The 115,343-nt window shown below is 40.4% G+C and carries 100 protein-coding genes, 2 tRNA genes and 2 rRNA genes; 67 read left to right on the top strand and 37 right to left on the bottom strand.

Features of this window, described 5'->3' with window-relative positions; translation table 11 throughout:
* Window positions 1–254 precede the first annotated feature (254 nt).
* Window positions 255–1,328: a glycosyltransferase gene (locus tag Q0976_RS00520; protein ID WP_299489734.1), complete on the top strand. Its 1,074-nt coding sequence runs from the start codon at window positions 255–257 to the stop codon at window positions 1,326–1,328.
* Window positions 1,329–1,409: 81 nt separating this feature from the next.
* Here Q0976_RS00520 and Q0976_RS00515 read toward each other — a convergent pair whose 3' ends face one another.
* The 4 genes from Q0976_RS00515 to Q0976_RS00500 all read right to left on the bottom strand — a co-directional run bounded on the left by Q0976_RS00515 (window position 1,410) and on the right by Q0976_RS00500 (window position 5,828).
* Window positions 1,410–2,474 (bottom strand): CDP-glycerol glycerophosphotransferase family protein, encoded by a 1,065-nt coding sequence (locus tag Q0976_RS00515; protein ID WP_299489732.1) that lies wholly within the window; start codon window positions 2,472–2,474, stop codon window positions 1,410–1,412.
* A 100-nt stretch (window positions 2,475–2,574) separates the two neighbouring features.
* Window positions 2,575–3,663 (bottom strand): glycosyltransferase, encoded by a 1,089-nt coding sequence (locus Q0976_RS00510; RefSeq protein ID WP_299489730.1) that lies wholly within the window; start codon window positions 3,661–3,663, stop codon window positions 2,575–2,577.
* On the bottom strand, window positions 3,660–4,742 hold the full coding sequence (locus tag Q0976_RS00505; protein ID WP_299489728.1) for a hypothetical protein: 1,083 nt from the start codon (window positions 4,740–4,742) through the stop codon (window positions 3,660–3,662). Before Q0976_RS00505 ends, Q0976_RS00510 begins: the two co-directional genes overlap by 4 nt.
* Window positions 4,743–4,787: 45 nt before the next feature.
* On the bottom strand, window positions 4,788–5,828 hold the full coding sequence (locus Q0976_RS00500; RefSeq protein ID WP_299489725.1) for a glycosyltransferase family 9 protein: 1,041 nt from the start codon (window positions 5,826–5,828) through the stop codon (window positions 4,788–4,790).
* Window positions 5,829–5,900: 72 nt separating this feature from the next.
* Between Q0976_RS00500 and Q0976_RS00495 the strand changes: the two genes are divergently transcribed.
* Window positions 5,901–6,626 carry a 3-deoxy-D-manno-octulosonic acid kinase gene (locus Q0976_RS00495; RefSeq protein WP_299490164.1) on the top strand — a complete coding sequence of 242 codons (726 nt, stop codon included), beginning with the start codon at window positions 5,901–5,903 and terminating at the stop codon, window positions 6,624–6,626.
* Window positions 6,627–6,628: 2 nt separating this feature from the next.
* On the opposite strand, the gene Q0976_RS00490 is transcribed toward Q0976_RS00495, so the two are convergent.
* Entirely contained in the window at window positions 6,629–7,726 is a 1,098-nt protein-coding gene (locus Q0976_RS00490; protein WP_299489723.1) for a CDP-glycerol glycerophosphotransferase family protein, read from the bottom strand.
* A gap of 164 nt (window positions 7,727–7,890) precedes the next feature.
* Complete coding sequence (waaA, locus tag Q0976_RS00485) at window positions 7,891–9,162, bottom strand: lipid IV(A) 3-deoxy-D-manno-octulosonic acid transferase (RefSeq protein ID WP_299489721.1); 1,272 nt, start codon at window positions 9,160–9,162, stop codon at window positions 7,891–7,893.
* Between the two features lie 292 nt (window positions 9,163–9,454).
* On the opposite strand from waaA, the gene Q0976_RS00480 reads away from it, so the two are divergent.
* The 6 genes from Q0976_RS00480 (at window position 9,455) to glpG (ending at window position 14,672) form a co-directional block, all read left to right on the top strand.
* A complete protein-coding gene (locus Q0976_RS00480; RefSeq protein ID WP_299489719.1) occupies window positions 9,455–10,135 on the top strand; it encodes a TetR/AcrR family transcriptional regulator in 681 nt (226 codons plus the stop codon).
* A gap of 137 nt (window positions 10,136–10,272) precedes the next feature.
* The gene (locus tag Q0976_RS00475; RefSeq protein ID WP_299489717.1) at window positions 10,273–10,947 is read left to right on the top strand and encodes a TetR/AcrR family transcriptional regulator; all 675 of its coding nucleotides are present in this window, start codon (window positions 10,273–10,275) and stop codon (window positions 10,945–10,947) included.
* 198 nt (window positions 10,948–11,145) lie between these two features.
* Window positions 11,146–12,342, top strand: coding sequence for a glycine C-acetyltransferase (locus Q0976_RS00470; RefSeq protein WP_299489715.1), 1,197 nt, complete (start codon window positions 11,146–11,148; stop codon window positions 12,340–12,342).
* A gap of 9 nt (window positions 12,343–12,351) precedes the next feature.
* On the top strand, window positions 12,352–13,377 hold the full coding sequence (gene tdh, locus Q0976_RS00465; RefSeq protein WP_299489712.1) for an L-threonine 3-dehydrogenase: 1,026 nt from the start codon (window positions 12,352–12,354) through the stop codon (window positions 13,375–13,377).
* Window positions 13,378–13,491: 114 nt separating this feature from the next.
* On the top strand, window positions 13,492–13,800 hold the full coding sequence (gene glpE, locus Q0976_RS00460) for a thiosulfate sulfurtransferase GlpE (protein ID WP_299489709.1): 309 nt from the start codon (window positions 13,492–13,494) through the stop codon (window positions 13,798–13,800).
* A 32-nt stretch (window positions 13,801–13,832) separates the two neighbouring features.
* Window positions 13,833–14,672, top strand: a complete 840-nt coding sequence (gene glpG / locus Q0976_RS00455; RefSeq protein ID WP_299489707.1) for a rhomboid family intramembrane serine protease GlpG — start codon at window positions 13,833–13,835, stop codon at window positions 14,670–14,672.
* 45 nt (window positions 14,673–14,717) lie between these two features.
* On the opposite strand, the gene elbB is transcribed toward glpG, so the two are convergent.
* A complete protein-coding gene (gene elbB, locus Q0976_RS00450) occupies window positions 14,718–15,377 on the bottom strand; it encodes an isoprenoid biosynthesis glyoxalase ElbB (RefSeq protein WP_299489705.1) in 660 nt (219 codons plus the stop codon).
* Window positions 15,378–15,763: 386 nt separating this feature from the next.
* Here elbB and polA point away from each other — a divergent pair, with 386 nt between their 5' ends.
* Window positions 15,764–18,514: a DNA polymerase I gene (polA, locus tag Q0976_RS00445; RefSeq protein ID WP_299489703.1), complete on the top strand. Its 2,751-nt coding sequence runs from the start codon at window positions 15,764–15,766 to the stop codon at window positions 18,512–18,514.
* An 852-nt stretch (window positions 18,515–19,366) separates the two neighbouring features.
* Here the strand turns inward: polA and yihA are convergent.
* Window positions 19,367–20,020, bottom strand: a complete 654-nt coding sequence (yihA, locus tag Q0976_RS00440; RefSeq protein ID WP_299489701.1) for a ribosome biogenesis GTP-binding protein YihA/YsxC — start codon at window positions 20,018–20,020, stop codon at window positions 19,367–19,369.
* A 170-nt stretch (window positions 20,021–20,190) separates the two neighbouring features.
* Here yihA and Q0976_RS00435 point away from each other — a divergent pair, with 170 nt between their 5' ends.
* The 4 genes from Q0976_RS00435 (at window position 20,191) to hemN (ending at window position 24,361) form a co-directional block, all read left to right on the top strand.
* Window positions 20,191–20,811: a c-type cytochrome gene (locus Q0976_RS00435; protein WP_299489699.1), complete on the top strand. Its 621-nt coding sequence runs from the start codon at window positions 20,191–20,193 to the stop codon at window positions 20,809–20,811.
* A 944-nt stretch (window positions 20,812–21,755) separates the two neighbouring features.
* Window positions 21,756–22,292: a Der GTPase-activating protein YihI gene (gene yihI / locus Q0976_RS00430; protein WP_299489697.1), complete on the top strand. Its 537-nt coding sequence runs from the start codon at window positions 21,756–21,758 to the stop codon at window positions 22,290–22,292.
* Window positions 22,293–22,427: 135 nt separating this feature from the next.
* The gene (locus Q0976_RS00425) at window positions 22,428–22,883 is read left to right on the top strand and encodes a DUF2489 domain-containing protein (protein WP_299489695.1); all 456 of its coding nucleotides are present in this window, start codon (window positions 22,428–22,430) and stop codon (window positions 22,881–22,883) included.
* A gap of 119 nt (window positions 22,884–23,002) precedes the next feature.
* On the top strand, window positions 23,003–24,361 hold the full coding sequence (gene hemN, locus Q0976_RS00420; RefSeq protein WP_299489693.1) for an oxygen-independent coproporphyrinogen III oxidase: 1,359 nt from the start codon (window positions 23,003–23,005) through the stop codon (window positions 24,359–24,361).
* A gap of 61 nt (window positions 24,362–24,422) precedes the next feature.
* On the opposite strand, the gene add is transcribed toward hemN, so the two are convergent.
* Window positions 24,423–25,421, bottom strand: a complete 999-nt coding sequence (gene add, locus Q0976_RS00415; RefSeq protein ID WP_299489691.1) for an adenosine deaminase — start codon at window positions 25,419–25,421, stop codon at window positions 24,423–24,425.
* 205 nt (window positions 25,422–25,626) lie between these two features.
* Here add and Q0976_RS00410 point away from each other — a divergent pair, with 205 nt between their 5' ends.
* The gene (locus Q0976_RS00410) at window positions 25,627–27,420 is read left to right on the top strand and encodes a DUF885 family protein (protein WP_299489689.1); all 1,794 of its coding nucleotides are present in this window, start codon (window positions 25,627–25,629) and stop codon (window positions 27,418–27,420) included.
* 172 nt (window positions 27,421–27,592) lie between these two features.
* Window positions 27,593–28,621: an alpha/beta fold hydrolase gene (locus tag Q0976_RS00405; protein WP_299489687.1), complete on the top strand. Its 1,029-nt coding sequence runs from the start codon at window positions 27,593–27,595 to the stop codon at window positions 28,619–28,621.
* A gap of 11 nt (window positions 28,622–28,632) precedes the next feature.
* Here Q0976_RS00405 and Q0976_RS00400 read toward each other — a convergent pair whose 3' ends face one another.
* On the bottom strand, window positions 28,633–30,348 hold the full coding sequence (locus Q0976_RS00400) for a winged helix-turn-helix domain-containing protein (protein WP_299489685.1): 1,716 nt from the start codon (window positions 30,346–30,348) through the stop codon (window positions 28,633–28,635).
* Between the two features lie 195 nt (window positions 30,349–30,543).
* On the opposite strand from Q0976_RS00400, the gene Q0976_RS00395 reads away from it, so the two are divergent.
* The 5 genes from Q0976_RS00395 (at window position 30,544) to Q0976_RS00375 (ending at window position 35,942) form a co-directional block, all read left to right on the top strand.
* On the top strand, window positions 30,544–32,118 hold the full coding sequence (locus tag Q0976_RS00395) for a peptide MFS transporter (protein ID WP_299489683.1): 1,575 nt from the start codon (window positions 30,544–30,546) through the stop codon (window positions 32,116–32,118).
* Between the two features lie 191 nt (window positions 32,119–32,309).
* Window positions 32,310–32,840 carry a hypothetical protein gene (locus Q0976_RS00390; protein ID WP_299489681.1) on the top strand — a complete coding sequence of 177 codons (531 nt, stop codon included), beginning with the start codon at window positions 32,310–32,312 and terminating at the stop codon, window positions 32,838–32,840.
* A gap of 133 nt (window positions 32,841–32,973) precedes the next feature.
* Window positions 32,974–33,363 carry a hypothetical protein gene (locus Q0976_RS00385; RefSeq protein WP_299489679.1) on the top strand — a complete coding sequence of 130 codons (390 nt, stop codon included), beginning with the start codon at window positions 32,974–32,976 and terminating at the stop codon, window positions 33,361–33,363.
* Window positions 33,364–33,411: 48 nt separating this feature from the next.
* Window positions 33,412–35,049, top strand: a complete 1,638-nt coding sequence (gene ggt, locus Q0976_RS00380) for a gamma-glutamyltransferase (protein ID WP_299489677.1) — start codon at window positions 33,412–33,414, stop codon at window positions 35,047–35,049.
* Between the two features lie 17 nt (window positions 35,050–35,066).
* Window positions 35,067–35,942 carry an inositol monophosphatase family protein gene (locus Q0976_RS00375; RefSeq protein WP_299489675.1) on the top strand — a complete coding sequence of 292 codons (876 nt, stop codon included), beginning with the start codon at window positions 35,067–35,069 and terminating at the stop codon, window positions 35,940–35,942.
* Between the two features lie 48 nt (window positions 35,943–35,990).
* Here the strand turns inward: Q0976_RS00375 and prpF are convergent, their stop codons facing one another.
* The 5 genes from prpF to Q0976_RS00350 form a co-directional block, all read right to left on the bottom strand.
* The gene (gene prpF / locus Q0976_RS00370; protein ID WP_299489673.1) at window positions 35,991–37,205 is read right to left on the bottom strand and encodes a 2-methylaconitate cis-trans isomerase PrpF; all 1,215 of its coding nucleotides are present in this window, start codon (window positions 37,203–37,205) and stop codon (window positions 35,991–35,993) included.
* On the bottom strand, window positions 37,205–39,811 hold the full coding sequence (gene acnD, locus Q0976_RS00365) for a Fe/S-dependent 2-methylisocitrate dehydratase AcnD (protein WP_299489671.1): 2,607 nt from the start codon (window positions 39,809–39,811) through the stop codon (window positions 37,205–37,207). The genes prpF and acnD overlap by 1 nt, the downstream gene beginning before the upstream one ends.
* 177 nt (window positions 39,812–39,988) lie before the next feature.
* Window positions 39,989–41,113, bottom strand: a complete 1,125-nt coding sequence (prpC, locus tag Q0976_RS00360) for a 2-methylcitrate synthase (RefSeq protein ID WP_299490162.1) — start codon at window positions 41,111–41,113, stop codon at window positions 39,989–39,991.
* 113 nt (window positions 41,114–41,226) lie between these two features.
* On the bottom strand, window positions 41,227–42,105 hold the full coding sequence (prpB, locus tag Q0976_RS00355; RefSeq protein WP_299489669.1) for a methylisocitrate lyase: 879 nt from the start codon (window positions 42,103–42,105) through the stop codon (window positions 41,227–41,229).
* Window positions 42,102–42,815 carry a GntR family transcriptional regulator gene (locus tag Q0976_RS00350; RefSeq protein WP_299489667.1) on the bottom strand — a complete coding sequence of 238 codons (714 nt, stop codon included), beginning with the start codon at window positions 42,813–42,815 and terminating at the stop codon, window positions 42,102–42,104. The genes prpB and Q0976_RS00350 overlap by 4 nt, the downstream gene beginning before the upstream one ends.
* Window positions 42,816–43,484: 669 nt before the next feature.
* On the opposite strand from Q0976_RS00350, the gene Q0976_RS00345 reads away from it, so the two are divergent.
* The 8 genes from Q0976_RS00345 to Q0976_RS00310 all read left to right on the top strand — a co-directional run bounded on the left by Q0976_RS00345 (window position 43,485) and on the right by Q0976_RS00310 (window position 48,999).
* Window positions 43,485–44,300 (top strand): sterol desaturase family protein, encoded by an 816-nt coding sequence (locus tag Q0976_RS00345; protein WP_299489665.1) that lies wholly within the window; start codon window positions 43,485–43,487, stop codon window positions 44,298–44,300.
* A gap of 34 nt (window positions 44,301–44,334) precedes the next feature.
* On the top strand, window positions 44,335–44,703 hold the full coding sequence (locus tag Q0976_RS00340; RefSeq protein ID WP_299489663.1) for an MmcQ/YjbR family DNA-binding protein: 369 nt from the start codon (window positions 44,335–44,337) through the stop codon (window positions 44,701–44,703).
* Window positions 44,704–44,818: 115 nt separating this feature from the next.
* Window positions 44,819–45,313 carry a hypothetical protein gene (locus Q0976_RS00335; RefSeq protein WP_299489661.1) on the top strand — a complete coding sequence of 165 codons (495 nt, stop codon included), beginning with the start codon at window positions 44,819–44,821 and terminating at the stop codon, window positions 45,311–45,313.
* A gap of 211 nt (window positions 45,314–45,524) precedes the next feature.
* On the top strand, window positions 45,525–45,803 hold the full coding sequence (locus tag Q0976_RS00330) for a type II toxin-antitoxin system RelE/ParE family toxin (RefSeq protein WP_299490159.1): 279 nt from the start codon (window positions 45,525–45,527) through the stop codon (window positions 45,801–45,803).
* Window positions 45,803–46,096, top strand: coding sequence for a HigA family addiction module antitoxin (locus tag Q0976_RS00325; protein WP_299489658.1), 294 nt, complete (start codon window positions 45,803–45,805; stop codon window positions 46,094–46,096). The genes Q0976_RS00330 and Q0976_RS00325 overlap by 1 nt, the downstream gene beginning before the upstream one ends.
* A gap of 608 nt (window positions 46,097–46,704) precedes the next feature.
* A complete protein-coding gene (locus tag Q0976_RS00320) occupies window positions 46,705–47,400 on the top strand; it encodes a YIP1 family protein (protein ID WP_299489656.1) in 696 nt (231 codons plus the stop codon).
* Between the two features lie 59 nt (window positions 47,401–47,459).
* Window positions 47,460–47,840: a hypothetical protein gene (locus Q0976_RS00315; protein WP_299489654.1), complete on the top strand. Its 381-nt coding sequence runs from the start codon at window positions 47,460–47,462 to the stop codon at window positions 47,838–47,840.
* An 88-nt stretch (window positions 47,841–47,928) separates the two neighbouring features.
* Window positions 47,929–48,999, top strand: coding sequence for a hypothetical protein (locus Q0976_RS00310; protein ID WP_299489652.1), 1,071 nt, complete (start codon window positions 47,929–47,931; stop codon window positions 48,997–48,999).
* Between the two features lie 776 nt (window positions 49,000–49,775).
* Here Q0976_RS00310 and flhA read toward each other — a convergent pair.
* From flhA to Q0976_RS00270, 8 genes are all read right to left on the bottom strand, one after another.
* Entirely contained in the window at window positions 49,776–51,857 is a 2,082-nt protein-coding gene (gene flhA / locus Q0976_RS00305) for a flagellar biosynthesis protein FlhA (RefSeq protein WP_299489650.1), read from the bottom strand.
* A 15-nt stretch (window positions 51,858–51,872) separates the two neighbouring features.
* Window positions 51,873–53,003: a flagellar biosynthesis protein FlhB gene (gene flhB / locus Q0976_RS00300; protein WP_299489647.1), complete on the bottom strand. Its 1,131-nt coding sequence runs from the start codon at window positions 53,001–53,003 to the stop codon at window positions 51,873–51,875.
* A 76-nt stretch (window positions 53,004–53,079) separates the two neighbouring features.
* Window positions 53,080–53,859: a flagellar biosynthetic protein FliR gene (gene fliR / locus Q0976_RS00295; RefSeq protein WP_299489645.1), complete on the bottom strand. Its 780-nt coding sequence runs from the start codon at window positions 53,857–53,859 to the stop codon at window positions 53,080–53,082.
* 2 nt (window positions 53,860–53,861) lie between these two features.
* Window positions 53,862–54,131 carry a flagellar biosynthesis protein FliQ gene (gene fliQ / locus Q0976_RS00290; RefSeq protein WP_299489644.1) on the bottom strand — a complete coding sequence of 90 codons (270 nt, stop codon included), beginning with the start codon at window positions 54,129–54,131 and terminating at the stop codon, window positions 53,862–53,864.
* A 13-nt stretch (window positions 54,132–54,144) separates the two neighbouring features.
* Window positions 54,145–54,282 (bottom strand): hypothetical protein, encoded by a 138-nt coding sequence (locus Q0976_RS00285; RefSeq protein WP_299489642.1) that lies wholly within the window; start codon window positions 54,280–54,282, stop codon window positions 54,145–54,147.
* Window positions 54,283–54,410: 128 nt separating this feature from the next.
* Window positions 54,411–55,139 carry a flagellar type III secretion system pore protein FliP gene (gene fliP, locus Q0976_RS00280; RefSeq protein ID WP_299490157.1) on the bottom strand — a complete coding sequence of 243 codons (729 nt, stop codon included), beginning with the start codon at window positions 55,137–55,139 and terminating at the stop codon, window positions 54,411–54,413.
* Window position 55,140: 1 nt separating this feature from the next.
* On the bottom strand, window positions 55,141–55,497 hold the full coding sequence (gene fliN / locus Q0976_RS00275) for a flagellar motor switch protein FliN (protein WP_299489640.1): 357 nt from the start codon (window positions 55,495–55,497) through the stop codon (window positions 55,141–55,143).
* Window positions 55,490–56,371 (bottom strand): FliM/FliN family flagellar motor switch protein, encoded by an 882-nt coding sequence (locus Q0976_RS00270; protein ID WP_299489638.1) that lies wholly within the window; start codon window positions 56,369–56,371, stop codon window positions 55,490–55,492. Before Q0976_RS00270 ends, fliN begins: the two co-directional genes overlap by 8 nt.
* Before the next feature lie 868 nt (window positions 56,372–57,239).
* Here Q0976_RS00270 and Q0976_RS00265 point away from each other — a divergent pair.
* From Q0976_RS00265 to Q0976_RS00230, 8 genes are all read left to right on the top strand, one after another.
* The gene (locus Q0976_RS00265) at window positions 57,240–58,154 is read left to right on the top strand and encodes an OmpA family protein (protein ID WP_299489636.1); all 915 of its coding nucleotides are present in this window, start codon (window positions 57,240–57,242) and stop codon (window positions 58,152–58,154) included.
* A complete protein-coding gene (locus Q0976_RS00260; RefSeq protein ID WP_299489634.1) occupies window positions 58,141–59,460 on the top strand; it encodes a sigma-54 dependent transcriptional regulator in 1,320 nt (439 codons plus the stop codon). The genes Q0976_RS00265 and Q0976_RS00260 overlap by 14 nt, the downstream gene beginning before the upstream one ends.
* 41 nt (window positions 59,461–59,501) lie before the next feature.
* A complete protein-coding gene (gene fliE / locus Q0976_RS00255; RefSeq protein WP_299489632.1) occupies window positions 59,502–59,840 on the top strand; it encodes a flagellar hook-basal body complex protein FliE in 339 nt (112 codons plus the stop codon).
* A gap of 75 nt (window positions 59,841–59,915) precedes the next feature.
* Window positions 59,916–61,634 (top strand): flagellar basal-body MS-ring/collar protein FliF, encoded by a 1,719-nt coding sequence (gene fliF, locus Q0976_RS00250; RefSeq protein WP_299489630.1) that lies wholly within the window; start codon window positions 59,916–59,918, stop codon window positions 61,632–61,634.
* A 145-nt stretch (window positions 61,635–61,779) separates the two neighbouring features.
* Window positions 61,780–62,766 (top strand): flagellar motor switch protein FliG, encoded by a 987-nt coding sequence (locus Q0976_RS00245; RefSeq protein ID WP_299490154.1) that lies wholly within the window; start codon window positions 61,780–61,782, stop codon window positions 62,764–62,766.
* A complete protein-coding gene (gene fliH, locus Q0976_RS00240; RefSeq protein ID WP_299489628.1) occupies window positions 62,766–63,512 on the top strand; it encodes a flagellar assembly protein FliH in 747 nt (248 codons plus the stop codon). Before Q0976_RS00245 ends, fliH begins: the two co-directional genes overlap by 1 nt.
* A complete protein-coding gene (locus Q0976_RS00235) occupies window positions 63,502–64,833 on the top strand; it encodes a FliI/YscN family ATPase (RefSeq protein ID WP_299489626.1) in 1,332 nt (443 codons plus the stop codon). Before fliH ends, Q0976_RS00235 begins: the two co-directional genes overlap by 11 nt.
* 111 nt (window positions 64,834–64,944) lie before the next feature.
* Window positions 64,945–65,373, top strand: a complete 429-nt coding sequence (locus Q0976_RS00230; protein WP_299489624.1) for a hypothetical protein — start codon at window positions 64,945–64,947, stop codon at window positions 65,371–65,373.
* An 89-nt stretch (window positions 65,374–65,462) separates the two neighbouring features.
* Here the strand turns inward: Q0976_RS00230 and Q0976_RS00225 are convergent, their stop codons facing one another.
* Window positions 65,463–68,558, bottom strand: a complete 3,096-nt coding sequence (locus Q0976_RS00225; protein WP_299489622.1) for an efflux RND transporter permease subunit — start codon at window positions 68,556–68,558, stop codon at window positions 65,463–65,465.
* Window positions 68,555–69,625 (bottom strand): efflux RND transporter periplasmic adaptor subunit, encoded by a 1,071-nt coding sequence (locus Q0976_RS00220; protein WP_299489620.1) that lies wholly within the window; start codon window positions 69,623–69,625, stop codon window positions 68,555–68,557. The genes Q0976_RS00225 and Q0976_RS00220 overlap by 4 nt, the downstream gene beginning before the upstream one ends.
* A 323-nt stretch (window positions 69,626–69,948) precedes the next feature.
* On the opposite strand from Q0976_RS00220, the gene Q0976_RS00215 reads away from it, so the two are divergent.
* The gene (locus Q0976_RS00215; RefSeq protein WP_299489618.1) at window positions 69,949–71,010 is read left to right on the top strand and encodes a hypothetical protein; all 1,062 of its coding nucleotides are present in this window, start codon (window positions 69,949–69,951) and stop codon (window positions 71,008–71,010) included.
* Window positions 71,011–71,045: 35 nt separating this feature from the next.
* Window positions 71,046–71,354, top strand: a complete 309-nt coding sequence (locus Q0976_RS00210; protein WP_299489615.1) for a hypothetical protein — start codon at window positions 71,046–71,048, stop codon at window positions 71,352–71,354.
* 43 nt (window positions 71,355–71,397) lie between these two features.
* Here Q0976_RS00210 and Q0976_RS00205 read toward each other — a convergent pair whose 3' ends face one another.
* From Q0976_RS00205 to flgA, 4 genes are all read right to left on the bottom strand, one after another.
* Entirely contained in the window at window positions 71,398–72,747 is a 1,350-nt protein-coding gene (locus Q0976_RS00205) for a M20/M25/M40 family metallo-hydrolase (RefSeq protein WP_299489613.1), read from the bottom strand.
* A gap of 376 nt (window positions 72,748–73,123) precedes the next feature.
* Entirely contained in the window at window positions 73,124–73,573 is a 450-nt protein-coding gene (locus Q0976_RS00200) for a flagellar protein FlgN (protein ID WP_299489611.1), read from the bottom strand.
* Window positions 73,574–73,577: 4 nt separating this feature from the next.
* Window positions 73,578–73,868 carry a flagellar biosynthesis anti-sigma factor FlgM gene (gene flgM / locus Q0976_RS00195; protein WP_299489609.1) on the bottom strand — a complete coding sequence of 97 codons (291 nt, stop codon included), beginning with the start codon at window positions 73,866–73,868 and terminating at the stop codon, window positions 73,578–73,580.
* A gap of 181 nt (window positions 73,869–74,049) precedes the next feature.
* Window positions 74,050–74,769: a flagellar basal body P-ring formation chaperone FlgA gene (flgA, locus tag Q0976_RS00190; RefSeq protein ID WP_299489607.1), complete on the bottom strand. Its 720-nt coding sequence runs from the start codon at window positions 74,767–74,769 to the stop codon at window positions 74,050–74,052.
* Window positions 74,770–75,030: 261 nt separating this feature from the next.
* Here flgA and Q0976_RS00185 point away from each other — a divergent pair, with 261 nt between their 5' ends.
* The 28 genes from Q0976_RS00185 (at window position 75,031) to Q0976_RS00050 (ending at window position 105,120) form a co-directional block, all read left to right on the top strand.
* On the top strand, window positions 75,031–75,381 hold the full coding sequence (locus Q0976_RS00185; protein ID WP_299489605.1) for a flagellar basal body rod protein FlgB: 351 nt from the start codon (window positions 75,031–75,033) through the stop codon (window positions 75,379–75,381).
* A gap of 9 nt (window positions 75,382–75,390) precedes the next feature.
* Window positions 75,391–75,807, top strand: a complete 417-nt coding sequence (flgC, locus tag Q0976_RS00180) for a flagellar basal body rod protein FlgC (protein ID WP_299489603.1) — start codon at window positions 75,391–75,393, stop codon at window positions 75,805–75,807.
* Between the two features lies 1 nt (window position 75,808).
* Window positions 75,809–76,468, top strand: a complete 660-nt coding sequence (locus tag Q0976_RS00175) for a flagellar hook capping FlgD N-terminal domain-containing protein (protein ID WP_299489601.1) — start codon at window positions 75,809–75,811, stop codon at window positions 76,466–76,468.
* 61 nt (window positions 76,469–76,529) lie between these two features.
* Window positions 76,530–77,738, top strand: coding sequence for a flagellar hook protein FlgE (gene flgE / locus Q0976_RS00170; RefSeq protein ID WP_299489598.1), 1,209 nt, complete (start codon window positions 76,530–76,532; stop codon window positions 77,736–77,738).
* 93 nt (window positions 77,739–77,831) lie between these two features.
* Window positions 77,832–78,566, top strand: coding sequence for a flagellar basal body rod protein FlgF (locus tag Q0976_RS00165; protein WP_299489596.1), 735 nt, complete (start codon window positions 77,832–77,834; stop codon window positions 78,564–78,566).
* A gap of 11 nt (window positions 78,567–78,577) precedes the next feature.
* A complete protein-coding gene (gene flgG, locus Q0976_RS00160) occupies window positions 78,578–79,363 on the top strand; it encodes a flagellar basal-body rod protein FlgG (protein WP_299489594.1) in 786 nt (261 codons plus the stop codon).
* 48 nt (window positions 79,364–79,411) lie between these two features.
* On the top strand, window positions 79,412–80,074 hold the full coding sequence (gene flgH / locus Q0976_RS00155; RefSeq protein WP_299489592.1) for a flagellar basal body L-ring protein FlgH: 663 nt from the start codon (window positions 79,412–79,414) through the stop codon (window positions 80,072–80,074).
* Between the two features lie 53 nt (window positions 80,075–80,127).
* Window positions 80,128–81,258, top strand: a complete 1,131-nt coding sequence (locus Q0976_RS00150; protein WP_299489590.1) for a flagellar basal body P-ring protein FlgI — start codon at window positions 80,128–80,130, stop codon at window positions 81,256–81,258.
* Between the two features lie 92 nt (window positions 81,259–81,350).
* Entirely contained in the window at window positions 81,351–81,779 is a 429-nt protein-coding gene (locus tag Q0976_RS00145; RefSeq protein WP_299489588.1) for a rod-binding protein, read from the top strand.
* A gap of 85 nt (window positions 81,780–81,864) precedes the next feature.
* A complete protein-coding gene (gene flgK / locus Q0976_RS00140; RefSeq protein WP_299489586.1) occupies window positions 81,865–83,238 on the top strand; it encodes a flagellar hook-associated protein FlgK in 1,374 nt (457 codons plus the stop codon).
* Window positions 83,239–83,249: 11 nt separating this feature from the next.
* Entirely contained in the window at window positions 83,250–84,167 is a 918-nt protein-coding gene (flgL, locus tag Q0976_RS00135) for a flagellar hook-associated protein FlgL (RefSeq protein ID WP_299489584.1), read from the top strand.
* A gap of 12 nt (window positions 84,168–84,179) precedes the next feature.
* Complete coding sequence (locus tag Q0976_RS00130) at window positions 84,180–85,235, top strand: hypothetical protein (protein WP_299489581.1); 1,056 nt, start codon at window positions 84,180–84,182, stop codon at window positions 85,233–85,235.
* 625 nt (window positions 85,236–85,860) lie between these two features.
* The gene (locus Q0976_RS00125) at window positions 85,861–88,002 is read left to right on the top strand and encodes a hypothetical protein (RefSeq protein WP_299489579.1); all 2,142 of its coding nucleotides are present in this window, start codon (window positions 85,861–85,863) and stop codon (window positions 88,000–88,002) included.
* A gap of 266 nt (window positions 88,003–88,268) precedes the next feature.
* The gene (locus tag Q0976_RS00120; protein ID WP_299489576.1) at window positions 88,269–89,246 is read left to right on the top strand and encodes a transposase; all 978 of its coding nucleotides are present in this window, start codon (window positions 88,269–88,271) and stop codon (window positions 89,244–89,246) included.
* 1,123 nt (window positions 89,247–90,369) lie between these two features.
* The gene (locus tag Q0976_RS00115) at window positions 90,370–91,200 is read left to right on the top strand and encodes a flagellin (RefSeq protein ID WP_299489574.1); all 831 of its coding nucleotides are present in this window, start codon (window positions 90,370–90,372) and stop codon (window positions 91,198–91,200) included.
* 613 nt (window positions 91,201–91,813) lie between these two features.
* Window positions 91,814–92,701, top strand: a complete 888-nt coding sequence (locus Q0976_RS00110; RefSeq protein WP_299489572.1) for a flagellin — start codon at window positions 91,814–91,816, stop codon at window positions 92,699–92,701.
* Window positions 92,702–93,171: 470 nt separating this feature from the next.
* A complete protein-coding gene (locus tag Q0976_RS00105) occupies window positions 93,172–94,068 on the top strand; it encodes a flagellin (RefSeq protein ID WP_299489570.1) in 897 nt (298 codons plus the stop codon).
* Window positions 94,069–94,499: 431 nt separating this feature from the next.
* The gene (locus Q0976_RS00100) at window positions 94,500–96,896 is read left to right on the top strand and encodes a S8 family serine peptidase (RefSeq protein ID WP_299489568.1); all 2,397 of its coding nucleotides are present in this window, start codon (window positions 94,500–94,502) and stop codon (window positions 96,894–96,896) included.
* A gap of 422 nt (window positions 96,897–97,318) precedes the next feature.
* On the top strand, window positions 97,319–98,755 hold the full coding sequence (gene fliD / locus Q0976_RS00095) for a flagellar filament capping protein FliD (protein ID WP_299489566.1): 1,437 nt from the start codon (window positions 97,319–97,321) through the stop codon (window positions 98,753–98,755).
* Between the two features lie 2 nt (window positions 98,756–98,757).
* Window positions 98,758–99,138, top strand: coding sequence for a flagellar export chaperone FliS (gene fliS, locus Q0976_RS00090; protein ID WP_299489564.1), 381 nt, complete (start codon window positions 98,758–98,760; stop codon window positions 99,136–99,138).
* Entirely contained in the window at window positions 99,107–99,448 is a 342-nt protein-coding gene (locus Q0976_RS00085; RefSeq protein ID WP_299489562.1) for a hypothetical protein, read from the top strand. The genes fliS and Q0976_RS00085 overlap by 32 nt, the downstream gene beginning before the upstream one ends.
* On the top strand, window positions 99,438–100,727 hold the full coding sequence (locus Q0976_RS00080; protein WP_299489560.1) for a flagellar hook-length control protein FliK: 1,290 nt from the start codon (window positions 99,438–99,440) through the stop codon (window positions 100,725–100,727). The genes Q0976_RS00085 and Q0976_RS00080 overlap by 11 nt, the downstream gene beginning before the upstream one ends.
* A gap of 14 nt (window positions 100,728–100,741) precedes the next feature.
* Entirely contained in the window at window positions 100,742–101,200 is a 459-nt protein-coding gene (locus Q0976_RS00075; protein WP_299489558.1) for a flagellar basal body-associated FliL family protein, read from the top strand.
* Between the two features lie 296 nt (window positions 101,201–101,496).
* On the top strand, window positions 101,497–102,222 hold the full coding sequence (locus tag Q0976_RS00070) for an RNA polymerase sigma factor FliA (RefSeq protein WP_299489556.1): 726 nt from the start codon (window positions 101,497–101,499) through the stop codon (window positions 102,220–102,222).
* A 16-nt stretch (window positions 102,223–102,238) separates the two neighbouring features.
* Complete coding sequence (gene motA / locus Q0976_RS00065) at window positions 102,239–103,096, top strand: flagellar motor stator protein MotA (protein ID WP_299489554.1); 858 nt, start codon at window positions 102,239–102,241, stop codon at window positions 103,094–103,096.
* Complete coding sequence (locus Q0976_RS00060; RefSeq protein ID WP_299489551.1) at window positions 103,096–104,109, top strand: flagellar motor protein MotB; 1,014 nt, start codon at window positions 103,096–103,098, stop codon at window positions 104,107–104,109. Before motA ends, Q0976_RS00060 begins: the two co-directional genes overlap by 1 nt.
* Entirely contained in the window at window positions 104,102–104,530 is a 429-nt protein-coding gene (locus Q0976_RS00055) for a pilus assembly protein PilZ (RefSeq protein WP_299489549.1), read from the top strand. Before Q0976_RS00060 ends, Q0976_RS00055 begins: the two co-directional genes overlap by 8 nt.
* 305 nt (window positions 104,531–104,835) lie before the next feature.
* Window positions 104,836–105,120 (top strand): hypothetical protein, encoded by a 285-nt coding sequence (locus tag Q0976_RS00050; protein WP_299489547.1) that lies wholly within the window; start codon window positions 104,836–104,838, stop codon window positions 105,118–105,120.
* 92 nt (window positions 105,121–105,212) lie between these two features.
* Here Q0976_RS00050 and Q0976_RS00045 read toward each other — a convergent pair whose 3' ends face one another.
* The 4 genes from Q0976_RS00045 to Q0976_RS00030 all read right to left on the bottom strand — a co-directional run bounded on the left by Q0976_RS00045 (window position 105,213) and on the right by Q0976_RS00030 (window position 112,750).
* Entirely contained in the window at window positions 105,213–107,045 is a 1,833-nt protein-coding gene (locus Q0976_RS00045) for an L-tyrosine/L-tryptophan isonitrile synthase family protein (RefSeq protein ID WP_299489545.1), read from the bottom strand.
* 97 nt (window positions 107,046–107,142) lie between these two features.
* On the bottom strand, window positions 107,143–107,850 hold the full coding sequence (locus Q0976_RS00040) for an HAD-IA family hydrolase (protein WP_299489543.1): 708 nt from the start codon (window positions 107,848–107,850) through the stop codon (window positions 107,143–107,145).
* Window positions 107,843–108,841, bottom strand: a complete 999-nt coding sequence (locus Q0976_RS00035; protein ID WP_299489541.1) for an isocyanide synthase family protein — start codon at window positions 108,839–108,841, stop codon at window positions 107,843–107,845. The genes Q0976_RS00040 and Q0976_RS00035 overlap by 8 nt, the downstream gene beginning before the upstream one ends.
* Before the next feature lie 720 nt (window positions 108,842–109,561).
* The gene (locus Q0976_RS00030; protein WP_299489539.1) at window positions 109,562–112,750 is read right to left on the bottom strand and encodes an FG-GAP repeat protein; all 3,189 of its coding nucleotides are present in this window, start codon (window positions 112,748–112,750) and stop codon (window positions 109,562–109,564) included.
* Window positions 112,751–113,158: 408 nt separating this feature from the next.
* Between Q0976_RS00030 and cysE the strand changes: the two genes are divergently transcribed.
* Entirely contained in the window at window positions 113,159–113,959 is an 801-nt protein-coding gene (gene cysE / locus Q0976_RS00025; protein WP_299489537.1) for a serine O-acetyltransferase, read from the top strand.
* Window positions 113,960–114,415: 456 nt separating this feature from the next.
* Here cysE and Q0976_RS00020 read toward each other — a convergent pair.
* From Q0976_RS00020 to rrf (Q0976_RS00005), 4 genes are all read right to left on the bottom strand, one after another.
* Window positions 114,416–114,492: transfer RNA gene (locus Q0976_RS00020), tRNA-Asp, on the bottom strand.
* A gap of 36 nt (window positions 114,493–114,528) precedes the next feature.
* Window positions 114,529–114,644, bottom strand: a 5S ribosomal RNA gene (rrf, locus tag Q0976_RS00015).
* 24 nt (window positions 114,645–114,668) lie between these two features.
* Window positions 114,669–114,744 (bottom strand) — tRNA-Thr (locus Q0976_RS00010).
* Window positions 114,745–114,852: 108 nt separating this feature from the next.
* Window positions 114,853–114,968 (bottom strand): 5S ribosomal RNA (gene rrf, locus Q0976_RS00005).
* Window positions 114,969–115,343 lie beyond the last annotated feature (375 nt).

The raw sequence follows: 115,343 nt of genomic DNA, 5'->3' as shown, positions 1-115,343 counted from the left end.
AGAGTGAAGTGAATGATAAAAAATAGTCAATTCTGTTTTGCATTTATTTGCCTTATTAAATTAATAACAATTCTCTAAATACACGACTATTAAGCTAACCATTCTCAACATAACAAGGTAATATACTGGTTTAAACTCGCTGAATGATACTTTCGGCTTGTTAAACGAGGTTACGATATTTTGTGCCACTTAATATTTGGCATCATTAAGATACCAGCTTGCCCTTAGCATTGACGATTATCGAGATTACTTGAATGAAAAAAATAGCCATTTTTTGCCCAAACTTACTTGCAAATGGAACCGTAAAAGTGGCTCTGACACAAGCAGAAGTCATACAAGCATCTGGCCATGAGGTTCACCTATTCATTTTTAATCGAGGTGGGGACTTCATCCCTCCTAATAACGTTATTATTCATTATGTCTTTGATGATGAAAAACTCTCACTTAAAAAACAGCAAGATAAATTGCAACAAGTCGTAAGAGAGCAAGAAAAGCTAACGGGAAAATTCTCGTTATTCTTAAGTAATTCAACAGACTGTGATATTATAGTCAGTGGGTGTGATTTTGACCCTTGTTATTATTTTTGCCATTGTGCATTGAAACAAGAATTATTAATGGAACTCAAACGCGGGCCGGTTCATTTTCTCAGGCGTTGGAAAAAAGCCAAGGCGCTTATTGGAAAAAATATCATCACAGTTTCAAACGGTATTACTCAAGAACTCAAAAATACCACTTGGTTAAAACCCCAAAGCGTGCAAACTATTTATAATCCTTTTAATATTGAAGCAATCCTTGAAAAGTCTCAACTTGAAATAGCCGACATCCCAACCGAACCGTATATTATTCATATTGGTAGGATCACACGGCAAAAACGCTTAGATATTTTATTTCAAGCCCTCAAATTAATGCCTAGCGCCCCTAAACTTGTCCTATTAACCAATCGTCCAAAGCGAGCATTGAAATTAGCTAAAAAATATGGCGTTGCAGAGAGGATCATCACCCCTGGATTCCAAGCAAACCCCTATGCTTGGATAGCTCGCGCACAAATGATGTTACTGAGCTCTGATTTTGAAGGTTTTGGTATGGTTTTAGTCGAAGCACTCATATGCAATACCCCTGTTGTCAGTACTGATTGCCCCCATGGGCCAAATGAAATTCTTACCGGGGATCTTAGTCAATATTTAGTTCCCACGAGAAACCCAGCTTTACTCGCTGAAAAAGCACTGTCTTGCTTACAAGTCTTACCGACTGTCAATCAAGCAGACATTCTCAAAAAAGTACAAGGCGACTATATTGCTAAACAATATCTAGCACTCTGTAACGAATAAGCAACAAACTTATTCGTAGCACATTTAAAATCAATCATTAAACAAAGCCATATCATGTCAATATGGCTTTATGCATTGAAACTAAATTTTCCAGTAATTCAGTTTTTTTCTCATTTTAATGTGTCGAATAAAGTTGATTGGCTTCGCTTTTAAATCGCTTAACCCTTGTTCAATTAACTCATCAGTGGCAGTTAATACCCTTTGACTGGATAAACCATCTCTTTGTGGGTGAATTTGAGTACAGTATGCCTCAATTTTTCGTATAACCTCATCTGGACGTGATAAAGCATATTCAATCGCAGCTTCAATCTCAGCTTCATCATTTATATGAATAAGATGTTCACTTTGAGTATTATTATTAAAAGCAATCACAGGCTTAGCTTGCAATAGAAACATAATGAGAACGGATGAAGTGTCACATAACATCACATCAGCAGCTTGTAATAAAGGCAATACGTTATCAGTTTCTATAAAACGTAAATTGTCACTTTCAATTGACTGATATTGCTGAACAATATCCTTACTCATTTTTGGGTGAAACTGAACTAACCAGCGATAATTCCCAGTTGAAGAGAGCGCTTTTATTTTCTCAAATATTACTGGAGCACAGGAAAGCCTTCTTGAGAAAGTAGAGCAAAATAAGACAATTGGGCGAGGATCATTCGAATCTTGATAGGGATTTTTTTGCTCGACTTTAAACATTGGATCTAAAGCAGGCCAGCCTGTTTCGGCAACATTAAACGTACCAAACTTTTGTGCCAAATGAATAAAAGGTAAAGTCGTAGCAGGGCCTTGAGTACAGTACAAATCAAAACACGAGCGAATTTCAAAATGATCTTCTCGACCATGATGGTTCATTTTTCCGGCATTAAAACCATGGAAAACGCCGACTTTAACACCAGGAACAAATCTTGGTACAACATTGCCCGGTACAAACACAGCATCGGGTTGCCAAAGCTTCACTTCATCAATGCTGTTTAAACGGTATTCTTGTGCTGTCAAAAAAGAGGGATCAACTTCATTCCCCTCTAAAAACCAACATACCTCATCGCCACGATTTAAGATAACATTCTGTAATGGCCTCAAAATAGCATATGAATAATTCTGTGCTATATAGAACAAATACCGCTTTTTACTTCGTTCCAAAACATCCCCTTCACACTGTTTCTATTCTCTACTCATTAACAAACTAACCTTTAAACACTCCCTTGTTATTCATCCTTTTATACCTTAATTCCAGCACCAATCAATTTGCCAACTCGAGATATTGCTTGGCGATCCCATTCGCCTTAACTTTAGATAAAATCTCAATATTACTCATGTCAGGAGGAGAAACTATCACTTCATCAAATTTTTGAGCCAGCAAAGTCGGTTCCCGACGAGGAACTAAATAATGAGTTAACGCACCTGTCAAAATTTCTTTTGGTCCATGGGGGCAATCAGTACTGACAACGGGAGTGCCGCAAATAAGTGACTCAATTAATACGGTAGGAAGCCCTTCAAAATCAGAACTTAATATCAATGCCTTAGCATTTTTTATCCAAGGAAACGGGTTGATTTCAAACCCTTTAATGATCACTCTATCTTCAATATTATATTCGCGGGCTAATGCTTGTGCTTTTTTAGGTTTATGACAAAATAACACAACTTTAATTGGCTGATTCATCTTTGCAATCGCAGCAAACAAAATATCATGCCTTTTCTGTTTCACAAACCGACCGATATGGATAAGATACTCTTCTTTGGGTAAATCAAAATTTTCGGATTCAGCCAGCATTTGAATTGTTTCAAATTCAAAGGGATTATAAATCGTTTGCAAAGAAGCCGGATGCAGGCGCTTTTTGGTGAGAATTTCATCTGCAATCCCTTTAGATACCGTCACTAAACGCTGACCATTTAAAGCTTTTTTAGCTCTCAATTTCTTAAAATACGCAAATGGCCCCATTTTAGCATGACGTCGCAACTCTTCCTCGACAGAAGCATGTACCACCACACATAATGACCGCACTTTCACGTTGACCATGAGATAATTCGTAAGGTCTAAATTCGATATAAATAAATCAAAAGCACCGACCCTCGACTCAATATCATCAATACACGCCTTTAAATGCCTAACTGCCTTGCCCAACCGTAGACGACGTAATAATTTTACATCATTACCTAAAAAGCAGGTATGTACCTGTATAGACTCCGGCACAATAAAATCAGCATTATCTTTCATCACCAAAAAATGCACTTCATGTCCAATAGCCACGAACTCTTGGGCCAACGTCAACATGACTTTTTCAGCCCCACCACCCACTAAGTGATCAATCGCAATTGCAATACGCTTCATACCGTCCCCAACTTTTCACTCAATAAACGATCAATTTCTTTCAAACCAATATCTAGCCCGTTCACACACTCACATAAAGACAATGACAAGTGTTGTTTGTTCAATCGATCAGATTTAATTAATCTTGTTACACCATTCACAATACTTTGTTCATCGCACTCACTTACAACAGCTAAATCATGATGTTGGCAAACATTTAATCGGTAATGTTGATCTTTCGATACTGCAACCGTTAATACTGGTCTTTTCAACGCAATCGCTTGTAATAACGTATCTCCGCCACTTAATACAGCAGCTTTTGCAGCATTTAACAAATTAATAAAATCACCATGACGCATACTTTTTACACTGATGACACCATCGTAACAAGGTAAACTTTTAGGATAATTATCCCCAAAAACCATTAAGCAAGGTAAGTGGGTTTGTAGATGAATACGTTTCGCAGCTAAAGCAAGCTCATCGGCAGCATACCCTTGATTAAGCTGATGCCCACCAGAACCTGCATTGAAAATTAGATATTCTCCCTCAGTCAACTGATATTTAGCTAATAATTCATGCTCTCTGTGTTTATTAGGGTTCACAAAAATGGGGCCTGTCACTATAGGCTCCATTCGATTAATCAATTTCAACTTCAATTTATCAAGCCAGTTAATAGGGCTAATCATAAAATGGGGTTGAACAACCCAATGGCTATCTGTCATTATCGCTCGACGAATTTTCATTCCTCTGCTGCGTTTACGTTTATGCTGACTCAGAAAAATGACTTTCGCGCCTAATTGTTGTGCGTGCTCTAATTGAGCTCGCCTTCCTGAGGCGTCAAATAACACCACATCAGGTAAAAAATCAGACATCAACAAATTGACGTCTTTTACTCGCTTAGTTGGCGTGTCATCAATCAGCTTAACAGGATGATGACACGTACTGGCATAAGGAGCATGTCGACTGAGAATAAAGCAAATTTGTGCATCTGGCCTGCGCCTTTTTACCTCATCAGCAATGATCAAAGAACGCATATACTCACCCATACCTTCTGCTGAAGAAACGGGGATAAACAGTAGCTTAGGAGCTAAAATATTCATGATAAGACTCTTGGTCCTTGAGTAATGTAAAAAGGTAAAAATCCGTCATAAAGCCAGTTCTTCAATTAACTTATCCATAGTATCTTTCACTTCAGTGACAGATATCATCTCCATTAAATTATCACCTTTAGCACGAGTTCCCCATTTAATAGGGGCTAATTGTTGCATATTTATCGCTTTATCATAAGCATTAATCACATAATCAAGATAAAGGTAGGGTCCTGTTCGATTAGGATTAGAATGTGCATATAAACCGATTACAGGTGTCTCTTGAGTCACAGCCATATGCGCAGGCCCTGTATCAGGTGCTAACACTAATGTCGCCTTATTCAACATACTTAATAGCTGTGTCAATGATGTTTGCCCCACATAATTATCAATTGATACTTTAGCCATGGACTCAATATTCAATGCTAATGTTTTCTCTAAAGCTGAAGGGCCACCACATAAGCACACTCTAAATCCTTTACTCACTGCATGCTCAGCAATAGCAGCATAACGCTCAGCCAGCCAATTTCTCTCAGCCTTACTCGCAGCAGGACAAATAATCAAAACCTTATCTGCGCCCATACGTTCTAATGCAAATGCCTTATCTTGCTCAAGGACAGGAATATTCCATGACGGCACAAGATCGCTCACGCCTATAGCCTTAGCAAACCCCATAAAACCATCCAATACATGTGGCGACTCTTGGGCATCAATACAATGGTTTGTCACTAACCACTGACCTTCTTTCGCCCGCTGCCGATCAAAGCCTATTCGAGTTTTAGCTGAAATCGCTAACGAAGCCAATGTTGCTCGCAAAGCCACCTGCATATGAAGCAATACATCAAATTTTCGACTGCGCAGCTGAGATCGTAACTGAAAATAACTACGCCATCCTTGAGATTTATCAAAAATGATAAACTCAACATGAGGTAAGTGACGCAGTAATTGATATTCCACTTTTCCTATCACCCAAGTGATCATCAATTGGGGGTATTTTCTCTGAATAGCTTGAACCATTGCAACAGCATGGCAAACGTCACCAATAGCTGATAAACGTAACAAACATAGAGATTCTGCTTTATCTAAATTTAAACTCATAAAACTCGCAGGTTATTTAACGCAATATGGCGATCTTAATGTAGAATGCTCTCAGGTACCACGCTTTCGCTAATAATTATTCTTATGCAATTAATAAAAACCCATACAGGCTACATTGCTTTTCATGAAGACCTTTTAGAAACGCCTTCACAAACTTGGTTTAATGTGGATTTTTGGCAAAAAAAAGACGCCATCACAGGTTCATCGCAAGGTCGATACACAACTTGGTTTATTAAACATTTAACTGAAGATTGGGTACTTAGACACTATTATCGTGGTGGCCTTATTGAAAAAATTTCTCATGATAAATACCTTTTCTGCGGTCTGAAAAACACTCGCTCCATTGCCGAATTTCAGCTACTAAATACTCTTTATAAAGAAGGTTTTGCTGTACCTAAACCCATAGCAGCCAATATGACTCAACACGGACTGTTTTACCGTGCCGATCTCATTATTGAGCGTATTAAAAATGCCAGCGATCTATTAGCACAACTTGAAGCCAATCCTATGACGGCTCAAGAATGGTTCGCTTTAGGAGTTTGTATTGCACTATTTCACCAACGAGGCGTTTATCACGCCGATCTCAATGCAAAAAATATCCTTCTCGCTGACAATAAATTCTATCTTATTGATTTTGATAGAGGTGCAATAAGAAAGCCTCATGTAAGCTGGAAACAAGCCAATCTTAAACGCTTACTTCGCTCTTTCAATAAAGAAAAAGGTAAATCCCCCACATTGGCCTTTACGAATAAAGATTGGCATCAGCTTCTACAAGGGTATCAATCTATTGAGCAATAAAACTAAAATTTCCAATAATGAAGCTTTCGCCGCATTTTAAAATGTCGAATAAAATTAAATGGCTTACTCTTCAAATCATCGACTCCTCGAGCCAGTAAGTCATCAGCAGCTTGTAACACTCTTTGACTCGATAACCCATCTCTTTGAGGGTGAATTTGATTACAGTAAGACTCAATTTTACTCATCACCTCTTCTGGTCGAGATAATGCATATTCTAGTGCCTGTGCAATTTTATTCTCATCGTTCACATGTATTAAATGATCTCTTTGAGTTTTATTGTTAAACGCAACAACTGGTTTCCCTTGCAATAAAAACATGATCAATACCGATGAAGTATCACACAGCATCACATCTGCGGCTTGAAGTACTGGCAGCACATTATCTGTCTCAATAAAACGTAAATTGTCATTTTCAATTGATTTGTACTTTGCCACAGTTTGCGCATTCATTTTAGGATGAAATTGCACTAACCAACGATAATTTCCCTTTAAAGATAATGTTCTAATTTGCTCAAAAATCTCAGGAGCACATGATAATCGCCTTGAAAAAGTAGAACAAAATAATACTGTTGGACGAGGATCGCTTTCATCTTTATAAGGATTTTTTAAAGTAGACTGAAACATAGGATCAAGTGTCGGCCATCCCGTTTCAACCACATTAAACGTTTTAAACTTATTGGACAATTCAATAAATGGTAAAGTCGTTGCAGGCCCTTGAGTGCAATATAAATCAAAACACGATCGAATTCTAAAATGAGAGATCTGGCCATTATGATTCACTTTTCCAGCATTAAATCCATGAAATACACCGACTTTAATGCCGGGAATAAAACGAGGAACCACATTACCAGGAACAAAGACGACATCAGGTTGCCAATGCACGACTTCATCAACCGTTTTTAACTGTTTCTCAGAAAGAGTTAAAAAAGAAGGGCTCACTTCATCACCTTCCAAGAACCAACACACCAGATCCCCACGGCTGACAATAATCTCTTGTAATGGCCTCAAAATAGCATATGAATAATTCTGTGCTATATAAAATAAATAGCGCTTCTGTCTTTGCTCCAAACTCCCTCCTAGAACTGATGGCTCATCGTGCATAATGACAAATTTCCATGAATACTGACCTGAGTTATGATTATCATATTGAGTTTAGCTAACAAGGTTAATCTGAGTAAAATAGTACATATTTAGTCACATTAACAATACATATACATAGAAAAAGATACTTAAATAATTCATAAGCTGCAGACACACACTCCCCTTCAACGGAATGTTTTCATGCATGACTCAATCAAATCAATATGTCTGTTAAGCGAGCCTCTATTTTTATCAACGACGTCCAATGCAGCAAGTGACGCTTTGCGATAAGCAACATTATTTTGTATATAAGCACTTAACCCTGCAGCCAAAGTGTTTGCAGAGTCAATAAATTGTAACCCTCCAGCCTCATTTAACAAAACAGCAATTTCAGCAAAATCCCAATAATGAGGACCCACAAACACCGGAAGCCCAAAAGCAGCTGGCTCTAAAGGGTTATGCCCACCGTTCTCAATCAAGGTTCCCCCGACGAATGCTTGATCGGCTGCGCCATAAAACGATAATAGCTCCCCCATAGTATCGCCCAATAGCACTTGAGTGCTGATAGTCACCTCAACGCTTTCACTGCGACGAATATAATCAAGTTGATGTGTATTAATCGCAACCGCTGCTGCATTAAATTGCTCTGGATGCCTTGGAACCATAATCAAAAGCGCATTAGGCTCAATAACCAATAATTTTTTATGGGCATTCAACACATCATCAAATTCTCCCGGATGCACACTTCCTGCCACCCAAATAAAGCGTTCATTCAGCTTTAAAAGCTGCCTTAATCGGGCCGCTTCTTGTCGCTTTGAGGTAGTAATATTTAAATCAAACTTCAAACTACCACAAGCATAGAGTCGCTTCTTATCAACCCCCAAAGCAGCAAACCGCTGACTTATCAAAGAAGACTGAGTCGCGATAGCATCTAACTTACTTAGCATAGGCAAAGTTAATTGGCTATATTTCTGATATTGACTCATTGATTTTTCAGATAATCTCGCATTAGCCAATATGAGTTTCGTATCCATCTTCGCAGCAAAATGAATCAGATTTGGCCATAATTCTGTTTCCATAATAATAAGAAATTTGGGCCTAATTTGTTTAAGAAATCGATACACACAAATCGAAAAGTCAAACGGTAAATAACAATGTTGAACACTATCCCCTAATCCTTTTATTACCTCTGCAGATCCGGTGGGGCTTGTCGTTGTCACTGTAATACTAAGATCTGGATATATCTGTCTTATTGCTTTAATTAAGGGCAATGCAGCAAGTGTTTCTCCCATTGAGACACTATGAATTAACACATCCGTTTGCAGGACCTTCTTTAGCCCAAATCGCTCACTCCAACGCTGACGATAATCCTTACTTTTAAAAGAGCGGAATAACAAATACAGAATCACCAGCGGAGAAACGCAATACAAAAGAAAAGAATAGATAACACGAGACATAAAATAAGTCACTCAAAGATAAAAAGTAAATATGCCCTCAAGAGGACCTCGTCACTCAGTTTCAAATAGTAACATAATCACTTTGCATAAAATAAGAGTGCGACTTAAATAATCATTTCTAACCCTTTTATCCATAACGAATCCTTGATAGCAATATATTGATAATTGAGACTATTATCCCTCTTCAACATCTAAGCCCCTTTTTTCAGTATACTTCCCAAAACGGCATCACCATAAAAACGGGCTATTATTTAATCTAAGTACACTCATCGCTACCGATTTTGGAGTAACAATGAAGACTAGAGAACGTATTATCCAAGCCAGCTGGGAGCTATTTAATAAACACGGTGAAAGAAATATCACGACTAATCACATTGCAGCGCACCTTAATATCAGTCCTGGAAATCTGTATTATCACTTCCGTAATAAAGAAGAAATTATTCGTTGTATATTTGACTTATACGAACAACAGCTCCAAGAACACTTTCAACCTTACATTGCCGAAACTGTCGATGCAGAACTCTTTATTAGTTACTTTGATGCATTATTTGACACATTATGGGAATATCGTTTTATGTACAATAATTTATCCGATATACTCAGCCGAGATGACAGCCTAAAAACTAACTTCCAGCTATCTCAAAAACAATGGGCACAACAGTTAGCACAAAACTATATACAGTTACGGCAAGATGGTATTTTAAACATTGACGAAGAAGACATTGCTCCACTCGTCGACACTGTTATTATGGTAGCAAATTTTTGGATAAGCTATAAATTTACTCAATCGTCATCGCCCATTGGCTCTATCAGTAAAGGTTCGTTATATGAAGGCATATCGAGGGTTTTACTGCTCATGCAAAGATATGCTGCACCAGGTACTGAAGAAATATTTTCCAAAACAGCCGAGTATTATCAGTCTCAAGAAATGTCAAATAAACTCAACCAAGAAGTAAGAGGCATACTTGAATAAGTGAGTGTAAAAAAAGAAATATTTAAATATATTAACCACAATTTATATTATAATTGTATTTAACTAGCATACTGTTCCACATCTCATGTGGTTATTGTATTTTGGTATCTTTATGTTCAATTTATTTAGGAATTTGCATGAAAACCCGTGATAAAATCGTTCAGGCAAGCTTAGAATTATTTAATAAACATGGCGAGAGAAATATCAGTACCAACCATATCGCTGCGCATTTAAATATGAGTCCAGGCAACCTTTACTATCATTTTCGAAATAAAGAAGACATTATCCGCTCAATATTTACACTTTATGAGTCTGATATTATTAGAGATTTTAAACCTTACCTCAATCAAGAGGTCAACAGTGAATTACTGCTCAACTATTTCGATACCTTATTTAACATTCTTTGGAACTATCGATTTTTGTATAACAACTTAGCCGATATACTCAGTCGCGATGAAGTCTTAAAAGTGCGATATCGTCAAACACAAGAACAAGTACTGAGCCGCTCAAATTACATCATTGCACAATTGAAAGATGATGGCGTATTAATAATTGATGAAAATGACATTAGTCCACTAGCCGATACGCTAAAGTTGATGACCAGTTTTTGGGTCAGTTATAAATTAACACAATCTAAGTCACCTATTGGCTCAATCAGTAAAGCCTCACTCTACGAAGGTGTTCTTAGGGTACTGTTAATTTTAAAAACTTATTCGGCCCCCAACTCAATTAAAACCTTTGATAAGCTTAAAGCTCACTATCAAGCACAAGCAGAATCATCGATTCAAGCTGAAGCACACATAAAAGAATAAAAATAAGCATAATAAAATAATGCCACCATAATCATTCTGGAGAGACTCTCTCTCCCATACCATTAGATTAAGTAATCAAAATAGTCTTCATTCCCTAAACTATATAATTCTATAAAATAAAGCTGTAGAGCAAATCACTTTCCCGCTAAAATGTCGCCACGTTTCGATTTGTACTCAATTCCTCGATGGAGAATAAAAATGACTAAAACTGCATTCTATAGTCAAATCAGTCAGCAAATTGTTGATGTAAAAAAAGAAGGTTTATATAAAAGTGAGCGGATCATTGTTTCTCCTCAACAAACATCCATCGAAGTTAATGGCGCACAGGTAATTAATTTCTGTGCAAATAATTACTTAGGTCTAGCGAATCATCCTCAGCTGATTGATGCGGCAAAGGAAGGACTTAATGAACATGGTTTTGGTATGGCTTCAGTCCGCTTTATTTGCGGTACTCAAGACATCCATAAACAACTAGAATCCAGTCTAAGCGACTTTTTAGGAATGGAAGATACCATTCTTTATTCTTCATGTTTTGATGCAAATGCGGGCTTATTTGAAACCTTGCTCAGCGCAGAAGATGCCATTATTTCAGATGCACTCAATCATGCATCAATTATCGATGGTGTCCGCTTATGTAAAGCCAAACGTTTTCGTTATGCCAATAATGATATGCAAGATTTAGAAACACAATTAATGGCGGCAAAAGAAGCTAATGTGCGTCATATTCTTATTGCTACCGACGGTGTATTTTCTATGGACGGCGTGATAGCAAACCTTAGAGGGATCTGCGACCTAGCCGATAAATATGGCGCATTAGTCATGGTTGATGATTCTCACGCTGTTGGTTTTGTTGGAGAAAATGGTAGAGGGACACATGAGTTCTGCCAAGTAATGGACAGAGTTGATATCATTACTGGCACATTAGGCAAGGCCTTAGGTGGCGCATCAGGTGGATTTACATCAGCCAAAAAAGAAGTGATTGAATGGCTACGTCAACGTTCTCGTCCCTATTTGTTTTCTAATTCACTTGCCCCAGCGATTGTAAATGCCTCTATTCAAGTACTCGATATGCTAAAAAATGGCCACGCATTACGAGAAGCGGTTTGGGAAAATAGTCGTCATTTTCGCGAAAAAATGTCTGCTGCAGGGTTTACTCTCGGTGGCGCCGATCATGCGATTATCCCAGTGATGATTGGCGATGCCAAAACTGCTAGTGATTTTGCGCAGCGTTTACTTGCCGAGCATATTTATGTCATTGGCTTCTCCTTCCCAGTCGTTCCTAAAAATCAAGCTAGGATCAGAACCCAAATGTCAGCAGCTCACACTCGTGCACAATTGGATCATGCCATTGAAGCCTTTACTCGTATCGGAAAAGAAATGGACATCATTAAATAGGTAAGGATTATGAAAGCACTCAGTAAATTAAAAGCTGAATCCGGTATTTGGATGGTCGATGCGCCAAAACCTCAGCTCGGCCCCAATGATCTTTTGATCAAAATCCGCAAAACAGCTATTTGTGGAACAGATGTCCACATTTACAAATGGGATGAATGGTCACAAAATACAATCCCAGTTCCTATGGTTATTGGGCATGAGTATGTCGGTACTGTCGTGGAAATTGGTCAAGAAGTCAAAGGGTTTAATATTGGCGATCGCGTATCAGGCGAAGGGCATATTACCTGCGGTTACTGTCGAAATTGCCGTGGTGGGCGAACTCATCTTTGCCGCAACACTTCTGGTGTAGGTGTAAACCGTGATGGCGCTTTTGCTGAGTTCTTGGTGATCCCTGCATTTAATTCCTTTAAAATTCCCAACGATATTTCTGATGATCTAGCTGCAATATTTGATCCTTTTGGTAATGCCGTTCATACCGCTTTATCCTTTGATTTAGTCGGCGAAGATGTCCTCATCACAGGGGCAGGTCCTATTGGTATTATGGCTGCAGCAGTTTGTCGTCATGTTGGGGCAAGACATGTCGTCATCACAGATGTAAACGAGTATCGGCTAGCATTAGCAGAAAAAATGGGAGCCACAAAAGCGGTCAATGTCGCCAAAGAAAAACTCACCGATGTGATGACTGAACTCGGCATGACTGAAGGATTTGATGTAGGTTTAGAAATGTCCGGCGTACCCAGTGCCTTTCACTCTATGCTTGATACTATGAACCATGGTGGAAAAATCGCCATGCTCGGGATCCCTGGTTCTGAAATGCCTATAGATTGGAGCAAAGTTATATTTAAAGGCCTTATTATAAAAGGCATTTATGGCAGAGAAATGTTTGAAACTTGGTATAAAATGGCCAGCCTAATTCAATCTGGCCTAGATCTGTCTCCTATCATTACACATCATTTCCCCATTGATGAATTTCAAGCAGGTTTTGATGCTATGTGCTCTGGACAATCAGGAAAAGTGATCCTTAATTGGGATTAATTTCTAACATCAGTTAAAAATTAACGCCGCCATAAAACACACCGACGAGTATAAAGTCGGTGTGTTATCATGCTGCTATTAATATTATACAGCATTAGATTATACAGGCTCACTATGTCAGATTTTACACACCTAAGCGTGAATCAACTCATTCAAATGAAGCAAGCTTCTTCAGCGATACAGATTGTTGATATTCGGGATAATGTGAGTTTTGAAAAAGGGCACATACCTCACTCATCAAACCTCAATAATGACAATCTCGCTCACTTTATTGGTGAAGCAGATTTGGATCAACCACTGATCGTCGTATGCTATCACGGGATCAGCAGCCAAAACGCTGCTCAGTATTTACATCAACAAGGATTTGATCAAGTGTATAGTCTTGATGGCGGATTTGAAGCTTGGCAACAAGCGCATCTTTAAAATAAAAAACACACCTTTGAGGATGATGACTAATGATTGAAATAGGGAAACTCCCCAACGCAAGAGCAGCCCAAGCACTGGTTGATTATCTCAAAGGTGAGCAGATACTGTGTGAAATTCATCCTTCAGAGCAGGGAGTCACCTTAGTCCTTTTACAAGAAGAACATTTTTCTCGAGTGCAAAAAGAGTATCATGATTTCATTGAGAATCCATATCAAAGTAAATACTTAGAAGCCTCATGGAATAATGGCGATAGTCGTACTCAAATTGATTATGGCTCTCCTGGATTACATTTATTCAGTCAATTCATGACTGGCGCAGGTCCATTAACGCTGACCATTATGCTGGCATGTATTGCTATATTTTCTGCAATGAACTTAGGGCTATCTAACCCTATTTTTGAAAGCTTATCTTTTTTTGGCGCTACGTCTCATCCATCATATATTGAATTTTGGCGATTGTTTACCCCAAGTCTATTGCACTTTTCCGCATTACATATTATTTTCAATTTAATATGGTGGTGGTATTTAGGCGGAAAGATCGAAACAAGGATAGGTTTTACACCGCTATTTATATTATTAATTGTCGCAGGAACCCTCCCTAACATCTTGCAATATATTATCGCAGGCCCCTATTTTGGCGGATTATCTGGCGTCGTTTATGCGCTACTTGGGTATACTTGGTTAATGGGAATAAAAAGGCCACAAGCAGGCATTGGGATCCCACCTTCTTATATGATATTTATGCTCATATGGTTAGCATTAGGCTTTACCGATATCTTTGGTTTTTCTGTCGCTAACGGGGCACATATTGGTGGACTCATCATAGGTTTATTACAAGCAGGCATAGATAGCCGAAGAAAAACTTTATGATTGTCATCCCCCAATTAACGTGAGGATGACAATAGCAATGCTAATTTAATCACCGCACATCTTCACCACTTGTTTTATCAAAGCAGCAATGCTCGTATGCGCTTGAGAGATATTTTCAGCAAGCATATAGGCCGGCGTGCTAACAATATTATGCACGTTATCCACAACAACCTCATCCACAGCAGCATTTTGATGCACTCCACCCATTTGATTAAATGCTGTTGCCGTGTCCTGATCGGTACCTATGGTACCCACTGCTTTTTCTCCAAAGATTTTTGGGATCATCACAGGTGCAATACACATAAAACCAATCGGCTTTTTATTGGCACCAAACAAACTGATAAGCTCATTAACTTGAGGATCAACTTCATGATCAGCGCCATTAATGGCAAAATTACACAAATTTTTAGCCGCACCAAATCCGCCAGGGATCACTAAAGCATCATATTCATCAACATTTAATTTATTACAGGCTATAACATTACCCCGAGCTATTCTGGCAGACTCAACTAAAACCTGTCGTTCGACATTAGGATCAACTTCACCAGTAAGGTGATCCACAACATGTAATTGTTTGATATCAGGTGCAACACATTGATACTCTGCGCCACATCGCTCCAACTCCAACATGGTTAAAACAGATTCATGAATTTCACTGCCATCAAAAACACCACACCCACTTAAAAGAACCGCTACTTTTGTCATTAAAAACCTTTCCTATATGTTATTTTGTTTTAAAAGAAGCAAGATAAAATGCTTGATCTGGTCATTTTTCATGCTAAATTAGAATACTTACGCCCTACTTGATGAAAAAACAGTCTAATAGTGACTTTAATAACAAAAAATAATAAAAAAATCCACAAAGCTTGATTTTTTAATCTACACTATGATCTGACTTTAAATTTATTCATTAAGTCATTACTTTCATACACTTAATATAAAAACAATATTCGTGTTGTCTCTAGTCGTACGTATATTCCTTTTTTAACTAACAGACTTATCCACAAGGGTAGTCTGAATTGATCATGGCTGAAACTCGCCTGATATGGCATGCTATCACTCTTTTCGCTCCCCAATTGATACTGAAAATTATGCCAGATCTTACAGAAACCCCTTTAGTGCTTGTTGACGGCTCCTCTTACCTTTATAGAGCTTATTATGCACCGCCACATCTTACCAACTCAAAAGGCGAAGCCACTGGGGCTGTTTATGGTGTAATTAATATGCTTCGTAGTTTATTAAAACAATATCAACCTAAACAAATGGCCGTCATTTTTGATGCAAAAGGCAATACCTTCAGAAATGAGATGTATGCAGAATACAAAGCACAGCGCCCCCCGATGCCTGATGATTTACGCTCTCAAATAGAGCCTCTTCATCGCACAATTAAAGCTCTCGGTTTACCACTTATCAGCATACCAGGCGTCGAAGCTGATGATGTGATAGGTACCCTATCAACACAAGCCAGCCTTGAGGGACGTTCAGTTCTCATTAGTACTGGCGATAAAGATATGGCGCAACTTGTCAATGATAAGGTCACACTGATTAACACAATGACTGATACAACAATGGGCATTAAAGAAGTCACGGAAAAATTTGGCGTAGGCCCAGAATTAATTATTGACTTACTCGCTTTACAAGGGGATAAAGCCGACAATATTCCTGGTCTTCCAGGCGTTGGAGAAAAAACCGCCCTTGCTATGCTTCAAGGTGTTGGCGGTATACAAGAGATTATCAGTCAAGCAGATAAGATCCCTGCGCTCGGTTTTCGCGGCGCCAAAACCATGCCAGCAAAACTGGCAGAACATGGTGATATGTTACAATTATCCTATGAACTTGCCACCATAAAACTGGATGTTGAACTAGAAGAAACTTGGCAACAACTTAATATCAAGCCCGTTGATCAAGAAGCATTAATTCAATGCTACAGTGAAATGGAATTTAAACGTTGGTTAGCCGAAGCCTTGAGTAAAGAAAGTCACTCAACAAATGATCATAAAACGGGTAGTATTGATGCGCCAAACATTATCCAATCTGAATATGAGACGATTACCACAGAAACTCAACTTGAAGATTGGCTCAGTAAACTCAATAAAGCAGAGCTCATTGCTATTGATACTGAAACAACCAGTTTAAATTATATGGATGCCGAATTAGTCGGTCTTTCTTTTGCTGTTGAAGCTGGAAAAGCCGCCTATTTACCTCTGCGCCACGATTATCTTGATGCACCAGAGCAGCTAGACTTCAATACAACACTTGAAAAACTCAGACCTATTTTAGAAAATGCACAAATAAATAAAGTCGGTCAGAACCTCAAATATGATATGAGTGTCCTCGCTAATCATGGTATTGCCTTAGCAGGCATACAATTTGACACCATGCTGGAGTCCTATGTCTTTAATTCTGTTGTTTCTAAACACAACATGGATGATTTAGCACTAAAGTATTTAAGTCATAAAAATATCAAATTTGAAGAGGTTGCCGGTAAAGGGGCAAAACAGCTGACGTTTAATCAAATTCCACTTGAAACCGCCGCACCTTATGCCGCTGAAGATGCCGATATTACGTTAAGGCTACATCAAACCTTATGGTCTCAGTTAAACAAGCAGAAAGATCTTATCCCTGTTTTTAATGAAATAGAATTGCCCTTAGTTAGCATCCTATCAAACATAGAGCGTCACGGTGTACTCATTGATAGCATGCTGCTAAGTCAGCAAAGTACAGAGCTTGCACAAAAAATTGATGAATTAGAACAAAAAGCCTATGACATTGCAGGGGAATCCTTTAATTTAAGTTCCCCCAAGCAATTACAAACATTGTTCTTTGAAAAGCTGGGCTACCCTGTGATCAAAAAAACACCTAAAGGTGCCCCATCAACTGCAGAAGAAGTTCTAATCGAATTATCGCTTGATTATCCATTACCCAAGATTATCTTAGAGCACCGTAGTCTAGCTAAATTAAAGAGTACTTATACAGATAAACTGCCTTTAATGGTCAACGCTAAAACCGGAAGAGTACATACCAGCTATCATCAAGCTAATGCAGCAACAGGTCGCCTGTCTTCTAGTGAGCCTAATTTACAAAATATTCCAATAAGAACCGAAGAAGGGCGTAAAATCCGTCATGCTTTTATTGCGCCAGAAGGTAAAAAAATTCTCGCCGCAGATTATTCTCAAATTGAACTCAGGATCATGGCGCACTTATCTCAAGATAAAGGGCTATTAACCGCTTTTGCTGAAGGTAAAGATATCCACAAAGCAACAGCTGCAGAGGTCTTTGGTGTGGACTTTGATGAGGTCACTCCAGATCAACGCCGTCGAGCTAAAGCCGTTAACTTTGGACTTATTTATGGTATGTCAGCCTTTGGCCTAGCTAAACAGCTCGATATTCCCAGAAATGAAGCTCAGAGTTATATAGACACTTATTTTAAACGATATCCGGGCGTATTAACTTACATGGAGGAAACCCGCGCCATCGCTGCTGAGCAAGGTTATGTCTCTACCCTTTTTGGACGAAGACTCTATCTTCCCGCCATTAAAGATCGCAATGCCATGCGACGTCAAGCCGCCGAAAGAGCCGCCATTAATGCGCCAATGCAAGGTACGGCAGCAGACATCATTAAAAAAGCCATGATATTAGTCAATCAATGGATAACTGACGACACTCAAGGTGAAATAGCACTTATCATGCAAGTACATGATGAACTAGTCTTTGAGGTCAATGCCGATAAAGCAGAGAACTACCAAGATAAAATCTGTAAATTAATGGCGCAAGCCGCTAATTTAGATGTGGAATTACTCGCTGAATCTGGTATTGGTGATAACTGGGAGCAAGCTCACTAATCGCTGAGTGACTCGTAAACAAATAAGGCACTTATGGCGGTAAAGCCGTTGCTAAAAATAGTGCCTTTCATCTCACAACACTCCCTTCTATTCCCTTTATACGATTGTAATACCAATTCTATTATAGAAATAATCAATTCTGACCCCCTCAGAGATTCCAACATACTTTAGGATCCATATATAGCTATATCCGACCAAATGGATGTGGATCAACAACCATTAAGTTCTATATTAAAGATATCAAGCCCAGCTAATATCCTCATAATAAATTGATAAAAAAGTGACAATCGGCCGCAAAAAGACTCACAACAAGTCACCCTTTCTAATAATGAAATTAAAATTTTTTTATGAAATTTTTAGATCAAAAAAAGAATATTTTTCACTCATTTATCATAATTGACAACTAAAAACTGTATCTTAAAACAAAAAACAGTTTTTCATATTCAGTTTAATGAGGTAATATTACGTTTGTAGGGTACAGAGGTTAAGATGTTCTATCTTTCAAACCTTTTTTATTCGCTAGTGATTCAAGCGAATGCCAAATTATGGCGCCCCAGTAAATTATTTACTGGGGCTTTTTTTCGCCTACAACATTTTTTAGAGTAAATACTTTAATTTGATTGCAAATACCGTTATCATAGGCTTACTGAGCACTATCAACACCTATTGATAGCACTTAAGTCTTGTTGAATTTAGCTTCTCCCCAAAAGAGCTAATATTTAAGCCGATGGTTATTCCATCGGCTATTTTTTTGATCAAAATTTAAATGATAAGGTTCGAAGATTAATCTGATCAGACATAAAAGGGGAAACCATGGGCTAACCGCTTAAAAAGCCGAAAAATATAACAATACTACTCTTCATCTTTTATTAACGCATCCATCAGCCATTGTGGTTTACACCATCCATCTAAAATACCTAACACTTTTGCTTTGCCTATTCCTTTTAGTGAAGAAAAAGGCTCTACGACGACTGCATCATCAAAATCAGCTAAGCTTTTTCTGACTTCATTGACCGTTTTCATACGAGCACTTTGGGCCAACTTATCGGCTTTGGTTAACAAAGCCAGCACGGGAATATTACTGCCTACGGCCCACTCTATCATTTGCATATCAAGATCTTTTAATGGATGTCGAATATCCATCAACACAACAACACCACTCAAACAACTGCGATCTTGTAAATACTGTCCTAACGCTTGTTGCCATTTTTTCTTTAATGTTAATGGAACTTGAGCAAATCCATAGCCCGGTAAATCGACTAAACGGCGATGTTCATCTAATTGAAAAACGTTAATTAACTGTGTTCTTCCTGGTGTTTTACTCGTTCTAGCAAGTCCTTTTTGTTCAGTTAACAGGTTGAGAGCGCTGGATTTTCCTGCATTAGAACGACCAGCAAAGGCAATTTCAACTCCCACGTCACCAGGAAGGTGCTCATCAAGGTGTGCAATATCAGGGGCACTAATTAAAAACTTCGCTTTTCTAAAATCAATACGAGATCCTGACACAATTTACTCCAAAAAATTTTTCAAATTAACTGTTTAAATATCGAAGAATTGCTTACATTTTTACATTTTCGTGTAAAATATTACCCCGATTACATAAATACTATTTTATCATGCTTACGGGTCATCCCAGTAAGCTCAGGACAAATATTTTAATAAGAAGTTGGAACGCCATGAAAAAGTTAGCAATTGTGCTGTCTGCAGTAGCCACTATCTCTTCTCCTGCTATAGCTGAAGGTAATGCCGAAGCCGGAAAAACGAAAGCCATTGTTTGTTCTGCTTGCCACGGTGTTGACGGCAATAGCATGATAGACATGTACCCAAAAATTGCAGGGCAACATGCCTCTTACTTAGAAAAGCAGTTAACTGATTTTCGAAGTGCAATGAAAACGGGGGGTAAAGAAGGTCGCGTCGATCCCATTATGGGTGGTATGAGCATCGCGTTAAGCGATCAAGACATTGAAGATTTATCAGCCTATTATGCAAGCCAGGTTCAACAACCTATTGACGTCAACAATGTGCCAGAACTCGGTGAAACATTGTATAAAGTCGGCGATGCCACCCGTGGAATAACCGCGTGTATCGCATGTCATGGGCCCGATGGCAAAGGTATGGGGCTGGCAGGATTCCCAATGATAGGTGGCCAGCATGCCAATTATATCAAAATCCAATTGAATAAATTCAAAGATACAAATCGTAACAATGATCTAAACGGTATGATGCAAGCGACATCAAAAAAGCTAAACGATGCCGATATTGAAGCGTTATCTCAATATATTTCAGACCTTAAGTAAATTTAACACAAAATAACTCCAATTTAACAAAAGGCAGCCTTGCTGCCTTTTTTATTCCCAAAAATCTTACCTTAACGTAAACTGAACTCGATTATTTATTGACATGAATATTAGATTTAGGTTTAATACTCTACATACCGAGACAAACCCAACTGTTAGTACAAAAATATTTAAGAACAACTTTCAGATGTCGGTATGTTACATTTAAGATATAAGAATAAAGATACTCAATAATAATCATAATAAATTAAGGCCATTCATCTTTTGATGAAATAACTTCACTTTGAAGTTCAGGTCAAACGATTACGGTAAAGTACTAGGTAGGATACCTATTGGCCTTTTAGCATTTAACTTTACCTACCAGTTTAACATAAATCATAGCCGACTCTCTTTAAGAGGTGTACGGATAATAAAAATGGTAATTTGTTATTCTGAATTAAATTTTACTGATATGGATGGTTACTTAGGCGTCATAGATAGGCGAAAAGGATACTGATGAGACATGATGCTCATCTACGGAAGCGATAATCAGGATGATAATGGAAAAGTAATAAATGTCAGTGATGACTAATAACAATAAAAATGCAAGGAAAGCAGGCTCAAAAAAGACGGATACCGACCGGGAAGTTGCATAGCAAGCAGGGATACTTGGAATCAAAATTAAGTGTCAATTGACACTCTTCTATAAGGCGACAGCACTTCTGTCGCCTTTTTTTATTCTTACATAAAACTCAATACCCACTAAATAAAATGATATCATCTTCAACAAACCTCCCAGTTTGTGGCCAAGCAACACCATATTAAGCTATTATTTACAGCAAAACGATCGCATTGTGGTGCAAAAAGCATCAGGATCTGGTATAAAACGCGATCTAACTTCAGTTGCAGGTAAACTTCGATTCGTTTTCCTGTGCTACAGTCTTTTCAGTTATCGAGATAAAGCTATGTCCCGCAGTAAAAAAACACGTAAAAACAATCAAAACCCACCACAATTAAAAACAAGAACCAAAAAACAAGAGCGTGTTCTTACGGGAAAAAAGCAAGATTCTGGTAATAAATCCGGTAGTCGTCACAATGAAGCTATCATTCAACAGCATACCCAAGGTAGTGGCTCAAAAAATAACGATCCTCGCCATGGCAGTAAAAAACCAATACAGCTAGGGATCAAAGCAGAAAAAACAACAGTAAAGAAAAGCCCATCACCTAAATTAAGTGATGAAGCCCAGTTACTTAAATTAGAAGAAGATCCTAGATTAAATAACTTACTGGACATGCTAGAAGAAGGAAAGAATTTAGCTGCAGATGATCAAGAGTGGCTAAACAAGCAGTTAAGCAAAATAGAACGACTGATGGATAAACTGGGCATTACTGACGAAGAAGAAGTTTCAACGTCAGTAAAATCATCTCGTACTGATGACGATCTCTTCGACCAATTTGAATCTGGGGCTGATTTACTCAAAGATTATCAACATAAAGACTAACGCATAATTAATTTGCATTGGTAAGAGATAATGCCAACATTTAAAATGTTGGCATTACTTTATTCATTGTTATATCGAAAATTATCAATACTCAACATGTTACACTTACCGATGCTAACTGAGTGAGGACACTCTATGTATACCGTTTTCATTATTCTAGCTTTAGTCATTATTGCGATATTATCAGGCTATGCAATCAATCTACTACTAAAGGTTAAACAACAAAACCAAGCAGCCATTCAAGCAAAACAAGCACAAGAAAAAGCCGCGCAAGAACGTGTGAATAAATTACTCGACAATATTCGCTATATTGCACAAGCCATGCTTGAAGAACGCTGTGAAATTTCTGAAGGTGTCATCAGAATTGCCAAACTATTCGATATCTTAGGACTCACAGAGCAAGTCACACCAGACTACCCTTCACTCTTTGAACATTACAATGTTATCAAAACCCATCCCATTAAAGAGCAAAGAAAATCATTACCTAAGCAGCAACGCATGCAATTAGATTATCAACGTATGCGATCAGAATCAAAATTAACAGTGGCGATTTTAGATGAAGCTAAACACTTAACTCAATATCAAGGCTAACTTAAATATTCTACAGCTTATTAAGACATTAAAGGCCGTTTTCATAATCTAGATCAAGATCAGCAAATGACTATCAAGGCATACTCTTTACACATTTACTGACGTTGAGAGTATGCTTTATGCGCTGGGATCAATCTTTGATCGAAAAATATAACCACAGTGGACCTCGTTACACTTCTTATCCAACAGCACTTGAATTTAATGAAGCATTTAATCAATCCCACTTACTCAACGCTATAGCAAAAAGTCCCAGTAAGACCTTATCCTTATATATCCACATTCCTTTTTGTGCCAAACTTTGTTACTACTGTGGCTGCAATAAAATCATTACTCGTCATCAGCATAAAGCCGATCAATACTTAACCTATCTAAAAAAAGAGATCATTACTCGTGCACCTTTATTCGCAGATTATAAAGTCACTCAATTACATTTAGGAGGAGGAACGCCAACCTTTTTAACCTCAACTCAAATTGAAAATTTATTTTCTTGGTTAAAAGCACACTTTACCTTTTCCAATGAAGGCGAGTTTTCAATAGAAGTCGATCCTCGTGAAATTGAACTGTCCATACTCAATACACTGAAAAAAGTTGGCTTTAATCGGCTCTCAATTGGTGTTCAAGATTTTAATAAAAAAGTACAGCACGCGGTAAATCGAGAACAAGATGAAAGCTTTATCTTCGATCTAGTACACCAAGCCAAACAAATAGGATTTAGTTCTACTAGTATCGATCTTATCTATGGTCTGCCTCATCAAACAGCAGACAGTTTTTCACAAACCATTAAAAAAGTGATTGAGCTTAATCCTGACCGATTGTCGGTATTCAACTACGCACATCTCCCTTCACGCTTTGCAGCCCAGCGTAAAATATATGATAAAGATTTACCCAACGCCAATCAAAAACTGACAATGCTTAAACACACCATCGAGCAATTAACGCAAGCAGGTTACCAATATATCGGCATGGATCACTTTGCAAAACCAAACGATACACTGGCTAAATTGCAACACCAAGGAAAATTACACCGTAACTTTCAAGGCTATACCACACAACCAGAATGTGACTTACTCGGATTAGGTGTATCATCTATTAGTCAAATAGGCCAATGTTATGCCCAAAACCAAAAAGACATTAAACACTATTATAATGCTATCGAACAGTATGGACATGCATTATGGAAAGGGTGTGAACTCAATCGAGATGATGTGATTAGGCGTCAAGTGATTAAGCAGCTTATATGTCATTTTTCACTTAATATTCAGGAGATTGAACATAAATTCACACTAGACTTTAAGCATTATTTCAAAACAGATTTGGCTTTATTACAACCTTTTATCGACGATGATCTCATTCAAGTCACAGAACAAGGTATCACTGTATTACCGACTGGACGATTATTAATTCGCAATATTTGCATGTGTTTTGATGTCTATATACGTCAATATGCTAAGCAACAAGCATTTTCCAGAGTCATTTGATTTGAACCCCAAAAAACAAAAAAACCGGCATAGCCGGTTTTTTATACATTCCCATCAGGTTTTAAGCTTTTGATTGGTATAATGCTTTACGTTCACTATCAGATAGAAAAGCCATTTCAACCCCATTACGCTGTAATTGAGCAAGTTCTACAGCACTAAAACCCATCTCTGTTTGAACAGCGCGATATTCATGTTTAATATCAATTGCACTCACGCCAGGATCATCGGTATTTAACCCTATTAAGACCCCAGCTTCCATAAATTGTCGCAATGGATGAACTTGGTAATTAGCCACCGTTGAGGTATGTAAATTACTCGTCGGACAAGACTCAATCCCTATCTTATTGTTAACCAAGTATTCCATTAACTTAGGGTCGTGGATAGCATTCACACCATGACCAATACGCGTTGCCCCTAATGATTCTATCGCTTGCCACATACTCTCTGCACCCGCAGCTTCTCCAGCATGAGCTGTTATCGCTAAACCAGCATCGCGAGCCTGTTTGAAATGAGAGGTGAAAAGATCACCAGGAAATCCCATCTCATCACCAGCAATATCAACAGCGACCAAATGTTGCCGCTGTGATAATAAGCCATCTAATTCCTGTTGGCAGGCTTGTTGGCCAAATGTCCGCGACAAAATGCCAATGAGATTCACTTTTAAATCTTGATGGTCTTTCATGCCCAATTTAACACCGTCAATCACCGCTTCAACGACACCTTCAATAGGTAATTTATGATTCATGGCCATGTAATAAGGGCTAAAACGCAGTTCGGTATAATCTAAGCCTGACAAAGCTGCATCGGCAACATTTTCATAAGCAACACGTTTAACTGCATCCAAATCGGCTAATACTGCAACCATCCAATCTAGTTTGGTTAAAAAACCCACTAAATCGTTTTCTTTACCCTGAATTTGTACAAATGGTGTTAATTCATCCAATGAATTCGCCGGTAAGGCGATATTATGCTGGTGTCCCAAATCCCATATTGTCTCCACCCTAACATTACCGTCTAGGTGTCGGTGGAGATCCACCAGTGGAATAGATGTATCGATCATTTTTAACCCCTATGTCTACCACTCAACCAAACATCTTTTTACTTGGTATTGAGCTGCACGCATGATATCACGGCTTACACCTGTGTTTCTGGCTTTCTCGAGATCTTTTTAACTAATTAACATTAAAAGTGAAATAAGCGAATATTATTTACATGCTCAATGGCGCATAATAACCCCACTATAAAAATAAATCAGAACAACTGAAATGTATCGACTTTTACTGACACTCCTCTTTATCGCTCAATTAAGTGCTTGCCAAGTTTCTCCACTTTATACCAATGTTTCATCGAAAAACCATCAGCAAAACACACAAATCGCTACAGCACAGCTTACTAAGATTATAGATCAAGCTTGGCAATTAAGATTGCAAAGCGATCCCGAACTTGCTAAGCAGTTGGGTGATACAAGCGCAGCAGGAAAACTGCCGGATCTTTCCCTTCAAGCATTATTAAAACGCAATCAGCAACAACTCCATTTACTGAGTCAACTGACTCAGATCCCCACGACCGATCTCTCAAAAACTCAACGAATAGATAAGCAAATTTTAGCCGATCAATTACAAGACTCACTCGATCAATATCGATTTAAAATGCATTATCTTCCTTTAACCGCCGAAGGGGGATTTCATACCGACATCGCACGCATTAGTCATCGACGCTTCTTGACTGAACAAGATTATGAAAACTATCTCAATCAACTCAAATTACTTCCCCATTATTTCCACCAGCAAACATCTTGGTTGCAGCAAGGCATTAAGGAAGGGATAACCCTACCAAAAGTTACGCTCGAGGGATTTGAGAAAAGTATCAAAGCATTTATTGTTCCAATGAGAGAAAGTGGCTACTACGCGCCATTTACCGCCTTTCCAAAACATTTTACAGAGCAACAAAAAATAGCTTTTAAACAACAAGGTGAATGGCTTATTCAACAAAATGTGATTCCATCCTACCAAGCTTTTTATCGCTTCATGACACAAGATTATATTCCCAATGCACGCATTAGTCTTGCAGCCAAAGATTTACCTGATGGGCAGGCCTTTTACGAAAACAGAGTACGCTACTACACAACCCGTGAGATCAGTGCTGATGAAGTACATGTTTTAGGGCTCAAAGAAGTCAAACGTATTCGTGCAGAAATGCAAACCATTATAGATGAACTGACATTTACAGGCAGCTTTGCCGATTTTTTGTATTTTTTACGCAATGATCCACAATTTTATCCCACCAGCCCCGAGCAATTATTAAAAGAAGCGGCTTTTATTGCCAAAAAAGCCGATGCCATATTACCAAAATACTTCACCCATCTACCCACAACACCTTATGGTATTGCGCCTGTTCCTGCTGAAATTGCGCCTAAATACACAACAGGGCGCTATTTAGGCAGTAGTAGTGACGATGAGCCTGGATACTATTGGGTCAACACCTATGCACTGAATAAGCGTCCATTGTATGAGTTGGAAGCATTAACCTTGCATGAAGCTGTTCCCGGTCATCACCTGCAAATATCCCTCAACCAATCCTTAACTCAACTGCCTAATTTTCGACGTTATAGCTATATTTCAGCCTTTGGAGAAGGTTGGGGGCTCTATGCTGAATATTTAGGCCTAGAAGCTGGTTTTTATCAAGACCCATACAGTAATTTTGGTCGGCTAACTTATGAAATGTGGCGAGCGGCACGCTTAGTTGTCGATACCGGCATACATTCCAAAGGCTGGAGTCGACAGCAAGCCATCAATTTTATGGCAAGCAACACCGCATTATCACTGCATAATGTCACCACCGAAATAGACAGATACATCACTTGGCCTGGACAAGCCCTGTCTTATAAAATTGGCGAATTGACTATCAAAAAACTACGTCAACAAGCTGAACTCGCATTGGGAGAACAGTTTGACTTACGCCGCTTTCATGACGCGGTTTTAGCCAATGGTTCAGTCCCGATGACAATACTGGAACAGCAAATACAGGACTTTATTATCAAAGAAAAATCAACAATTTAATAATTATAAATCAATGAGAGCAATAAAATAAAAACTTATCTTATTGCTCTCATAAAGATGAAATTATTTTAATCCAGCATCGTATTTCAATAAAAAAGAGCCCATTTAATGAATACAAGTCATATTGATGTTTGTTACACTGCCCTAAGCACACTCAATAACATTACCCAACATGCCCAGAATTGCCCCTCGCAGCTCTAAACTCGAGCCCAGTACTGAAAATGTGAGACAATTTTCATCAGAAAATCAAATCGACTCCCCAAAGCTAGACATATTTTGGAAAGAGATCACAGAATCTGTATTGCTAACGGCCAATAAATTACATTTAGCTTATTGCTTTATTAAACACCCCAACTCGACTCGCGCCATCGTGATCAGTAACGGGCGAGTAGAATCTTATTTAAAATATAAAGAGTTAATATTCGATTTATATCAACAAGGCTATAGTGTTTATGCTATTGATCATCGAGGCCAAGGTTTATCCAGTCGCATAACCCTAAACCCACAGCAGGGGCATATCGACAAGTTTTCCACTTATATTGATGATTTCAGCTTTTTTATCGATAAAGTCGTGTTACCACAACAGCATAAAACATTGTTCCTACTGGGACACTCAATGGGCTGTACTATTGGTACACTCTACATGCAAAAAGCGCCTAACACCTTTACGGCAGCAGCTTTTTCTTCCCCTATGTACGGGATTAAACTGCCTATTAGCCGTCGTTTTATTCGCTGGTTAGCCGAAAAGCTCGATAATCGGTGTATGAGACGAGAGCCTAACTATATTTTAGGCGGAAAAGATTATGAAGCCACTCCTTTTTCTAAAAATCACCTATCTCACAGTCAAGAGCGCTATCATTCTTTACTAAAATTGTATCAACAACATCCACAAATACAACTTGGCGCTCCCACCAATCATTGGTTAGTCGAAGCCATAGATGCTGCAGAAGAAGCAGTGCTAGTTGCACAAAATCCACCCGCACCATTACTCATTTTACAAGCGGGTAGAGACACAATCGTCGATAACCGCTCACAAAATAGAGCGGCAGGCATATTAACAAAAATTTGTACCAGTTCAACGCATCAGCAAATCCAGCTCATCTCGATCCCCGATGCCAGCCATGAGATTTTTATTGAAAAAGATAAACCACGCAGTTTAGCACTTAACAGTATTCTTGATTTTTTTGCACTACACGCCTGAAGATAGTTCGACTAAAGCGTTTGTTTCTCTAACGAAGCAAATGCTTGTTGATCTTTCATTTCACTGAGTAATTGAATAAAACCTTTCTCTTGGCGCATAACCTGAAAACTAGGATGCTGTAAAGTTAATGTATAAGATAGCCAGCCTTGATTAATAGCTTGAATTAAATATCGATAACTCACTTTATTCTCACCTTTTTTTGCATAAATAACCGCTAAATTAAAACTGTCTTCCGGTCTATCAGACCCTCTTTCAAGTCTGCGCTTGATAGTATCAATCAGTGATTTAGCTTGGCCACTGTCAAGTTTTATTTGTGTTAATAATTCAAATAATTTAGCTTTATCTTGCACACGAATGCTGGGATTTTTCTTCAACGAAACCACAAGCGGCTTAATTAATTTAGTCTCATTTAAATACAAATAACTTTGCGCTAAACCTAATCGAAATTGCCACTGCTTAGGAACAGATCTTAACTGCTTAAGATAATGTTGTTTAGCTTCATAAAATAACCCCTGCCTCATATACCATTGCCCTTGTGCATCATTGGCAAACACAGAGTCTGGCTGTAATAATAACGCTTTATTTAACCACTGCTGTGATTCAACATATTGCTCCAACGCCATAAAATTCAAAGCTTGATGTACCATACTCACACTATTTTGAGGATCGATTTCAAGTGCCTTACTGCTCCATTGAAAGGCTTGGGCAAGTAAGCCCATTTCACGATAAATAAAGCCTAAATTAGACATCGCTTCATTGAAATCAGCCTGTTTGTGCAAAGCTTTTAAATTAGCAATCACCGCTTTAGCTAACCAACCTTGATTATAATAAGCCAAGCCCAACGCCTTATATCCTGCTGCTAAGTCGGGATCCAAGGCAATTGCCTTATAGGCAGCTTCAATGGCTTTTTGTTGCCACTGAACAGGGCCATTAAATTGAAATACACCTTGACTATACGCATCGGCAAGCCCTGCATATGCAGGCGCTAAATCCGCATCGATTTCGATAGCAGAGTGAAATAAATCAATAGCATGCCGATTATCTTCATCACGATAGCGATGATAATAAACAAGGGCTTTTTGGTAGAGCTGATCTGAAAAACGCGCTTCTTTCATCCCTTGGCTCACTTTGTCAGCCTGTGAATGAGTATCCTCTTTTAAAGATGTCATCAACGCTAACGGAACCTGTTTTGATGAACTCAATGAAAACATGACCATCAACAAGAACACACCTAAGCTCATAGCAAGTAGCATTATTTTCCAATAAGCCAACACACTTGCAGCTGATGCTTGTGCCGCATCAGCTCGCTGTACTGCATCTTTGATTGATTGCTGAATATGGCGTTCAACCCCTTGTTCTGCACTAGGATAGGAGCTCCCTAATACGTCACTTGATTGACGAGCCGAGTACTGCGCTGAGCCAGACTCTTCGCTCAGCTTTTGCACCACTACCTTTGGAAAAATGCGGTAACCCCGCCCTCGAACAACCTCAATATAAACCGGTGAGTTAACACTGTCTTTTAACGATTTTCTCAGTAATTTAACCCGCTGTTTTAAAGTTTCATCACCGACCACTAAGTCTGGCCAAACTTGCTGCATTAACGTTTCTTGAGACACAATGCCTGGCGCTGCATCACATAAGACGCAGAGTAATTGATAACTCAATCGTGGCAAGGCCACCTCTTCCCCGCTCTCTCTGACTAGCGTTCCAAGTTGCGTGTTCAGCACTAAATCAGCAAATTGATATTGATTATAAATAACGCGGTCCCTCAGCTTGCACCTTAACGTATACTTTACCTTTTTCACCCATTAAAACAATCTGTTTTACCTTTAATTCACCACAACTTCACCTTAACTTCAAGTACATCCTTTAAAAGTGATTAGGCTAATAAGACCTTATTTTTATTATGCAAAGTCAGTTATATGATCAATAACAGTACGATTAGTGATACACATTCAAATTATTCCGCCACAACAAGCTCCCACCCAAAAGGATTGTATGTGTGCTTTTTCACAGAAATGTGGGAACGCTTTAGTTTCTATGGATTAAAAGCATTACTTATCTTCTACTTAACAGAACACTTTCTCTTTAGTGATAAAGAAGCCACCCAAATATTTGGTAATTTTTTTGCCCTTGTTTACGCGCTTCCGCTTTTAGGTGGCCTAATTGCCGATAGGTACCTAGGTTATAAAAAAGCCGTTATTTTAGGCGGTGTGTTATTGTGCTTGGGCCACTTAGGAATGGCATTTGAAGGTATGCCCGCTTATATCAATAGTAAAGGCGTTAAAATCGACAGCACTGGGCTGAATACCTTTTACTTATCCTTGTCTTTTATCATTGTCGGTATTGGTTTTTTAAAACCCAATATTTCAACCATTGTCGGACAACTCTACTCAACCAATGATCCCAGAAAAGACGCAGGCTTTACCCTATTTTATATGGGCATAAACTTGGGGGCAGCACTCGCTGCGATTATTTGTGGTTATATTGGTCGTCAATATGGCTGGCATTATGGTTTTGGGCTCGCAGGGATTGGCATGCTCATTGGTTTGTGTATTTTTACACTCAACCAAGCTCACCTCATTAATGCATCAGAAAACGAATTAAGTCACCAAAGTCTACAGCCTAAACGTCTCGGCATATTCAAAGTCAATCATCTCATTTACCTCACAGCGCTCATACTTATCGGGTTAATTTCACTTATTGTCAGCAATCATCAAATAGTAGGTACATTATTAGGCCTCACATTCATCATTGCCAGTGTGGGGCTCATTGTTTACTGCCTGTATGAAAAGTCGAAATCAGTAAAGCAACATCTCTACGCCGCATTAAGCCTGATCATGATGTCAACGGTCTTCTTTCTTTGTTTTTTACAATCGGGCAGCTCAATGAACTTGTTTGCAGAAAGGATCACCGATAGATCTTTATTAGGAATAACCATTCCCGCGCCCATGTTTCAATCTTTAAATGCCATTTTTATTATATTAATGGCACCGTTATTTTCTAAACTTTGGCTTAAACTTAATGAAAAAAATAAAGCACCAAGCACACCCATTAAATTCTCTATTGGCCTCTTTTTAGTCGGCCTTGGGTTCGCTGCACTCGTCATAGGCCTTTATTTGTCTAACAATCAACATCAAGTCGCGATGACTTGGCTGATCAGCGCCTACTTTCTCCATACTCTGGGTGAACTATGTATCTCGCCCATTGGTTTATCCATGATCACCAAGCTATCGACGCCAAAAATGGCAGGGCTTATGATGGGACTGTGGTTCTTAGGCTCAGCCATCGCCGAATATATTGCCGCCTTTTTAGCGGGTAATGTAGGACAAATAGACAATCTATCAACACTCGCAGGAGAAGCGGCTCAATCTTTGAGTCAGCATCAAATTTTCACCTCACTCTATACCGATATCATGTGGATAGCCTTCATCGGAACCGCCGTCACCTTATTGCTTACGCCACTGATTAAACGTTGGATGGGGGATATTGATTAATTATCGAATAAAAAAATATTAAGTGACATACTTAATGTCACTTTCCCTTTATTCCTACCCTTTTGGCTCGCCCTAAAAATTAACTTACATCAACCCAACCAATACAAACAAAAACATAACAGATATTAACATTCATGTCGCTTTAGCCTGTTGTAAACCAATCAAAGATATAGGTAAAACGGGAGAGCCATATGCAAGAGGAATTTTATTTACCAATAAATATTAATGAGTTAATTGTATTATCTTCTTGTTTGACTAGCATCATCATTAGCTTAGGATTACTGTTTATTTATCACTCCTCATTAAATAAAAATATTAACAGTAAAGTGAATCATGTTATTACTCAGTGTCTCAATAACAAAGCCAGCATCGCTGCCCACAAGCAATATCAAAGACTGCATGATATCTACCTTGATTCGTTAAATGTTCAACCTTTAACGAGAAATATTGATTATTTTCATGTCATCAAAATCTACGCACAATACCAACACATTTATACACAGGCTGCCTCTTTTATTGACAAACAAAGCAAAGAAAACATTAAAGAAAAGCAACACCAAGGTACACAATACCTTGCTTTGTTAGCCTATCGACATGCAAATGGATTAGTGATCACCCAAAAACACGTCAATGACATCAAAAAGCTTAAAATTATGTATATTCAAGAAACCCAATACGCCATCGCCAAAAGCTTAGACTCATGGGCAAGGTATACCCAATAAAAGTATTTTTAGGAGTGCAAAGTCCCTAACAAGACAAATTAGTCTAAAATAAAAGCTATGTACCCTTTAGTACTATCGAGATAAAACAGTATTAAAGCTTCTCAATAGAGACTAACGCTCAAGGATGATGCCCATGCCAATTTGTCAATATTGCCAAAAACATTATCACGCCTCATTAAGTCTTTGCCCTCACTGCCTTTCGCCGAGAGGTCCACAAACGCCTCAAAATGACACCCTAGAAGCCCGCTTCCCAAGCAAAACCATGACACCAGCACTTGCAATAGCCATTTTTTTATTGCCTCTTATTTTTTCTTGGTTCACACTTCAAAAGGGGTATAGTGATTTAAGTAAAACCCTGTCTATTAGCTGGCTTGGCGTATTCATTTTCTCATTATTCATTAATCTGTCTGCCATTGCAGCGACAACACCTTTAAGCTCTCAGATGATCATGTCAAACGACTCTCAGGTATCATTAACCCCCTCACAACCTACCGCTTTAATATGTATGTTGCGCTCACTTTAAACTCCCTCTCAAATCCAGCTAAATCCGCTAAGGTGAGAGAGTAAACTCATGGCCGATAGAATCACAGGACACGCTTTTACGACTCGTTCAGAAATTATTGCCCAGCATGGTATGGCTGCCACTTCTCAGCCTTTAGCCACACAGGTTGCACTGGATATACTCAAACAAGGTGGAAACGCAATTGATGCAGCCATTGCCGCAAATGCCTTACTTGGGCTGGTTGAACCTACAGGCAGTGGTATAGGGGGTGATCTATTTGCCATTATTTGGGATGCAAAATCACAACAGCTTTTAGGCCTCAATGGCTCTGGACGTTCACCAAAATCATTAACCCTTGAGTATTTTAAACAACAACACTTGACCGCTATTCCCGCTTTTGGCCCTTTATCTGTCTCGACACCAGGCACCATCGATGCTTGGTATGAAATGCATGAAAAATTTGGCTCACTGCCGATGAACCTACTTTTAAAGCCGACCATAGACTACGCTATCCAAGGCTTTCCCGTGACTGAAACCATTAGTCTTGAAATGGCTCAAAGTGCCAAACATTTACAAGGCTTTGCGAATTTTTCACCGACTTATATGCTTAACGGAAATACGCCTGCAAAAGGAGATATTTTTAAAAATCCACATTTAGCCCATACGCTAACACACATAGCTAACAATGGCAGAGCTGGATTTTACCAAGGAGACATTGCCAACACGATTGCCACTTATATGAAAAAAAATGGCGGTTTTTTAAGTGAAGAGGATCTCAATCAACACAGATCAGAATGGGTCAACCCCATTTCCACTCAATATCGCGGTTTTGATGTATGGGAACTCCCTCCAAACGGACAAGGTATTGCCGTACTGCAAATCCTTAACATGCTGGAACAACATGATATTGCATCCATGGGTTTTGGTAGTGAAAGATTAATCCACACCCTCATTGAAACCATCAAGCTGGTTTATGAAGACAGAGCCAAATTTTACTGCGATCCAGATTTTAATCACATTCCCATCAAGGAACTGCTATCCAAAGATTATGCTAAAATGCGTAATAAACTCATCAAACACCAAGCCAATCAACAAGTCGCATCTGGGTTACCTATATCCCATCACGGCGATACCGTATACCTCACTACCGCAGATAAACAAGGCAACATGGTATCATTAATACAAAGCAACTACCGCGGCATGGGCTCTGGCATGACACCGACAGGGCTAGGCTTTGTCCTACAAAATAGAGGCCAACTCTTTAGCCTAAATTCACAAGACTATAATGTATACCAGCCCAATAAACGCCCCTTTCATACCATCATTCCGGCCTTCGTCACAAAACAAGGTAAACCTTGGCTTAGCTTTGGAGTCATGGGGGGATTATTTCAACCTCAACTGCAAGCGCAAACCCTGATTAATCTCATTGATTTTAAAATGAATTTACAAGAGGCTGGTGATGCACCTCGATTTTTACATGCAGGAACAAGTCAACCAACAGGTACTCAAATGACCCAAGGTGGCAGTATTAGTTTAGAAAGTGGATTCAGTGCCAGCGTACTGCAAGGGTTAATTGAGCGAGGGCATAATATACAAGACTCCAACGGCAAATATGGAGGCTATCAAGCCATAGCATGGGATGATAAAAGACAAGTCTATTTTGGCGCCTCTGAAAGCCGAAAAGACGGTCAAGCAGCAGGATATTAAATTCAACAAGAGGATTTATGGATTATCTATCACTCGCCAAGCAAATAGCCACCGATGTGAAAGCCGCGCTACTCAGCGATTTAAAACATAAACAAGGTTTCTCCGTCCACGCTCAAAATGAAGCCGATACTAAATCAACACATCATGCTGACAACATAGCTTTTCATATCATCACACAACACCTAGAATCTTATCCTTGCCAAATATTCATGGAGGGATTTCAATTCCCCAAAAAAGATAATCCTGATTTTATTATTTATATTGATCCTCTTGATGGTTCACTAAATTGGGACCGAGGGATTGGCGATCCTTGTATTGCATTAGCCATCAGCGAACACTTAGATAATCCCACCTTTGACCATTTATGTTTCGCTTATGTAGAAGGTCTTCATTCTGGTGATTATTACTACACTGAAAATGAAAAAAGCTATTTTTATTCATCATTATTAGAAAACACTCAAGTAATCCAATGTAAAGGAAAGACTCAACTTTCAACGGCCTGTGGTTACCTAAGACTCGGTTATTCCAAAGCTGAAGAACAGCTATTATTTAGTTATCCAATATTTCTGCAATGCCGTGATATTCGCGCCATCGAAAATAGTAATATGGAATTGTGTGAACTGGCTCGAAATGCCGCTGATTTCATGATTGAAGCCCGAAAAACATCTGATTTATATAATCTACTCGCCTACCCTATTCTAAAGTATGCAGGCGGCCACATAGTCAACAAAGTTAGTGAAAACCTCTGCCATCAAATCATCCAACCTAACGATATATATGATTTTATTGCCACTACCAACCCATTATTACTTGAAGATATACTCACATCTCTCAACATTTTCAAGCAAAAAAAAGAGCATAAAACGTCACTAAGTACCTTTACGCTCTTATAAAAACAGTGAACATTCACTGATATACAATCTAAAATAAAATACTATTCATTAAAATGAATCCCTTGGTACTCGCACCCAACCTTCCATTAACACGCGTGCACTGCGGCTCATAATGGCTTTCGTCACTTGCCATTGTCCATCGATTTCACTTGCTTGAGCACCGACTTTCAATGTACCAGATGGGTGACCAAAACGAACATTACCAGACCTTCTATCTCGCTCATCGCCACCCGCCACTTCATAAACTAACGTGCCAGGAATGGCCGCAGCCACACCAATCGCCACCGCCGCTGTGCCCATCATGGCATGGTGAAGTTTCCCCATAGACAAGGCACGTACATTAAGATCGATCATGTCTGTCGAAATGGCTTTACCACTGGATGATGTATAGTCTTGAGGTTCGCCCACAATAGCAATTTTAGGCGTATGTGCCCGATTTTTAGCATCATCAATATGGTCTATTAAGCCCATTTTCACCGCGCCATAAGCGCGAACAGTCTCAAACATGGCCAAGGCCTGAGGCGCGCCATTAATGGCCTCTTGCAATTCAGTACCTTGATAACCCAGATCTTCCGCCTTAATGAAAATCGTCGGGATCCCTGCATTAATTAACGTCGCCTTAAGGACGCCGCTCACCACAATATCACTGGGAACACTAAGATCGTCAACAAGATTTCCCGTTGGAAATAACGCCCCTTCACCATCGGCCGGTGACATAAATTCCACCACCACTTCAGCAGCCGGGAATGTAACACCATCAAGCTCAAAGTCACCTGTTTCTTGAACTTCACCGTTAATCATAGGCACATGAGCAATAATAGTTTTACCTATATTTTTCTGCCAAATACGCACCACAGCAATGCCGTTGTCGGGCACCCGCGTTTTATCGACTAAGCCTGAGTTAATAGCAAATGCGCCAACTGCCGCCGATAAGTTGCCACAATTTCCACTCCAATCCACAAATGGCTTATCGATTGCGACTTGGCCAAACAAGTAATCGACATCATGATCAGCTTGAGTACTTTTGGATAAAATAACCGTTTTACTGGTGCTCGATGTCGCGCCGCCCATACCATCCGTTTGTTTGCCATAGGGATCGGGACTGCCAATAACACGCAATAAAAAAGCATCTCTTTGGGGGCCAGCCTCTTGCGCCGCAATGGGTAAATCCTTGAGATTAAAAAAGACTCCCTTGCTAGTACCACCTCTTATATAAGTCGCTGGCACGCGTATTTGAGAAGAATGAGTAGATGAAGATGACATTATGCCGCTCCTTTTTCTAAAAAATCCTGCGCGAAACGCTGCAGCACCCCACCCGCCTCATAAATTGACACTTCTTCAGCAGTATCGAGTCGACAAGTCACCGGAACGTTAACCTCTTCGCCATTTACTCTATGAATAATAAGGCTTAAATCAGCCCCTGGTGTACGCTCGCCCACCACATCATAAGTCTCAGTACCATCGATATTATAGGTATGACGATTATCTCCCTTTTTAAACTCCAGCGGTAACACTCCCATGCCCACTAAGTTGGTGCGATGAATACGCTCAAACCCTTCAGCCACAATCACTTCAACACCCGCTAAACGCACGCCTTTCGCCGCCCAATCACGGGATGAGCCCTGACCATAATCGGCCCCAGCTATAATAATCAAAGGTTGTTTACGTGCCATATACGTCTCAATGGCTTCCCACATTCGCGACTCAACGCCTTCAGGTTCAATTCGAGCTAAAGAGCCTTGCTTAACTTCCACTTGACCCTCTTTACCGATTTGCGTCACCATCTCATTAAAGAGTTTCGGATTAGCAAACGTCGCCCGCTGCGCCGTTAAATGATCGCCTCGGTGAGTGGCATAAGAATTAAAGTCAGCTTCTGGCAGCCCCATTTTATGTAAATAAGCCCCCGCTGCACTATCAAGCATAATGGCATTAGACGGTGACAGATGATCGGTAGTGATATTGTCACCCAATACGGCCAGTGGACGCATGCCTTTCATGGTTCGTTCACCCGCTAATGCGCCTTCCCAATAGGGGGGACGACGAATATAGGTACTCTGAGGGCGCCAGTCATATTGAGGGTTGTTATCCTTGCCGTATTCTACTTTGATGTCGAACATAGGTTCATACACTTGACGAAATTGCTCAGGCTTCACACTGGCGTTCACCACAGCATCAATTTCTTCATCACTGGGCCAAATATCTTTTAATCTGACGTCCAATCCTTCTGTGTCTTGCCCCAATACATCTTGCTCAATATCAAAACGTATTGTCCCCGCTATTGCATAGGCCACCACTAAAGGCGGTGAAGCTAAAAAGGCTTGCTTAGCATAAGGATGAATACGGCCATCAAAGTTACGATTACCAGACAATACCGCCGTGGCATAGAGATCTCGGTCTATTACTTCTTGTTGAATAAGCGGGTCTAACGCGCCACTCATGCCATTACACGTGGTACAGGCAAAGCCCACAATGCCAAAACCGAGTTGTTCAAGTTCAGGTAATAATTTTGCTTCTTCAAGGTATAGTTGCACCGCTTTAGAACCCGGTGCCAAAGATGTTTTCACCCAAGGTTTACGCATTAAACCTTTGGCATTGGCATTACGCGCGAGCAAGCCTGCCGCAATCACATTTCTTGGATTAGAGGTATTGGTACAACTGGTAATTGCGGCAATAATACAGGCGCCATCAGGCATTAAGCCAGCTTCATTTTCGACCGTACCACTAATGCCTTTAACCGCTAAATCCGTTGTCGATACCCGGCGATGAGGATTTGAGGGGCCAGCGATATTGCGCCCCACAGATGATAAGTCAAACTTAAGAACACGCTCATATTCGGCATCTTTTAAGCTGTCACTCCACAAACCACTTTGCTTTGCATAGGTTTCAACGAGGTTAACTTGCTCTTCACTTCGCCCTGTCAGTTTTAAATAATCGATGGTCTTTTCATCGATATAAAACATGGCCGCTGTAGCGCCAAATTCTGGTGTCATGTTAGAAATCGTCGCGCGATCGCCTAATGTCAGCGCACTGGCCCCTTCGCCGAAAAACTCTAAATAGGTCGACACCACTTTTTCATTACGTAAAAACTCGGTAATAGCCAGTACGATATCCGTCGCCGTAATGCCACTTTGACGCTGTCCCACCAGCTCTACACCCACAATATCCGGTAAACGCATGTAAGATGGACGACCCAGCATTACACTTTCGGCCTCTAATCCACCCACACCGATGGCAATCACCCCTAGGGCATCCACATGGGGAGTATGGCTATCGGTGCCCACTAAGGTATCCGGAAACGCGATGCCATCACGTGATTGCACCACAGGAGACATTTTTTCTAAATTTATCTGATGCATGATCCCGTTACCTGGCTGGATCACATCGATATTTTCAAAGGCCGTTTTCGTCCAATTGATAAAATGAAACCTATCTTCGTTGCGTCTATCTTCAATGGCACGGTTTTTTTCAAACGCATCGGGATCAAATCCCGCATGCTCGACCGCCAAAGAATGATCCACAATCAACTGTGTCGGCACCACAGGATTCACTTTTGAAGGATCGCCCCCTTTATCGGCAATGGCATCCCTCAGTCCCGCCAGATCCACTAACGCCGTTTGGCCTAAAATATCATGACACACCACGCGAGCCGGATACCAAGGAAAATCTAAGTCTCGTTTACGCTCAATAATCTGGGTTAAGCAAGCCGTTAATGTTTCAGGACTGCAGCGACGAACAAGGTTCTCTGCGTAAACACGTGAACTATAAGGTAGTGTTTTATAAGCACCTAGGCGAATAGCATCGACAGCCGCTTGGGTATCAAAATAATCGAGAGAGGTTCCCGCTAATGGTTTGCGATAAAGGGTATTCATAACTTAATTCCATGTACACCACTAAGGCATTCGATTGATTTAAGGATCTAAAAAAACTCATCAAATAAATCATTGCCCTAACGATAAAAACTTAAACATTCATACAAACAATATTTAGTCGTGATTGAGTGGTTTTTTAATAAAAAAGGCAGCTAATGCTGCCTTTATCGTCGCGATTTATCTTTCACTGATCGGCATTACTTTACGAGGCTCAGCACCAATATAATCAGCGCTAGGCCTGATAATACGATTATTTGAACGCTGCTCCATGACATGTGATGCCCAGCCCGTTAAACGTGAACACACGAAAATAGGCGTGAAAAGTTTCGTTGGGATCCCCATGAAGTGGTAAGCAGAAGCATGGAAGAAATCAGCATTACAAAACAGCTTTTTGCTATCCCACATGAATTCTTCGCAGGCCACCGAGATATCATAAAGTGAGGTATCTCCAAACTCTTGCGCCAGTTTTTCCGACCAAGATTTAATGATCACATTACGTGGATCTGACGTGCGGTAAATTGCATGCCCAAAGCCCATAATTTTTTCTTTACGCTCAAGCATACCCGCCATTTGTATTTTAGCGTCGCTTGGAGAGCTAAAGCCTTGGATCATATCCATGGCCGCTTCATTAGCGCCGCCATGCAATGGACCGCGTAAGGTGCCGATAGCCCCCGTAATACAAGAAAACATATCCGATAATGTGGATGCACATACACGAGCGGTAAAGGTCGATGCATTAAATTCATGTTCTGCATATAAAATAAGTGACACATCCATCACGCGGCGATGCTGCGCTGATGGAGCCTTACCCTTTAATAAATGCAAAAAATGTCCCGCGAGAGAATCTTCATCAGTCACACAGTCAATCTCAACATTTTCATGTGAGAATTTATACCAATAACACATGATGGCAGGAAACGCTGCCAATAGACGATTAGCCGCTCGTTTTTGTGAATCAAAATCCATTTCAGGCTCAAGATTACCTAAAAAAGAGCAACCTGTACGCATCACATCCATAGGATGAGAATCAGCAGGAATATGTTGCAACACTTCCTTTAACGCTTGGGGAAGATCCCGCAATGAAAACAACTCCGTTTTATAGCGATCTAACTGAGCTTTATTTGGTAACTCACCATTAAACAGTAAGTAAGCCACTTCTTCAAAAGAGGCATTATCAGCAAGATCTGAAATATCGTAACCTCGATAAGTCAAACCTGATCCAGACTTACCCACCGTACATAACGCCGTTTCACCTGCACTTTGACCACGAAGACCTGCGCCCGCTAATTTCTTATCCACCATCACTAAATTCCTTTCATTGGTATGCTGTAACTCATTCATTTGGTATTGATATCTTTGAGACTGATAGCTGCAACTCAGTAAGTCCCCCCCTTAAATAAGGGCAATCTAGCTTATTAAAGATTTTTCCCTTCGGCAAACAAATTGTCTAATTTTTGCTCGTAATCGTGATATCCCAAATAATCATAGAGATCCATTCGCGTTTGCATAGAATCGACCACCGCTTTTTGGTCGCCATCTTCTAAAATGGCACCGTACACGCGCTCAGCAGCCTTATTCATAGCTCTAAAAGCGCTTAATGGATACAGAACCATGGCCGCCCCCCACTCACCCAGTTGCACTTTATTCCACAGTTCAGTTTGACCAAATTCAGTAATATTGGCCAAAATCGGCACATTTAAGGCGGCAGCAAAGGCACGATAATGGGCCTCAGTTTTCACTGCCTCAGCAAAAATACCATCAGCACCCGCCGCCACATACGCTTTGGCACGTTCTATTGCCGCCTCTAGCCCTTCCTGTGCAAAAGAATCAGTACGGGCCATAATGAAAAAATCAGGATCGGTACGTGCATCTACAGCCGCTTTAATACGATCCACCATCTCTTCAGTAGACACGATTTCTTTATTCGGCCTGTGACCACAACGCTTCTGCGCCACTTGATCTTCCATATGCACAGCGGCTGCGCCGGCTTTTTCCATATCACGAATGGTTTTAGCAATATTAAATGCGCCGCCCCAGCCAGTATCGATATCAACAAGCAGAGGTAAATCACAGGCAGATGTAATACGCTGCACATCAACAATGACATCATTGAGTGACGTCATACCAAGATCGGGTAACCCATAAGAGGCATTGGCCACACCACCACCGGAGAGGTAAATGGCCTGATGACCAATTTTTTTCGCCATAATGGCCGAATAGGCATTAATGGTACCCACAACTTGCAACGGTTGATTATCTGCTAACGCCTGGCGAAACTTTTTACCTGCACTCATCTTTCCTCTCCCTGCTGTGTTTCAAGCTTGCTTTGTATATTGTTTTTTGAATATAGAATATGCCGTCTCATGAGCATTTCAGCCAACTCTTCATCTCGACTAGCGATGGCTTGTACGATATGTTTATGCTCATCAAATGCCGTCGTCACGCGAGGGCCACTCATGCCCAGTTGCACACGATACATACGCACTAAGTGATAAATACCATTTAATAACATTGAAATAAGGTGATGGTTTTTACTGCCGACAATAATGCGATAATGAAAGTCCACATCACCCGCTTCTTGATAATAAGATCCGCCAGAATGCACTTCATTAAAGTGATTACTTAGTAAACGATTAAGATCGTCTACTTCTTCATTTGACATGTTTTTAGCGGCTAAACGCGCCGCCATGCCCTCTAGCGATTCACGGACTTGATACAGTTCAATCAAGCCTTCTTTGGTTAAACTCACTACTCGCGCGCCCACATTGGCTTTTCGCTCAACCAAATGACACGATGCTAAACGATTAATGGCTTCACGGATCACCGCTCGACTGACCGCATACTTTGTCGACAATTCAGTCTCACTTAATTTAGCTCTGGGTGCGATGACACCTTCGACAATGTCTTTTCTTAATTGAAAAAAGGTCTTATCTGCTGAAGTAACGGCCTGTTCTTCGGTATGTTCAAACAAAAATGCCATAAAAGATAAAAAACTAAAAATCATTAATTGTCGACAATTTAGGCTTTTTATCGACTTTAGTCAAGTTTTAGTCAATTAATTGTCGACAATGAGTTTTATTTGACCTGAACTCGGGATAATGAGTGTGAGATAACCTCTTGATATGTCAAGATCCATGGTTTCAGAGTGCGTAAAAGTGCCTAATTCAAGGCGTATTCTTGTAAAAGAAAAGGTGCCGAAATGATTATTGCCTTTTAAGATGATGCAACGTAGAGGTAGCTGCTTTTACAGACTCCCAAAGGGCTGGAGGCCTCTTTATATGTAAAAGCAAGGCCTTTTATACTGCGTTACCGAACATTAGCTTAGAATCACTAGGCACGCTATTGAGCTGATCATCAAGAATGATGGAAATGTCATTTATGCAGGCGCAATTAATGACCTTGCCTAAAAGACTTTTCATTCGAACTGAATTCAACATCTTGGAGTATTACGAGTATATGAATTAAATTGCATTTATAATCAGAACGTTAATTTTGTTAATACCATAAAAATAGGTGAGTAAAATAAATAAGAAAGGCATTCATCAGCATGAGTTAAAGCATTTAGTTCAATTACTCATCGCCTTAATGCCATTAAGTTGAATGACCTTTATTGCTTGCAAATAAAAACAATGTTATTAATGATTATTATTTGTATTTCAAACTGAGCGAATAGATGCTTAAAGAATATATTTTATTTGTGGCCTTAGGATTACTATTTCAACTCGCGTCAATGATAAAACCTTTTAGAAAACAAGTAAAAAATAGAGAAAAAACATTAGATTTAGTAGCCTGTATATCTGTTTACCTTGTTAATATTGGGTTCTTTATGCTCATGGCCAGCCCCATATTGTTGGTTTCAGAATTGCCTTTCATGCAAGCTTGGTATCAATATACCGCTCCTTTATCGACAGGTATGCTATTAATTATCCATCTACTACTCATCGATTTGTTGTCTTACTGGGCACATAGGATCATGCATCAACAATGGTTATGGAACATACATGCTTTCCATCACTCACAAAAACATATTTGGTGGCTAGGTGGTATGCGAGCCTCACCAATACACGTGATGATGATGGGATTACCTCTCCTTATCACCGTTATTTTGTTCCCCGCACAATTTGATTCTTGGACAAGTTTAGTCATCCTTATTTTGTTTCTGGCTAATCAGCATTGGCTGCATAGCAATGTGACTTTTCCATTTGAAAGTAAATTAGTATATGTCCTCGTTACACCTCAAATGCATTTTGTGCATCATAGTAAAAAGAGAAGGTTTTCAGATTCAAATTATGGGTTCATGTTTTCTTTTTGGGATCGGCTATTTGGAACCTATACTGATTATACAAAACAGCCAAAAGATGATGTGTTAGGGTTAAATTATTCTAATTCAACACTCAGGTTAATACTTGGCATAGGACCTAAAAAAAGATTAAAAGCATCATTTATTAACACTGATATTCACACTGAAGTTAAAGTGGTAGAAAAATAAAATCATAAAAACGTAAAAGACTGAACCATAGCACATGACCCATGATGAGTTTAATCACTTTTGTAGTCAATTATCCGCCACCACTTATGTCGTACAATGGCATGGCTCCCATGTATGGAAAGTGGGTGGCAAAGTCTTCGCCATTGGCAATGTCGGGAAAAACAACCAACCCACATACACCTTTAAAGTGTCCGAGCAAAACTTTGTCTTTTTAAGCGAGCATCAGGGCTACCAACCCGCCCCCTACTTTGCTTCCCGTGGCATGAAATGGATACAACAAATTGACAGTACCCAAGACACCTTTGAAGCATTAACTTATTATTTAACCCAATCCCATCGTATTGTCTCTTTGGGCCTAAGCAAAATAAAACAACAACAGCTGGGCTTAAATCGAGATAAATAAATCAGAAGCCATGGATCAGCTATAATCTAACCATGTGCCATAACATATTCAAATGATGATGACTCTTTCTTATCAGCACGCACACTCGAAGACATTCTCTCCCCAAGTCGTTCTATTGACATTATTCATATCAGTATTAATAGCAATATTAACACTGCCCATTTCGGTCGCAAAAACTAACCCCACCACCACTCAAGCTGATAAAAATATGTTAATCACGACCTTTGGCAAGCCGACTTATTTACAAAGCTTACACTATCGAAAAGTGTATGATAAAAAGCCCTTTCCCGATGCAAAAATTTTTTATTACGACAATGGTGTTTACAAGATCCTCACTCAGGGAGAAAATCATTATGGCTTATATGTCTTAAGCGGCTCATTTACCGATCAAACCTATACCATCAGATTTATTTCCCTGCCTTCAGATGATTGGGGCCAAAAAACCGCCTTCCACCAGCTGACTTTTATCAATAATGATGCCCATACCAGTGGTATCTTTATTCAAAACGCCATTGTGGAGACTGGTGAAGCTCTCGCTCAACAAAATGGCACCTTTACTATCGAGAAAAATACCATTTATAATCCGATAAAAGAGCAATGGGATGAATGAGTATACTAATGAAGTGAATATACTTACAATAACTTAGCATCTCTTTATTTGTGTGCATCGACTTGAATCTCACTCCTTCAATTTAGTTTATTTGACGAAATGATTCTCGCTCTGATTGTTAGCTAGTTTACAGTGAATTGAAGCTTAACATCTTTTATAGAGAGTCATTATGCCTATAGACACGTGTTGCGCAACACGCTACAATCTATTTATGATCAAATCATTTAAACATAAAGGGCTAAAAAGGTTCTTTGAATCGGGTAATAAAGCGGGTATTCAAGCTAAGCATGAGCGACGACTCAGAATGCAACTCGCAGCCATAGATACTGCCAGTATTATTGACGATATTGATTTACCCGGTTTTAAACTCCATCCGTTAAAAGGTAAACGTAACGGAGTTTGGTCTATTACAGTCAATGGAAATTGGCGAGTGACCTTTGAATTTAGAGAAGGTAACGCTTTTATCTTAAATTATGAGGATTATCACTAATGAATATGCATAATCCACCGCATCCGGGTGAATTTATTTCCGATGTCTACATGGCGCCTTTTGGCTATAGCTGTCGCTTTGTGGCAAAACAGCTAGATGTTTCTCCTTCGACCTTAAGCCGAATTTTGAAAGCGAAAAGCGCCATAACGCCTGAAATGGCATTGCGCCTTTCCAAGGCATTAGGTCGTAGTCCTGAAAGCTGGCTATCCATGCAAGATCACTATGATCTTTGGCAAGCAAAACAGAATGTCAACTTAGCAAAAGTACATCAAATTGACTTTGCAATGACTTAATAGAATATACCGCTTCAGAATGACGGACGACATACCTTCGTCGTAAGCTGAAGCGTAAATGTCCATAGAAAATCCCCTGTTATATCCTTATCTAAAGGCCTGTTCAGCTTTTCCTTCATTAGCTTATGGCGTCGCCATATTCACCTGTTCTCTCGCTCATCAACATAATAATCTTCATTAATATATTATCGAATAATTAGCTTGGCTTTAATAAAGGGTCTAAAAAGCAAACACTGCACACAGCTTCGATTTGGCTTTATTTTTATTCACTGATTGTGATAGTTAGGGTTATATAAATTGTGACCTAGGCTGGGTCATTTAGTACAAATGGGTGATGGGTTGCACTTAGCTTTGTTGGTAGATTAACTGCTTAAAATTAAATGAGTTAAATCATATGCCCCTTGTTTCATACTAAAAGTATTCGTTTAGGTTTATTAGATCGTCTAATTGAGGACTTAAGCCATGCCTAGGCGCTGTTTTCGTGCCTTAACCATAACTTAATTTGTGTGCATCGTTTTAAAGATGATATGTTAAGTGGTAATTGGTTAAATTTAATCAATTTGGTGTCAAGATGGAGAAGTTACGGTTATTGATAAAAACAGGAAGCTATGGAAGCTATATTTAAAGTAATAACATCAAAAGTCATTAGTGAATTTAATCGATTTCCAAGAGTAATTGGCCTTTTGATTAGTAGGCCTAAAGAGTTATTTAGCTCTATAGATAATCATCAAAGCACTTTCTTAAAGGCTCTATCGTTTTCTGCTGTCATTTCGTTTTTAATAACACTATTAAGCATCCCTTCTTTCAAGACAAATCATGTTGAAGTGGAAAGTTTACTTTTAACTTTAGATGTTTTTATAAACATCATTTTACTTGTTATTTATTCATTAATTACATATATATCCGCTAGAATATTTTTCGGAAGAGGGGGAGTTCTCAGAACTATATCTGCTTTTTTATACGTATCACCCTTATTGGTCTTAATTAAGTTACTTGAGATACCGACCAGAATCGTACGTGATAAGGAGCTTCTTGCTGGGGCATTAACACCATCAACGGTTGAAAATATGACTTTGGCTATTAATTCAAACCCTTATCTTCTTGTTTCTGAGTTGCTTGTTGGCGTAGGTTATATTTGGTTTGTATGTGTATTATTTCTTTTGTTAAAAACAGTGCATAACTTTGGTTTTATGCGTGCCTTACTATCTAGCGGTTTAACTATGTGGTTGATATCTTTAGGTGTTTATTGGATTCAAAGGCCTGTTATCCATGTTTTATTAAATGCTTTCAGCCTTAATAAATAGCTAAGATAATTGGTTTTTTTATGAATAAATCAGTGTAGGCGTACAATATGAGGTCATGGATGAATGAATTAGATTTACAGTCTTTTGATATAAAAGTTGTTGGGCTAGGCCGAGAATATTTTCAGGAAATTCGTTCTGAGGAAGAGAAGTTTTTTTCAGAAAAAGGATTATATCTTAGTGTCAGTGAAGGTTTTTCTTCTCCTGAAGTAACACAAGTTATCATTTCAATTGGTAGTGGTGTCGTTGCTGGTTTAAGTGTTCATTACCTCATTAAATTGTTTGATAAAATTTTTTTAGCTAAAGATAAGGCCAAAAAAGAAGGACGTGTGATTCAAATTAGCGTTTCTATTGAAGAAAAAATACATATTAACAACGTGGAAATATCGACTGAAATCAAAAAGGCTTTAGACATAGTTGAGATAAAAAGTAACCAAAAATGAGGTACTGGCATAAGATTGAATAAATAACAATAAATCATTATTTATTGTTATTTTACATGTTGTTAGAGTATATTTTGGATATGAAATAATGGATGTTTTATATACTTACCCAAGTTACTTGGAAAAGATTGTTGAAAATTTGATGAAGAGGAACTGGCTTGTTCACAACTTTAATAATGTTGATGATTTTGAGATCTATAATTTCTCTAACTATCTATATAACAAGCAAATTAATGGGGTTACTTACACTATATATTTAGATTTGAATATATATCAATTTATTTTAAATGCATTTAAGAAAGATAAGCCCAAAGATGAATTTAGAGACGCAATAGCACTAGTTGTATTCTGTCAGTTAGCAGAAATTGAGTTAGACCCAACATTTGCGGTGTATGAGAAAATTAACTACAGAAATGATGAGGGTGTTCTAGATGAAGCAATATCTGATTTAGATATTTTTCATCGAATAAACAATACTGATAATTCATCACTAGTGTTATTTGCTTTAGGTGATAGTGATACTATAACCCCTCAAACTTCTTATTTAAGAGATCCTATAGCCACCAAAGAAAATCTTACTAAGTATAGGCGGCTAATTGAGTGGGATTCGCTATATCTGATTGTCATTTATATAGTATATATATCTAATATTTCAAATATATCTAGGGTGGAAAAGTTCAAAAAAGTGGTTGAGTGGATGATCGCTGAATTTCGATTATCCCTTGTTGGTATAACATTTGCTGCTATTTATTTTAGTGAGAATCCGATGAGACGAATGATGAAATACAAGCAGTCTGATAATGCGGATTCAAAACAACGTAGCGTGTTTAATATGACGTGGGATCTCTATAATCTGAATCGATACTTTAGGATGTGGACTGAGAGAGAATCAAATCAAGAGGGGATGTTTGTTAGTGGTGATAAGGTTTTTAACACTGTGCTGCGTAAATCAATTAAAGTTCAACAAACTGGAACCTTAGATAGCTTTAATAATTTTTTACCTAAAGATATTGTATGTTACATAGATAAAATTACATCTCAGCCAAGTATACATTTTGAACGGGTTTATGAATCAGAGCGTTGGTCTGCATCATACAGAGCCGAATTGATCAAAAAATATGAATCGTTAACAGGTATAAAATACAGTGGAACAGAGTAGTAAGCACTTTTTTACCATAAGATTCGTTGTAGGTATCAGCCTTAACACACGCGGAAAATAGGCCTCAAGCCACCCTAACGGTACGTGTTCCTGATGTTTTTTCGTCGTATGAACCCATCATGCAATCTTTTACCGTTTTAACTTTCTTAACCATAGATGAAATAGAACAATCAAAACACAACTTCAAAAAATCATCCTGTTTTTGCTTCTAAGGATCCCCATCGAAGTTACCGGAAGTATTTTATCAGTCATCGCGTGAGCGAGGCACGGAAGCCGAGATAGCCTTAGTTGAGTCAGGACGACGAATATGAGGCGATAGCAATGACTGTAAATAAAATAGTGAGGTGCTTAACTTCGTCTGGAGCAGCAAGGTGATCCAAGAGGGGATTGCTGTAGATCCCCTTTTGGCCCCATGTGAGTGGGAACTCACGACCTTCCATTAAGCGAAGCTTAATATGTACAAGCCCCAGTATGGATGGGAATCCACGACCTTAGCCTGCGGCAGGCAATTCATTTCCATCAAGGTTCAGCGAACAAGTACACTTAATCAATATCCGATAAATTTAAATAGCAATAATAAAACGTCACCGCCTTTATTTAAAAACAAGATCATCATCTACAATCACTATTTGAAACTAAAACCCTTTGATTAGCCAAAACAACCCACAAAAAAAGGCCCTATTTGAATAAACAAATAAGGCTCTAAATTGATTCAGTCAATCACCGAATTCACATTGCAATGGATAGCTCAAAATTCATAGCCCATGAAAATAAGCTTACCCCAATTGCCCTGCGACCATTAACTCTCGGCTTTCAGGAATTTCATTATATGACAGCACATGCAAGCCTCGAGCAAACGCCAGTGCGTAACGTGCCAATATGGGTCTTAATTGTGGCGGCACAAGTAACATCGGATTATGGCCTTGCTCCTTAGCCTCGGCCAATAACTGTGGCATACGTTGCTGAAGTTGAGCGAGTAACTGCGGCTCAATGGCAAAGCTGTCAAGTGATACCTTGCCTTGTTGCTGCGATTGATTCAGTGCCGTCATTAAGGTTTGCTCCAGCTCTGGCGCCAATGTCATCACGTTGAGGCTCGACTTATCACCTGCAATTGAATGCAAGATACTGTTCCGCAAAGCGCAACGAACATCGGCCGCGAGCAACACGGGATCTTTACTATTTTCACTGCAATCAAGCAGCGTCGTGCCAATGGTACGAATGTCTTTCAGTGAGACCTGCTCTTTTAAAAGTAAGCGGTACACCTTCAACAACTGAATAGGCGTTAATGCGCTATTGAGTGACTCGGCCAATTTAGGTGACTGCTTAGATAAGCGATCGCTTAATGCAATCACATCATCGTGCTGCAGCAGATCCGGTAGAGACTCACGAATAAGCTTACTGACGTGAGTCGCGATCACGGTGGCGTTATCCACCACAGAATAACCTAAATTCAGTGCTTTTGATTTAAGCTCTGGCTCGATCCACGTCGCATCCATTTGATAAGCAGGCTCTTTAGTGATAATCCCATCGATATTACCATGCACAGGGCCACTCTTTATCGCCATTAAATGTTCTGGCTCAAGCTCGGCTGTCACCACAGGATTACCCAATAAATTGATCTGATACGCATTAGGCGCCAAGGACAAATTATCACGCACTCTGACCTCAGACAGTAAAAAGCCAGCTTGTTCAGAAAGCGTTCGCCTGATCCCCGTTAACCGCTTTTGTAATTCGGCCCCTTTACTGCGCTCGACTAAATGCACTAAACGGTAACCTAAACGCACTTCAATTAAGTCGGTAAAAGGTAGCGCATCCCAACTGGGCGCCGATGGCTCAGAGAGATTTTTTTCTATCTGTGCTTCAACTTGGGTTTCAGGCTGAATAGGCACGACTTTACTTTGCTTCCAAGCCGCAAAGGCTAATACCGCCGCAAAAGACAGAAAGACAAACGCGGGCATGCCCGGCACTAAACCTAAGATGGTCATCACTGCTGATGCAATCATCAAGGTTTTTGGATTAGCCAATAATTGACGAGTCAACTGTGCAGGCATTTCTTCTGCATCAGACACACGGGTCACAATAATGGCTGCCGCTGTCGCTAACAATAGTGACGGGATTTGCGCCACTAAACCATCACCAATGGTTAATAATGCGTAAGTCTTAAAGGCATCAGCTGCGGTTAAATCGTGCATGAACACACCAATTAACACACCACCAATCATGTTAATTGCTAAAATTAATAACCCGGCAATCGCATCACCACGAACAAATTTTGACGCGCCGTCCATCGAGCCATAAAAGTCGGCTTCTCGTGCCACTTCTTGTCGGCGTTCACGCGCTTGTTCTTGAGTGAGTACCCCCGTATTGAGATCGGCATCAATGGCCATCTGCTTACCGGGTAAAGCATCCAGAGTGAAACGAGCCGACACTTCAGAGATCCGCTCCCCCCCTTTAGTGATCACCACAAAATTAATGATCATTAAAATAAGGAAAATCACCGCACCCACAACATAGTTACCGTTGATCACCACCTCACCAAAGGCTTGGATCACTCGGCCCGCCGCATCGCCGCCTTGATGACCTTCAATCAATACCACCCTTGTCGAAGCAACATTCAGAGTCAAACGCATTAAGGTTGCTAATAACAAAAGTGTTGGAAACACTGAGAATTCCAATGGTCGCCTGATAGAGACAGACACCAACAACACCATGATCGCTAACACAATATTAAAAGTGAAGAAAATATCCAACAACCAAGGTGGCAGCGGCAAAATAATCATGGCAAGCAAAGCCAACAACATAATAGGGATGCCGACAGAAGCGCGATTGCCAGCAAATGTGCGCGAGAACCAATTCATGAAGTAGAGTATCCTTTAATCGTGTCGCAAATGTTGCGGAATGAAAAAGTGAGGTAAGGGGGCCGGTTTTTGTTGTTTTCCTTGGCGAGCCGCCTTAATTTGTAAAACATAACTGAGTACATGTGCAATGGCGATAAACAAGGCCGATGGGATCTGTTGTTCAACTTGCGTCGAGTAATAAATCGCTCGAGTCAGTGGCGGCAGTTCAATAATTTCAACATCATTTTTAGTGGCAAGTTGGCGCATATAAAGCGCCAGTTCATCCACACCTTTAGTCAATACATAGGGGGCATCGGCCTTACTGGTATCGTATTTAAGTGCCACAGCATAATGGGTTGGATTCACCAATAACACATCCGCCTGTGGTATGGCCACATCAGCACGAGAGCGGCCAATACGCTGTTGTAATTGCCTGATTTTTTGCTTAACTTCAGGCTTACCTTCTTGCTGTTTATGCTCATCTTTCACATCTTGACGAGACATTTTTAAATCTTTATGGTGTTGCCAATATTGATACGGCACATCAATAAAAGTAATAAAAAGTAAGCCCACTCCTAAATACAGCATACCTTCTGACAGCATACTTATGCCTTTAGACACCGCCTCATCGATGGGCAACTGACTATAGCTCAATAAAATTTGTAAGTGACTACTGAGAAATGACCACATAATGCCGATCAGTAAAGTGATTTTCAGTACTGATTTAATCAATTCCACAAAAGACTTGGCGGAAATCATTCTCCCCATACCCGGAATGGGATCAATGCGGCTGTATTTAAATTCAACATTTTTAAAACTAAACACTGGACCGCCAGGCAAAGCACCTGCCACCATGGCAATCACTGCCACCATAATAAAAAGTGGCGTCAAAATATTGAGCATTTCAACCAACGTGGCCCCTAAGTGTTGTAATAACATGCCCGGCTTATCCAATTCAGCCTTAGTGATATCCATGTTCATTTGCGTGAGTTTTGCCACGCGATCACCAAACCAAGAGGCGCTGGCGATAAGCATTAATGAACAACCAATAATCAATGAGGAGGACGCTAAGTCTTTCGAGCGAGGCACTTGCCCTTCTTGACGGGCTTTCTTCAGTTTCTGGGGAGTGGCTTTTTCTGTTTTATCTTGACCTGTATTTTTACTCATACTTCCTCCCTGATATCAATTTTATGACTCACAAAATCATTATTTATCATTCGGTTGAAAGTCACACATGCACCGCTCATGCTGTGCCACCAATAAAGCCATACATGGCCGATAAAGCTTCTAAACAAAGCTCACTGTAGCGGCTCGGTAACCCTGTAAATGAGAACATCACACATAACAATCCCATCAACATAGACATTGGGAAGCCTAAGGCAAATACGTTTAATGAAGGAGCCGCTCGGCTTAATACACCAAAGGTCACATTCACCATAAGCATGGCTAAAATAGCCGGAAGAGCCAACATTAAAGCCGAAGCAAACAGCCAAGCCATTCGGCTCACAAGCCCCAGTAGCGGTAAATCAAAAATACCCGTGCCGATAGGCCAAAGTCTGAAACTATCCACTAAAATGCCAATAGCCACTAAGTGCCCATCGAGCCCTAAAAACAATAGCGTGCCATAAAATAAGAACCATTGACCTAAAATAGGATTAGAGTTACCGCTAGCTGGATCGTTCATCACAGCCATCGCCAATCCCATTTGCATCGACATCATCGCACCCACCAATGTCATCACATGGATCATAAAGGTCAGAAAAAACGCCAACATAAAACCAATAAGCAATTGCTCAATAGCTAACAATAGCGCCCCTAATGACAACGCGTCGACAACAGGCGGCATAGGTAATATCGGGGCTAATAATGCTGAAATAGAAATGGCAAGCAATACGCGAACCATCACTGGAATATAAGCGCTGCCGAGAAAAGGCATCACTAAAAAGCCGCCCATAATGCGACAAAATGGCCACCAGAATGTCCCAATAAACGTGCTTATTTCAGCCGAAGTAAGTGACAGCATGGCTACCCAATAACATTTGGTATATTCATAAATAAACGCTGAAAAAAGTCAGCAATTTCTTGTAACAACCATTGCCCTGCAAAAAGAACCATGAGCAAAGTGATCACGAGTCTTGGCAAAAAACTTAAAGTTTGCTCGTTAACTTGTGTAGCAGCCTGAAACACGGCAATCACGAGACCCACGAGTAATCCCGGCACAACTAATACAGCCACCATAGCCACCACTAAATAAATGGCATCGGAGAACAGGGAGGTTAATTCAGCTATTTCCATTTATCCTTCCCATTTAAATCTTAACCAAGATGTTAACAAGCCAAGCCCAAGCATCGAAAAAAACGATCATTCCCACAATACTCGAGGCCAATAAATAAAAAATATCGACAACAAAACCATCAATCGCAAAGGGTGTTGTTTTATCTATCACCTTACTTCCTCTTTAGTCTTCATGCTGAACATCGCATAAAACAAGTCGATTCATATTGATGAAAACAATGATAGGTCATCAAAAATCGACAACCTATCTCTATTCTTCAAGTCAAAGTATCAAGCCCGTCAACCAAAACTCGCCACTAATGTACTGACTGTCATAGACCAACCGTCAACCAGAACAAATACCATGAGCTTAAAAGGTAAAGAGATAATCAAAGGTGATAACATCATCATCCCCATTGACATCAACACACTGGCGACCACTAAATCAATCACCAAAAACGGTAAAAACAGCAAAAAACCAATTTGAAAAGCGGTTTTAAGCTCACTCAATACAAAAGCAGGCATTAAAACAAAAAAGGGCACTTCTTCCGCCGTTAAGGTCACCGGCTCATCGGCAATTTTTAACATCTGCTCAAGATCGGTTTCTCGCGTCTGAGCCAACATGAACTTGCGCAATGGCTTTTCAGCAATCATTACCGCTTCAGTCAATTCAATCTGACCTTTTTCATAAGGCACATAAGCCTCGGTATAAATCGCATCACCAACAGGTCGCATGACAAAAATAGTCAACACTAAGGCGATGCCAATTAATACTTTATTAGGCGGACTCTGCTGTAACCCCAATGCTTGACGTAAAATAGCCAGCACCACAATAATGCGGGTAAAACTGGTCAACATCATCAACAGAGCGGGAATAAAACTCAGCACTGTCATTAACGCTAAAATTTCAAGCTTAACGTTAACCGACTGGGTTTCCTCTCCGTTACCTAATGTAAATAAAGTAAAACCGTCGTTGGCAAACACACTGGGTGCTACCAAGCAAAGTGAAAACAACAAAGCACGGAGCATACTAGTCATTCGCTCCAGTGAGACTAATGGCTTCAACCTCAAGTAAACGCACGCCATAGCGCCCTTTTACTTCAACGACTTCACCACGACCTAACAATGCGCCATTCACTCGAATATCTAACGGCTCACCCACCATGCGATCCAGTGCGACAACATCACCTTCACCCATACGTGTTAATTCACCTAAAGACATTTCTGCACTCGCAAGTTCTAAGGTCACTTGCACTGGTAGTTGATGAAAAAATGAAATATCTTTTGCAGGTTTTGGCGCAGTGGTAGGTGTGACCACTTCTTCTTCACCGAAAAGATCATCATCCAAGAGAAAGTCTTCGTCCTGTAGGATATTTTGTTCAGCCATTGTTTGGATCCTCTTGTTGATAGGCATCATGAGTTAGTTTTGCGACCATTTGTCCCTCGTGGGTATGAACAGACGCGTAGAATAAAGGGCGTTTACCCACTGTCACTGGACAGCGAGAATGTAAATTAATAGGTAATACATCACCCACTTTTAACGCATTCAATGAAGTTACGGGCGTACTTTGACGGCCCAGTTCTAATGAGATTTTCAATGGGATTTGTCTTAATCGATGAGACAATTTCTCTGCGAGATCGGGGTTGGCTTGATACTGACTCGGTTGCTCTGCCATTAAACCCAGTAAATTCTCGGTCATACAAAATAACATTGAAGGGGCCAAATGCTCTTTAGGAAAACTTAGCTCCCACTGCACAGGTGCATCAATAGGCGTATTACTGGCAACCAGCTCAAGCTTTAACGCATCTTCATCCAGTTCTGTCGTAGGTAAAGCAGCAAGTGCCGCTAAAATCAATTTCTTTGCTAATCGATATTCAGATTGACTGGGTGCACGTAAGGGAGAGCTTAATGGGCTCGCCAAACTACCATAATAGCCACTGGCCAACTGATCGAGTGTACATCTGTCTATGCGCCACCAAGCGAGAGGCAAGCGATGATAACTTAATAAAAACCAAGCTTGGTTTAAGTCAGGCTCAATTGGACGGTTATGTTCCGATAATCCAATATGAGACAAAGCATGATGACCTTGACGAACGATAGGGTTAAGCACCCCATTGACTGCATCCAAGACTAATCGATGACAAGCCTCAACTTGCAACAATAACCGACTACGCGCTAACTTCTCTTGAATGAGTGCAACAGGCCTGACTCTTACACCTGAGTGGGGTTTAAGTAGACTCGCTTTTGAAGTTGTTTTCATTACAATCCCAAACTGAATAATTAATAATTAAAATAATAACCTTTTATAGAAAATTGACGTTTGACAAAATAATGACGTCAATCTAATAGTGTTACTATTTATTAAAATGATATTCTAGCCATACTAGATATTCATCAAACAACAAATTGTTATATTATTTGACGCTCGACAAAAACATGACGCTATTTTGTTTAACGTAAAATAAACGATTAATTAATCCACATATAAACCTAAGCGTCAATTAATCGTCAAATTGTAAAAATGTATATTAAAATGGCACTCGACAAAATAATGACACTCTCATACAACTTTATCTCACCTATCGTTTAATATAATTTAAAAGCCAGACGAATATACATTGAAGTGAACTCAAGATATATAAAAATTTGCAATTAATGCTAAATCTCAGCCTATATCAAATCAATTAAAATGGCTATCGGCAAAAAGTATAAAAACTTTAATTATTTAAAAAATATATTTTAATTATTTAAAATAACCCTGCAGAACAACAAGTTAAAATAAAGAACTATTGTGTAAAAGTGATAATTCAAACAAAAAATACAAATAAAGAATAAATTTTAAGCAAACAAACATCAACCTAACTATTAAAATAAATCATTACTATCAATTTTATATAAATAAATATTTCGAGTAAGTTAATATTGATTATAGACTTGATTTAATAAATATCTTATTATTTATAAGAAATCATTTTACATGAATTAATATTGCGTGTTTAATTGCACAACAAAACAGACTAAGAAAATCATTTGAACCAAACTCATACTGCTTGGTTTGACTCTTAGTTTATAACAAAAAATATAAATTACCTTGTCGTTGAAGTAATAAATAAAAGGGAACTGGATCAGTGAAACCGTCAGCTCATAAATTAATCTGCATGCTGTTTGTTTATTTGGCTATTCCTAATAGTGTCAGCGCTGCAGTGACACATTATCAAACACCATTAGAACAAGCTAAATGGAATTTCAGCGGCGATGTTTTCCATTGTCAGCTTCAACATAAAATACAAGGCTTCGGGCAATTAACACTCAAAGCCCTACCAGGAGAAGCCCTTAAGTTACAACTTGATACAGATTGGCTATCTTTGAATAACACTCAAAGCCAAGCACAAGTGGTTGCATCACCTTGGCAATTCCATCAGCAAAAAGCACAACACAGCACTCAACTTTGGTGGTTGGGTCGTAGCGCCAGTAGCCAAGATAATATCAATCCATTTCTAGAAGGACTCGATCAAGGCCTATCTTGGCAAGTCAATATCACTAGTGATAATGGGGCGATGTATCAAATCAATGCCAGCACAATCAATACCAAAACGGTCGTCAATCAATTCAGGCATTGCAGACAAGCATTATTACCGAAACCCTTTTCTTATGTTCGTCGTATCGACTTTCAATTTGATACTGGATCAAGTCAATTAAATGCCAATCAAGATCAGGATCTTAACGCAATAGTTCGTTACGTTTTAGCCGATAATAGCATTAAAGAAATCCTCGTCGATGGACACGCAGATGCCGTAGGCGAACATTTAGCAAACCTTGTACTGAGTAAAGAGCGCGCTGACGAAGTGGCCTCACGATTAGTAGAACTCGGATTAAACAGCCGTATGATCCAAGTCCGTAATCACGGTGCTAGAGCCCCTAAAGCCAGCAATAATAATGATAAAGGACGACTCTATAACCGACGTGTCACGGTTCGCCTCGTTAAGGCATCGACTCGAGTTGCCCAAACTGCAACTGGAGATAAACGCAATGTCACACAGTAAAATCGCTTCAATAAGATTGGTTGATGCAAGCTTATCTGCATCTTGTTTGAATAATTTAGCACTACAAGGCTTCACTCAATGGCAAGAAAGTGAAGCCATGCCTTGGTTATCGTTAATCAATTTATCAAACAGTACTTGTGATAACGTTGCCAAAATTTTGGCACAATACCCTGCACAAAACCAAATTGCTTTGCTGGATCCTGAGCAAACTGATTTAGCGGCGGCGGCCATGCATGCAGGCGTACAAGATTACTTACTCTTACCCCTTGATACAGAGCAAGTTAGCTCTTTATTACACAGATTAAGAAGACTCGAACAGCCGGATACTCATCTTGTTGTCTCAGCTCCTGTGAGCCGTCAATTATTAATGCTCGCGCACAGAGCAGCCACAACCGAAGCCGGAATTTTGCTGACAGGTGAAAGTGGTACGGGTAAAGAACCACTTGCTCGATATATTCACCGCCATTCAACCCGTTCTGACAAACCTTTTATAGCGGTTAATTGCGCCGCCATTCCAGAAAGTATTTTAGAGTCCATATTATTTGGTCATGTCAAAGGGGCATTCACAGGCGCGCATGCAGAACAACCCGGTAAATTTGAAATAGCCAATGGCGGCACCTTAATGCTGGATGAGATAGGCGAAATGCCACTTAATCTGCAATCTAAATTATTACGAGTCTTACAAGAAAGAGAAGTAGAGCGTTTAGGAGGACATAAATCAATCCCCCTCGATGTGCGCATTATCGCTGCGACCAATAAAGATCTACAAAAAGCGGTTAAAGAAGGTGAATTTAGAGAAGATCTTTTTTATCGACTCGATGTACTGCCGCTAAAAATAAGTCCATTAAGAGAAAGAAAAGCAGACGTTTTACCGCTAGCTGAACACTTTATACAAAAATACCAACATTTAGCGGGCACTCAAACTTGCTATTTCAGTGAACAAGCAAAACACAGACTCACTTGCCATGACTGGCCTGGCAATGTCAGAGAGCTTGAAAATACCATTCAACGCGCCCTTGTTATGCGCCGCGGTCAAGCCCTACAAGTCGCTGACTTAGGCCTAGCGCATGTACCACATTCAGGGTTAATAAAAGTTGAATCCAATGAACAAGGCTTAAAAGCATCAAAACGCCAAGCTGAGTTCCAATTTATCTTAGATACCCTAAAACAATTTAATGGCCATCGCAGCCAAAGCGCACAAGCACTCGGTATGACGACACGCGCATTACGTTATAAATTAGCGCAAATGCGAGAAGAAGGAATAGATATAGATCAAGTATTGCGAGCAAGCGGACACGCAGCTTAAATCGCGATCTTCAAATTATTTAGTTAAGGCAGGAACCGCATATGTCAATTGGAGCTTCAATCAATCCTCAGGCCATGATGAATACCCTAAGTATTCACACTGAAATGGCAAAAGGTGCAATAAAAATAGCCGCAAATCCTAAAGATCACGGCATTCAAGCGCCTTCATTTACTGAAGTCATGAAAGAAAAAGTTGCGGCTGTCAACACAGATCAAAATGTGTCTTCCGCACTCATGAAAGCTGTCGATACAGGGCAAAGTGATGACTTAGTCGGCGCCATGGTGGCTAGTCAAAAAGCATCGCTGTCTTTTTCAACCATGATCCAAATACGAAACCGCTTAGTTCAGGCCTTTGACGAAGTCATGAAGATGCCAGTCTAATCATTAATCTGAATAATTCATTATTGTTTAAAAACAACAATATAAACTGGATTTTATGGAAGGTTTAAAATAACAATGTCAACAACTATTGCTCAACCTAGCCCCAATACGGCTGATGCTAGCCAAAAGTCAGAGCTACTGGCCACATGGCTACAAAAATGGCGTCAATTTAATCGCGGTGATCGTCAAGTTCTTTTGCTTGCGGTATTAGCCACCATTGTTGCTTGTGTCATCGTATTGCTACTTTGGACAGCCAGCCAAGGCTACCGTCCTTTGTATGGTCAACAAGAAACCGTTGAAACCTCTCAAATCATTGAGGTATTAGAAGCTGAAGGTATTCCCTACCGTCTTGAAGCCAACACAGGCTTAGTGCTAGTGCAAGAAGACAAACTCGGTAAAGCCAGAATGTTACTGGCCGCCCGTGGCGTGAAAGCCAAAGTGCCGTCAGGTATGGAGTCTCTTGATAGCTCAGATATTGGCACCAGCCAATTCATGGAACAAGCGAAATACAGACACAGCTTAGAAGGTGAGTTATCTCGTACCATCATGGCATTAAAAGCTGTTCGAACCGCCAGAGTTCACTTAGCTATCCCAAAGCGCACATTATTTATACGTCAGCAACCTGAACTTCCTTCCGCTTCGGTCATGTTAGATCTTTATGCTGGCAGTAAAATCCAACCAGGACAAATTGAGTCTATTGCAAACTTAGTCTCTGGTAGCGTCACAGGAATGACGCCAGAGCGTGTGCAAATTGTTGATCAAGAAGGCAACCATCTCAGTGCAGGCATTACCTTAAACCAAGACATCACTCAAGCACGGGACCGCCAATTAAAATACACTCAAGAGCTTGAGCAAAGCCTCATTAACCGTGCGTCTAGCATGCTGAGTCCCATTCTTGGACAAGATAACTTCCAAGTGCAAATCTCTGCAGCGGTCAACTTTAACCAAGTTGAAGAAACGAAAGAGTCTCTCGACCCTCAAACAGTCGTCACCTCAGAAAACCAAAGCACAAATGAAAGTAATACCGCGATGGAACTGGGTATTCCCGGTGCATTAAGTAATCAGCCTCCCACCACTGAAGACACTGAAAATGCCAATAATCGTCGTAACTTGAAGCAACAAGAAAGTCGTCAATTTGAAGTCGGCCGTTCAGTTAAACATACTCGCTATCAGCAAATGCAGTTAGAAAACCTGTCTGTTTCTGTCTTACTGAATAATCAAGCGGCCGGTGATACACCTTGGACTGAAGCACAGCTAACCCAACTTGGTACTATGGTAAAAGACTCCATTGGTTATTCAAGTGAACGTGGCGATCAATTCAGCATCAGTAGTTTCAACTTCGCCCCTGTTGCTAGCGCTGTATTTGAGCCAATGCCTTGGTGGCAAGCCGAAGGCTATCAAGCCTATCTACGTTATTTAATGGGCGGTATCCTTGGTTTAGGACTGATTTTCTTTGTATTGCGTCCACTGGTTAGTCACTTAACACGCACCAGTGACAATAATCCCAATGAGACACCTGAACCATTGCCAGCTCCGGTAGAGTCACCTTCACCAGCGGCGATCAGTGCAAGTGAAAAACAGCAAGATTCACAAGCCCTTGCCGATCAGTTAATGGGATTAAGCCAAGCCGCTGCCGATAATGATTGGATTGCTGGACAAGGTCTACCAGAACCAGGCTCGCCACTGACAGTGAAAATGGAACACCTGAGCCTTCTCGCCAATGAAGAGCCTGCTCGAGTCGCAGAAGTCATTGCCAGCTGGATAGGCGAAAGAGGTAACGAGTCAAACAGTTAATGATTGAACCTTAATCTATAAACTCACTTTGACAATAAATAACCGCGCTATTGCTCATCACATTCTAAGCATAAAGAGTAAATGAGAGTGATAGCGCAAAAAATAGGTGGCGAAGACAGTGAATAAGAACGAACTTGGAATAAAAATGGACAACCATGAACAAGCAGCTATGTTACTGCTCAGCATGGGAGAGAAAGGTGCATCTCAAGTGATGGCACATCTAGATAGAACCGATGTACAACACTTGAGCCATAAAATGGCTCGCCTATCAAGTATCACGCAACAAGAAGCCGACGCAGTACTTGGACGCTTCTTTATGAAATACCAAGAACAATCCGGTATTGCTAAAGCCTCTCGCTCATATCTACAAAAAACCTTAGATCTCGCCTTAGGTGATCGCGTAGCCAAAAGCTTGATTGACAGTATCTATGGGGATGAAATCAAAACCTTAGTAAAGCGTTTAGAATGGGTTGATCCACAATTACTCGCCCGTGAAATCACCCATGAACATAGCCAACTTCAAGCAGTATTATTAGGCCTTCTGCCCGCAGAAAGTGCCGCTCAAGTACTGCAAAGCCTCCCTGTTGCTGGCCATGATGAAGTACTTATTCGTATTGCCCAACTGGGTGAGTTAGATCGTGATGTGGTCGATGAGCTCCGCCAGCTTGTTGAACGTTGCATGCTTATCGCCATGGAAAAAAGCCACACCCAAATTGCAGGTATTCGCCAAGTCGCAGATATTTTGAATCGCTTTGAAGGCGATCGCGAGCAATTAATGGAAATGATCAAACTCCATGACACTCAATTAGCCACCAATGTAGCTGATAATATGTTTGATTTCATTATTCTTGGGCGTCAAAAACCTGAGACCTTACAAGAAATCATGGCCATTGTCCCCCCTGAAATGTTGGCACTCGCCCTGAAAGGGATCGAGCCTTCACTGAAAAATACACTGCTCGATGCATTGCCTAAACGTATGTCTTCAGCCATTGAAACCCAAGTTGATGCCATAGGTGCAGTGCCATTAAGCCAAGCGACTGCTGCTCGTAAAGAAATCATGGAACTGGCTAAACAAATGATGGATGACGGTGACATAGAACTGCAACTCTTTGAAGAACAGGTGGTTGAATAATGTCAGCTAAAAATAATCTGCTCGATCCTCGCTGGCGCCTAAAAGGTGAGCTGGCTCGCCGCCATCGCTTTGCCCCCTTAGTACCGCCCAATAGTGGGGATGAAAACACACCTGGCTGGGAAGATTACCAGCAAGCCTTTGATAAAGGTTACGATGAAGGTGTACAAAAAGGCCATGAAGCAGGCTTTGAGTCTGGCTCAGAAGAAGGTCGTCAATCGGGTCATGCCATTGGTTTTAATCAGGGCCGTATCGAAGGGCAACTCAAAGGCAAAGAAGGTATTGACGCTCAGCTTAATGATTTGATCGCTCCTTTAGGCGCATTAAAGTCATTACTTGAAGAAGGTCATACTCAACAAATTAATCAACAACAAAACTTGATTTTGGATTTGGTTCGCCGCGTAGCGCAACAAGTGATCCGTTGTGAGTTAACGTTACAACCTCAGCAGATCCTCTCACTTATTGAAGAAACGTTAGCTGCCCTGCCCGATCGTCAATCTGAAGTCAAAATACACTTAGAACCCAGTGCCGTTGAAAAGCTTAAAGAACTCGCCGCCGATAAAGTGAAAGATTGGGTATTGATTGCCGATCCGGCCATCACAGCAGGAGGTTGTCGTATTGTGAGTGATAAATCCGATGCGGATGCTTCCATAGAAACTCGACTGAATGCCTGTATGACACAAGTCGAAGCCAAGCTGCAACAAGTCGATTTACAAGCCGAAACAAAAGAGGAAGCCAGTGAAGCCTGATCTGAATGCTCAAGATTGGCCAACGGTGCCTGTGGCACAAGTTTATGGCCGACTCACACGGGTAAATGGCCTATTGCTTGAAGCCATTGGTTGTCAACTTGGCACAGGTGATCGTTGCCATATTGAGTCTAGAGACGGACAATTTATTGAAGCTGAGGTAGTAGGCTTTCACAAAGAAACGTTATGCTTAATGCCTATTGAGCACACCACAGGATTAATGCCTGGTGCTCGTGTCATTCCACTGCAGCAGCGCTGTCAAATTCCTGTTGGTAGCGGGTTACTTGGACGTATTATCGATGGTTTAGGTCAGCCTTTAGATGGGCTAGGACCACTGGAAAATGTCACTCACATTCCATTACGTCATCAATTAAGTAATCCACTGTTACGTAAGCCAATCCGTGAACCTCTTGATGTGGGCATTCGCGCCATTAATGCATTACTGCCTGTGGGCCGTGGTCAACGATTAGGCTTGTTTGCAGGTTCGGGCGTCGGTAAAAGTGTGCTACTGGCCATGATGACACGTTTTACTGAAGCGGATGTGATTGTGGTTGGCCTCATTGGTGAACGTGGCCGCGAAGTGCGCGAGTTTATCGAAGAAGCCTTAGGGGAAGAAGGGCGTAAACGCGCTGTTGTGATTGCAGCCCCTGCCGATACCACCCCTTTAATGCGCCTTCGTGCCATGCGCCTTTGTCACCACATTGCCACGGGCTTTCGCGACCAAGGTAAACAAGTGCTGTTATTGGTAGACTCTCTGACCCGTTATGCTCAAGCACAACGAGAAATTGCCCTCAGTTTAGGTGAGCCACCAGCCACCAAAGGTTATCCGCCTTCCGCGTTTGCGCAATTACCAAGTTTAGTTGAAATGGCGGGTAATGGTCAGCACCCTAATGGCACCTTAACGGCTTTTTATACTGTACTGACCGAAGGGGACGATCAGCAAGATCCTGTCGCAGATTCTGCTCGAGCCATTTTAGATGGCCACATAGTCCTCAGCCGAAAACTGGCTGAAAAAGGCCATTTTCCTGCCATTGATATTGGCGCATCCGTGAGCCGCTTGGCGACTCAAATCGCCAGTAAAGAAAACCTCACTCAAGGACAGCACTTTAGGCATTTAAATAGCCGCTTCAATGAGGTTAAAGAGCTACTTCCATTGGGTGGATACCAAGCAGGACAAGACCCAGAAATGGATCTGGCAGTACAAGCTGCACCCAGCATGGCGGTCTTTTTACGTCAAGATAGCGAACAAAAAGCCAGTCGAAGCGACAGCATAGAGCAATTAAAAACACTAGCAGAAAGTCTTGGTTACCAAGCACAAACTTAACTAAATCGCGCTTAAATTACTCTTATTAAGCGCGCTAAACATGACGCAATCAATATAAAACCGCCACTCAAAAAATAACGCTGCAAAATAATCAGGATAAAGGAGTCGATTATGCAAGCCCAATTTAGACCACTACATACCTTGTGCGAGCAAGAAGAAAAGAAATTGAGTCAACTTGGACAGCAGCGCACTGAAACTCAGCAGCGCATCGATCATATTCAGCAGCAAAAAGACATCATAGCGCAAATGCAAGTACAGTATGGTCAATACCCTAGCCAAGCCGCCAACCCGTTATTACTACAAAATACTGCCAATATGGCGCAAGTACTCGCTCCCATGCAAAAGAAATTAACCCGCCAGCAAATATTACTCAGCCAAGAACATCAACGCATCGATGGTATGTGGCGTAAACAGCTAGGTCGACAGCAAGGGATCAAATGGTTGTATCAGAAAAAAAAATCAGAGCACCAAACTTACCTAGATAAGCAAGAGCAAAAACAGCTGGATGACTTAGCAGGACGTTACGCAGCAGCTTATTAAAAACCTCGATTAATCAATATAAAAACGGCGCTGTTAAGCGCCATTTTCTTATGAATACTGCTTCAGCAATATACCGATAACACCATTTATTAAGCCTGCCCCACTAAGCCTTCGTTATGATCTAAGTTATCTTTTTTATTTTCAGCCTTAATCCCAAACACAGATAGAGACAATAAGGCTGACATAAAGCCTAGTGTAAACAAGGCACTGAATGTCATACCTCCAACGATGACACCCGCAAGACCACGATAAATTTCAGCGCCATCACCCGGCGTTAACATAAGGGGTAACATGCCACAGATACTGGTCCCCGTACTCATAAAAATAGGTCGCATACGGGTACTCACAGCACGATAAATAGCCGTTTGTTGTGCTAATCCATCCTGCATACCTGCCTTAAATTCACTGATCAATAAAATGGCGTTATTAATCACCAATCCCATAAGAATAATAAAGCCTATCATAGTGATCACATCTAAATTTTGTGGCATAAACACATTCAGTAAATTTAAGCTCAGCATGCCACCCGCAAGTGCAAGAGGCATAGACAACATCACCGCAGCCGCAAATAACCAAGAAGCCAATGCAATGCGCATCAATAAAAATAAGACTAATAATGAGACAAAAAAGGTCAGCAGAAACTCGGTCAAAAAGCTATCAAGTTCACCGGCTTGACCTTGATAAGCGGCATATAAACCTTTTGGTCCTTGTGTATTAATATACTCAGAAACAATCAGTTTCACTTGTTCCAAAAAAGGCCCCATAGGCTGGCCATTAGGGGGTAACATACTCAGTGAAATGGTCATTCCGTTATCAGCTCTGAAAATCGCACTGGGGGCCAATACCATGTCGCTGTCCACTAAGTCTCGCAATGGCATTAAACCGTGCTCAGGGATCATCAACTCGGTTTCAAGTAACTGCTCAATATGACTCACCTTCTGTCCCTTAAAATAAAAAGGGAAACTCTCACCACCAGCCGAAAAGCGCCCCAAATATTCTCCGTCCGTTAACGCTACTAAATATCGGTTCAAGTCCGCCCTTGATAAGCCTAAATAAGCAAGTTTATCTCCTTTAGGGGTAAACTCTATTTGGGTGGCATTATTGGAGAGCGCTACGATCTCAAGCACTTTACTGCCTGGGATCCGCTCTTTAATGATCTCTTTTAAAGCTTGGCCTGCATGTTGTAACTCAGCTAAACTCAAGCCCTTTAAATCCAATCGACTACGATCGCTGCCTTGTATTGCGCCTCCCAGTAAACTAGGTTGAAAAATATAAAGAGACGTATCGGGCAAATCATTTAAAATCTGCGTTTCCAACCATAACTCAAACTCAGCATATTGCCCTTCCTCTTTAGGGTTGATACTTAAATAGCAATCAACCGTACTACAAGAGAGGCTATAGCGATCCATTTTTGGGGCATCGATATTCATTTTTGCTTTCGCTAAACGCGCCTCGATAATCATTCCTACTTGCTCCGTCGCCGCCTCTTGCGATAAAGGCTCTTTAAAATCAACATAAGCACCAATGCGATTTGACTTAGGGTTGGGCAATAAATCAATCGCTGGCATCATCCACCAAGAGAGCAATAAGGCCCCCAAAGCGCCGACACCAACCCAAATGCGCGCTTGCAAAGGTGAGCGAGATGGCAAACTTAATCGCTGAGGCCATTTATTGAGGGAGGATAACGGCTTACTCTCAGCCTTTTGACATTGTTCGGGTAATATTCGTCGCCCTAATGCAGGCAAAAGCAACAGCGCTACAAGAATAGAGGCCACCAACGCACTGGAGATGGTATACGCTAAATCTTCAAATAGTTGGCTAATACTCGATTGCATCAAGATAATAGGCACAAAAATGACAATACTTGAAAGTGTTGAAGAAATCAGCGCTCCGCGCACTTGTTTGACGCCTTGATATAGGCTCTCCGTTAAACGTACCCCTTGACTCCGTAACCGCTGAATATTCTCCATCACAATAATAGAGGCATCCAGCAATAAACCAACGGATAATGCCATACCCGCCAAAGAAATTACATTTAAGCTACGCCCCCCTAAATACATACCTAAAATGACCAAAGACAAGCACATTGGAATACTGATAAAAATCAAAAAAACCATTTTCAAGTCACGTATGAACACATATAAGAACAAACATGCCAGTAATACACCTAACAAGATATTAGTGTAAACAAGTGTTAGTGCATGCTTAATCGGCTTTGATGCATCACGGCTAAATGATAATTTCATGCCTAAATCAGCCAAAACCCCTTGATTCAACGATGTCATGACCTGCTCTAAATCCGCAATAATCTCCAATGCATTGGTATTTTTATCCGGCTGAAAAGCAAAAAACATGGCAAAATGGCCTTCAAAACTCGCGTATTCCCAATCTGTTGCGAAGCGTTTGTTAATCTTGGATAATTCACCCAAACGAATAATACGTTCTCCTCGAACAGCTACAGGCAGTTGGGTGAGTTCCGCCAATGACATTTGACCTTTAAAATGTAAATCATAAGCTTTAGAGCCCAGCCTCATTTTATCGCCAGAGCGATCAATTAAATCGTGCAGCTTTTCTGTCACATCATCGATAGACAATGAAAAGCGCGCTAGGGCTTGAGGATTAAACTCAATATCCATTCTCTGCGCTAACGGACTGTAACTCATATTGATATTTGCAATACCAGGCACATCACTTAACACTGACGCAATATGCTCTCGATACACTCGCCGATAATCATCTGCCGTCATATTTTCTAATTCTGAATACAAATACATAGAGGCAACAGTACTACCAGCACCGTTGCTGTAATCGAATATCAATGGCTTAGCGACCTGCGCAGGCCAATCTGGAATTTGATTAATGCGCGCCATCACATCCATATACGCTTTTTCCATATCCGCTTGGGGCGAAAAAAACAAGCGCGTCCAAGTTTCGCCATTACCGATATGGGTTTGCGAATGCTTTAACTGCCCGATACTGGCTAGTTGCCTCTCTAATGGAATGATAAGCACTTGTTCAATTTCAGTCGCCGTTTTTCCTTGCCAATTGATCAACATGGCGATTTCTTGTTGATCTAAATCCGGCAGTAAGGCATTGGGTAATTTGACACTAGCAATCCCTCCTAATATCACCAGTAAGGCAGAAAAGGCAATAATGATGCCACTGTATTTATCGACAAACTTCATAGTCGCACCTGTATTTCATCAGCATTGGCGACGATGACTTGATCGTTAACCGTTAAGGATTTTCCACCTCTCACCACCAAATGCTCACCCACCTTTAACAGCGATTGCACAACAGCGTGAGCCCCTTGTGTATCAACAACATTCACGGGAATTTGAAGCACTTTGTCTGCACCATCGAGCTTCCAAACATAATATTCATTATTGTTAAGATGCAACGCATCATAAGCGATTAATGAAAGATCATCTGCTGGCATTTGCATCTTCACTGTCATCCGCTCATCTAAAAAAAGCGGGTTATCTATTTCGTCTTTAAAATTGAAATGCAAATCCAGTGTTTGAGAAGCCTCATCTACCTTAGATGCCAAGCGATTAAGCAATAACACCTCTCCGTTATTTAACTGGAAACTAGCACGATCGATTTGCTCCACCTGTTGAAGCAAATCAAGTGAAATACGGCAAATAACTTCTTGGTTGTCAAAAGGCATAAAACTTAAAATACTGTCCCCAGAATCAAGCCATTCACCGGGCTGAGCATTTAATGTAAAAATCTTGCCATCTGCGGGCGCCACATGTTTTAAATTGGCAATCTGATGCCTTAGAATCACCTGCTCCGCTTGTAATACCTGATAATGCTGCTGCGTGATCTCTGCATCAAGTTTGGCACGATTAAAATCAGAAACCGATACCATGTCTTGTTTATCTAACGATTGAATGCGTTCATATTCTTGAGCAGAAAAGTCAGCTTTTGCTTTAGCTGAAACCAATTTAGCGCTCAACTTTTCCGATTGCTGTGTTAAGTAAAAATCATCTTGCTGCGCAATCACGTCCCCTTTTTTAACCGACATATTCACCGGTAAAACCCAATCCAACTGTGCTTTAACATGACTGGAAACTTGAGGACGAAAAGACACATCGGCATGGCAGTATAAGCTTTTTTGTATGCCTTCATTCCACAGGCTCACTTGAGTCACATGAACTAAAGGTTTATCTTCAGAAAAGGATGGTAAGGCCGTCATAAACCCTATACCAAGTAAAGATCTCAGCACCATTTTGATACAGTAATGCATTTAAATATCCTTATTAAATCTATCCATAAACGAAGCGGTGTTCTGATATCAATAGGCGCCGTGATGATGTGAGTATACAGAACAGCTTAATATCAGTAGCAGATTAGACTAAACCAAAAAAATAACAAATAAAAGATATTTATTAAATAGTTATGATCATTGAAACAACACAGCAACTTGGATTTAGGTAATACCAGAAAGATGAAGAAAAGTTAATAATAAGAAGCCACATTTTAATATTGGAGATATTCTACTGATAAAACTGCACTTATTCTGATGCATAACGGAAGTACTAAGTTATACACATCATTTTTGAGGATAGTATGAATAACCTTATAAGAAACACCATCGCAATAAAGAGCATCTTTCTGTCTTGTTTATTCTTTACGATTCAAGCTCAAGCTAATTGGGAAACACAAGCTCTGAATTTACAAAACAGCATCGACAATGATGCTCCCTTCTATGAAACAACATGGGCTGGTACTCACAATTCATTTTCAAATCAAGATGATGATTCCATCTATATTGACTGGGTAAATCAAAGTATGTCCATTAAGAAACAATTAGATAGTGGGATCAGGGAACTTGTATTAGATATACATTTTGACGCAGGTGCAGTACGTGTTTGTCACAATAATATAGATACTCAATACTTCGGTTATTTTGACTGTATCTATGGCTATACTGGCAGCCGACTTTTAATTGATGCCCTCGAAGATATCAAATCATGGTTAAATGATTCACATATGAGGCAAGTTCTTTTACTAAAAATAGAATTAGCTAATTCAGCCCAAAGAAACCCAATTCAAGTGGCTCAAGCACTCAACGAAATAGCAAACTATGCGTATTTACCCGCTGTAGATTCTGGCTATTCGGCGGTATTACCGACTCACTTAACGAAAAGTAAAGTACTTGCATCTCATAAGAATATCATCATTTTTTCTAGTGAAGATCATTTATCCCATGAACTCAGTAATTTAGTTTTCAGTTCAAATGGAGTAGTGCAAGATTTAAAAAAAACAGACTGGATGGACTTTACTCATGATCACACAACTCATATGACTCGAGTGAAAGATGGGACCACTCAGGGCGGTTTACTCAATAGCTTAGGCTATATCAACAAAAAAGCCCCTAAACTGACTCCGTTAACCACAACGCATTATTTAAATGCCGGACTTAATATCTTTGAAACTTATGGGTTTAACAGTAAAGAAGCTAGCTGGATTGTCAATGGACTGCTCCCAGTTCAAGCTGCCGATTTAGTATGGAGCTGGGAAAAAACCAACCCAATGATCTCGGTCAGTGCGCAAAAATCAACTTTGAAACTAATCGATTTAACAGCGATGAATGTGGGGAATATTTTCATGCTGCTTGCCGAAAACTAGTAAATGCTCATGAACAAAGGGAAGCCACAAAATGGATGATAACAAAATCTAAAGTCGCTTTTAGCGATGCGGACCAAGCTTGTTTAATTGAAGGGCATGGAGAATATGTTTTTGCCACACCAAGAAACAAAGTCGAACTGAATAAACTCATTGATAAACGTAATGAGAACAGCAGTATTGAATCTATCTGGATTAATTATCACAAGAAATATGGGCATTGGAAAGCCGACATAGGCGAAGCTGATGACGAACTTAAAACCTTCTGTCAACAATCCCCCGATGCTAAAATCTGTTCTGTAATGGATGAATCTTTAAAATTAATAGATGGTTCGCTGTTAAACTAATTCATAAGGATGCCAGTCATTCAACTGGCATCCTTATCATTGGCTATTTATTCAATAAATTAGCAGCAGGCTCACTCAAACGATACATTAATAAAGCGGCTTTTTTAGCATTTTTTTCTAAACTGCCTAAGTCGCCAATTTCGTCACTTGTATGGCCCCCCGTCCCCATTAAACCTAACCCATCAAGAGACATATCCACATAGTTGGCCGCAAAAGAGATATCTGCCGCCCCGGCATTACGTGGATTAACCGCAACAACCTTACCATAGCCCAAATCTTCACTGATCTGATTATAAAGTGCCAATAACTTACGATTATTCTCCGTGGCAGCCATGGGTGGATAGCCTTCATTAAAAATAAGGCTTGCCGATGTCATGGGTAAACTTTGAGACACGATTTCCAACATTTTCTCTTTCGCTTTATCAAGTTGCTCAGGTGAAAGCGCACGAATATCTCCCATCACAACCGCTTCTTTGGAAACGACATTGGTTTTTCCTAATGCAGAACCATTGGTCGCATTGGTTTTATGATCAATATCAGTACCCGCAAGAATAAGCCCTGGATTAAAGGTCAAATTATCCATTGAAGATAGAGACTCACGAAAACCATTAAGGATCCTTGCCATTTCATAAATGGCACCGTCACCCACTTTTTCAGTAAAAATTTGTGATGAATGAGCAGGCTCTCCAGTGACTTTCAAAATCCAATCAGCTGCGCCTCTGCGTGCAATCACTGCCGTTTTAATATTGCCATCACCGTCTTCAAAACCTAAGGCAACATCAGCCCACTTAGCCGCATCAGCAATGGCTTTTTTCGATGCAGATAAAGGCAAGCCACTTTTCTCTTCATCGCCCGTCATCACGACTCTTAAACGAACTCTGTCCAGCACACCTGCTTGTTTTAACGCTTTAATGGCGGTTAACATGACCACATCGCCACCTTTCATGTCACTCACACCAGGGCCCGCTGCATGAGTATCATCGAGCATTTGATACGTCTGAAAAGCATCATCCTTTGCAAATACCGTATCCAAATGGCCAATAAGCAAGATTTTCTTACCTTGTGTTCCATATTCAGCCACTAAACTACCAGCTCGATTATAACTAGAGCCATCCTGCCATTGTGCCTTAAAACCTAAAGCTTCCAGCTCTTGCTTAAAGACCATACCCACTTTTTTCACACCAGCAAAATTCATGGTACCACTATTAATATTAACCACTTTTTCCAGTAGAGCACGAGCCTTAGGGAGGGACTGATCAACCGAATTTACAATATTCGATTCAATTCTAGTGTCTTGGTTATTGGCCTGTGAGAGCGGAGTATTAGCAAAAGCAACACCGCACAATAAGCAGCTTACCGCTAAAAAATAAGAAGAAAAGGATAAACGACTCATTAAAGCCTCATTAACAATTTACTTTGAAGGTTATGGAGTATATCGAATCAAACATTAAGCGCTAAATGTTGAAAGCAGATCAGACCAATAAACGCAAAACAATTAACAAACAAGCATAATGTTAATTATCATTTCTAAATAAGTAAGTTAATGAAAGCAATAACGTAATAAATGCAGAGTTTAAATAGAATTGCACCACAGAATAGGCACAAAAAATAAACAATAGTAAAGATATAAAACAACAAAAAAACATCGTTATAATGACATTTATTCCCGTTATGCTTTAAGAAGTCGCATTCAATAAAAAATGAAAAGGTGCTAAGAGAGTCATACGAATAACGGCATCAATATTCACTCTCTTTTAAAAAGAATAAACTTATAGCAATTGTGCTTGATTACCGTAATCAATGGTTTGCTCACTATTACGTCGCAATAAATTATCAATAATATATTGCTGATCGACCAAAAGCTTACCATTAACATCATTAGCATACTGACTTTCGGTCGCCAAAATTAATAACTGTTGCCAAATGCCATTAACTTGTTTAGCTGACTGGGGAGGTAGCTTAGTAATCAGCTGCTCCATACCTGCTGAGTTTCCAGAGAACCCTAAACGATGTAACGCCGCACTTCGATGATCTGCGCTCTGTTTCAAACTTTCACATAATGTACTTTGATGTTCATTATGATTTTGTAACGCTTCATGATCCCGTTGTTGCATCAACTTCCGCTGATGCGCCAACAGATTTTTAAGTTGCTTATAACCTTCTACGTCTTGGCGAATGCCCCTAACGAGGCTTTGTACTAGCTCACGTTTTTCTGACATAGTGTTATCCGTGTTGGTTAATCATCGCTTCAGTTATTTTACCTAAATCAAGATCAAAAGTGCCATCTTTTAGAGATTGACGAAGGGCATCGACTTTAGCTTGATCGACACCATCAATTTGCTGCAGTTGAGGTTGAGAACGCGCTAACAACTCCCAATCTTCACTCACCGCTTTAGGTGTAGCAATCTGTCTAACTTGATTATCAACAGGCTTAGGCTCTGCCTTCGTTGAAGTTTGTCCCATACTAGCACCCACTTCAGCATTCAGTGCACTATTAATCTTATTTATTTCCATACCGTTTCCACCCGTTATATTAATGCCGTTACACCCAATTGCTTAGGTGTATATAATAAAGCGACCTCAAATACGTTTCGCTGAAATACAATTGTGACCCCATTCACGACCAAACAATATGAGATAACAAATAAAACCTAACATAGATAACCAATAATAAAGGCACATACACAAAAAAGTCTTAAAAACGTGTGGAAACTTTACCTTTACCTGTGGGGTAAGCAAGGATGATTTTCCCCGAACTGAGATTCTTAACTCGAACAGCTTCCCCTTCGCTCCCTGACTCCAATGCTTCCCCGGGCATTTTGGCATAAAAGCCTTGGCTTTTCGCCTCAATAATCACTTTATCACCAATCTTTACTAATACTGGCGCCCCTAAGTACATGGCCTTAATGGGCTTAAAACGATGTTGTTTCCTCACAACTTGTCGGCCAATAATATCCTCCAATTTGGTTAATACTTCTTTATCCGATCCTTTAAGACTAAGTTTCATCCAAGTCACATCTTTGGCCTTCACTTGCTCGCCTCGCTTCATAACACGATTAAAAACAGGCAATCGCGCAGTCACTTCTACTTTCGCTCTGACATATAAAGACCACCCCTGAGACGGGCAACTTAGCTTTCGCTGAACTTGACCAAAATCAATATCAGCAGAATTAATAATGGGAGGCGTTGGGCATAATGAAAGTTTCTCAGCGCCAGAAGGTACTCGCACAGTCATACTGTGCGTCAAACCTTTCACTTTCGCATATTTTTGCCACTGCTTGAGCTCTTGAGTTAACACTTGGGTCATGCGCATTTTCAATTGCTCAGAGGTGGCCGATTCAGCTTGTGCTAACGGTATAAAGAAATTTGAAATAAAAGCACAACTTAAAAGCAATAACCGCTTCAACAAAAACATAAAGCCAACCACAATGAGTGAGATATGCAATGCAATATACCCAAGCTATAGGCAGATGCAAGTCACAACGCCTCATCAGTATAAAAAGCGGAAAACAATAGGAAGTAAAAACAGAAAAGAGGAAGCGTGCATTCCCAATTCCATTCCAAAAAAACAATAACCTCATAATATAAAACAATAAAAATAGTTGGCACGTTAATTGAATAATGAGAATTCATTCACGGTAACACCGCTTTAATCATTTTATTACGAGGAGCCGATATGGCCATTAATCTTGATGCAGCACTGGGTATTCATCCCCAGGCACTGGATTTTAGGGTAGAACGTAGCAAGGTACTAGCAGGAAACTTAGCCAATGCCGAAACCCCTGGCTATAAAGCCCGCGATATGGACTTCAGTTCAGTCATGTCACAAGTCAACGCTGGCATGACACCAAATCGTGATTATGAAATGGGTTACCGCGTGCCATATCAGACCTCTGCCGATGAAAACACCGTAGAACTCGGAAAGGAACAGGCTCGATTCTCTCAAAATGCCATGGATTATCAAACCAGCCTGACTTTTCTAAATATGAAAATCTCCGGACTTAAATCCGCCATTGAAGGACAGTAGGAACTCACTATGTCATTTGGAGAAATCTATCAAATAGCAGGCGCGGGTATGAATGCGCAAACCATTCGCCTCAATACCGTTGCCAGTAACTTGGCTAACGCAGGCGCTGCTGCAGAAAACCCTGATGATGCTTATCGAGCATTAAAACCTGTTTTCTCGACTATTTATAATCAAGTTGACGGTCAAGTCACCAGTGCTCAAGTTGACGTTGCAGCCATTGTTGAAACCGATGCCCCTCTTGATATGCGTTATGAGCCTGATCATCCCTTTGCCAATGAGCAAGGTTATGTGGCGTATTCCAACGTCAATACTGTCGATGAAATGGCTGACATGATGGCCGCTAGCCGCGCCTTTGAAACCAGTGTAGAAGTCATGAACCGTGCTCGCTCGATGCAGCAAGGTCTATTACAACTTGGAGCTAATTAAGATGAATGTTAATGCGTTATCCAGCAGTTATAACACCCCTGAAATCGCAACCAGTGCAGACAGTTCAAGTGCACTAACTAACGAATTCATGACTTTAATGATTGCACAAATTCAAAACCAAGATCCTACTAACCCTATCGATGGTACAGAATATGTGTCTCAACTGGCGCAGTTCTCACAGGTCGAAAGTTTAGAAAAAATGCGTTCAGATCAAAACACGCAAATGGTGATGATTGAAAACATGGGCATAGTGCAATCAGCGAACCTAATAGGCAAAGAGGCCATGGTTGCAGCAGATTCACTCCAAATTGAAGCAGACAGTGACACCATTCAAGGAAAAATTTACCTTGAAAATGCCACCAGTGATGTCAGCGTTGAGATTGTGGATGCCAACGGAGAAGTTGCCCACACCATTAACTTAGGTGCGCAAGGTAAAGGCGACATACCTTTTGACATTAATCCACAATCTCTTGGCTTACCAAAAGGTGAGTACAAATTACAAGCTAAAGCAACTACAGGGGATGAGTCCACCAGCTTAAAAACCTTTGTACAAGCCCCCATTGAAAAAATCCATTTTGCCAGTGCATCAGGCATGATGATGGCCGAACTCGGCTTTGGGCTAGGAACAGTCTCTGTTCTTGAAATATCTGAAGTTTCTTAATTGAGCTTCTAAGAAATTACATTTAATTAACTTCATATTGATTTAATAGGGAAACGTTTTTATGTCTTACAATATTGCACTGAGTGGCCTACAAGCAACCACACAAGATTTAAACACCATCAGTAATAATATCTCAAATGCTTCAACCGTTGGTTTTAGAGGCGGACGCAGTGAATTTGCCGCTATTTACAATGGCGGTCAAGCAGGCGGTGTCAACGTCATGTCCACCACACAAAATTTCTCAACGGGCGGCACCTTAAACTATACCGGTCGTGAACTTGATCTAGGTATTCAAGGTGATGGCTTCTTCGTCTTATCAGGACAAGATGGCAGCACGTTATATGCCCGTGCAGGGATGTTCAATCAAGATGCTAACGGCTATGTCGTCGACCCTGCGGGTAACCGTCTGCAAGGATACCCAGTTAATGCGGCAAAACAGCTGCAAAACGGTACGATTAGCGATCTTCAAGTGCAATCAGGCAGTCTTGCTGCCAACCCAACCACACAAGTCGGCATTGTATCAAATTGGGACTCAACCGTTGATGCCATTGATACTACCTTAAATCCATTTGATGCTACAGATTCAAGTACTTACCATTCTTCCACCACAGTAACAGTCAACGACTCTCTGGGTAAAGAGCATGCCCTTACTGAGTATCATGTCAAAACAGCTGCAAACACATGGGAAGTGCACTATATGATGGATGGTGAAGATGTTGGCACCAATAATCTAACCTTTAACAACGACGGTACATTAGCCACTGGCGGTACAACCACGCTGAACATTACCAGTGGCACGAATCCTAACATCATTGCGGGTGTGGACGATTTAACCATTGATTTAAGCTACACCAACACCACACAATACGCGAAAAAATATAACAACTCCGGCCTCAGCCAAGATGGTTACACATCTGGAGAGCTAAACGGTATCCGTCTCGATGAAAACGGCATGCTTTACGGCACTTACACCAATGGCCAAGAGCAACTGCAAGGCCAAGTGGTATTAGCCGATTTCAATAACCCTAATGGCTTAACCCCTGTCAGTAACAATGCTTGGGCCGCCACCAACCAAGCAGGCCAGGCGGTCATTGGCTCACCCACAACAGGGACATTAGGCGGGATAAGCTCTGGCTACCTTGAAGGCTCAAACGTCGATACCACAGCTGAAATGGTGAACCTAATGACTGCCCAACGAAATTATCAGTCTAATGCCAAAGTACTCGATGCAAACTCAACCATGCAACAAGCCCTACTAAACGCCATTTAATTTTTTGTGATTGGCTGAGGGCAATATGAGTGCACAGCATGCTCAGCCAATTTTTCATATTAAATAACGTACATAGGATTTAAGGATAACAGCATGGATAGAATGCTATACACAGCGGCCACAGGTGCGGCGCGAATAATGGAAGCGCAGTCCATTCGCGCAAACAACTTAGCCAATGCCGATACCACAGGTTTTAAAGCTGATCTAGAACGCGTTAATGCACAAACCGTAACGCCTATGGGCAACAGTTTACGCACTCGTGTTCTGGCACAAACGGAAGATACAGGCTTTAACAAACAAGCTGGCGCCCTAAATCCCACAGGCCGCACCCTTGATTTAGCCATTCGCGATCATGGCTTATTTACTGTGATGACAGACGAAGGTGAAGCCTATACCCGATCAGGCGCCATTGTTCCCGATGCAACGGGTCAACTGACCCTTGATGGTCGCAGCGTACAAGGATTAAACGGCCCAATTGTGCTACCTGAATACCGTGAACTCTTTGTTGGCGATGATGGCCGCATTAGCATTCTAGGCGCTGAAGGCGGCATTATTGAGCAAGTGGCTCAGCTTAAAATGGTTAACCCTGAACTCGACACAATGAAAAAAGGACAAGACGGTCTGTTTTACAGCCGCGATGGCAATCCTCTTGTCGCCGATGACAGCGTCAGAGTCGACAGTGGTTTTTTAGAGGCCAGTAATGTGCAAGCCGTCAGTGAGCTTATCGCTTCAATGGATCTCAGCCGTCAATTTGAAATTCAAGTCAAATTGATGAAAAGCGCCGAAAAATTAGCCGAAGCAGGCAACCGCCTGATTAAAAACGCTTAAAGGATAAGAAAATGCAATCAGCATTATGGGTAAGTAAAACAGGCCTAACGGCCCAAGATGTTAAAATGACGACCATTGCCAACAACTTGGCAAACGTTAACACCACAGGTTTTAAACGTGACCGTGTCGCCTTTAACGATCTCTTCTACCAAGTACAACGTCAACCCGGTGGTCAAGTTGATGAGCTCAACCAACTGCCTTCTGGTTTACAGTTAGGTACAGGTACTCGCGTGGTTGGCACACAAAAAGTCTTCACCACAGGTGACATGCTAACAACCAACCAACAGCTCGATATTGCCATTGAAGGACAAGGTTTCTTTCAAATTGAAGAGGCGAACGGCGATATTGGTTACACCCGTAACGGCCAATTTTATCGCAGCAGCGAAGGCTTAATGGTGACCTCTCAAGGCTTACCTTTAGTGCCAAATATCGAAATTCCTGAAGATGCACTTAACATCACCATTGCAGCAGACGGCACAGTATCGGCACAAATTGCCGGTAACAGTGACTCACAAGAACTCGGTCAAATCACACTCGTCAACTTCAGTAACCCAACGGGTCTTGAAGCGCGCGGTGACAACCTTTACCGCGAAACATCCGCATCGGGTGCCGCCATTGAAGGGATTGCAGGGGATCAAGCCATGGGCCAATTAAGACAAGGTTCTTTAGAAGGTGCGAACGTGAATGTTGTTGAAGAAATGGTTGAAATGATCTCAACCCAACGCGCCTATGAAATGAACGCAAAAGTCGTTTCAGCGTCAGATGACATGCTTAAATTTCTCAACCAGTCTCTTTAATCGAAACTGATGTTGTTCCACTTTACACCAATACGATAAGGGATACAGATGCGTCATTTATGGATAGGAGTGCTGTTAATATTATCAGGTTGTGCAGCTCATTTTCCAGAGGCCGAAACCAAACCCGGTCTTGCTGAATGGGCACCGCCAGAAATTGATTACAGCCTACCAGAGGCAAAAGATGGCAGCCTATATCGTCAGGGCTATATGTTAACCCTGTTTAAAGATAAACGTGCTTTTAGAGAAGGTGACATTCTCACCGTTGCTTTGGATGAAAAAACCTTTTCAAGCAAAAAGGCTGATACGTCAACCAGCAAAGATCAACAAATGGGCTTCGGTTTAACCTCAGATATTGATGGTAATGCTTATTCTGCCAATGCCGATGGATCTTTTGGTCGTGCCTTTGATGGCAGCGGTTCCAGTACACAGCAAAATCAACTGTCGGGCTCCATTACCGTCACCGTTGCTAAAGTACTGCCTAATGGTGCGCTCCTTATTCGTGGTGAAAAGTGGTTAAGGCTTAATCAAGGCGATGAGTATTTACGCTTAATCGGTCTGATCCGTATTGATGATATCGGTACAGACAACACCATTTCTTCTCAAAGAATTGCTGATGCTCGCATCATTTATGGTGGCCAAGGCGCCATTGCCGATAGTAACTCTATGGGCTGGGCAGCACGTTACTTTAATAGCCCATGGTTCCCATTATGATGCGAGATTTATTCCAGCTTACTCAGCGGTTCACTTCGGCAAGGAAGGGGAAAATGAAAAAATTAACATTACTCGCCAGTGTGTTTTTGATGCTAGCAACAGGGCCTAGTCTTGCCCAAGAGTCAAGCCAAAACCGATATCTCATGGATATCGTTGATGTCCAAGGTATTCGTGGTAACCAACTAGTCGGTTACGGTTTAGTCGTTGGGCTCAATGGCACAGGCGATCGCACTCAAGTCAAATTCACCAGTCAATCTGTCGTCAATATGCTCAAGCAATTTGGCGTACAACTTGACGATAGAATCGATCCTAAATTGAAAAACGTGGCCGCCGTTGCTGTGCATGCAACAGTGCCTGCGTTAACCAGCCCTGGGCAAACCATAGACATCACAGTATCGTCACTCGGCGATGCCAAGAGTTTACGCGGCGGCACACTGTTAATGACACCGCTAAAAGGGGTGGATGGTGAAATCTACGCCGTGGCTCAAGGTAACTTAGTCGTTGGCGGCGTTTCAGCTCAAGGACGCAATGGGACCTCAGTGACGGTCAATGTCACCACAGTGGGCAATATTCCTAACGGCGCCATATTGGAAGCTGAAATTCCCAGTAACTTTCATGACAAAGATCATATTGTCCTGAATCTTAGGGCTCCGAGCTTTAAAACCGCCCGCAATATCGAACGTGCCGTAAACGATCTTTTTGGTCCAAATGTCGCGGCAGCCGACAGCAAAGGAAAAGTGCTCGTTCGCGCGCCCAAATCTCATCGTGAACGTATTACCTTTATGTCCATGCTCGAAGAGCTGCAAATTCTACAAGGACGTAAGCCCCCCAGAGTGGTCTTTAATAGCCGAACAGGTACAGTCGTTATGGGTGGTGGTGTCGTCGTGCGAAAAGCGGCCGTTAGCCACGGTAATTTAACCGTCAGCATTATCGAAAAACCACAAGTCAGCCAACCAAACAGCGCTATTTATGGTGTCGCACAAGGCCGCACTGTGGTGACCACAGATAGCCAAGTGAATCTTGATACGGGCAGCGGACACATGTTCGTCTGGGAAGAAGGTGTCGCATTGGAAGAAATTGTCAGAGCAATTAACAGCCTTGGCGCCTCTCCCATGGACTTGATGTCTATATTACAAGCATTAGACGAAGCCGGCTCACTAGAAGCTGAGCTCGTCGTAATATAAATCAAATGATAACGGTTCAACCCCAAGTAAGCTTATCGTCTAAGCAATTAGGCGTTTAAGCTTACTTTTTAACATTCGGTAATGGCGTGCATATGAAACTCGACAATTCACATAGCTACTTAAATCAAACCAATGCTGGCGATCTCATCAAAAGCAACGGAGAGTACGGTGCGCTGAAACTAGTCAGCCAACAGTTTGAAGCACAGTTTTTACAAACAGTGCTAAAACAAATGCGCAGTGCATCCGATGTGATGGCGGATGAAGATAACCCACTCTCGGCGCAAAAAGACAGCTTATATCGTGATTGGCATGACTCAGAGCTTGCCGGACGCTTAAGTCAAATGCAAAGCACAGGCCTTGCCAGCGTCATGACCAAACAATTAGCCAGCGCCCTTAAGTCGCGCCCTGAAGCGGTCGCCTCTAATGAACAAATATCAACACAAAACGCCGCTAATATTGCGACTAATATATCAACCACAGCCATGCAACCTGCGCTTATTACTCCCATCAAGGTGAAATAACTCGTAAGCATGACGGTATGTATTCATTCAAGGCATAACTGAAATGAGTATTAGCAGCTTTGTTCGACTAAATTAAGGAAACACAATGAGTCTTCTCAATATTGGTATGTCAGGGCTAACGGCCAGCATGGCTGCCTTAAATACTACCTCAAATAATGTTGCCAACGCTGCGGTTGTCGGTTATTCACGTCAACAAGTGATGACAAGTTCAGTCGCGGGTGGAGGATATGGCGGCGGCGCGGGCGTCAATGTTGATGGTATTCGCCGTATTTCAGATCAATATCAAGTCGCTCAGCTTTGGAATTCAAGCAGCAGCGTGGGTTATGCCAATACTCAACAAAGTTACCACAGCCAAGTGGAAACGATTTTCAATACCGACGGTAATAATATTTCCGAAGGCTTGGATGCACTTTTTGCCGCTTTAAATGCCTCAATGGAAAAACCCAGCGAAACCGCTTATCGCCAAGGTGTGCTCAATGAGGCTAAAGCCTTAAGCCAACGGATCAACTCAATCAGCGATGGTTTAAATACACAAACCACCCAAATAGAAAGCCAAATTGGCGCTTCGGTCAATGAAATCAATGCGCAACTTGATACCATTGCCCGTTTAAACACTGAAATTCAAGCATCGGCCAATAACGGCAATCCATCGGCTTCCTTATTAGATAGCCGTGATGTCGCCATTGATGACTTAGCCAAGATCATCGACATTCGCGTTACAGAAGAAAGCAATGGCATGGTCAATATTTCACTGGCTCAAGGTCAGCCATTACTTGCCGGTACGCTTACATCAACATTAGTGACATCACCACTCAATAGTAATCCAACGCTTAATCAAGTCAGCATTGAATTCGGCCAATCGACTTTTCCTGTTGATGAAAACACCGGCGGCAGTTTAGGAGCCTTGCTGGACTATCGAGATAACGATCTCACAGACTCCATCACCTTCACCAATGAAATGGCTAAAAATTTAGCTGATGAGTTTAATAATGTACTTAAACAAGGTACCGATCTTAATGGTGCCACACCAACCGTCGATTTATTTAGCTATGATGCCGGCAATCCTGCAGGGACATTGACTCTAACCTCAGGTTTTACCTCTGACATGCTGGCTTTTGGACAAGATGGCACACCGGGGGATAACAGTAACCTTAAGGAGCTGGTTAGCATTGTTAATACCAACTTTGCCTTTGGCTCGATTAATGCCAACACCACAATGGGTGATGCCTTTGCAGCCAAAATCGGTCAGCTAGGTTCAAGCGCACGTCAAGCTGGATTAAATGCCGAAACCAGTAAACAATTACAAATGGATGCCCAAGCTCAATGGTCTAGTACCAGCGGTGTCAACTTAGATGAGGAAGGCGTCAACCTCATCAAGTATCAACAACAATATCAAGCTAATGCCAAGATTATCTCCACGGCCGATCAATTATTTCAAACTCTTTTAAGCAGCATTTAAGGAAATAAATCATGCGCATTAGTATGCAAAACATGTACAGCAGTAACCTGTACAGCTTACAAAAGTCCACTATTGAAATTGCACGTCTAAATGAGATGCAATCAACAGGGAAATCACTACTTAAACCCTCTGACGACCCTATTGGTTCAGTGCAAGTCATTGGTACTGAGCGTGATGTTGCAGCCACGTCACAATACATAAAAAATATTGACTCTCTCAGTACCGGCCTTGACCGCTCTGAAACTCACCTTTCCAGTATGATCGATCTTCAAGGTCGTTTACGTGAAATTACCGTCGCCTCTAATAATGGCAGCTTATCACCGGAAGATCGCGCAGCCTACAGCGCAGAAATGGAAGAGCTAATGGAAAGCATGGTGTCATTAGTCAATGCCACCGATGAAAGTGGCAATTATCTTTTTTCAGGCAATCTAACCAACACTCAACCTCTGCTTAAAGACAACAATGGCGTTTATAGCTATCAAGGTGATAGCAATCAACGTGAAGTGCAAGTGGCAAATAACACTTGGATGGAAGCCAATGTAACCGCAGACGCTTTTATTTTCAGTAATGGCAGTAATGATATCTTTAATCAGGCCCAAGCTTATATGGAAGTATTAAAGGATCCCACCCTGTCACCAGGTGATGCTGGATTCGATACCGCCGCTGCAGATATGCAGAGTACATTAGATGATACACTAAACAGCATTAGTGCAACCATTACTGACTTAGGTGGTAAGCAAAACAGCTTAAACCTAACTAAAACCTCCCATGAAGAAATGAAAATTTTCAGCCAAGGAGTTATTGGAGATGTTGAAACATTAGATTATGCTCAAGCTACAGCTGAGTTCAATATGAAACTCACCGCGCTACAGGTCACACAACAAACTTTCGTACAGATCAGTAAATTATCATTATTTAGCCAAATATAGAGATTAAAAATTATGCTTAATGGAGTTACAGACAGCCTAAATGTTCAACACCGCAGCCAAACGGTTAGTGCACCCATTAGTGAACTGCCTCAATCGCTGCCAAACGTTCAGGCTAAAATGTCCTCCATTCCGACTCACAGGCTGGAATCTTATGTTCGTTGGGCCAAAGTCACCCAAGGCCAACATAAAATTTCAGCCTCACAAGTGGCCGAGCATAGCTTAAAGCATGTTATCAAACTGCTTAAAAAGCTCAAAAAACAAGTACAAATATCACTCAAAAATACCTCACCAATACAAACAGAGCCTGATCAAACTTGTTTACGTTTACAGCAAATGTTGCTGAACCTTAAGCCTCAATACCAAGGCAAAACATTAATTGATCATCAATTAAATGTGATCACACCGACTCGTCCTGCGAGCCCACGACAATTCACATTAAAATCTGTGGAGCTCACAAAACCCAAAGCTAGAGATGAGCGTATTAGTTTGCAAATAGGCGGCGCCATAACAAACATCACACTACCGGCTAATTATTCTCAAGCGCGCTTAGCCAGTCATTTAGCGGCAAACTTGAAGCCCTTAGGGATTCAACTGCAAGCCCAACAAATTGCCAACAACCCAGCAATAGGTTCACCAATAACCCCAAGTTTGTTCAATACTCACGAGAAGCAATGGCAACTCATCAAAGATGGCATATTCATGACGGGACAAGGTCAACGTCTACCCGCGGGAGAGCCGAGATTAATTAAGGTCATCGAAGAACTAAACTGGCAAGATCCAAGGGAATGGCAATTTAACAGTCACAGCAACCTGAAACAAAGTATGGCTAAAATCAGTAAGTCATTGAGTAAAATTGAGCAGCAGTTACAAGAATTAGGCGAAGTACAGCAAAAAATACGCTTACAACTGAAGCAAATTAATAATGGAAAACAACAAGATTTTGATGTACAAAATACATTACAGCGCCTAAATACCTTAATGCAACCAAGTCCCTTTAGCGCACATGTACGCTCACTCATGGCCCAAGCCAATGTGAATCGTAATCAAGTCTCTTCACTGCTGGGGTAAAATGTGCCGATGCTTTGATAACTCAGGTATTTATAAATATCAAAGCAAAGGGGGATTGGCCCATAAAGTCGCCTCCCCTTTTCAATCAGCCTTTCGACCTCTTTATCGCATGACCTCGAAACGCTCCCATAATCCATCATTAATGTGCCTCAAACTGTCACCAACTACTCGCTCTGAGACTACCATTTTGTATTAATTTAGCTATATAACCTAAACTCAGGTTAAGCAGCGCCGGTAAATATCACTATTTTTGCCCCTATCGCCTGTTAATACAGGAGCAATTAACGACCTTGCCTACAGTATGTTAACCCCCCACTGAAAGATCACTTATACAATGAAATCAACACAAGTCAAATTCACTGCAATTTAATAAAACTGACATTTAATCTTCTGCAAAAAATCATAATAGTAGTGATCAAATCTCAAAAATAGTAAGCAAGCAATAATTTATTCGATCTTCATCACAGTTTGTTAATAAAATGTTTATTTTGTGATGTGGTGGGGTTTATTTGCACAGCTTGCAGAGTTAAGGTAGCGCCAAATGAAAGACAAGGACGGTGGTAATGAATAAGTATGACTCAATCATTGCTATCCAAGTACTCAACAAATTTAAAAGGAAATAACTGTGCGTACTTATACAGGTTCTATTTCACGTTTTACAGGTTTGATGGCATTAGCTCAATTAGGCATAACATCGCTAACCTTATCACATTCAGCTTTAGCCACTGATTATTACGCTTCAGAACAATGGATTATTCAGCAAGACTTTCAAATTGACGCCGGTGACAGGGTCATCGTTAATCAAGACACCCATGTTTATTTAGCAGATAACGCAACTCTTACCATTAATCCAAATGCCGCTTTAATATTACAAGAAGGAGTTAATATTGATGTCGGTGAAAACACTAAAATTGCAGTGTATGGTGAACTCAATTCAATGGGTAACGCCTATAATATGAATCGCTTCCAGTCTGTTCAGTTATCCCCAACAAACAGTGATTGGCAGGGGATCACCACATATAACGGCTCAACAGTCAACCTACGCTACACCCAAATAAGTCATGCAGTCAATGCCATTCATGCCCAAATTGGCACAACGATATTATTCCCGACTGATTCAAATCAAAATTATTCGGACACCCATTATAAGTCTGAAATAGAGAACGCTCCAATTAGTCAGCTTAATATTCGTTATAGTGATTTTAGCCATAACCAAACAGCCATCAATGTTAGCGAATTGCATACATTTGGCCAGCTAGATTCTAGTATCCAATATAATCAATTTAGCGATAATCAATATCACCTTTATACATCAAGCCAAGCACAGACTCTCAATACACCAATAAGCCCCACTGTTATTGATGCTCGCTTTAACTGGTGGTCAACAACAGACATTAATCATATTAAACAACATATTAGAGACACTCAGAATACTATAAGATTAAATAATCAAAACAGTAATGCATTAAGGGTCAATTACAGCCACTTTAGGCAGTCTATTTATAACAATGATATTTTAACGAATGCATTCATGCTGAAATTACCCAAAAAATGGAAACTAGATGATCCTATTACTATTGACCCAGGGTTTAATAGAGAAAGTCATTATCAATTGGATGGCAACTTTTTAATTGCGGGTGATACTCAATTTACCCCCTATCAATTAGCAACGCTTACAGAAAATAGTATGTTAATCGTAAGCGAAAATAGTGTGCTTTCTATTGCTCAAACCGCAAGATTCATTGTAGAACCTGGAGCTGTAATTTATTTAAGTAAAAATAGCCAAATCAACGTTAATGGTCATTGGGAGTTGCTTGAAGGTGTACAAGTCATTGCAGAAAAAGGTGCCAGAATCAATCTTAATGGTAGTTTATATGCTCAAGGTGCATCCCATAACCGCGTAAACTTTAATGCAGCATCTCACCTCATAAACCCAAATTGGCAAGGTATACAGCTCTCACAAGGAGCAGAATTAAACCTTCGCTTTGCGCAAGTTCAGCATGCGCAACAAGGCATTTATGCGAATTTGGTTCCAGATATTGTGTTTCCAGAACAAAGCCTTCCAACAAACTCATCTCAGCTAGAAGATGAACAAACAAAGATCATTATCACTCATACTCGTTTCATTGAAAATGGACAAGCTATCCGTCTAGACGTTGTTCCTGAAACTCAAAATGTAGACACATTAATTGAATATAATGACTTTATCGATAATAACATTCACTTATTCACTCAAGTATACCCCTTCCATGCTTACAAAGAAGAAGCCCAACATCAGTCTCAAGCATCTTTACCCTTTTCTCCAATTATCATAAATGCAAAGTTAAACTGGTGGAACAGTAATCAAATCGCAGAGATATCAGATAAAATCATCGATTTCCAACGTGCCACTAACGAAATTGATGGTTTGAGAATAGATTATAGCCAATATCGTCACTCACCAGAGTTAAATGATATTGTTAGAAATAGTCTCGTTGTTGAATTGCCAGACTATTTAAAAGTATCTGATCCATTTCAAATCGATCCTGGTTACAACCTTGAAACTGAATACAAACTCGATGGTGATTTCATCATTGCTGGCGACACTCAAATCAAACGCTATCAAGTCGTCACCTTAACCTCTGGAAGCAATTTGCACATTAGTGATAACATGAGCCTATCTCTTTCACCTAATGCCATTTTTATTATTGAACCCAATGCAAGTATCACCTTTGGCCATAATAGTCAGCTACTCAGTCAAGGACTCGTAATAGACAGAAACCATTAATTCATTGTAAAAAATGCATCTTTCTCGCTCACAAAGCCAGTCATTTCTTGACTGGCTTTTTCGATACTATCCTACATATAGTTAACTTAACCAACTGCGATATCAGCCTATTTGGTAATAAATTCAGGTTTAAGTCTCTTTGATACAGATAGTTAGAACGTTTAATAAACACCCATTTTAATTCAACGCCCATATTGTTCTAAAAACATCCAGCATTTTGAACTAGGCTTAATAAAGTTGATATTAGACAGCTGGAGGTCGTATTAATGCCTACCCCAAGAAAATCCATCATTAGTCTTGAAGATACCTCTTTTTATCACTGTATTTCACGATGTGTGCGCAAAGCATTTTTATGCGGAATAGACCATTACACAGGTCAGTCTTATGAGCATAGGCGTGAGTGGGTAGAAAAACGTCTATTACAATTAGCACAAATATTTTCCATCGATATTTGCTCATATGCCATCATGTCAAATCATGTGCACTTAGTATTAAGCATTGATATTTATCAAGCGAATAATTGGAGCAATACGGAAATTGTTGAACGTTGGCATAAACTGTTCAAAGGAACAAATATCACCCAAAAATTCAGTAAGGGTTTACAGCTAGAAAGCCACGAAATTGATATTTTATCAAATACGATAGCAACTTACCGAAGTAGGCTTAGTGATATCAGTTGGTTCATGCGTACACTCAATGAACCCATAGCAAGAATGGCAAATAAAGAAGACAAATGCAGTGGACGATTCTGGGAAGGTCGCTTTAAATCTCAAGCCCTACTCGATGAAGCCGCAATTATTGCCTGTATGGCTTATGTCGATCTCAACCCTATTCGTGCAAAAGCCACGAAAACTATAGAAGAAGCAGACTTTACTAGCATTCAAAAACGGATCAAAAGTTCTGCAGCTAACAAACAACCACAATATTTGCTGCCTTTTATAGGTAATAGGAGCCACGTCCCCTCTAAAGGTTTAGCTTTTCATTTTAAAGATTATTGCGAGCTTCTCTGTGAGACCAGTCAAATCCTTCAGGGAGAAAAACATACCTCTTTATATATTCCAACAAAGAATCTTTTGAAAAAACTAAATATTCCTATTCAAAACTGGATCAAATTGACCTCTGATTTTACTCGATTATTCAAAGGTCCTGTAGGAACATTGCAAGAACTAAGCATCTATTGTGAACATTTAGACAAAAAACGACGACAAGGCGCCGCTAACTGTCATCAATGGTTAGAGCCTTAAACTTATTAATTGAAAAATTATCCAAGCATAAAACCTTACTCATTGACTCTTTATTACATTGAGAAAAAGACTTTATGCATCCCAAGCATATATAGTAGATTGATTTTAAATCATTAAAAAATAATTCAATCTTAAATCTGATTCATTTCAAAATATAAAATCTTACTGTTACTTGAAAAATTGACATTTTAGAGCATTGAAATAGCAACACAGTCATAAGCTATGATGATTTGAGTAAAAGATAAATTTTCCAAAAACTAATTTGTAGCTTATCTATATGAATTAATAAAATTTTATCAACAGCTTATGAATTATTAACATCTTGATAATTAGATAATTGTTAACTTTAATGACTAATAGCAGCGCCCTCCACCTCCTAAAATCAATAACCTTAATGTAAGACTGATTCTAATCAATGGCAAATGAATCAATAATGATGATCCCTAACCACATTCTTAATAGTGGTTAACGTTTTCTAGAAAAAATAATTATGGGTGTCTTGATAGTGGCATTCATCTCCTTTTTCATTAAATCGATTTTAATGAAGCAAATATCCAATGGATAAAAACACATAGAAACACCTAAATGATTAATTTAATTTTTAAAAACTAGATTTCGGTACTGCTACACTCAAGAGTTCATTACAAAAAATTAATCGAACTACATCTCTTCCAAAAATAACATGCATATACTGACTTAAAGCTAATTATGGGTGTCTTAATAGTGATATGTAAATGAGCAAAAAACACTCTAAACCGCTCAAGAAAATTAAGACCTTGGTAGAACCAAAATAAATAGCAATAGAAAATACATTAAAAACCAAGAGAATTAGACCAATTGACGACTAATTATGGGTGTCTTGGTAGTGTCTGGGGGTGTAAAGATTACAAAAAATTGATCTTTAGCTTTAATTTAGAACAAATACGGGAATAATCAATAAAATCATAAACAAAATAAAAATATAAAAGAATTTTTTCACTGATCTTTTTGAAACAAATACGAACATTGGATCATTTTTTTTTACACAAATATTCAGTTTGTTGTTCGAGCGTCGTTTTATTGAATGTGACAAACAAAATAGACTTTTTAATTTTTTTAAAGACGCTTTAATAAGGATTGGAACATGTTATCTGTACATACTAATAATGCTTCACTGATCGCTCAAACTTCAGTCAATAAAAACAATGACCTACTTTCAAACGCTATGGAGCGTTTATCAACGGGTCTTCGCATCAACAGCGCTGCTGATGATGCTGCAGGTCTACAAATTGCTACTCGTTTAAATTCAAATGTAGTGGGCATGCAAACTGCTAGCCGTAACGTGTCTGATGCCACCTCTATGTTGCAAACTGCTGATGGCGCACTAGATGAAATCACCACTATTGCTAACCGTCAAAAAGAGCTAGCGACACAAGCGGCGAACGGCGTAAACTCAGAAATTGATTTAAAAGCCCTTCAAACAGAATTTACTGATTTAAACGCTGAAATCGAGCGTATTATTGGTGAAACCACTTATGCGGGTAATAACTTATTTACTGAGTTAGCGAATACTACGACTTTCCAAATCGGTGCAGCTAAATCTGAAAGCATGGACGTACAAGTTGATAAAATTGATATTGCAACTGTTGGTGGTGGTACATTAAAAACTGTTGATTTCGAAGCTAATGGCCGCGCAGATGCTGAAACAGCTATGGATGATATTGATGCATTAATTGGCGTTGTTGGCGAAGCTCGCTCAGAACTAGGTGCTAAAATCAACCGTTTAGGTCATACTGCAGCTAACTTGGCCAACGTGACTGAAAACACTATGGCGGCTGCAGGCCGTATCATGGATACTGATTTCGCCGTTGAGTCTGCTAACATGACTAAGAATCAACTGCTTGTTCAAGCTGGTACTAACATTCTGTCTTCAGCTAACCAAAACACAGGTTTGGTTTTAGGTCTTTTAGGTTAATCCCTTAATATAAAGACAAGCAAAGCGCTTCCTTCGCATAGTGAAATTGCTATCACTATCACTAGGGGCGCTTTATTTATTCATGAGTAAGATAATTATTAATAACATACTTATCAATAACGTACTTAAGAATAAAGTTAAAGTCCTAGTAAGTTAATTTTATGGATAATGGAACACAATACTTACTCCGTGATAGTGGGTTTTAAATGTATAATTTGATTGGTGTCAACTTATTGTTTAAACATGGTATTGGGTTTCATTTTCCAGTTAACTTGGTTAATTTACTAGACTATTTTCCAATCTCCTTCTTAGTTTTAATCTTAGCCTTCTTGTATTGTTATAAACTATGCATATTAACAATCAAATGAACAGCTTTTTCCTCCGTTCAAGGCACTTGCTTGTAATACTAGTTCACCCTTTCAGGCTAGACTCATATTTGATATTAAGCAGAATATTTGACCACAATTAAGGGCATTTTTATTCTCTAACGTTTACCTAAAGCCGCAAGTTTTTGAGTAAATTAATCAACAAATCGATATCAATATAATAAGAAGAAGGTCATCTAAGGTTTAATTCAATATCGACATGATCAACATATTTTAAGGGATATATTATGTTATCAGTTCATACTAATCATGCTTCATTAATTGGGCAAAACGCTGTTAATAAGAGTAATGACTTATTAACCAATGCAATGGAACGCTTATCAACGGGGCTGAGAATTAACAGCTCTGCCGATGATGCTGCGGGCCTACAAATCGCCAGTCGTTTAAATGCCAATATAATAGGTATGCAAACCGCTAGTCGTAACGTATCAGATGCCACCTCTATGTTACAAACCGCTGACGGCGCTCTAAGCGAAATAACCACTATCGCTAATCGACAAAAAGAACTGGCTATACAAGCCGCTAATGGCGTTAATTCGGCGGAAGATCTCAAATCTCTGGATAAAGAATTTCAACAGCTTACTACTGAAACCGAGCGAATAATGACAGAAACGACTTTTGCCGGAAATGCTTTATTCGATGTATTAGATTCAGGTGTAAACTTTCAAATTGGTGCTTCTAACTCAGAAACCTTAAGTGCTCAAGTTGATTTCATTGATGTAGAAAAATTTGGTATGACTGATGCTCAAGGTAATGGTGGCCGTGTAGAACTCACTAGCATCAGTCTAACGGATACCAGTGAAGCAATTGATTTTTATGCAGGTAAAGATGGTTCCGGCGCAGCTGGTGCAATGGAGGCTATTGATGGATTGCTTAATCTCATAGGAGAAACTCGCTCTTCACTAGGCGCTAACATTAATCGTTTAGGGCATACCGCATCGAATCTAGCCAATGTCACTCAACATACACAGGAAGCATCTAGTCGCATTATGGACGCAGATTTTGCCGTTGAATCGGCAAACATGACGAAAAATCAGTTATTAGTTCAAGCTGGGACAAATATTCTATCTTCAACGAACCAAAATACCGGCTTAGTATTAGGGCTACTTAGTTAAACCTCAATACATAGCAAATAGATTAGTAGCAGTTAATTATTTAACTTATCTAACTTACTTTAAGCAATATCAAAACAGGTTGAAATATAGACAGAGCCTTAACTTACTTAACTTAACATAGGCTCTTTCATTCGACTAAATGTGTCAATTAGCGTCATCTCAATGCGTTATCAAGCCACAGTATTAACAACTGCAAAATACATAAACTTCAAAACATAAAACCAAATAAAAACATTTTTAAGTCTAAAAAAAAACAAAATAAAGCCAAATGAAAACTATAAAAAACAAAACACATTAATAATTAACATCACACGCGTACAAATAAGCAGTTGATTTAAAACAATAAAAAATAAAAAAATAAAAAAAACTATCTAAATCCCCTCCTTTTTTATAAATCCTTTCAGTTCCGAGATCTGGCGTCGTTTTAATTTTGCTGACACCAATCAAGTATTCTATTTCGGAGAAGAAATATGTTATCTGTTCAAACTAACAACGCTTCACTTATCGCACAAAATTCTGTAAACAAAACCAATGACCTACTGTCAAATGCGATGGAGCGTTTATCAACCGGCCTACGCATTAATAGCGCCGCTGACGATGCTGCTGGTCTACAAATTGCGACGCGTTTGAATGCCAATGTAACTGGCATGGAAACGGCTAGCCGCAACGTATCTGATGCAACCTCTATGTTACAAACTGCTGATGGTGCATTAGAAGAACTAACCACTATCGCTAACCGTCAAAAAGAGCTAGCCACTCAAGCCAATAATGGTGTGAATTCAGACAAAGATTTAGCTGCCTTAGATGCTGAATTTCAACAGTTAACTGCTGAAATGACTCGTATTCTTGAAGAAACAACATATGCTGGAAATAACTTATTTGAAGCTCTAGCTAATACTACAACTTTTCAAATTGGTGCTTCAAGCTCTGAAACTTTAGATGTTACCATAGCACAAACAGACTTAGCAGCAATCGCAGCAAGCGATGCTAATGGTGCTACAGCAACAGTTGATCTAACTGCTCTGCATCTTACTGATGCTAGCGTAGATGCAGACTATACTGGTGATACTATTGTTACACAAGGTGCTGGTGCTGGTGGTGCAATGAATGCTGTCGATGCACTTATTGATGTTGTTGGTCAAGCACGTTCTACTTTAGGTGCTAACATCAACCGCTTAGGTCACACTGCTGCTAACTTGGCTAACGTGACTGAAAACACCAAAGCGGCTTCGGGTCGTATTATGGATGCTGATTTTGCCCTTGAAACTGGTAATATGACGAAGAACCAACTGCTTGTTCAAGCAGGGACTAACATCCTATCTTCAGCCAACCAAAACACTAGTTTGGTTATGGGCTTATTACGTTAATATCCAATCTAAAACAATTAATGCTAGATGCTTGACTGACTAGCATTTATTAATCATATTTATTTCAAAGCCTGCCATTCTCATATTACTGAGTGGCAGGTTTTTTTAGCTTACCCACCTTGATGAGTAAACACTAGAACCTTATTTTAATCAGCACATTTAATCATAAAAAATTAAAAAGCAATATCTTTAGCTAGCCTTACTTTATTTTTTATAACTCTGCTTAAGTCTTACCTTCATGTTACTTACAATTAAAACTAGACTTTTGGTTTATAAAAAGATGTTTTAGTCGCTTTTAATACCATTAACAATAAGTTACGAAGGATAGACTTTAAGAAATAAAATCTCTCTCTAAATATATGGCTGAACAATACACAAACACCATAAAAACAATAAGGCGATCTTCAAAGATCCCACAACACGGACTCGTTATGATAATAAAAAAAATCCCCCAGTTAACCCTAAAACTGTCACTGCTGACACTGGCAATGTCTGGCCAAGTCAATGCCAGTAAAATTGAGCCCATAACCAGCTTAGCGCCATTGCAAACACAGATAAGCCAAGCTATAGCCTCTCAAATAAGTAAGGCTAATAGCCCACTGCCTAAGCGCTATATTGTTAAGTTTAAAAACTCAACAAGTCATATAAGTCCCTCAGCAGCTAACTTAAACACCGCATCTAGTTCACTGAGCTATGAGCCGATGGAGCATGAGGTGTTTACGCAAGAAGCCATTTTACAACAAGCAGTGAGTTTTGATACTCAGCGAGCCGATGTGCGAAGAATTGGCCGAAGTAATAGTTATACTGGAGCGCTGTCTCAACAAGAAATCAATGCCCTTAAGCTACGCGCCGATGTTGAATATGTTGAAGAAGATGTACCTAGACGATTATTTAGTAATAACTTTACCTCTAATGAAGCCATTCCATGGGGACTGGATCACATAGGCCTGCTATCAGACGATAATACTGTACTCAACGATAGCCAAACCGGTAATCGCACGGTTTGTATCATTGACTCAGGTTATGACATTAGCCACCCAGATTTAAACGGCAATAATGTTAGCGGTACCAATGTGACAGGCACAGGTGATTGGTCAATCCCTGGCGCTAATAATGCCCATGGCACTCACGTTGCCGGTACCATCGCCGCGATCAATAATACCCAAGGCGTTATAGGTGTCATGCCAAACCAAAATGTTAATGTTCATATTATTAAAGTATTTAATAGCGATGGTTGGGGTTACTCATCTGATGTCGCCAGTGCCATTGATCAATGCGCCGAAAATAACGCCAACGTGATCAATATGAGTTTAGGTGGTCCCGATAGTAGCTCGCTAGAAGAATCCGCTCTGCAAACACACTATGATAATAACGTGTTACTGATTGCTGCTGCTGGTAATGACGGTGATGATTCACTGAGTTACCCAGCTTCTTATGACAGTGTCATGGCAGTTGCTGCTGTGGATAGTGACAGTAATCACGCCTCATTTTCACAATATACACCTCAAGTAGAGATATCAGCACCGGGTGTTGCCGTGTTATCAACCGTCACTCAAGGTGAAGGGCATTTGGCCGACATAGTTATCGACGGGGAATCCTATATTGAACATCAAATATTTCCAGCTACTCGCTACATTTACACAGGCAGAGTCATTAATGGTAAAAAGGAAACTCTTTCAGCTAATATATTAGGCAGTGTCAATGGTGATTTAGCATTACTTGATTGCAACATTAACAATTTAAATCAAACCAGCTGTACAGGTAATGTCACTGACAAAATTTGTTTGATCGATCAAAAAGAAAATGGAGTCACTTGGGGGATTAGTGCTTGTCAATATTATGGTGCAAAAGGGGCCATTGTGTTCAATGGAGAGCAACTTCCTGGACTTAAAAATAGCAGTTTTGTCGATACGAATGGTAGCATAGATTTGATTGCTGCTAATGTAGACAGAGCAACAGGAGCATTACTTAAAGAAAAAATTGGCTCTACAACGACCTTAAGTACATTTAATGATGGCGACTATGCCTTTTATGATGGTACCTCTATGGCCTCACCCCATGTTGCTGGCGTCGCGACCTTAGTGTGGAGTCACCATCCTGAATGTACAGCTGCTGAAATACGTCAAGCCTTGACAGCTAGCGCTGATGATATTGATGTTGAAGGGCGTGATGTTCGAACGGGTTATGGCTTAGTCAATGCTAGTGCTGCAAACGCCTATTTAATCAACAACACTTGTGTAGGCTCGACTCCTATTGACCCCGTTGACCCTGTTGACCCCGTTGACCCTGTTGACCCCGTTGACCCTGTTGACCCTGTTGACCCTGTTGACCCTGTTGACCCTGTTGACCCTGTTGACCCCGTTGACCCCGTTGACCCCGTTGACCCCGTTGACCCCGTTGACCCCGTTGACCCCGTTGACCCTGTTGACCCTGTTGACCCTGTTGACCCCGTTGACCCCGTTGACCCCGTTGACCCCGTTGACCCAATGGTATATAGCTACATTGTTCAAACCAGTATTCCAGATAATGATGATAATGGAGTCATTCTGCCTATTCAGGTAACCCATACAGGTAATGCTGGCAATATTAGTATCAATGTCGATATAACTCACAGTTTTGTTGGTGATCTTAAAATTGATTTATATAGTCCAACGGGTGAAATGACTACGTTACATAGAAATTGGGGAGGGAGTAATAACAGTCTAGTTGAAACCTACCAATTGGATATGCCCAGTGTTAATGCTAAAGGAACTTGGAATTTAAAAATTGTTGATAAATACAGAAAGGACTCAGGTCAAATTAACTCTTGGAGTATAAGCTTCCTGTGATCTGATTAAACTAGTTTAATCACGAACAATCAAACTATTAGGCGCTTATTTTCAAGCGCCTTTTTATTTTCCATTTTAAGATACTGTAAAACAATCCCCTTATTACTGGTCTGTTTGCGAGTCAATTTCAGTGGCCCTTCCTTGTTGTCGCCCTAGTTTAAGGCAATTAAAGGCGAGTTTATGCTGTGTTCTAAACTGTTTTATAAACAGTCGCGCTTCCTCTTTTCCTGTTCATTTTAATCAATTCATGAAGAAGAGTAAGCGGAAGCAAGTTTTCCTCACTCAAAGCGGAATAACGGAAATACCTTGAGAACAGAACAACCCACCTTTAGTTTTAAATTCAATACTTTCAACAAATTAAAAAGTGGCACAAAATTTGCTTTTTAATTGTAATGCTCAACAAGAGCCAATGAGGACAAGTCATGATTTCAGGTATGAGTTCAGCTCAATTCGCCGAACAATTGGTTGCTGCCGATCGTATGGGTAAAGATCAGCTCTATAGTAATAATCTTAGTAGCACCAATTTAAAATTAGATGCATACAAGATGCTGGAAACAAGCTTAGATAAAATCACCAGTAAAATCGGTAAATTAGATGGCGATGCGTTTGAGAAAAAAACCGCTTCAATAAGCGATGAGAATGCCAGTATTACTGTGGACTCAGATGCACCTAAAGGCAATTATGAACTTGAAGTCAAACAACTGGCACAGGCACAGCAATTATCAGCCAGTTTTGGTACTGAAGATGAATTACTGACAGATGCAGGTATGTCTGGCGTTTTTAGCATTCAAGTGGGTAGCGAGGCTACTGATAAAATCGAAATCGATCTTGATGACTTTAATGCTAGTGGCACAAAAACGGTATCCGATTTACGCGATGCCATTAATTCAATCTCTGATAACCCAGGTGTCACCGCCTCTTTGATGCGTACAGGTAGTTCAGTAGAGCTACTCCTGACATCGAATGAAACTGGGGTCGATAATACATTAGATGTACAACTGGATGGCAGTCTTTTTGCAATGACAGAGCTCAAGAATGCACAAGACTCTAAAATTGTATTAAATGACGTCACTATTACCAATAGCAGTAATTATCTCGATAAAGTCATCGATGGGATCACAATTGAGCTAAACCAAGCCCATGAAACGGGTAAGTCTAGCATGATCAAAGTGGAGTCTGATTACGACTCAACCAAAGATTCTGTTACTGATTTTGTCGATAGCTTTAATGAGTTTATTGATAAACTCAACCAATTAACTCGCTCTATGGGCAGTACTGTTTTAGATGAAACGAGTAGCAGCTCCAGTAGTGATAGTGATGACGACGAAGAAGAAGATGATGAATTCAAAACCACGTCTGTCAGCGAAGACCAAATTGGTGTCTTAAAAGGTGACTCCAGTATTCGTATGCTGAAAAATAATATGACCAATATTATTTTTGAAGAAGCACCTAATGGCATGCGCCTAGCTGACTTAGGCATAGAACTAAACCGCTCAGGTAAGCTAACCGTCGATAAAGATAAGCTAACAGAAGCCATTAAAAGCGATCCCGATGCCGTTAAAGCCATGTTTACCGAAAATACAACTGCACCTAGTGATGCAACTGCGGGGTATACCCAACATTTAGGCTTTATTGATAAACTTGATACTTTTATTAAACCTTTCACTCAAACTGGCGGTATTTTAGACTTAAAAGAAGATAATCTAGATACAAAAGTCAAACGTATCGAAGATGACATGAGCCAACATGATTACCGCATGAAACAAAAATACCAAATTTATTTGGCACAATTTACCGCGATGGAAGCCACCATCAACTCATTAAATTCCGCCAGTTCACTGTTTTACCAAGGAAGCTAACTATGCTAAATGAGCACGATCCTTTCAATGCCTATAAGCAAACCACACTCAATGCAAGAGCCGCTGCAGCGACGCCTCATGAAATGGTGCGTATGCTGCTTGATGGCTTACTCGAAGAAATTGAGCGCACAGGTGGCTTCATGCAAAGACGCCACTTTGAAGACAAAGGAAGGAGTGTAAATAAGTGTCTCAATATAGTTCATGGATTAGATTCTATGCTGGATCTTGAAAATGGCGGTGAGGTGGCGACTAACCTCAATCGCCTTTATGACTATTGTAGCCGTCAATTAGTGACAGCCAGTGTCGAGAATGATCCCGAAGCATTAGTGCCCATTATCAAGGTAATTAAAGATGTCAGAGAAGGTTGGAGTAACCTCAGCTGAACCCCTTGCGATAAAACCTTGGGGGCAGTTTGAAGCTGCCCTCATTAAACATGCTGATAAGCAAGACTGGGATAAATTAGTCAAAGTTAATGACCTAATGATGAAGGCGCTAAGGCAAGCGGGGGCGCCAAAAAACCAGTCACAAAAAAAAGCAAGACAATCTCTTGCCGATACTCACGATAAAGTACTTAAAAAGCTGATCCACTCAAAGCAAACACTTGAGATGGAAATGCAACAATTTGCGTCTAAACAGGATGGATTAGCCGCTTACCAACTTACCCAATCAAGTGGAGCTATAGATGATCGCTAGCCTTGCTATCACCAATACAGGAAGTGCTAATACAAGTACTGGAGATGTCTCTATAAAATCCAGCCCCAAGTTTAGCCATTCTGATCATAATCAGGATGATATGAATTCATCCTCTTTTGAGCTCAATAGCCATGAGCTTGATAACAGCGATGAGCTCGACAATAACCATGAGCTAAATAATCGTGATGAACAAAACAAAAATGCTCAGGCGCCAGAATCAAAAGATAAGTATTCGAATAATGATACCGATCAACACGATAACAGCCACCCTTTAAATGCCAATAATCAATCACAGCAAAAAACTGACACAACAGATTCAAAAGGCAGCCAAACACAAACCGCTCAAGGAGTGAATACTCAAGCCACGAAGACAACATTCAATGATCTGCAAGATGGCACAAGGTTAACCCAAGCGCAGCTACTCACTCAAACAAACGATGTAAAAGCACTTCACACCTTAAATGCTTCCCATGGTCCCCAGGAAGCCACAGCGGTTAACTTAACCCCTCAGCAAGCATTAACAGCAAACTTATTGCAGCAAGGGAAGCCAAATCAAAACAGTCATTCTAGTACGACTAAAAGTCCTGATGTCACACTCAATCAAATGATTAACCCTGCTTTGGCCACCAGCTCATTAGCCTCTGACAGCGAATTCAATTTGAGTCATTTGAAAGGCAGTCACCTACGACAAACCAACGGTTTTATGCCTGCCGGCGCTTTCGCCTTTAATGCCGATAATATTGAAAACGCACTATCGCAATTAGGGCAAGGGGGAAACAATGTGGTCGATGAAGCCGCTCAACTTATCTCTCAACATGGGCGTACTCAAGCAAAAGCCAGTCAATGGGGCCCCATTTCAGTGCCACAATCAGCCCCTTTAGCACAGCAGGCACAAACACTGCTATCTCCTTTGAAGGAGCAATTACGTTTTCAAGTTGATCAACAAATTAAACATGCTGAAGTCAGGCTCGATCCCCCTGAACTGGGGAAAATTGAATTGAATATTCGCCTCGATGGTGACAAGCTGCATATTCAAATGAATGCAGCCAATACCTCAGTGCGTGATGCACTACAGTTGAGTATTGACAGATTACGTGATGACTTAGCCATGGACCATGGCGGACAAATCGATGTCGACATTAGCCAAGGCGAACAACAAGAACAAAGCGATAACCCCACTCAAATGGCCTCGATTGCCAACGCATTCGGTGAGTCTGTGGATCCCCTACATCCCCCTCAACAGCACTTGGCCCAAAACCAAGTCGATCTGTTAGCATAAATTAGGAGCATAACATGGCATTTGGAAAGAGCAGCGTTAATAAGAAGTTCACTCTCAGTATCTTTATTCTAGCCTGGACAGGCATTATTTTCTGGGTAGGTTGGCAAGCACCACATATTATTGGCGGCCCCTTTAACCAACCTAAAGTTGAAATCAAAAAAGAACGTTACTATCCACTGGATCGTTTTGTTATTTCCGTTCCCGGTGACCAATATCCGCATTACTTGTTACTTGAAATGGCTCTTAAAAGCTCATCAAATAATGTAAAACATAAATTATCTGAAGCCGATCCTGTGATCCGTAATGCATTAATGAGAATGTTTGCCAGCAAAACCTTTGATCAAATTAACGATCCCACCCAACTTGAGCCACTACAACAAGAAGCATTAACTTTGTTGTCGAGTTTATTTATTGAACATCAATATAAAATTGATTTAGAAGACTTATTGTTTACTCGCATTGTTATTCAATAAATGCTTGTTTCATTCTGCTGAGGGATGAAAGCATTAAAAGGCTTTCCTCTCTCAATCTTTCTTTTACAGAATGATACCTAAGTCTCTTGTTCACAATAATAACAGGAAAACAGAAGATTTAGTTATGACTCTCAATCTGATTCAGAGCAACACTTTAAACATCAAAAATATGAATCAAAGCAGAAATATGTTTACCAATCAGGTTCATGGCCCAACTCATTCTCGCCATGCTTATCCGATGAGCAAACACTATTTACACTTTTCATTCATTTATGAATAACAATAATAGGAGCAGGATGATGAATTCGGGTCAATTAGCTTATCAAGAAGTATTCGATGAAAGCGTGAGTAACCGACTCAGCGAAAGTCAGGTGATGAAACAATACCTGCCTCTTGTTAAGCGCTCTGTCACGCAATTAAGAAGTCATTGCGGCCCTGTTTTAGCCCTTGAAGACATGGAACAAATTGGCATGATGGCCTTATTAGAGTCCTCTCGCCGTTATCCCGGTGAATTTGATAATGGCTTTATTTCCTTTGCAGGGCAACGTATACGAGGTGCTATTTTAGACGAACTAAGACGTCAAGACTGGCGTCCTCGCCCAGTGAGACAGCAAGCCCATGAACTCAATGACGCAGTAAGAAAACTATCACGTCAATTAGGCCGTGAGGCGACCGATCTTGAAGTGGCTAATTCAATGGGGCTGACTCAAAAAGATTACCGTGCTCGCCTGTATGCATCGCAAGCAGAATCAATGAAAAGCTTAGATGACATGCTGGGTGCAGGCAGTCATTTTGCCGATAAAACCGATGCGATTAATCAATTTGCCGCGAAGAAAACATTATTCAAAGCAATCGCTAAATTAAATAAAAGAGAACAAGTGATCCTGTCGCTTTACTATCAGCATGAACTTAATCTAAAAGAAATCGCTGGAACATTAGGATTAACTGAAACCCGAATTTGCCAACTTCACAAACAGGCAGTTAAACAACTTCAATTAGTCTATCAACAATGGGATCAGTAAAGGTAGGTAACGTTATATGAGTAAGATATTAGGACTAATCATCATTATTGTTTCAGTTTTTGGCGGTTATGCTTGGGCTGGCGGTTATCTCGCTGCCCTATGGCAACCTGCTGAAATATTAATTATCTTTGGCGCAGGACTCGGCTCCTTAGTGATAGCCAACCCTAAAGCAGTTCTTGTAGATATGTACCAACAAATGAAAGAGCTATTCAGTGTAGAGAAAGAGGATCCTGAACTTTATCCGCAACTGTTTGGCCTATTGGGTATGTTGATGAATCAAATTCAATCACAAGGCCTGAAAGTCCTCGATGATCATGTTGAAAAGCCAAGAGAAAGTTCATTGTTTTTAATGTATCCCGCTGTACTGGATCACCCAAATGTGCTGCAATTTCTCATTGATAATTTAAGGCTACAATCCATTGGTAAAATTTCTGCGCATGATTTAGCACAAATTCTAGAAGAAGAGATTTACCGTATAGAAGACGACAGGCTGCGCCCTTCTCGCGCTTTAGCCCGTGTGGCTGAAGCCATGCCTGGTTTTGGTATTTTAGCGGCGGTAATGGGCATTATTATTACCATGGCAAGTATTGATGGTCCAATTACAGTCATTGGTATTAAAGTCGCTGCCGCGTTAGTAGGTACATTTATTGGTATCTTTGCTTGTTATTGCTTATTTGAGCCACTATCAAAAGCGCTTGAGCATTTAACCGAACGGAAATCGGCTCAACTTCGCTGCGTTGCTGCCATATTAACCGCATTCGCTAAAGGCAAGCCTCCCATGCTAGCCATCGATGCGGGCCGTAAACAAATTCAAAGTGAAAATAGACCTAGCTTTATTGAACTTGAACGTTGGATGGTGGAGCAACAAAGCTAATGGCAAAACGAAATGAACCCATAGTGATTAAAAAGCGCCCCCTGCAAAGACGAGAAGTCGTTAATAATGGGGCTTGGAAAGTCGCCTTTGCCGATTTCACCTTAGCCATGATGGCCTTATTTATGGTGTTATGGATCATTCAAATGGCCGACCAAAAAGAGCGTGAGCAAATTGTACAATACCTTCAAGGAGACATGTACGCTACAGGCTCAATTAACCCTTTTGATTTAAGTCAATCTCCATCAATGATTGACTTACATGGCGCGATACCCATTCAGCAAGCTATATTACCAGCTTCAGGGACAGGTGTTGAACGAGCCGGTCCTGCTCTGCATAATCATATTCCTGCAGGAGAAGATAATCCCAAAGCCGGTCGAGGCCCTGAGCTTAATGCTATGGTACCGGGACAATTTGAAACCCAAGCACAGCTAGAATTTTTAGCTCGCGAAGTCGATAAAATTATTACTCAAGTGGATATGAGTACCAATGTGGCTATTCAAATAGTGCCTCAGGGGATCCGCATTTTAGTTCATGATAATGTTCGTCAATCTATGTTCACTCGTGGCAGTGCTAAAATGGATCCATATTTTGAAGACTTATTATTAGCTTTAGGCCCCTTATTGGCTAAAGTTGAAAATAAAATCAGTATTTCGGGCCATACCGATTCAAGCTCTTATGTGGGTAAAACTTTTACGAATTGGGAACTATCGAGTCAACGAGCATTAATGGCCAGACGCGTATTGGAATACGGTGGGGTCAAACGCAATCAAATTGTGCAGGTCACAGGTATGGCCGATCAAGCCCCTTTTATTGTTAACGATCCAAAGGCCAATGCCAATCGACGCATCGAAATGTTAGTACTCACTCACAAGGCTGAGAGACAGATCAAAGAAATGGCAGGATTTCCAACTAAGACCATAGAATCCGATCCAAGACTTGAACAAGCCAAAAAATTAGCGGAGAATAATCAACCAAGAACACGATACCCAGAGCAATGGACCAGCTATGAGTGAAACAGAACAACCTTTTACACCCATCATGGATCAAGCGGTACCAGTCGTTGATAAAAATATAGAAGAACAAGAGCTTAGGAAACACGCTAGACTCAGCTTACGAGACGATGATGCCGCTGCAGATCTCGCTCTTGCCTGCGATGGCGTTACCGTTAAGTTAAGTACAAAAAGTTGGTGGAAAACGAGCCAGCTCGGCATCGCCAACATTAAAGATTTCGGCTTAGGGGGCATTGGTATTGTTACCAGTACTCCCCTTAAAGTCGGGCAAGAGATCAATATTGAACTGAATGGACATGAGATGGCCGTTGAAATTGCCCGCTCTCGCCCTATCAATAGTAAATTAAATTTTGTCGGCGCCCGTTGGCTAAGCACAGATAATAAAGCTATTTTATCTATGATTAACCAAATCAAGCCTGCTTAAGTACTCAACTTATTTGAAGGTTGTTTATGGTCACAGTATTGAGTAATAGTAGTTAATTTCTCACACACTACACCAAAAGCATAAAACAACCTTCAAAATACGCCAATAAATAACATTATGCTTATTCCATTTAAGAAATGGATCTATTTTGACGTCTTTCTGAAAGCATAATATTGCAAATAATATCCACGTGATTTTATAAACGCTCACATTCTACTGGTTTAAGTCATATTGCATTTACACAATACTGCAAGAAAAAAATGTACTTATTCCAATATATAACAAGATGGATCCGGAGGGTCACCATGACTGATGCTTCTCAACGAAAGGGGCCTGATAGCCTGCAGAAGCTATTTTTATACCTTATTTTAATTGATTGGTTTGTATTGATTTATATCTCATTTGAAATAAGAGAGTTCACTTTTAGGCATGGCTCTATGGCTTCCGTTATGCTGACTGTTTTTAATTTAATTCTGGTCAACTTATGTTATCGCAGAGCCAGACGAGCAGAAGACAGTTATTTACTTTATCCCGTTATTGGCGGCGCCTTACTCTCATTTATTTTAATGGCTTATTTCTTTTTCTTTTAAAAGTTCTTGGTTATACCCATCCCCTTCTGACTTTCAACATCAAATCAAAAGGGAGCTGAATAGTTAGCTCCCTCCTTTTTTATTGTCAGTTTTTAATACACTTGTACTCGCCAAAGTTCACGAGACATTGATTTTTCCGTCATAGCTAAACGCCCATGGAGCGTATAATAATTATCGATGATCACAAGATCCCCCGCCTCCCATTCATGAGCAATAAAACATTTATCATGATAAGCAATATCATTCACCTCTTGAATAAGTGCAGTAAGCTCTGCTGATGACATTTCTGTAGATGACAATGAAAAACGTTGTAATTGCGACTCACTGCCTTCTTGATAACGCAAAATAGGTTCATCCGTTGTAGGATGTAAATCCACTAGCGGATAACGTCGTGGTGTACCACCGAAATACGTAAGTTTGGTCTCATAAGTTAGATCGATATTGCACCATTGCTTCACCTTTGATTGACCCGCCAATTTAAGTGCCACACGGCTGTCTACGATCGTGGTTTGCCCTTCTCCTTTAACAGGGGGCGTCTTGCAATAAAGCATAAAGCAACTTGCCGCAAACTTAGGATCCTGCTCTACTTTTTTCTCTGACGCAGGTAACATGCTTAAATCCCAATGCAGCGGTGTTTTTTCAATGGAATGTACAAAACCATGGGGAATTTTTTCAGGCTTAACCACGTGTACAGGACCAAATTGCCAATGATAAATTTCCCCAAAAGGATCACAAAAATCAACGAGATCTTGCTGCTGTATATCAGGCATATTTTTCAGCAAAATGAACCCAAATTGCTCACTGAGTTGTTGTAAAAACTCAGACGGCAAACACCCATAACCCAACTGCTGAGGATCGCTAATTTTAAGCCCAAATGCGGGTGCTTTAATGAGCTCAAAAACAAAGCCCTGTAATTGGGGACCGGCAACTTCTAAATAACACCAATTATGTCCTGCATGGGTGACGTTAACCACACACTTTTGCTTAGCAATCCCATGAGAAAGTTGAACATACTCTCCTGTTAAGAGTCGCACAGGCACACTGTGCCACGGACTCACCACTTTGCTCGTATCACTGGATAAACTCACCGTAAACTTAGGGCCGCTATTGTCATAAGCATGCACAGATAAGCGAATATGATGTGGGTAAACTTTATCTATTCCCGCACTTAACGCTCGGCCGCGATACATCATTTGATAGGCTTTATCACTAATACTCTCAAGGTACTGATCTCTGTCTCCATCACTGAAACGTTCAATACATACATCATGGTATAAATAGCTACACAGCTTGTCATGCACCTCAGTTTGCTCTGGAGAATCACTCACCTTTTTCACAAACTTTTCAAACGAGCGCGGTCCAGTACTGATACCTTTCAGCAAGGCTTTTCGTAAACTATCACTGTCTGTTATTTGGGCCAATTGCGCTTCGGGCAATAAATCCATTAAATCAGCCCATTGAATATTCTCGGTGACACATAATTGCCTTAATGCCGTTTTATATTGATCTTTTACTTCATCTTCAACATGCACAACATCAGCAAAAGTTGTTCCATCACTCAAAATAGTGACGCTGCTGCCATGGGGGTAAATCTCATTTAACGCACAACAAAGTGTATCTAATCGCTCAATGGCCAATACCTCACCCAAATCGGGCATAGCCGAGAAACTCTTATCTATAACATTAGGCGACTTACAGGGAAACCCTGGCAAAATAAACTCAAGTGGTTTATTTTGTGCCATAAAATACTGGATCTGTTGACGCGCGAACTCACGGCCCTTTAAGGTGAATTGATCCTTTTCATGACTGACTAAATAAGACTGTAATACATCAAGCAATTGTGCTTCAATCACAGCGTTTTTGTTATTGATTAGAGTATGATTTGCTTGCTGTAAAGCGTATGTTGAAGCTATATTTGTATCCATTTTTCTATTTCCTATACCACCAGCTGATGGGTCTGACTTACAAGCAAGTGGGGATGTTCGTTTTTAATATGTACGAAAAAATTAAAGGCAATCTGCGTTAAGCAAGGCTCTCTTCCTCACATGCCAACCACAGCTCTAATTCATCAATATGTGAGATGACATTAAGCGATTCATCTTGGATTAACGCCGCTTTACTACCATAACCCCAATCGGCAAAAACAAATTCCACTTCAGCGTTATTCGCCGTTTGTTGATCTGTTACTGTATCGCCTATAAATAAAGCTTCCTGAGCGGTTACACCTAACTGTTCAAGCAAATGCAGAGTCGAATCAGGCGCTGGCTTTTTGGGAAAAATCTCACCCAATCCTTGAATTGACACAAATTGAAAATCTTTTGCCTTATTCTTATCAAAAAGCTGTTCTAACAAATAGAGGGCCTGCTGATGATGTTTATTGGTAACCACAGCCAGTTTCAGACCTTGTGCTTGCCATCTCTGCAACGCATTGATAATGCCATCATAAACTCGAGTTTTATTGATTAAGTTATGGCCATAATAGCGTAAATAATGAGCATACACCTCATCGGCATTAGATAAAGAGCATAAAGAATGAGAAGCAGGCGAACAAAGAGAAGAAAGTAAACACTGCACCATGTTTTTAGACCCGCCACCAATGAGTTGTTGGTACACACTCATCGGCTGGGGCGCTAATTGATAATGCACTAATGTCTGGTTCATCGCATCCATGATATCGTTAAGAGTATCAATTAAGGTGCCATCTAAATCGAAAATTAACGCCTTAATCATGCAAGCCTCCCACACCACCTGTTTTATCGTTAACCAACTGAGAATAATGACTTGGCTTACCTTGATTGAAAATCAATCTATGGGTATTTTCGTCCACCTGACTGCGATGCTGTAAACGAATTTCATCATTTTGTTTAATGGCAACCGAGTGCCATGGCGTGCGCCAAGCATCATCCGTTTTCCCCATATGAATACCAATTTTTTCGGACACGCGAAATTGAGGATGAATAGACAATCTCAGCGCGTGAGGATAATACTCTTCCAATAATCGACTCCAAGCATTACTGCGCTGAATCACCCTCAGTGATACCGCTTTTGCCTGCTTTTGGATCTGGGTTTTACTGCAATCGGCAAACTCATTTAACCCACTGAAATCTTCAAATAAGAATTTGGCGATCCCTTGGTACATAGATAAGGTTTCTTTACTGGTTTTCACCGCTTCTGTTAAGCCAATTAACGACTCACCATAGCCTACCATGAGCTCTTCGCGCATGGCATCGAGACTCGACAGCACACCAAAAGCATCCTTTAAATCAAAAAAATCAAAACGGCCAGAGTAATGTAATTGATAATAATGTTGAATGGCTTGGGTATAAGCTTGTACATCTTCATCAGGAATGCGCACTAAATCAGCAAATACATAGCCATCTGAGCAAATACTGATTTTAGCACCGGGCTCATAAACCTCAGCTATTTCATTACAAAGCTGATTGAGCACATCAATAGAATGGGTTTCAGCCAAATCAGGCAAACGGCTCAAGGTTTTACTGCGATTTGGTGATTTGCCAGGGTAAGCAGGCAAAATCATATGGATAGGCTGATTATTGTCTACCATTGCCAGTACTTTGCTCAAGTGCGGCGTGATTTCATCTAAGGGTAAAGTCGAAAAAAAAGTCGTCTCAAGGTCAAGCGCTTCACTTTTCAGTAACTTTCGCCATTTAAAAATAATGGCCAAAATATCACTGGCAGTGACTTTATTGTTTTTATCCATGCATGCATCTCTTCATCAGAGTAACCGCATCCTAGCTCAAATAAACCTAGCATCCCTCCTCTAGGCCGTGGATGATCCACAGCGGCTAACCCCTAATTCAGTATTCACTCAACATTTTCCCTGAACTCACTATTGGCATACGATTAATTTATCAATGAAACACCAAATGTTTACCAAGTATTTACTCACGGTTAGCCACTTGTATCAAAAAGTAACAATACGATTATAGAATAAACACTCGAAATGTAAACAATTCCTAATAAAGACACCGCAAATAATCTTAATCGACTAAGCTTCTGTTCTAATATGCTTTATTACCATCACAAAAAGAATAAAAAACAATCAATAAAATCTCACTCAGTACTTAAATGGATCATTAAAAATGGCTTTGAGCAATCATGGGTGACTTAATAAAGTGTAAAGAGAATATTAATAAATGGATGTTTTAACAAAATGGCATTGATGAAAGGATATAAGTGAAAGATAGCTGAATAAAAAAGATGCCCAAATAAAAACGCCTAAAAACAATTATGGGTGTCCAAATAAAAACATCCAAATAAAAACACAAAAAAATAAATAGTCTTCGAATGAAAAACGAGCACAAAAAAGCGGGCGCAATAAGGCCCGCTAGAGGTTTGACAAGTGTTTAATGTGGGTTTATTTCTAGCGAAATACCATTAACGACCATGAGTAAAAAACAAACCCAATTAAAGTATTCAACTAATAAACGTAAACGGCGCCTGCACCTGGCATATACCCAGCCTTTTGATCTCCTTGAATACCAGTTGAACGGCTACTCTCACCAGAGTCCCCTACCGCAAGAGTATGGCCCGCTGCATCAATAGCCAGGCTACTGCCAAATACATCTGATAGGCTATTTGTCGGCTTAAAGGTTTTATGAAGTGTCCATACATCATTTACTTGAATATATTGACCAACTGCAAAATCGGGATTTGTCCTTCCAATATCCGTATCATCACCTACCACACCAATATGAGCAAACAGCGAAGCGCCATCTGAACTCAATTGAAAGTCTCTAAAAGAACTCACTGAAGGTGAAGTATGAACTTCCCATTGCTCATCTGTAAAAGTATAAGTATGTAATTCATTGCCAGATACAACTAAAGTATCTCCAGGACCGTTCATCGCAAACTTTGTAGCAAAGCCCCCTTGCTTGTTAGGTTTTATGTATGCTTGCTGTGACCATACGCCTCCATCACGTTGAAATACATAAACCGCCCCACTATTTTCAGCATCATTATTAGTTTGATCGCCATTAATGCCTAAAGCAGAGGAATCTTCATATGGAGCAGAAACAGCAATTTTATTGCCTTCTAAATTAATAGCGACATTACGGCCAAATCGATCATCCGCTTCCGAATTACTGGCTTTTAAATAAGCTGCTTGTGACCAAGTATCATTCTCAAAAGTGAACACATAGGCTGCACCACTTTCCTCAGCGTCATTATTCGACTCATCACCGTTCACTCCAGTAGCAGAAGAGTCTTCATACATGACACCAACCACCATGGTATTCCCATCGGCACTGATATCTAAGGTTCTGCCAAATTGATCATTCTGATCAGATTGTCCCGCTTTTAAATAGGCTTGTTGCTGCCAAGTAGCATTCGTATATCGGAACACATATACCGCCCCACTTTTAATTGCATCAGTATTGGTCTCATCACCATTTATGCCATCACTGTCTGAATCTTCTTCAGCAGCGCCAACGACCAAAGTCAGGCCGTCGTTACTCAAGACTAAAGCGCCACCAAATTTTTGTCCGCTTGCTGTTGAAGGCTTCACATAAGCCGTTTGTTGCCAAATAAGCCCTTCACGACGATACAAATACACAGCTCCTGTAGAACTAGCATTACCATTTACTTGGTCACCATTAATGCCTGTGGCATTGGAATCTTCACCTGAGGCCCCTACTGCCATTAGCATACCGTCACCACTAAGTGCTACCGAAGTACCAAAATTATCACTAGATTGTGTATTTGAGGCTTTAAAATAACCTACCGCGGCATCCAATTGCGACCTGCTTGGGGTAGCCATACCGCTCACCACGCTGCGGCTGCCATTAGTGGCACGAATAAAAAATTGCGGATTGTCGGTGAGTAGCGCCGCATCCAGATAAACACTGTTCTCGCTATCAACAACAGGTTCTCCCAGTGGATGACAAAAATCATTGGCAGACAGGCTGACATCGTACAAGCAGACTTGGTATTCACTGGCCCAGTTGTTGGAATCACTCCAGTCCAGCTTGAAGGTTTTGACGCCCGTGGCGAGAATATTGATCTCATCAAGCACAATTTCAGTGGGAATATTCTCTTGTAAGTATAATAAGTGATTCACCACAGAAAGTGGTGCGTACTCTTGAGTAAAACTGGCCCATAAATCACCTTTTTGGGCGCGAATGCTATGCTCACCAGCGGGCAAGTGCAGCTTGATGGACGCGGTTTGATATTCACTGCCTGTTAAGCCAACTAAGATATTGTCGACATAAATCTCGGCGCCAATGGCCAAGGCGGGATCGCTATCTGTGGTGACGCTGAGCATCAAGGTCGATAACAAGCTGCCACTGATTTGATGGGATACATCGACACTCAGCTCACAGCCTTTAATTTGGGTTTCACCGAGCTCCACCTCAAAGGCGCAACTGGCCAGTGGCGCCTCAGTATAGGTATTATCTTCACGCTTTGCATAAAAACTTAAATAGGCTGTGGCCGTTTGTGCCCCTTGGGCATAAAACTGCGGTAACTCAGCATCCGCCAGCTGATAGACTCCCTCTTCAAACACAAAGCTATGCAGTGTTTCACTGCTGACATTAGCGTCACCACTGCCTACACTACTCTCAGCACTGAGACGCATGATCATGGCTAGGTTTTCAACCCCGGACACGCGATCGACTAACACTTCGGGCACTTGAATATTAATTTCACTCAAGCTGTTGTCGGCTGCAAAACTAAAGTCCACATCGGCGCTCAGCGGAATAATATCAATGGGAGTATTACCGCCCGCAGTCAGCTCAATGTTGATTTCACCTGCGCGCATCATGCCAACAAGACGGTTATCGTCATAGAGTTTCACTAAAATGTCGTAATTACCATCGCCCAATGGCAAGGTCACATTAGTGAGGCCGTATTCGGGATCCAGCTCGTAAATAACCTCATCAGCACCATCGATAATTAAGCCCAGTTTAGGCACACTCAATAAAGCCAGCTCATCGGCTGAGAATTGAAAATTTAAGGTGGCAAGCTCATCGATGTCTTCTAAGATGACTAAGGTTTCGCCTAAATGTGGCTGAAACAACAACTCCACTTCAGGGCTTGTGCCCTCAACAATCACTTCCCCTAAGGCTTTAGCCACATATTGCTGCTCGTCATGTTCAATGGCGACAATGAAATCATAAGTATCTGGCGTTAATGCCAAAGTACGGTGGGACACTATGCTACCATCGGTTTTAAGCGTCAGCGGCCAGTCAAAGGTTTGCACTTCCCCTGTGGTCACGGATGTGGCCTGCATTTGACCGTCGAAACGGGTGTCTTCTGAAACCACTAAATCGACAGGCGATGCGTTAAGTGTACTATCAAATTGAATATCATTACCGCTGCTCACTTGCGCCAACGCATCTGTACTGTACAGCTTGATATCAGCATTACTATCTTTAGCAATACTGTTTACAGAACTGCTGGCTGCAGTTGTTGTATTGGTAATGCTTTGACGGTATAGCGCAGCAAAATGCGGTGTTACTGTGACTTCCATTTGGCTCGGCGTGCTATTTTCTTGAGTCTTGGTATTTGCCTCTCCAGAAGAGTCACTGCCACCACAGGCCGCGACACTCATGGCTAATGCAATGGGACTTAAACGCTTTGCTAAATGGGTATTTTTAAACAGATCAGACATCTTGTTCCTATCTTCCTTTATTCCATGGACACAACTCACATGAGTTGTGACCATATCAATGCGACAGGAGCAAACAAAAAGTAAAGACAAATGCAAAATAAAAGTTACATTTCATAAACTTAAAGAATACAAGCGTGATCAATAAATAAACATAAATAGGATACTAAAGACAGATGAATAATCGACAATAACTCATAAAAAGGACATCATAATGTTAATACTGCTCCCAAAAGACCCGCCATCATGTTTATATAACTTAGTGCCAAATAAACTATTGTTCTACTTTGTAGTAACGTCTACTAAATGTTAGCTTAAAGGGTTGCGATCAATAATACTGCCGCATCATGTAAAGTCGCTCTCATTAAGCGATATCCATACACATTCATTAATAATAAAGAGCAAAACCGTATGCGTTATGAAGTTTGGGAACAATTAAGAATAGAAGCAACCGCACTCGTTCAAAAGGAGCCGCTACTTGCCAGCCATGTGTATTCTTGTGTGCTCAATCATGAATGTTTAGGATCGGCTTTGAGTTTTATTGTCGCTAACAAACTCTCAGATGCAGTGGTCTCCCCTTTTACTTTTAGGGAGTTATTTGATCAAGCCTTTATTAATTGTGAAACCATGTTGACCTCTGTTGCCGCCGACATTAAAGCCGTAGCGGATCGCGATCCTGCCGCAGTCGATTATTTAACGGTCCTGCTAAACTTAAAAGGCTTTATGGCCATTCAAGTACACCGCTTGGCCCATTGCTTATGGCAAGAAGATCGTAAAGAACTGGCCCGATTCATACAAAGCCGCAATTCAGAAGTCTTTGGCGTGGATATCCATCCCGCTTGCCGTATTGGTCAAGGGATCATGTTCGATCATGCCACAGGCATAGTCATCGGTGAAACCGCCGTTATTGACGATAATGTCTCAATATTACAATCGGTCACATTAGGAGGGACGGGTAATGAAGAAGGCGATCGCCATCCCAAAATTCGTCAAGGCGTACTGATAGGTGCAGGAGCAACGGTTCTAGGTAATATTGAGATAGGAGAAGGCGCAAAAATAGGCTCAGGATCCGTGGTGCTCAATCATGTCAAATCTCACACTACAGTGGTCGGTGTACCCGCCAAAGTCGTCGGCAAACCCGATTGTGAGTTCCCCGCACAATCGATGGAACAAAATGTCTACGATGACTCATTATCCAGTGCGTTGATCTAATACCAATCTAAGTAAAAAAGTGATCATTTAGGAAAAAATGATCACCTTCTTGAGAAAGGATTGATACATGCTTTCTCATTATCTCTTTTCCAAATGACAAAAACGAAATAGCCTAACATTGCTATTAGGGCTTATCGAAATATTGTGAAGCGGACTCGCTCTTTGTGACAACCGAACTCGCCCACCGGCGTGACAGGCCGACGATCTCCAATAAAAAGCCTTAAAATCCCCAAGGATGGAGTGGCTGTTGAATAGTGTATGGAACATTATCAGCACAACTGGGCTCTTTAACAGGACTCTCTTAACTAGACTGGGAAGAAGAACATGGAGGCACAAATGTCATGTAGAGCATGGATGCTTGAGAGTGACCGCTCTTTTGGTTTTCTTTTATTTTTAAATTTCAATACGTCAATACGAAAAAAGCCCTAACATTGCTGTTAGGGCTTATCGTAATGTTGGCGGAGCGGACGGGACTCGAACCCGCGACCCCCGGCGTGACAGGCCGGTATTCTAACCAACTGAACTACCGCTCCTTTAGTTTTAAGCTTACGCACAAAACTAAATTTGGTGTCTGGAAATGACCTACTCTCACATGGGGAGACCCCACACTACCATCGGCGCAATTGCGTTTCACTTCTGAGTTCGGAATGGGATCAGGTGGGACCACAATGCTATGGTTTCCAGACAAATTCTTTATTTTTAAATTAAGTGGTGCTGATACCCAGAATCGAACTGGGGACCTCATCCTTACCAAGGATGCGCTCTACCGACTGAGCCATATCAGCAAAATCGTCTATCTTATCTATGCGTCTTATGTGACATTTCACTGCATCTAGATAATATCTTTGCTTCTATTTTCTTTCTATAAAGAAGAAAGCAAAGTTTAAATAGGCGTCTGGAAATGACCTACTCTCACATGGGGAGACCCCACACTACCATCGGCGCAATTGCGTTTCACTTCTGAGTTCGGAATGGGATCAGGTGGGACCACAATGCTATGGTTTCCAGACAAAAAATTGTATGGAACAATTTTTAACGAACTTTAGTTCGGCCCGTTAGGGTCAAATACAAGGATGTATTTGATAAAATTTATTCCTAAATTTGAAAGCTGCTTTCGACACTAAGGTCAAAAGATAAATAATTGAGTTTTAGTACAAGGATGTACTTTATATCATAAACGCAGGAGCATTTTATGACCACTTACATTAAGTGTTCTTTCTAATTTTGCTAAGTTTACCATTGTACGACCTCCATGGATGTAGGAAATACTTCAACATGTATGGAACATGTTAAGTAGAACATTTCCGGTAAAACCCATTAGGGTTGTATGGTTAAGCCTCACGAGTCATTAGTATCAGTTAGCTCAACGCCTCACAACGCTTAC

The organism is uncultured Shewanella sp. (assembly GCF_947501665.1).
In the GTDB taxonomy this organism is placed as follows: Bacteria; Pseudomonadota; Gammaproteobacteria; order Enterobacterales; family Shewanellaceae; genus Shewanella.
The sequence above is the reverse complement of the archived record's forward strand: the minus strand, read 5'-3'. Positions and strand labels throughout refer to the sequence as shown.

Coding starts and splice junctions, on each gene's coding strand:
- flgL (WP_299489584.1), top strand. CDS start 83,250: ATGCGCATTAGTATGCAAAACATGTACAGCAGTAACCTGTACAGCTTA.
- Q0976_RS00345 (WP_299489665.1), top strand. CDS start 43,485: ATGCTTAAAGAATATATTTTATTTGTGGCCTTAGGATTACTATTTCAA.
- waaA (WP_299489721.1), bottom strand. CDS start 9,162: ATGTCTCGTGTTATCTATTCTTTTCTTTTGTATTGCGTTTCTCCGCTG.
- Q0976_RS00410 (WP_299489689.1), top strand. CDS start 25,627: ATGTATCGACTTTTACTGACACTCCTCTTTATCGCTCAATTAAGTGCT.
- Q0976_RS00145 (WP_299489588.1), top strand. CDS start 81,351: ATGAAACTCGACAATTCACATAGCTACTTAAATCAAACCAATGCTGGC.
- Q0976_RS00220 (WP_299489620.1), bottom strand. CDS start 69,625: ATGCATTACTGTATCAAAATGGTGCTGAGATCTTTACTTGGTATAGGG.
- Q0976_RS00105 (WP_299489570.1), top strand. CDS start 93,172: ATGTTATCTGTTCAAACTAACAACGCTTCACTTATCGCACAAAATTCT.
- elbB (WP_299489705.1), bottom strand. CDS start 15,377: ATGACAAAAGTAGCGGTTCTTTTAAGTGGGTGTGGTGTTTTTGATGGC.
- Q0976_RS00390 (WP_299489681.1), top strand. CDS start 32,310: ATGCAAGAGGAATTTTATTTACCAATAAATATTAATGAGTTAATTGTA.
- fliR (WP_299489645.1), bottom strand. CDS start 53,859: ATGCTGTCACTTACTTCGGCTGAAATAAGCACGTTTATTGGGACATTC.
- cysE (WP_299489537.1), top strand. CDS start 113,159: ATGCGTTATGAAGTTTGGGAACAATTAAGAATAGAAGCAACCGCACTC.
- Q0976_RS00060 (WP_299489551.1), top strand. CDS start 103,096: ATGGCAAAACGAAATGAACCCATAGTGATTAAAAAGCGCCCCCTGCAA.
- acnD (WP_299489671.1), bottom strand. CDS start 39,811: ATGAATACCCTTTATCGCAAACCATTAGCGGGAACCTCTCTCGATTAT.
- Q0976_RS00330 (WP_299490159.1), top strand. CDS start 45,525: ATGATCAAATCATTTAAACATAAAGGGCTAAAAAGGTTCTTTGAATCG.
- Q0976_RS00130 (WP_299489581.1), top strand. CDS start 84,180: ATGCTTAATGGAGTTACAGACAGCCTAAATGTTCAACACCGCAGCCAA.
- Q0976_RS00055 (WP_299489549.1), top strand. CDS start 104,102: ATGAGTGAAACAGAACAACCTTTTACACCCATCATGGATCAAGCGGTA.
- Q0976_RS00115 (WP_299489574.1), top strand. CDS start 90,370: ATGTTATCTGTACATACTAATAATGCTTCACTGATCGCTCAAACTTCA.
- add (WP_299489691.1), bottom strand. CDS start 25,421: ATGATCGATACATCTATTCCACTGGTGGATCTCCACCGACACCTAGAC.
- tdh (WP_299489712.1), top strand. CDS start 12,352: ATGAAAGCACTCAGTAAATTAAAAGCTGAATCCGGTATTTGGATGGTC.
- yihI (WP_299489697.1), top strand. CDS start 21,756: ATGTCCCGCAGTAAAAAAACACGTAAAAACAATCAAAACCCACCACAA.
- fliF (WP_299489630.1), top strand. CDS start 59,916: ATGTCAACAACTATTGCTCAACCTAGCCCCAATACGGCTGATGCTAGC.
- Q0976_RS00245 (WP_299490154.1), top strand. CDS start 61,780: ATGGACAACCATGAACAAGCAGCTATGTTACTGCTCAGCATGGGAGAG.
- fliN (WP_299489640.1), bottom strand. CDS start 55,497: ATGGCTGAACAAAATATCCTACAGGACGAAGACTTTCTCTTGGATGAT.
- Q0976_RS00120 (WP_299489576.1), top strand. CDS start 88,269: ATGCCTACCCCAAGAAAATCCATCATTAGTCTTGAAGATACCTCTTTT.
- Q0976_RS00395 (WP_299489683.1), top strand. CDS start 30,544: ATGATCAATAACAGTACGATTAGTGATACACATTCAAATTATTCCGCC.
- Q0976_RS00475 (WP_299489717.1), top strand. CDS start 10,273: ATGAAAACCCGTGATAAAATCGTTCAGGCAAGCTTAGAATTATTTAAT.
- prpF (WP_299489673.1), bottom strand. CDS start 37,205: ATGTCATCTTCATCTACTCATTCTTCTCAAATACGCGTGCCAGCGACT.
- fliS (WP_299489564.1), top strand. CDS start 98,758: ATGCTAAATGAGCACGATCCTTTCAATGCCTATAAGCAAACCACACTC.
- Q0976_RS00030 (WP_299489539.1), bottom strand. CDS start 112,750: ATGTCTGATCTGTTTAAAAATACCCATTTAGCAAAGCGTTTAAGTCCC.
- hemN (WP_299489693.1), top strand. CDS start 23,003: ATGCGCTGGGATCAATCTTTGATCGAAAAATATAACCACAGTGGACCT.
- Q0976_RS00210 (WP_299489615.1), top strand. CDS start 71,046: ATGATAACAAAATCTAAAGTCGCTTTTAGCGATGCGGACCAAGCTTGT.
- Q0976_RS00080 (WP_299489560.1), top strand. CDS start 99,438: ATGATCGCTAGCCTTGCTATCACCAATACAGGAAGTGCTAATACAAGT.
- Q0976_RS00325 (WP_299489658.1), top strand. CDS start 45,803: ATGAATATGCATAATCCACCGCATCCGGGTGAATTTATTTCCGATGTC.
- fliP (WP_299490157.1), bottom strand. CDS start 55,139: ATGCTCCGTGCTTTGTTGTTTTCACTTTGCTTGGTAGCACCCAGTGTG.
- Q0976_RS00270 (WP_299489638.1), bottom strand. CDS start 56,371: ATGAAAACAACTTCAAAAGCGAGTCTACTTAAACCCCACTCAGGTGTA.
- Q0976_RS00165 (WP_299489596.1), top strand. CDS start 77,832: ATGGATAGAATGCTATACACAGCGGCCACAGGTGCGGCGCGAATAATG.
- Q0976_RS00045 (WP_299489545.1), bottom strand. CDS start 107,045: ATGGATACAAATATAGCTTCAACATACGCTTTACAGCAAGCAAATCAT.
- Q0976_RS00350 (WP_299489667.1), bottom strand. CDS start 42,815: ATGATTTTTAGTTTTTTATCTTTTATGGCATTTTTGTTTGAACATACC.
- Q0976_RS00375 (WP_299489675.1), top strand. CDS start 35,067: ATGGATTATCTATCACTCGCCAAGCAAATAGCCACCGATGTGAAAGCC.
- Q0976_RS00175 (WP_299489601.1), top strand. CDS start 75,809: ATGAATGTTAATGCGTTATCCAGCAGTTATAACACCCCTGAAATCGCA.
- Q0976_RS00100 (WP_299489568.1), top strand. CDS start 94,500: ATGATAATAAAAAAAATCCCCCAGTTAACCCTAAAACTGTCACTGCTG.
- Q0976_RS00490 (WP_299489723.1), bottom strand. CDS start 7,726: ATGCACGATGAGCCATCAGTTCTAGGAGGGAGTTTGGAGCAAAGACAG.
- Q0976_RS00075 (WP_299489558.1), top strand. CDS start 100,742: ATGGCATTTGGAAAGAGCAGCGTTAATAAGAAGTTCACTCTCAGTATC.
- flgA (WP_299489607.1), bottom strand. CDS start 74,769: ATGTTTTTGTTGAAGCGGTTATTGCTTTTAAGTTGTGCTTTTATTTCA.
- Q0976_RS00085 (WP_299489562.1), top strand. CDS start 99,107: ATGTCAGAGAAGGTTGGAGTAACCTCAGCTGAACCCCTTGCGATAAAA.
- prpC (WP_299490162.1), bottom strand. CDS start 41,113: ATGGTGGATAAGAAATTAGCGGGCGCAGGTCTTCGTGGTCAAAGTGCA.
- flgH (WP_299489592.1), top strand. CDS start 79,412: ATGCGTCATTTATGGATAGGAGTGCTGTTAATATTATCAGGTTGTGCA.
- Q0976_RS00385 (WP_299489679.1), top strand. CDS start 32,974: ATGCCAATTTGTCAATATTGCCAAAAACATTATCACGCCTCATTAAGT.
- Q0976_RS00340 (WP_299489663.1), top strand. CDS start 44,335: ATGACCCATGATGAGTTTAATCACTTTTGTAGTCAATTATCCGCCACC.
- Q0976_RS00150 (WP_299489590.1), top strand. CDS start 80,128: ATGAAAAAATTAACATTACTCGCCAGTGTGTTTTTGATGCTAGCAACA.
- flgG (WP_299489594.1), top strand. CDS start 78,578: ATGCAATCAGCATTATGGGTAAGTAAAACAGGCCTAACGGCCCAAGAT.
- Q0976_RS00215 (WP_299489618.1), top strand. CDS start 69,949: ATGAATAACCTTATAAGAAACACCATCGCAATAAAGAGCATCTTTCTG.
- glpG (WP_299489707.1), top strand. CDS start 13,833: ATGATTGAAATAGGGAAACTCCCCAACGCAAGAGCAGCCCAAGCACTG.
- prpB (WP_299489669.1), bottom strand. CDS start 42,105: ATGAGTGCAGGTAAAAAGTTTCGCCAGGCGTTAGCAGATAATCAACCG.
- Q0976_RS00510 (WP_299489730.1), bottom strand. CDS start 3,663: ATGAAGCGTATTGCAATTGCGATTGATCACTTAGTGGGTGGTGGGGCT.
- flhB (WP_299489647.1), bottom strand. CDS start 53,003: ATGAGTAAAAATACAGGTCAAGATAAAACAGAAAAAGCCACTCCCCAG.
- fliH (WP_299489628.1), top strand. CDS start 62,766: ATGTCAGCTAAAAATAATCTGCTCGATCCTCGCTGGCGCCTAAAAGGT.
- Q0976_RS00040 (WP_299489543.1), bottom strand. CDS start 107,850: ATGATTAAGGCGTTAATTTTCGATTTAGATGGCACCTTAATTGATACT.
- Q0976_RS00505 (WP_299489728.1), bottom strand. CDS start 4,742: ATGAATATTTTAGCTCCTAAGCTACTGTTTATCCCCGTTTCTTCAGCA.
- Q0976_RS00050 (WP_299489547.1), top strand. CDS start 104,836: ATGACTGATGCTTCTCAACGAAAGGGGCCTGATAGCCTGCAGAAGCTA.
- Q0976_RS00500 (WP_299489725.1), bottom strand. CDS start 5,828: ATGAGTTTAAATTTAGATAAAGCAGAATCTCTATGTTTGTTACGTTTA.
- flgM (WP_299489609.1), bottom strand. CDS start 73,868: ATGGAAATAAATAAGATTAATAGTGCACTGAATGCTGAAGTGGGTGCT.
- fliE (WP_299489632.1), top strand. CDS start 59,502: ATGTCAATTGGAGCTTCAATCAATCCTCAGGCCATGATGAATACCCTA.
- flgE (WP_299489598.1), top strand. CDS start 76,530: ATGTCTTACAATATTGCACTGAGTGGCCTACAAGCAACCACACAAGAT.
- Q0976_RS00480 (WP_299489719.1), top strand. CDS start 9,455: ATGAAGACTAGAGAACGTATTATCCAAGCCAGCTGGGAGCTATTTAAT.
- Q0976_RS00435 (WP_299489699.1), top strand. CDS start 20,191: ATGAAAAAGTTAGCAATTGTGCTGTCTGCAGTAGCCACTATCTCTTCT.
- Q0976_RS00185 (WP_299489605.1), top strand. CDS start 75,031: ATGGCCATTAATCTTGATGCAGCACTGGGTATTCATCCCCAGGCACTG.
- Q0976_RS00205 (WP_299489613.1), bottom strand. CDS start 72,747: ATGAGTCGTTTATCCTTTTCTTCTTATTTTTTAGCGGTAAGCTGCTTA.
- Q0976_RS00110 (WP_299489572.1), top strand. CDS start 91,814: ATGTTATCAGTTCATACTAATCATGCTTCATTAATTGGGCAAAACGCT.
- flhA (WP_299489650.1), bottom strand. CDS start 51,857: ATGAATTGGTTCTCGCGCACATTTGCTGGCAATCGCGCTTCTGTCGGC.
- motA (WP_299489554.1), top strand. CDS start 102,239: ATGAGTAAGATATTAGGACTAATCATCATTATTGTTTCAGTTTTTGGC.
- Q0976_RS00035 (WP_299489541.1), bottom strand. CDS start 108,841: ATGGATAAAAACAATAAAGTCACTGCCAGTGATATTTTGGCCATTATT.
- Q0976_RS00310 (WP_299489652.1), top strand. CDS start 47,929: ATGGATGTTTTATATACTTACCCAAGTTACTTGGAAAAGATTGTTGAA.
- ggt (WP_299489677.1), top strand. CDS start 33,412: ATGGCCGATAGAATCACAGGACACGCTTTTACGACTCGTTCAGAAATT.
- Q0976_RS00405 (WP_299489687.1), top strand. CDS start 27,593: ATGCCCAGAATTGCCCCTCGCAGCTCTAAACTCGAGCCCAGTACTGAA.
- Q0976_RS00225 (WP_299489622.1), bottom strand. CDS start 68,558: ATGAAGTTTGTCGATAAATACAGTGGCATCATTATTGCCTTTTCTGCC.
- Q0976_RS00520 (WP_299489734.1), top strand. CDS start 255: ATGAAAAAAATAGCCATTTTTTGCCCAAACTTACTTGCAAATGGAACC.
- Q0976_RS00315 (WP_299489654.1), top strand. CDS start 47,460: ATGAATGAATTAGATTTACAGTCTTTTGATATAAAAGTTGTTGGGCTA.
- glpE (WP_299489709.1), top strand. CDS start 13,492: ATGTCAGATTTTACACACCTAAGCGTGAATCAACTCATTCAAATGAAG.
- Q0976_RS00200 (WP_299489611.1), bottom strand. CDS start 73,573: ATGTCAGAAAAACGTGAGCTAGTACAAAGCCTCGTTAGGGGCATTCGC.
- Q0976_RS00320 (WP_299489656.1), top strand. CDS start 46,705: ATGGAAGCTATATTTAAAGTAATAACATCAAAAGTCATTAGTGAATTT.
- fliQ (WP_299489644.1), bottom strand. CDS start 54,131: ATGGAAATAGCTGAATTAACCTCCCTGTTCTCCGATGCCATTTATTTA.
- fliD (WP_299489566.1), top strand. CDS start 97,319: ATGATTTCAGGTATGAGTTCAGCTCAATTCGCCGAACAATTGGTTGCT.
- flgC (WP_299489603.1), top strand. CDS start 75,391: ATGTCATTTGGAGAAATCTATCAAATAGCAGGCGCGGGTATGAATGCG.
- flgK (WP_299489586.1), top strand. CDS start 81,865: ATGAGTCTTCTCAATATTGGTATGTCAGGGCTAACGGCCAGCATGGCT.
- polA (WP_299489703.1), top strand. CDS start 15,764: ATGCCAGATCTTACAGAAACCCCTTTAGTGCTTGTTGACGGCTCCTCT.
- Q0976_RS00425 (WP_299489695.1), top strand. CDS start 22,428: ATGTATACCGTTTTCATTATTCTAGCTTTAGTCATTATTGCGATATTA.
- Q0976_RS00230 (WP_299489624.1), top strand. CDS start 64,945: ATGCAAGCCCAATTTAGACCACTACATACCTTGTGCGAGCAAGAAGAA.
- Q0976_RS00070 (WP_299489556.1), top strand. CDS start 101,497: ATGATGAATTCGGGTCAATTAGCTTATCAAGAAGTATTCGATGAAAGC.
- Q0976_RS00470 (WP_299489715.1), top strand. CDS start 11,146: ATGACTAAAACTGCATTCTATAGTCAAATCAGTCAGCAAATTGTTGAT.
- Q0976_RS00260 (WP_299489634.1), top strand. CDS start 58,141: ATGTCACACAGTAAAATCGCTTCAATAAGATTGGTTGATGCAAGCTTA.